Source organism: Stappia indica (assembly GCF_009789575.1).
In the GTDB taxonomy this organism is placed as follows: Bacteria; Pseudomonadota; Alphaproteobacteria; order Rhizobiales; family Stappiaceae; genus Stappia; species Stappia indica_A.
On the sequence record NZ_CP046908.1, the window covers coordinates 453522 to 568864 of the forward strand.

A 115343-nucleotide genomic window follows, 5' to 3' on the forward strand; every position below is an offset into this window, starting at 1 on the left:
CTGCGCCGGCGCCAGGAAAAGGACGTCGCACGCAAGACCGCGGTGCGCAAGCTGCGGCTGCCGGGCAAGCTCGCCGACTGCGCCTCCAACCAGGCGGCCGGCTCGGAGCTGTTCATCGTCGAGGGCGATTCGGCCGGCGGCTCCGCCAAGCAGGCTCGCAACCGGCTCAACCAGGCTGTCCTGCCCCTGCGCGGCAAGATCCTCAACGTCGCCAGTGCCGGGCGCGACAAGTTCGTCGCCAACCAGCAGCTCGCCGACCTGATCCAGGCGCTCGGCTGCGGCACCGGCAAGACCTATCGCGATGCCGACCTGCGCTACGAGAAGGTGGTCATCATGACGGACGCCGACGTCGACGGCGCCCATATCGCCTCGCTGCTGATCACCTTCTTCTACCGCGAGATGCCCGAGCTCATTCGCAACGGCCACCTCTATCTCGCCAATCCGCCGCTCTACCGGCTGACCCAGGGCGGGCGCACCCTTTATGCCCGCGACGATGCCCATAAGGACGCACTGCTGGCCCGCGAGTTCAAGGGCAATGCCAAGGTCGACATCGGCCGCTTCAAGGGCCTCGGCGAGATGCTTCCCGCCCAGCTCAAGGAAACGACAATGGATCCCAAGAAGCGCAGCCTGCTGCGCATCGAGATCAGCGCCGCCGATCCGGAAGGAACCGGCTCGGCAGTGGAGCGGCTGATGGGCAACAAGCCCGAGGCGCGCTTCCAGTTCATCCAGGAGAATGCCCGCTTCGCCGAGGAACTCGACATCTAGCGCGACAGGCGGGCGCCCCGCCGTTCGGCAGGGTCGAAAACCGTCTTTCGGCCATACAGTTGCTGCAGTATTGCTGGAGAAGACCCCGAGATCCGGCCCCGACACCCGGGCATGGCCGGAAGGTGCCCCGCAACAAGGCCCGTGACCGCATCTGCGGCCCACGGGACCCAGTCACAGGACGTCGCAGCCGTGCTGAAGGCGATACTTCACGCCTATCTCCGCCGCCGCCGGCCGCTGCGGGACCATAATTTCCTCGTGCTGCCGCATCTTGGCCTGGCCTATGGCCGCTGCCCCAACGCGGCGAGCGAGGACATCCGCCAGGCCCTGCTGCGCCTGACCGCCGGCAGTGGCGGCGAGCCGTTCGACACCGACGATTTCTGCGAGGACGAGGCGGCAGACGAGATGGGCGCCGATGCGGGCGAAGACGCCTGCGCGTCCTATGCCACCGGCACCCTCGCCTCCTGGGCCGACGGGCTCAACCTCCTGTCCGGGCGCCAGCTCGTGCGCCGCCATCCCCGCGCCCTCGTCTTTTCCGTGGTGCGCGATCCTCTGACCCGCCTTGCCGCCTGCTTCCACCGCATGCGCACGGAAGCCGCGCCGCCTCCCGGTGCCGACCGCGCCTTTCGTCCGGGCAACGACTTTCCCGGCTTCGTTGCCCGCGTCTGCGCCATGCCGGACTGGAAGAGCCCCAACGCCTATCGCTCCCAGACCGCGATCCTGACGCACAAGGCCCGCCTGCTGCCCTCCCGCGTGCTGCGCCACGAGACCGGCGAGGCCGACTGGCAGGCCCTGCGCGCCGAGCTGTCGCATGCCTGCGGCGTCGACATCGGTCCGCTGCCGGGCATTCGCGATCCCCATGGCGAGACGATTGCCGCGCTGGTGGCCGAGATCGAACCGGCGCTGCGCCTGTCCGTGCGCCGCCGCTATGCCGCCGACTACCGGAACTTCTACGAGGGCACGGCCCTGGCCCTGCCGGTGATCGGCGCTCCCGGTTGACCCGCCCTCGCCCCGTGGCGCAGGATTCCCAGACCCGCATGCAGGAGGACCCGACCATGACCGCCCCTCTCGCTCCCCGTCTTGCTCCCCGTCTCGCCTTCGCTATTGCCGGCCTTGCCGCCTTGCTCCTCGTCCTGCCCGCCCTTCCCGTTCGCGCCGATCCGGTGTCCGACATCGTCGCCGCCCTGCCGGCCGAGCTGCAGGGCCTGACCCGGCTGCCCGGACCGGACGGCTCCGGCACCGCCTTCGTCGTGGCCCGCGAGGCCGCCCGCGACCGGCTGTTCGTGCTGCGCGAGGGCAAGGCCCCGGTCGAGGTTTCCGAGGCCGGCGAGCAGGCCGCGCGCGTCACCGGGCTGCGCAGCGAGGCGGACCCGCACGGCGTCGTCGCCTTCGTCGACATGGGCGAGACCACTTACGAGCTGTTTCTGGAAAACGGCGATGCTGCTGGTTACCTGTTTCAACCGGCAAGTAACTGACCCGCGCCGCGCCGGGCGATCCTGAGCGAAATTCTTGTCGAGAACCGTCCCGCGACTGTGTGTCATTGACATTTTATTTTGAAACTGTAGTGTGCGCGCCAAAGTGCCAGGCCCCACAGGACGCTGTCGGGGCATGGTTTTCGTCCCTATCATACCATCAAGGTCATATGTCCTTTTCCTCACTTGGACTGAGCGAGAAAGTGCTCGCTGCCGTTGAAGCGGCCGGCTACACCGAACCCACCGCCATTCAGGCTGCTGCCATCCCGCACGTGCTGCAGAAGCGCGACGTGCTGGGTCTCGCCCAGACCGGTACAGGCAAGACCGCCTCCTTCACCCTGCCGATGCTGACGCTGCTCGAAAAGGGCCGCGCCAGGGCCCGCATGCCGCGCACGCTCATTCTCGAGCCGACGCGCGAGCTCGCCGCCCAGGTCGAGGAGAACTTCAACAAGTACGGCATCAACCACAAGCTCAACGTGGCGCTGTTGATCGGCGGCACCTCGTTCGGCGACCAGGACAAGAAGCTGGACCGCGGCGTCGACGTGCTGATCGCCACGCCCGGCCGCCTGCTCGACCATACCGAGCGCGGCAAGCTGCTGCTGCAGGGCGTCGACATCCTCGTCATCGACGAGGCCGACCGCATGCTCGACATGGGCTTCATCCCGGACATCGAGCGCATCTGCAAGCTGATCCCGATGACGCGCCAGACCCTGTTCTTCTCGGCCACCATGCCGCCGGAGATCCAGCGTCTCGTCGACACGTTCCTGCACAATCCGGCCCGCGTCGAGGTGGCCCGCACCTCCTCCACCGCCGACACCGTGACGCAGAACATCGTCGCCTCCGGCTCCAAGGACTTCGACAAGCGCGACACGCTTCGCCGCATGATCGACAAGGCCGAGAACCTCACCAACGCGATCATCTTCTGCAACCGCAAGCGCGACGTGCAGACCGTGTTCCGCTCCCTGCAGCGCCACGAGTATTCCGTCGGCGCGCTGCATGGCGACATGGACCAGCGCTCGCGCATGGCGACGCTGGAGCAGTTCCGCAAGAACGAGCTGACCCTGCTGGTGGCCAGCGACGTGGCCGCCCGCGGCCTCGACATTCCCGCCGTCAGCCATGTCTACAACTACGACATTCCCACCCATGCGGAGGACTATGTCCACCGTATCGGGCGCACGGGGCGCGCCGGGCGCAGCGGCGCGGCGATCACCCTGGTGACGCCGGGCGACCAGAAATACCTGCAGTCGATCGAGAAGCTGATCGATCGCAAGATCCCCTGGCTGGACGAAGAGATCGACTTCTCCGCGGAAACTGCGGACCGCCCGCGCCGCGGCGGCCGCACCTCCTCCTCTGCCTCCACCGGCAGAAGCCGCAGGGCCGAAGCGGAAGCCTCGGACGAGGCTGCCGAGCGTCCGGCCCGCAGGCGTCGCAGCGCGTCGAAGGCCGAAGCCAAGGACAGCGGCGTCAAGGACGAGGCGAAGGTCGACGCCAAGCCGGCACGCAGCGCCGACAAGCCCGCGCCCGAGGCAAAGCCGGCAGCCGAAAAGACTGCCGCAGAAAAGCCTGCACCAAAGCCCGCGGCCGAGAAGACCGCATCCTCCGGCCGCTCCGGTGGCGGCGAGCAGCGCAATGCGCCGCGCGACCGCGGCCCGCGCCGCGACCAGAACACGAGCGGCCCCTCGCGTGACCGCTCCGGCGGCAAGGGCGGCTCCGACAACCGGCGCGGCGGCAACAACCGCCGCCGGCAGGACGACGACGAGCCGGTCATCGGCCTCGGCGATCACGTCCCGGCCTTCCTGCTGCGCGAGATTCGCCCCTCCAAGGGCTGAGCCGCCGGCAACGTCTTACCCGAACGGACAAAGGGCAGGCCTCGCGCCTGCCCTTTTCTTTTGGCCCTGCCCTTTTCTTTTGGCCTCGCCGTCGTCGCCCCATCCCGGACCTGCCGTCCGGCAGAAGATGCCGGGCCATTCTTTCCCAGCAGAGCAGAATGCAACCCATCGTCGCCGGAGCCGCCCGGCACGTCACGGCGCGCGCCCTCGCGAGAATGGCGGAACTCTGCGCGTAAAGGTTGCGCGCGCCGTTTTCACTGTATTAACCGCTTTTGGGGGCCGGATTCCGTTGACGGAGCATTAAGGTATGCTTAACCGTGCCTTAAGGCTTGAATGAGTATTTTAAGAACTACATTGATATCGAGGTCGCGTGCATCCTCCTGGCACAAAACCGAGACGTGTGGAACCATCGCATGGCCCAGGAAGACGATCACAAGCGCACCATCGTGTACGGTGACGCCGCCCTCAAATATATCCGCAAGAATGTCTTGCCGGCGTATCCGCGTTTCTACGAGCTCTGGTACACCTATGCGGCCGGTTTCAACCATTCGCTGAACCGCGCGGTGAACGAGATCGTCGGCGCGAAGGGCACGGTCACGACCGAGCAGCTACAGCAGATCTACAACAGCTTCCTGTCGCCGACGAAGCTCGGCGACCGCATCGACGAGGTCGGCGAGAAGATCTCCGACGAGATCCGCGACATGGTCGACATGCTCGGCCAGAGCGTCGAATCCGTCACCGAATACGGCCAGTCGCTGGAGGGCGCGCAGGCCCAGCTGGAAACGCTGGAGGACCCGCAGCAGCTCAAGCAGCTCGTCGCCCATCTGCTTCTCGCCACTCGCAACACTGCCGGGTCGAACCGCCAGCTCGAGGGCCAGCTCATCGAGTCGCGGCGCCAGATCGAGGAGTTGCAGGAGAGCCTGGAGGCGATCCGCTACGAGTCGCTCACCGACGAGCTCACCACGCTCAGCAACCGCCGGCATTTCGATCACACGATCGAGCGCATGGTGAAGGACGCCGCGCAGAGCCAGGAGCCGCTGTCGCTGCTGCTCACCGACATCGACCATTTCAAGAAGTTCAACGACACCTACGGCCACCAGACCGGCGACCAGGTGCTGCGTCTCGTGGCGCTCGCGGTCAAGCAGAACGTCAAGGGCCACGACGTCGCCTGCCGCTATGGCGGCGAGGAGTTCGCGATCCTGCTGCCGCACACCTCGCTGCGCCAGGCGGTCACCGTCGCCGAGCACATTCGCCGCGCCGTCCTGTCGAAGGAGCTGGTCAAGCGCTCCACCGGCGAAAATCTCGGCCGCATCACCATCTCCATCGGCGTGTCGACCTTCCGCAGCAACGACACCCCGCAATCGATGATCGCGCGCGCCGACACCGCGCTCTACGCGGCCAAGGGCGCCGGGCGCAATCTCGTGCGCTGCGAGACCGATCCCGATGTCGAGGCCGACGACACCCGCGTCGCCTGACCACCCGCGCCGACGTTTCCCCCTGACCCTCCGACGTATTGCCGCTATAATCGGCGGAACGACGGAGGGACGGACGGATCGTCATGACCACAGGCCGGGACGCGCTTGACCGCAAGCTGATCGCCTTGCTGCAGATGAATGCCCGCATGCCGACGGCGGATATCGCCCGCCGGCTCGGCGTCGCACGGTCCACCGTGCACGAGCGCATCGCCCGGCTGGAGCGCACCGGGGCAATCGCCGGCTATACCGCCGTCCTTGCCCGCCCCGACACCGGCAGCACGGTGCGCGCCCTGGTCATGCTCGCCGTCGAGCAGCAGCAGATGCGCGAGACGATCCGCCGGCTGGCGACCTTTCCCGAGATCCGCACCTGCCTGACCATCGCCGGCGAGTTCGACCTCTTCCTGGTGGTCGAGGCGCCGCAGTTGGAGGATCTCGACGAAGCGCTCGACGAGATCGCCGTTGTCCCCGGCGTGCGCCGCTCGCAATCCTCCATCGTGCTCGCCTCCAAGTTCGACCGCAGCCCGGCGAGCATGCCGACGGGTGGGCCCGCCGCCGGGTAGATCGCCGGCTCAGCTCGCCTCGCCCACCCCGTCGCGGCGCATCTCGGCGGCCGCCACGCAGAGCGCCATGGCAAGGCACAGCGTGCCGGACAGCGAGCGGAAGGCGCCAAGATCCGCCTCGGCCACTTCCACCACCACCCGTGCCGACTGGATCAGCGGCGAGAACGGCGAATCCGTCAGCGCCAGCACCGGCACGCCGCGCGCCGCCGCCGCATTGGCCACATCCACCGTCAGCGAGGCGTAAGGGGTGAAGCTCACCGCCACCAGCAGGTCCTGCGGCCCGGCGGCCGAGGCCTGCTCGGGGCCGAGCGAGGCGAGATTGTCGACCAGCACCGCCGCCATGCCGAGCTTCGACAGGGCGTAGGCCATGTAGGCGGAGACCGGGAAGGCCCGGCGCTGCGCCACGAGATAGATCACCCGCGCGCGCGCCATGGCGCGGGCCGCCTCCTCCATCACCTCGGGGGCGAGCGAGTTGCGCATGCGCAGCAGGGAGGCGACCGCCGTGTCGACGAAATCGCCGAACAGCGCATGGGCGCCGTTGCTGTCGCCGCTGCGCCGTCTCAGCACTTCCAGCCGCTCGTCATAGTCCGGCCAGCGCTCGCGCAGCCGGGCGCGGAACACGTCCTGCAGCTCCGAAAAGCCCTGGTAGCCGAGCGACTGGGCAAAGCGCACCAGCGTCGAGGGCTGCACGCCGGCCTGCTCGGCGATCACCGCCACCGTGCCGAAGGTCACATCGTCCGGCCGGTCGACCGCAAAGGCGGCGACCTGCGCCAGCCGCTTGGGCATTGCCGGCTTCTTCTCGATCAGCAGCGCCCGCAACCCGTCATAGTCGCGCGGCGGCACCGCCCCCTCGGCCGTGCCGACATCCTTGTCGCTCATCGGCGTCCTCCCCTGCTCGTCCCGATCCCGGTTTTCCTTGCGCGCGTTCCGGCCCGCGCCATCCGACGCAGCGGCAAGGCCGATTTCAGCTTGACACCGTCAAACCAAAAATGGAATAAAAATTCCATATGATGCGTTTTGGAATGCGTCATTCTGATTTTTCCGGAGGGTGCGCGGGAGGCGCGGGCAGCCGGAATGCGCGTTCTGCCAGGACGGCAAAGGATCGACCGGCGGAGGCGGAAGACGAAAAAGTCCCCGCAAGCGGGGCAATGGGAGGAAGACACATGAAACGTTTCGTCGCTCGTCTGCTGGCGGCTGCCGCCGTCGTCGGCCTGGCAGCCTCTGCCGGCACTGCACCGGCAATGGCGCAGGATATCAACATTATCGTGGTTAGCCACGGCCAGGCGTCCGATCCGTTCTGGTCTGTGGTGAAGAACGGCGTCGCCAAGGCCGGCGAGGACATGGGCGTCACCGTCGACTACCGCGCGCCGGAGACCTTCGACATGGTGGCGATGGCCCAGCTCATCGACGCCGCCGTCAACCAGGAGCCGGCCGGCCTGATCGTCTCCATTCCGGATGCCGACGCGCTCGGCGATTCGATCCGCAAGGCGGTCTCCGCCGGCATTCCGGTCATCTCGATGAACTCCGGTTCCGACGTCTCGGCCTCGCTGGGTGCTGCGCTCCATGTCGGCCAGGAAGAATACGACGCGGGCAAGAAGGCCGGCGAGGCGCTGGCCGAGATGGGCGGCAAGAAGGGCCTTTGCGTCAACCACGAGGTCGGCAACGTCTCGCTCGACCAGCGCTGCAAGGGCTTTGCCGACGGCTTCGGCGGCTCGGTCACCGAACTGCCCACCACCAACGACCCGGCCGAGATCCTGGCCAAGGTGAAGGCCGCGCTCGCCTCCGACGGCGACATCGACACGGTCATGGCGCTCGGCGCGGCGCTGGCCGGCGAGCCCAGCCTGCAGGCGGTCAAGGACAGCGGCATGCTGCAGCAGGTCAAGGTCGCGACCTTCGACATGTCGGCGAACTTCCTCCAGGCGGTCGCCGACGGCGAGGCCGCCTTCGCCATCGACCAGCAGCAGTTCCTGCAGGGCTACCTGCCGGTGGTGTTCCTGGCCAACCATGCCCGCTTCGGCCTGATGCCGGGCGGCAATGTCGCCTCGGGTCCGAACCTGATCACCAAGGACAAGGCCGGCCAGGTGGTGGAACTGTCCGCCCAGGGCATTCGCTGATCTGGCGCTGATCTCGCGTTGATCTCGCGTTGATCTCGCGTTGATCCGGAATCCCCGCGCTTGGACGCCCTGCCGGAGCACTCTGGCAGGGCGGCAAGGCCCGGCCCCGGCTTGATATCCGGCATCTGAAGGACAGGTTCGATGAGTGAAGCACAGGCGAGCGCCTCTCCCGGCGCCGACGAGCGGCTGCGCAAGACGGGGCTGGCGACGAAGCTTTTGCGCCGGCCGGAGCTCGGCGCCCTGGCCGGACTGGTTCTGGTCACGCTCTTCTTCGTCACGGTGGCCAACCCGGCGATGTTCTCGCTTGCCGGCATCATGAATTTCATGGCACCCGCCGCCCAGCTCGGCATTCTCGCCATCGGCGCCGCGCTGTTGATGGTCGGCGGCGAGTTCGACCTGTCGGTCGGCTCCATGGTCGCCTTCGCCGGGCTCGCCTTCGGCACGGTGCTGGTGGTGTGGGACATGCCGCTCATCGTCGCCATTGCCGCAACGCTCGCCTTTGCCGCCGGCATCGGCGCGGTCAACGGCCAGATCGTGCTGCGCACCGGCCTGCCCTCGTTCATCGTCACGCTGGCCTTCCTGTTCATCCTGCGCGGCCTCACCCTGGTCGGGCTGAAATGGGCGACCGACGGCTCCACCCAGCTGCGCGGCGTCAAGGAGGCGGCCGGCGACGGGCTGGTGCTGCAGCTGTTCTCGGGCGATGCCTTCGAGGGCCTGTTCGCCTGGCTTGCCGCCAACGACCACATCGACACCTTCCGCAACGGCACGCCCAAGGTCACCGGCGTTCCGGTCGAGATCCTGTGGTTCGCGGCCATCGCGCTTCTCGCCACCTGGGTGCTGCTGCGCACCCGCTTCGGCAACTGGATCTTCGCCGCCGGCGGTGATGCCGCCTCCGCTCGCAATTCCGGCGTGCCGGTCACCCGGGTCAAGACCATCCTGTTCATGGTCACCGCCATGTGCGCGGCGCTGGTCGCCATTCTCACCGTGCTCGATGCCGGCTCCACCGATGCCCGCCGCGGCTTCCAGAAGGAGTTCGAGGCAATCATCGCGGCGGTGATCGGCGGCTGCCTGCTGACCGGCGGCTACGGCTCGGCCATCGGCGCCTTCTTCGGCGCCATCATCTTCGGCATGGTGCTGATCGGCCTCACCTACACCACCATCGACCAGGACTGGTACCTGGTCTTCCTCGGCGGCATGCTGCTGATCGCCGTGCTGTTCAACAATTTCATCCGCAAGCGGGCGACGGGGGAGCGCTGACCATGGCCGCGACAGCTCACGCACATTCCGACCCCGCGCCTGCCGTCCCGCTGATCGAGGTGCGCGACCTCGTCAAGCATTTCGGCTCGGTCATCGCACTCGGCGGCATCTCGATGAAGGTGCATGCCGGCGAGGTCCTGTGCCTGCTCGGCGACAACGGCGCCGGCAAGTCGACCCTGATCAAGACGCTCTCGGGCGTGCACCGGCCGACGGCGGGCACCTTCCTCGTCGGCGGCGAGGAGGTCGCCTTCGACAGCCCGCGCGACGCGCTCGATGCCGGCATCGCCACCGTCTACCAGGACCTGGCGATGATCCCGCTGATGTCGATCACCCGCAATTTCTTCATGGGCCGCGAGCCGCTCAAGGGCACCTGGCCGTTCCGCCACATGGACATGGTCCATGCGGACACGGTGACGCGCGAGGAGATGCGGCGCATCGGCATCGATGTGCGCGACCCGCAACAGGCGGTCGGCACCCTGTCGGGCGGCGAGCGGCAATGCGTGGCGATCGCCCGCGCGGTCTATTTCGGCGCCAAGGTGCTGATCCTCGACGAGCCGACCTCGGCGCTCGGCGTCGCCCAGACCTCGATGGTGTTGAAATACATCGGCCAGGTGCGGGCCAAGGGGCTCGGCGTCATCTTCATCACCCACAATGTCCGCCACGCCCATGCGGTCGGCGACCGTTTCACCGTGCTCAACCGCGGCCGCACCCTCGGCACCCATGCGCGCGGCGAGATCACCATCGACGAACTGCAAAACCTGATGGCCGGCGGCAAGGAGCTGCAGGACCTCGGCGCCGATCTCGGCGGCACGGTCTGACAGAAAGGAGAGAGAGGCACGGCCTCGCATCCCATCTGCCGTCACCCCGGCCAAGCGCAGCGCAGAGCCGGGGCCTATTGGCTTCCAGAGCAGCGGCGAAACACACCGGCCATGCCCCACGCACTCTTCTCCCCCCTTGAGGGGGAGATGTCGGCGCAGCCGACGAAAGGGGGTGAGCAGCGCCCGCGACGGGGCGCCCCACCCCGCGTCATCCCGCACCGCAGGGAATGCACGTCGTTCGCCACAGCCGCAGGATGTCATCCCGGTTTCGGCGCAGCCGAAGACCGGGATCCAGTAACCCCGAACGGTACGAGAGAGACCTCGGCACTGCCGCTGGAACTTCAGTGGCGGCGGCGCTCGCGCCACCACCCGCCCCAGCGGATACTGGATGCCTGCCTTCGCAGGCATGACAGCCGAGAGGGGGCGCGCTTTTCCGGCTCGGCGCTTCGCTTGCCCGGAATGACGCCATGAGAAGCATTCCGCCTCACGCCGACCGAGGGCGCCATTGGGTCCCGGCTCTCCGGCTGCGCCTGCGGCCGGGATGACCTCCGAGAAAGTGGCGCCTCCCTCGCATCCTCTCGGCCGTCACCCCGGCCAAGCGCAGCGCGCGCCGGGGCCTATTGGTTGCCAGAGCGGCGGCGAAACACACCGGCCATGCCCCACGCACTCTTCTCCCCCCTTGAGGGGGAGATGTCGGCGCAGCCGACGAAAGGGGGGGAGCAGCGCCCGCGACGGGGCGCCTCTCCCCGCGTCATCCCGCACCGCAGGGAATGCACGTCGTTCGCCACAGCCGCAGGATGTCATCCCGGTTTCGGCGCAGCCGAAGACCGGGATCCAGTAACCCCGAACGGTACGAGAGAGACCTCGGCACTGCCGCTGGAACTTCAGTGGCGGCGGCGCTCGCGCCACCACCCGCCCCAGCGGATACTGGATGCCTGCCTTCGCAGGCATGACAGCCGAGAGGGGGCGCGTTTTTCCGGCTCGCGCTTCGCTTGCCCGGAATGACGCCAATCGAGACTGAAGCGACAGAGCTTCTACCGAGAGCACCAGCGGCGGCGGCGGCGCCCTCGCATCGCTTGCCTCCCCCAAAACAAAAACGCCGACCACTAAGGCCGGCGTTCTTTCAATCCGTTACGGCAGGATATTCACCCGCCGCATGAAGCAGCTTCAGCCTTCCGGCGTCCAGGCCTGGTAGTCGCCCGAGACCTTGGGCCGGCTTTCCGCCGTCAGGATCGAGCCCTTCGGACGGTAGGCCTCATGCGTGCCGGTGCGGTTGCTGCGATGCGGCGCCTCCCAGGCGCGAGCCTTGTAGTCCGCCTCCGTCGGCGGCGTGTCGGTGCGGTGGTGCATCCAGCCGTGCCAGCCGGGAGGAATCATCGAGGCCTCGGCCAGGCCGTTGTAGATCACCCAGCGGCGGCGGCCGCCGCGCTCGCGATAGTAGGCATTGCCGAACTCGTCATGTCCGACGAACTCGCCCTTGCGCCAGGTAAAGAAGCGCGTGCCCCAGGTCGCGCTGTTCCACCAGGTGAAGAATTGCAGCAGCGTTTTCATCGAAGGCGGCGTCCCAGTTTGTCTGTCTGGCTTTCGCATAGCGCACCCTTGGCCGTTTCGCAATGCGGCGGCGCGTCCGGCGACGCGGTTTCCTGCGCTCGATCTGCTCAGGCGGCCGGCTGGGGCCGCTTCGGGCGCACGGTGGCGAAGCCGTTGCGCGGCGTCGGGCCGGTCTCGCCCGCACTCGCCTTCTGCGCGGTTGCCGCCAGATCGCGGCGGGTGCCGGACTTCGGCGCTACGATCTCGCGCTCGATGCCGATCTGCTGCCACTTGCGCGCCTTCTCGTCGAGCGTGCCGGCAACACCCTCGATGACATAGCGCCCGTCGTCGCCCATCACCAGCTGCCGGCCGTCGCGCAGCGTCCACATCAGCCGGTCGTAGAGGCCCGACGGCGACAGCGGCTTGGCCACCACATGCTGGGCCCCGTCGCGCAGCACCCGGTCGATCAGGGTCCGCGTACCATGCGCGGTGCACACCACCACCGGCAGGAAGCAGAGCGGCGCCATCTTGCGCTGGCGCAGCGTGCGCAGCAGCGCCAGCCCGCTCGTCGGCTTCATCCGCCAGTCCGTGATGACGAAGTTGGGCGGGTCGAGCCGCATCATCTCCAGCGCCGCCTCGGCCGTGTCGAAGGTTCGCACCCGGCGCACCCGGAACGAGAGCAAGGTCGAGCGCAGGATCGCCTGCATCGGCTTCGAATCGTCGACGACCACGACATCCAGGTCGCCGATATCCAGTCCGTATGCGTAGTGCCGCGTCATCCGGGCCAAGCGCGTCATCCTTCTGTCGGAGGATGCCAGTGAACCACGTGCGGATTTCCCCGCGATTGAGCGGGACAAGACGATTTTCGGACAAACTTTCTAAAATTGCGGCGCGTTCGATGCTAGTTTCTCAAGAATTGAGACGATTCTGCGCAATCTCGCAAAATCGCGCTCAATGGAAATGGCAGTTTTCCGCCATTTCGGAACGGCCGGGGATAGAGGATCGCAATCCCCTCCCCCCGTTTCGCAAGGGTTCGGCGGGGATAAGTGCCCTGCGCGCCGCCTTGCCCCGCGGGGATAAGGCCGGGGACAAGCCGCAAGCGACGCTCAGCCCGGCACGGGCCGGACGGGAGCTGCATTTGCCGGCAAAAAGGCCGATTCGCCCCTCATCCTCGTTATCCACACGGACACACTATATTTGGGGCCTGGGACACAAGCAGCCACAACAGGTTGCTCGCAGCGCTTGACGCCTGCCGACGATTCACCCTAGTTTCAAGGCGTCAGGTAATCGCAGCAAGGTTGGGGCCGGCGACAAGCCGTGCGTGCCCCGCGTCCTCATCAACTGCAGCAGCGTATCCGGGTGATCCCGGTCTCGGCGTCACGACCGCGGCGGTTCGCGACGTCGGAAAATTGCGCCTCGCGTTGGCGATATATGGTGACACAAGACAGATGGCCTACTATATCTAGGCATCATCCAAGGATAACGACCGCGTCCACAGGGTGCGGCATTCAAACAGGCAGGCAGACGGCGACCCGCGCATCGAACGATGCGCAGGCGCGGCGGCGTGGCCGCCCTGCCCGCTCGCGGCCGATCCGCGACCGGAACAAGCGCGGCCTGGCCGCAATTGCAATTCATGCGGCCTTGCCCGCGACAGACATCATGCGGCTTGCCGCGACAGACAATGCCGGCCGGCGGCCGGAGACACGAAAGGGGCTTTGGGATGAAGATCGAGCGGCGCTACACGAAGGAGGGGCAGTCCCCCTACGCCGACATCGCGTTTCGCGTTGCCACCAGCGAGATCCGCAACCCGGACGGCTCGATCGTCTTCCGGCTTGAAAACATTGACGTTCCGGCCCAGTTCTCGCAGGTCGCGGCCGACATTCTGGCGCAGAAATACTTCCGCAAGGCCGGCGTCCCGGCCCGCCTGAAGCCGGTTGAGGAGAACACCGTTCCCTCCTGGCTGTGGCGCCAGGAAGCCGACCAGAAGGCCCTGAAGAAGCTGCCCGAGGAGGAGCGCTACGGCTCCGAGATCGACGCCCGCCAGGTCTTCGACCGTCTCGCCGGCACCTGGACCTATTGGGGCTGGAAGGGCGGCTACTTCGACAGCGAGGCCGACGCACAGGCCTTCTACGACGAGCTGCGCTACATGCTGGCGACCCAGAAGGTCGCCCCCAACAGCCCGCAGTGGTTCAACACCGGCCTGCACTGGGCCTATGGCATCGACGGCCCGAGCCAGGGCCACTTCTATGTCGATTTCCAGACCGGCGAGCTGACCCGCTCGGCGACGGCCTACGAGCATCCGCAGCCGCATGCCTGCTTCATCCAGTCGGTCGAGGACGATCTCGTCAACGAGAACGGCATCATGGACCTGTGGGTGCGCGAGGCGCGCCTGTTCAAGTACGGCTCCGGCACCGGCTCCAACTTCTCCCGCGTCCGCGGCGAAGGCGAGAAGCTGTCGGGCGGCGGCAAGTCCTCCGGCCTTATGAGTTTCCTGAAGATCGGCGACCGCGCCGCCGGCGCCATCAAGTCGGGCGGCACCACCCGCCGCGCCGCCAAGATGGTGGTGGTCGACATCGACCATCCGGACATCGAGGACTACATCAACTGGAAGGTCCGCGAGGAGCAGAAGGTCGCCGCCCTCGTCACCGGCTCGAAGATCTGCCAGAAGCACCTGACCGCCATCATGAAGGCCTGCGTCAACTGCGAGGCGGACAACGGCGATTGCTTCGATCCGGCGAAGAACCCGGCCTTGAAGCGCGAGATCCGCGCCGCCAAGAAGATGATGGTGCCGGAAAACTACATCCAGCGCGTCATGCAGTTCGCGCGCCAGGGCTTCACCAAGATCGAGTTCCCGACCTACAACACCGACTGGGATTCGGAGGCCTACCTCACGGTTTCCGGCCAGAATTCCAACAATTCGGTGCGCGTGACGGACGGTTTCCTCACCGCCGTGATGGACGACGGCGACTGGAGCCTGACCGCCCGCAAGGACGGCCGCGTCACCAAGACGCTGAAGGCCCGCGAGCTGTGGGAGCAGATCGGCTATGCCGCCTGGGCCTCGGCCGATCCCGGCATCCAGTACCACACCACCATCAACGACTGGCACACCTGCCCGGCCTCCGGCGAAATCCGCGCGTCGAACCCGTGCTCCGAGTACATGTTCCTCGACGACACGGCCTGCAACCTCGCATCGCTGAACCTGCTGCAGTTCCGTGAGGCCGACGGCAATTTCGACGTGGAATCCTACGAGCACTGCGTCCGCCTGTGGACCGTCGTGCTCGAGGTGTCGGTGCTGATGGCGCAGTTCCCGTCCAAGGAGATCGCGGAACTGTCCTACCGCTACCGCACGCTGGGCCTCGGCTACGCCAATATCGGCGGCCTGCTGATGACCTCAGGGATTCCCTATGACAGCGACGAGGGCCGCGCGATCTGCGGCGCCCTGACCGCGATCATGACCGGCGTCGCCTATGCCACCTCGGCCGAGATGGCCGGCGAGCTCGGCCCCTTCCCGGGCTATGCGGACAATGCCCCGCACATGCTGCGCGTCATGCGCAACCATCGCCGCGCCGCCTATGGCGAGGCCACCGGCTATGAGGGCCTGAACACCCTGCCCGTGCCGCTCGACCATGCCTCCTGCTCGCAGCCGATCCTCATCGAGCGGGCAAAGCTCGCCTGGGACCGCGCGCTGGAGCTCGGCGAGAAGCACGGCTACCGCAACGCCCAGTCGACGGTGATCGCGCCCACCGGCACGATCGGCCTTGTCATGGACTGCGACACGACCGGCATCGAGCCCGACTTCGCGCTGGTGAAGTTCAAGAAGCTGGCCGGCGGCGGCTACTTCAAGATCATCAACCGCGCGGTGCCGGAGGCCCTGCGCACGCTCGGCTACTCCGAGAGCCAGATCGCCGAGATCGAGGCCTATGCGGTCGGTCACGGCTCGCTCGACCAGGCACCGGCGATCAACCCGTCGAGCCTGCGGGCCCGCGGCTTCGACGACGCGTCGCTGGCCAAGCTTGCCGGTGCGATGAAGTCGGCCTTCGACATCAAGTTCGTGTTCAACCGCTGGACGCTGGGCGACGATGTCCTGACGGGCGCCCTGAAGGTGCCGGCCGAGAAGCTGGACGATCCGGAGTTCGAGCTGCTGGCGCATCTCGGCTTCTCCCGCCAGGAGATCGAGGCCGCCAACACCCATGTCTGCGGTGCCATGACGCTGGAGGGCGCGCCCTTCCTGAAAACCGAGCACTATCCGGTCTTCGATTGCGCCAACCCGTGCGGTCGCCTCGGCAAGCGCTTCCTTTCGGTGGAGAGCCATATCCGCATGATGGCGGCGGCCCAGCCGTTCATCTCCGGCGCGATCTCCAAGACGATCAACATGCCGAACGACGCCACCGTCGCCGACTGCACGGAGGCCTACCTGCTCTCCTGGCGCCTGGCGCTGAAGGCCAACGCCCTTTATCGCGACGGCTCCAAGCTGTCGCAGCCGCTGAACTCCCAGCTCCTGTCCGACGTGGACGAGGACGAGGAGGACGCGGTCGAGGCGCTGGTCGCCCAGCCGCAGACCACGCGTGCCGAGATCGTCGCCGAGAAGATCGTCGAGCGGATCGTCGAGCGCGTCGTGAGCCAGCAGGAGAAGCTGCCGACCCGCCGCAAGGGCTACACCCAGAAGGCCAAGATCGGCGGGCACACGATCTTCCTGCGCACCGGCGAATACGATGACGGCCGCCTCGGCGAGATCTTCATCGACATGAACAAGGAAGGCTCGGCCCTGCGCGCCTTCATCAACAACTTCGCCATCTCGGTGTCGCTCGGCCTGCAATACGGCGTGCCGCTGGAGGAGTATGTCGACGCCTTCATCTTCACCAAGTTCGAGCCGGCGGGCATGGTGCAGGGCAACGACGCGATCAAGAACGCCACCTCGGTGCTCGACTACGTGTTCCGCGAGCTGGCCGTGTCCTATCTCGACCGTCACGAGCTCGCCCACGTCCCGCCGGAGGTCTTCGGCCAGTCGGCCAAGGCCTCGATCGAGGCCGAGGAGCGCGGCGGCAAGGGGCACAAGGGCGTCGTCTCGCATGGCCTGATCCGCGGCCAGACCGAGCGCTTCCGCCTCGTCGGCGGCGGCGAGCCGGCCGGCAACCTGACCAAGGCGATCGCCGCCGAGCTCGGCAACTCGCCGATTGCGCAGACGACGGCGGTTGCGACCGCCTTCGCCCGCGGCTCGGAAGCAGCCGCCCGGGTCGAGATCAGCACCGCCCCCGCCCAGCAGGCGCCGAGCGCGGCCGAGCGGATCGCCCAGGCCCGCATGAAGGGCTACGAAGGCGAGAGCTGCCCGGAATGCGCCAACTTCACGATGGTGCGCAACGGCACCTGCCTGAAGTGCGACACCTGCGGCAGCACCAGCGGCTGCAGCTGAGGCAAGGGCCGGATCGCCCGGACTGAAAACAGCCAAACGAGGCCCCGGACATCACCCGATGTCCGGGGCCTCGTCGTTTCGGGTAACATTCTGGCGCCCTCACTGCCTTCGCAAAGATACCGCCAGCGGCAGCAACAGCGCGGCGAGGAAGGCGGCCGCCTGGATCGCGCCATGGACCTGCGCGAAGCGGGCGAAATGGCGCGGCACGGGGATCGCGCACAGGAAGATCGCCACCAGCGCATCGCCGAGGGCAAGGCCCAGCCCCGTCAGCACGGCGAGCGCGACGGCCCGGCGCGGCGTCAGTAGCCCCCAGGGCAGCATGGCGGTGGCGAGCAGCCCGGCCGAGACCAGCCACACCGCCTCCAGCGCCGCGCCGGCAAGCGGGCCGGCAGCCGGGTCGACCAGCACCGCGCGGGCCGAACCGGACAGAAGATAGGCGGCGAGCAGGATCGCGAAGAAGCGGCAGGCGGCAAGGCGCAGCGCGGCACAGGGCGTGATGGCCGGCAGCACGCGGATCGCATCGGAGTCAGCGGTAGTGGCGGTCATGGCCGGCGCACCGGCAGGCCCGGCCGCCACAGCAGCATGCGCGCATAGCCGGCGGCGAAGAGCAGATAGGCCAGCGCCCACAAAAGCGCGGCGCAGGCGAAGAGATGCACCACCCAGTTGCCGCCGCCATTGCCAGCCAGGTTTCCGGCATAGGGCGCCAGCACCCGCGCCGCCGCGCCGAGCGCGACGAGCGCGTAGATCGCCACTTCCAGCCGGCCGGCGGCCAGCGGATGGCCGGAATGGCCCCGGCTCGCCCGCGTCATCACGGCCAGCGTCATCATGCCGAAGGTGCCGGCCGTCCACACATGGGCGGCGGCGGACGGCTCCAGCACGCCGGGCAGCAAGATCGACAGGCCTTCCAGCACGAAGCCGAGCGGCACGGTGGCAAAGCCCAGATGCAGGACGAGAAGCAGCGGATCGCTGCGCGTCGCCAGCCCGCACCAGCGCGACAGGCGCAAGCCATTGGCAAGGCCTGCCGCCAGCATCAACAGGGCCGTCGCAAGATGGCCCGGAACGGCGATCCACATGGCAAGGGCGGCTGCAGAGATCAGGATGGCGCCGCCATCGAGACGCGAGAACCCGGCAGGCAGCGAGAGGGCGCGCCGCTGCATCAGCCAGTTGCGGGTGAAGGCGGGAATGATCCGCCCGCCGATCAGCATGACGAGGAGGAGCACCACGGCGATACCGGCGCGCGCGGCATGGTCGGCAAAGCCGGTCAGCGCCGCTTCCGCATGGAAGGCAGCATTGGCAAACCCGTAGAGCGCCACGATGACGACGACGCGCAGGTTGCGCAAGTTTCCGCCGGCGATCACCTCGCGGGCGAAGACGGCGACCAGCGCGAGCGGAAAGGCGAGATCGACGGCCATCGCCGCCCAGGCGCCCGTCAGCGCCGAGAGCGTGACGGCGATACGCCCGGCCAGCCACAGCAGCACCAGGGCGAAGAGCTCGCCGCCGGCGACCGGCGGGCGGCCGGTCCAGTTGGCGACCGCCGTCAGCGCAAAGCCGGCGATGATCGCCGAAACGCCGCCGAACAGCATGGTGTGGATGTGCCAGTCGCGCGGGATGAAGGCGGTCGGCAGCTCCAGATGGCCGGAAAGGATCGGGATCCAGGCCAGCACCGACAGGGCCATCGACAGCGCGCCGAGGAAGAAGAAGGGGCGAAAGCCCCCGGTCAGCCAGTAGGTGTCGCGAAGGGATCTGCTCATGCCCCGTCTCCTCATGCCCCTCCTGCTGAAAGGACGGCGCGAGGGGGGAGGTCGCGCGCCGTCCGGCCCGTCCGTTCTTGCAGCCGGCGGGTTACAGGCCGCCGAGCAGCTCCGCGAAGACCTTCTTGGCCTTGCCCGGCGTCTTCACCGTCTTGGCATCGTCGAGGTTCACCGGATCGCCGACGACGACGGCCGCGACCATGCCCATGGCGAAATGCGGCTTGCACTTGATCCCGTAGACGCCTTCCTGGGTGAAGGTGAAGGAGACGTCCTTGTTCATCTTGCCGGCGAAGGCTTCGGCGCCCTCGGGCAGCATGCCCGGCACGGTCTCGGCATTGTGGCTGGGGTTGGTGGCGCGGAAATGCACCGTATCGCCGGGGGCGATCCTGATGAGGTCCGGCTCGAACACCATGACGCCCTTGGCGCCCTTGTTGAGCATCTTGACCTCGTGCTCTGCCGCCATGGCGGCGGTCCCCGACAGGGCGGCGACGGTGGCAAGGGCAAGGGCGAACATCCGTGCGTGTTTCATCTCGGTCTCCATTGGGCGGACCACCGCGGTCCGTTGTCTGAAGGAATATTCGCCTTGCTGCGTTGCAACGTTGTGCCAGCGCAAAGTCCGCGAAACTTATGGAATCTTGAAGAAATCCGAGGCCGTGACGCTCTCCCCGCTCACCGGGTCGGTGAGGCGGAACGCGATCGGCCCGGCAGCGGACGGCTCGGCGACGACGGTCGCCCGCAGCCGCCGGCTGCCCCGGTCGTCGAGCAGGACGGCAACGCCCCCGTCCCCCTCTCCGACATCGCTGACCGAGCGCAGCTCGGCATGGCCAGCGGCCTCGCCCTCGATGCTGAGCATCAAGGTGCCCCCTGCCCCGGCCACATGCGACACGCGGATCTCGTAGGCATTGCGCACCCGCCCGTCGGACAGCTCCACCGCCACCGGATTGCGCTCATGGGCGACGCTGAGCGACAGGGTCGCGCGGGTCGCAACCACGGCAACGAGGGCAACGGCGGTCGCAAGGCCGGCCAGCGCCAGCGCCGCGGTCTTCGCCCGCACCAGCCGCACCGGCACGCGGGCCTCGCCCTTGCGGCCGCGCTCGATATTGGTCCAGCTCTCGTAGTCGATCAGCCCGCGCGGCCGGTCGAGCTTCTGCATGGTCGTGTCGCAGGCATCGACGCACAGGCCGCAATTGATGCAGGCAAGGTTCGGCCCCTCGCGGATGTCGATGCCCATCGGGCAGACATTGACGCAGGCCATGCAGTCGACGCAGTCGCCGGCCGGCAGGCCGTTCGCGCGGGCCGCCGCCGCCTTCTTGGCGGACATGCGCGCCTCGCCGCGATAGTCGCGATAGGCGACGCTATAGGCCTCCGCATCCCAGACGGCGCCCTGCAGGCGCGGCCAGGGGCACATGTAGGTGCACATCTTCTCGCGGGCGAAGCCCGCGAGCGTATAGGTCGTGAGCGTCAGGGTCAGCACCGCGCCATAGGCGACGCTGGAGGCCTCGCCCGTGAAGATCTCGCGCAGAAGCGTCGGCGCATCGGCGAAATAGAGCGCGAAGGCACCGCCCGTCCCGGCGGCGATCACCAGCCAGATCGCATGCTTGATGCCCTTCCGCAGGGCCCGCGCCGGCGTCATCGGCAGGTAGAGCTGGCGCAGCCGCTCGCGGCGGTCGCCCTCCAGCTGCCGTTCGACCCACAGGAAGAGATCGGTCCACACGGTCTGCGGGCAGAAGAAGCCGCACCAGATCCGGCCCGCCACCACGTTGGACAGGACCAGGACGATGGTCGCCAGCACCAGCAGGCCGGTCAGCAGGTAGAGCTCCTGCGGTCGCAGCTCCAGGCCCGCGAGATGGAAGCGCAGCTGCGAAAGATCGAACAGGATTGCCTGGGTGGGCTGGCCGGGACCGCGGTCGTAGCGCAGGAACGGCAGCACATAGTAGAGCGCAAGGCACAAGCCGACGGCCGCCCATTTCAGCCGGCGGAAGCGGCCGCTGACCGATTGCGGCACGACCGGCTGGCCGGGACCGATGGCCGGCGCAGCGCCGATGCCGGGCTTGCGGTGCAAGGTGGTGGGGTGAAACGTCATCGCCGGTCTCCGTCCGCCAGCAGGGGCAAGGGCGTCGCCGGAGCAACCGGTGAGCCCTCCCCTGGCTGCTGGCGACACCCAGCCTTAAGCGACAGGCGGCGAGCGCTCTTTGTGCCGGCACAAAGAACGGGGCGAATTGGCGGGCACGGCGCGGGAGGTCAGCTCTGTCCGCTGCCGTCTTCCCTGCCGGACGGTTCCAGCCGCCCGGCCAGCATCTCCAGGCAGGCGGCACCTTCTAAGGCCGTGCGGCCGATGGTGCGGAACGTGTCGGCGATCAGCAGGCAATCGTCCGGCCCCAGTTGCTCGGCCGCCCCCTCGCGCAGGTCGTCGAGATAACCGATGAAGCCGGCAAGGCGCACCGCGCGGGTGCGGGCCGCCTCCATCAGCCGCCGACGCACGCGCCGCGCTTCCAGCTCGGCAAAGAGCGAGACCGCCCGCTCCACCTGGTCCTGACAGTCGCAGGGCAGTCCCATCTCGTGCAGCACATGGGCCAGCCGCGACAGCACGTCGTCGTCGCTGTCGGCAAGGGCCGGCCCCATGCCGCTCACAGGCCGATCCATGTCTTCAAGCGCTGCAGGGCACCAGGCTCGTCGCGCACGAGGCGAATGCCGAGATTGGCGGGCGGAATGCCGACCGAGCAGGCGCCGGCCTTGGGATCGCGGAAGAAGGTGGTCATGTAGGCCCGGTGGCTGCCTTGCGCGATGCGGATGCCGCAGTTCTCGACGATGCTTTCGGCATCCGTGACCGGGTCGAAGCGATGGCGCAGGTAGCAGCTGTCGGTCCATTCCCAGACATTGCCGCCCATATCGAGCAGGCCCTGCTCGTTGCTGCCGAAATGGCCGACCGCCCGCGGCGCCGGATCGACCTCGGCACCGCGCGCGGTCTCCGCCTCGTAAAGCGCGATCCAGCGCCGCGAGGGATCCTGCGCATCGGCAACATCTGTCAGCGCGTCGTCGCGATAGCGGCTGCCGGCGGCGAGCGCCCATTCCCGGTCGGTCGGCAGGCGCCACCGCTCGCCGGTGTCCCGGCTGAACCAGGCGGCATAGGCGGCCGCATCGTACCAGTTGACGCCGACGACCGGCATCTCCGGATCCTGCGGCGCATCGAGGGCAAGACAGCCCCCGGCCTCGACGCAGCGCCCATATTCGCCCGCTGTTACCTGGCGGCGCATGATCTCGAAGGGACGGGTGAGCGAGATCTTCTCCAGCGGCGCGTTGGTCGCCGTCCGGCCGACGAGATATTCGCCCGGCAGGCGGTAGGTGATGCTGCTTTCCTCGATGCGCACCACCTCCGGCGCGCCCGCCGGTTCGGATGCTCCCGGCAGCGCCGCGCCGGCAACAAATGGCAGCGACAGGACCGCAACAAGCGGCAGGAGCGTCGTTTTCCCTTTTGCGAACATGGCAGCCTCTCCCCGGTTGGCAAGGCGACAGCCCGCGATGGCGGGCTGTCGTTTCGGCTTGGCGGTTACTGGACCGCGATGGGGGCCGGTGCGCTGACCTGCATCATCAGGTCGTTGTTCCACTGGCCCTCGACCTTGACGTGGCCGGTGGCGCCGAGTTCGGCCGCCTCGATGAGGTTGTGGTTCACATAGGCGTAGATGCCCGGCTGCAGGAACTCGTAGATCGCCACCGCCGCGCTGCCGCCGCGCACGAACCAGGTCTCCAGGTCGCGCTCGGGCGGGTTGACGAACTTGCCGGTCTCCCAGACCAGGTCGCCATGGCCGCCGATCAGGTGCGGACGGGTGTCGCGGTTGGCGGTGCTGTGGATGAACATCACCTTCTCGCCGACCTTCGCGGTCATGGCGTTATCGCCGGTCAGGGCGTTCTTCGAACCGTTGAAGACCACATGGGTCGGGATCAGCCCGCGCATCACGTCCAGCGTGTCGGCATACGATTCGCCGACGCTCTCGTAGGTCCTGTAGTTGCCGTTCTCGTCCTTCGGGATGTAGAGGTCGAACTCGCCGATCGTGTAGACGGTGTCGTAGGCAACGGGATTGCCCCGCTCGTCCTTCAGTCCGTCGCGCGGCAGCACCATCAGCGTGCCGCTCATGCCCGACACCACATGCCAGGGCACCATGCCCGGAGGCGCGCAGTGATAGACGAAGGTGCCCGTGCGGGTCGCCTTGAAGCGCAGCGTCGCCTGCTCGCCCGGATTGATCAGGGTCAGGGCAGCGCCGCCGAGCGCGCCGGTGGCGGCGTGGAAGTCGATATTGTGGGGCATCTCGTTGGTCTCGGGATTGACCAAGGTCAGCTCCACGTAATCGCCCTCATGGACAACCATGGTCGGTCCGGGCATCGTGCCGTTGAAGGTCATCGCCTGGAACGTCGTTCCCTGGTCATCGACGACGACCGTCTTCTCCTCGATGGTCATGGTGAATTCGACGATCTTCGGGGCGCCCTGGGCAACCCGGTCGTGGTCCATCACGGCGGGCGGCGCCACCAGGGTCGCCTGCACTCGCTCCAGGGTCGCGGTCTGATCCGGCAGGTCCAGCGCATTCAGCGTCGGGTTTGCCGTTTCGTCGGCCAGGACCGGGACGACCGCCATCAGAGTGGCCATTGCGGTCCCGATCAGTGCGGTACGTCTCGTGATCATGATGTATTCCTTTCCTGTCGTGCGTCGTTTTCGACAAGTTCAGGAAACACCTGCTCGGAGATTTTCTTTTTGCGAAAAGGCAAACAAGGCCGGCATCCAAGACCGGACCCCCTGCGACAAAATGGCATCTGAGGAGGGAACCACGGAATGCCGCCTGCACAACTTGACCGATCCCTGATCCGGGACCTGACGATCTTCCAGTCGATGTCGGACGAGGACCTCGACGCGGTGCTGGCCATCGCGGTCAGCCGCAGATACGCCATCGGCGCGACCGTCTTCGCGCAAGGCGAACCGGCGAGCGAGTTCTTCGCTCTCCTGCACGGCCGACTGAAGGTGGTGCAGACGACGCCGGACGGGCAGCAGGTGGTGGTGCGCCATGTCAGCCCCGGCGACATCTTCGGCATTGCCAAGGCGATGCGGCGCACGGACTATCCGGCGACCGCCTCCGCCGTGGTCGACAGCCTCGCCCTCGTCTGGCCGTCCAGCCAGTGGGACGCCTTCATCGCCCGCAGCCCCGTGTTGGCGATGAATGCGCTGCAGACGGTGGGGCAACGCCTGCAGGACGCGCATACGCGCATCCGCGAGCTGTCGACGGAGGAAGTGGAGCGGCGCGTGGCGCATGCGCTGCTGCGCCTAGTCAACCAGGCGGGCCGCAAGACCGAGGACGGCATCCTCATCGACTTCCCCGTCACGCGGCAGGACATCGCCGAGATGACCGGCACGACCCTTCACACGGTGAGCCGGGTGATGACCTCATGGGAAGCCCAGGGGCTGGTCTCCAGCGCCCGCAAGAAGGTGATCGTGTGCAACGCGCACAAGCTGTTCATGCTTGCCGAGCGTTCGGACGACTGATCCCTCCGCCCGGCGGCATGCGCATCTCGCGCGGCAGCGGCCGGTCGCCGAAGTCGACCAGCGAACGGCGGAGAGGACGGCCCTGCTCGTCGGTTATGACCGTCAGCCGGGCATTGGCATGGAACGCTTCCAGCCGCCATGTCCCGGCATCCTCGTCGATGCCGCGATAGAGCCGCCCTGTCACCGCACCGGCGCGAAGCCGTTCGCGGAAGTCTTCCGCAGACAGGCCGAACCCTTCGGCCAGCACGTCGGCATCGATGGCGAAGTCGCCTGGGACGGCTGCGTCCGTGGTGGTGTCGGCCATGACGTCACGCAGCGCCGGCAATGGCGGCATCGAGCTCGCCGAGGAACCGCTCGAGGGGGATGCCATGTTCGCGGCAGGCCTCCTCGACGTCGTGGATGCGCGCGACCGGACAGCCGATGCACATCATCTTGTGACGGATGAACACGGCGATGGTGGCGCGGTAGTCGCTCATCAAGTCCCCGACAAGCGTCTCCGGCCCGACCCTTCTGGCCGCTCCGGCGGTGGAACCCTGATAGCTGGACATGGGAGAACTCCCTTTGCAACGTCAGGCATCATTCTAAGGCGTGTCCGCTGTCCTCGTCTTTGCGCGGGAGCAACGAAGCCGGCGGAATCCCCGGCTAGGTCTGCAAGCATCCCCCACGTGCAAGGATGCCGGCCATGGCCCCGCAGACCCGCCCTCTCTCCGCCGCAACGTTCCCCGCCTCGCCCTCTCCCGCACGAGCGCGGCGCCCGGCGGATGGCTGGTGGCTCGCCGTCGCCTTTCGCCCGCTGTTCTTCGCCGCCGCGCTTCAGGGGGCGGCCGCGGTGCCGCTGTGGATCTGGATCTACACCGCAGGCGTGGCCGAGGTCGCCGGGCTGCCGGCGATGACCTGGCACGCGCATGAAATGATCTTCGGCTTCCTGCCGCCGATCATGGCAGGTTATCTGCTGTCGGCAACGCCGAACTGGTCCGGCCGGTTGCCGACCGCCGGCAGGCCGCTCGCCCTGCTTGTCGGCCTGTGGCTGGCCGGTCGCCTCGTGCCTCTCGTCGCCCCCCTGCCCCTGGCGCTTGCCGCCGACGCGGCCTTTCCTCTGGCGGTCTCGGCGCTGCTGATCCGCGAAATGCGGCTCGGCCGCAGCGGCCAGTCGCGGCACGGGCTGATGCTGTTTCCCGTCCTGGCTGTCGCTGCCCTCGCCCACCGGCTTCTGGGCGACGATCCGGCAATGGCCGCGACCATGGCGCGCACCGGCATTGCCGTGGCCGCCCTTCTGATCGCCGCCGTTGGCGGGCGCCTGGTGCCCAGCCTGACGCGCAATGCGCTGGCCGGGCGTGGTGCCGAGCGCGTTCCCGCTCCCTACGGTCGCTTCGACATCTTCGTGCTGCTGGCGACCAGCCTTGCCCTGCCGGCCTGGGTCCTGGCGCCGGATGCCCTGTTCAGCGCCGCCCTGTTGGCTGCAGCCGGGCTGTTGCAGCTCGCCCGTCTGCTGCGCTGGCGCGGCTGGCTGCTGCGGCGCGGCGACATCCTCGCTCTTCATGCCGGCTATGCCTGGCTGGTGGCCGGGCTGCTACTCGCGGCCTTCTCGGCATTGCCGCATTTCAGTGTGCCGGCCGACAGCGCCCTGCACGCGCTCACCGCCGGCGCCATCGGCAGCATGACGCTTGCGGTGATGAGCCGCCTGGCATCCACGCGCGGGCCCGGCGGCCATGCCGGCCAGCGGCTGTGCACGCTCGCCGTGCTGGCCGTCAATGCCGGCGCGCTCCTTCGCGTGGCGGCCCCGGTCGCGCCCGAGCACTACCTGTCTCTGCTCGGCACCGGCGCCGGCCTCTGGAGCCTTGCCTATCTGCTCTTCGCCGCCGCGCAGATTTCTCCTCTTCGCGTCGGCAAAACCAATTGAGCAGGCGCAACATTCAAATATTAGAGATTACAAATCGCGGATCGAAAATTCTTACCCCGATCACGTCAGTCACACTGACATAACTGCGCATGAAACTATTGTTGTTACAATGAAAATTCGGAAAAATAAGCAATTCTGCGCATTGATGATATCAAGATAGACAGACAGACTACTTTTCAGGTCACACGAAAACCATACGAAGGGATACGTGTCGACATGACTGGATCGGGGAAACCGGATACCAGCACCGCGGATCGGCGGCGCTGGCGCACGGAATTGTTGGCGTTTCTCGTCCTCGCCTTCGGCGTCTGGCCCTTCGTGGCCGTCGCAGTCGTCGGCGCCTTCGGCTTTGCCGTGTGGATGCTGCAGCTTGTGTTCGGCCCACCCGGGCCACCATCGGCGCTGCATTGAGGGGGTAACGATGACCATGCCCTTCGATGCCCAAAGACGGCGTTTTCTCACCGGGCGCCCGTCACGCGCCGACTTTTCCGACACGCTGCTGCCACCCTGGCTACCTGCCGACGCGCTCGACCGCTGCACCGGATGCGGCGCCTGTGTCGATGCCTGCCCGACCGGCATCGTGGAGCTGGCCCGTGAGCGCCCGGCGCTGTCCTTCGCCGCAGGTGAATGCACCTTTTGCGGCGCCTGCGCCGAGGCCTGCCCGGAGAACCTGTTCGACCGCGAGCGGGAAGCCCTGCCCTACAGGCCGCAGATCGGCGCCCACTGTCTGCCGCGCGCCGGCATCGACTGTCAGGCCTGCCGGGATGCCTGTCCGCAGGAGGCGATCCGCTTTCCGCCTCGGCGCGGCGGTCCATTCCTGCCGCAGGTCACAGCCTCGCTGTGTACCGGCTGCGGCGCCTGCGTCGCGCCCTGTCCCGTCTCGGCAATTGCGCTCGCTCCCGTTGTGGAGGCCTGCGATGCCTGACGCCCCCGCCGTCCCCCTTGCCATTTCCAGCGCCGTCGTCTCGGTCCTGCCGGGTAGGCTGGACAGCGTCGCCGCGATCCTCTCCGCCCTTCCCGGAGTAGAGGTCCGCGCCGCCGAGGGCAGCAAGATCGTCATCGTCCTGGAGGCGCCGCGCGGCGAGACCGGCAGGCAACTGGTCGAGATCGCCCTGCTCGACGGCGTGGTGTCGGCCAACATGGTTTTCGAACATATCGAGGAGGTCTGACGATGGAGCTTGAGCTCTCCAGACGCGACATGATCAAGGCGCAGGCCGCGGCGGTTGCGGCGGCTGCCGCCGGCATCGCCCTGCCCGCTGCCGCCCAGCCGGTCCCCGGCGGCATCGGCACGCTCGACATCAAGTGGTCGAAAGCCCCCTGCCGCTTCTGCGGCACCGGCTGCGGCGTGATGGTCGGCGTGAAGGAAGGCCAGGTGGTCGCCACCCATGGCGACATGCAGGCGGAGGTCAATCGCGGCCTCAACTGCATCAAGGGCTACTTCCTGTCGAAGATCATGTATGGCGAGGACCGCCTGACCACACCCCTGATGCGCAAGCGCGGCGGCAGCTACCACAAGGACGGCGAGTTCGAGCCGGTGTCCTGGGACGAGGCCTTCGACCTGATGGCACGGAAGGCCAAGGAAACGCTGGCGGCCAAGGGGCCGACCGCGCTCGGCATGTTCGGCTCCGGCCAGTGGACGATCTTCGAGGGCTACGCCGCCACCAAGCTGATGCGGGCGGGCTTCCGCTCCAACAATCTCGACCCCAACGCCCGCCACTGCATGGCCTCCGCCGCAACCGCCTTCATGCGCACCTTCGGCATGGACGAGCCGATGGGCTGCTACGACGATTTCGAGCATGCCGACGCCTTCGTGCTGTGGGGCTCGAACATGGCGGAGATGCACCCGATCCTGTGGACGCGGCTCGCCGACCGGCGGCTCGGCCACGAGCATGTGCGCGTCGCGGTGCTGTCGACCTTCACCCATCGCAGCATGGACCTCGCCGACGTTCCGATCGTGTTCAAGCCGGGCACGGATCTGGCGATCCTCAACTACATCGCCAACCACATCATCGAGACCGGGCGCGTGAACGAGGACTTCGTGCGCGACCATGCGGTGTTCATGACCGGCCAGACCGACATCGGCTACGGCCTGCGCCCGGACAACGAGCTGGAGCTCAAGGCCGCCGGCGCCGGCGATCCGGGAAAGATGGAGCCGGCCGACTTCGAGACCTTCCGCAAGCTGGTGTCGGAATACACGCTGGAGCGGGTGTCGGAGCTGTCCGGCGTCGAGCCCGACTTCCTGCGCGAACTCGCCGAGCTCTATGCCGACCCGGACCGCAAGGTCATGTCGCTGTGGACCATGGGCTTCAACCAGCATGTGCGCGGCGTGTGGGCCAACCAGATGGCCTACAACCTGCATCTCCTGACCGGGAAGATCTCCGAGCCGGGCAACAGCCCGTTCTCGCTGACCGGCCAGCCCTCGGCCTGCGGCACGGCGCGCGAGGTCGGGACCTTCGCCCATCGCCTGCCCGCCGACATGGTGGTGACCAACCCCGAGCACCGCAAGCATGCGGAGGAGATCTGGAAGCTCCCCGAGGGGCTGCTGCCGGACAAGCCGGGCTACCACGCCGTCCAGCAAGACCGGATGCTGCGCGACGGCAAGCTCAACTGGTACTGGGTCCAGGTCAACAACAACGTCCAGGCAGCCCCCAACAACAGCCAGGAGACCTATCCCGGCTATCGCAACCCGGACAATTTCATCGTCGTCTCCGATGCCTATCCGACGGTGACGGCGCTCGCCGCCGACGTCATCCTGCCGGCTGCCATGTGGGTGGAAAAGGAAGGCGCCTACGGCAATGCCGAGCGGCGCACCCATGTGTGGCACCAGCTGGTCACCGCCAAGGGCGAGGCCCGCTCCGACCTGTGGCAGCTGATGGAGTTCTCCAAGCGCTTCACCACGGACGAGGTGTGGCCCAAGGAGATGCTCGACGCCAATCCGGACTATCGCGGCAAGACGTTGTTCGATGTGCTGTATCGCAACGGCAATGTCGACCGCTTCCCCTTGTCGGAGATCAATCCCGACTACGAGAACCAGGAGGCGAAGGACTTCGGCTTCTACGTCCACAAGGGGCTGTTCGAGGAATATGCCGAGTTCGGCCGCGGCCACGGCCACGACCTTGCGCCCTACGACCGCTACCACGAGGTGCGGGGCTTGCGCTGGCCGGTGGTCGACGGCGAGGAAACCCGCTGGCGCTACCGCGAGGGCTACGATCCGTACGTGAAGGCGGGCGAAGGCGTGCGCTTCTACGGCCGCAAGGATGGGCGCGCGGTGATCCTCGCCGTGCCTTACGAGCCGCCGGCGGAAGTGCCGGACGAGGAGTACGACCTGTGGCTGGTGACCGGTCGGGTGCTGGAGCACTGGCATTCCGGATCGATGACCATGCGCGTGCCCGAGCTCTACAAGGCCTTCCCCGGCGCCCGCGTCTTCATGCATCCCGACGATGCCCGCGCCCGCGGCCTCAACCAGGGCACGGAGGTGATGGTCACCTCCCGGCGCGGCGAGATCCGCTCGCGCATCGAGACGCGCGGGCGCAACCGCATGCCGCGCGGTGTGATCTTCGTGCCGTGGTTCGACGCCAGCCAGTTGATCAACAAGGTCACGCTCGACGCCACCGATCCCATCTCCAAGCAGACGGATTTCAAGAAATGCGCAGTCAAGGTCTCCACCGCGTAGCCGCGCCCGCGCTGCTGGCCGGCCTGCTCGTGTTCGCCGTCGGCCTCGCGCTGCCGGCCTTCTCCCAGGATGCCCCGCGTCTGCGCGGTGCGCCCCAGCCGATGGAGAACGCCGCAGCGCCCCCGGTCGCCAAATGGGTGACGGACGACGTTCGCAAGATGCGGGCCTATCCCGAGCAGCCGCCGGTCATTCCGCACTCGATCGAGGGTTACCAGCTCTCGGTCAACACCAATCGCTGCCTGTCCTGTCACAAGCGGGAATACACGCAAGGGTCCGGCGCACCGATGATCAGCGTCACCCATTACATGGACCGCGAGGGCCAGATGCTCGCCGATGTGTCGCCCCGCCGCTACTTCTGCACCATGTGCCATGTGCCGCAGTCGGATGCCGCGCCGCTGGTCTCCAACACGTTCCGCGACATGAGCGAGCTCGGCGCCAGGCCGGCCGGGAGCCAATAGGCCATGTGGAGCCGCGTGAAATCGCTTGCCCGCCAGGCCTGGGCCGTCTTCGCCAAGCCGAGCGTGCATTTCGGCCTGGGGTTCCTGACGCTCGGCGGCTTCGTCGGCGGCGTCATCTTCTGGGGCGCGTTCAACACGGCGCTGGAGGTGACCAACACCGAGGCGTTCTGCATCAGTTGCCACGAGATGAAGGACAACGTCTACGAGGAGCTGACGCAGACGGTGCACTTCTCCAACCGCTCGGGCGTGCGCGCCTCCTGCCCCGACTGCCATGTGCCGCACAACTGGACGGACAAGATCGCCCGCAAGATGCAGGCCTCCAAGGAAGTCTGGGGCCACCTCTTCGGCACCATCAGCACGCGGCGCAAGTTCCTCGACCATCGGCTGGAACTTGCCAAGCATGAATGGGCGCGGCTGAAGGCCAACGACAGCCTGGAATGCCGCAACTGCCACTCCTCCGTCGCCATGGACTTCACCCGGCAGACCGACCGGGCGGCGGCGATCCACGAGCGCTATCTCGTCAGCGGCGAGGCGACCTGCATCGACTGCCACAAGGGAATCGCCCACCAGCTCCCGAACATGGAGAACGTCGAGCCGGGCTGGCGCACGCCTCCCGAACTCACCGGGTCCGACGGCGGCGACAGCGCGGACCTGCAACATCTGTCAGTATACCTGTCCCAAGTTACTGATCGCCGGTAACATTCTTGAAAGGCCGTATGAACGGGACGTCACAATCGGGCGTTTCCATGCTAGGCTCTCCGCCGATTGGTCCGGACTGGAGGAGTGGTCCGGACCATTCCGGGGAGCGAGACCATGGACGGAACGGATGAGTCCACAGCCGGGATTCCGGCGCGCCTGAGGAAGGCAGCGAGCCATCTTGCCTTTCTGGCGATGCTGGCTGCCGCGTCACCTGCCGCAGCCGACCACGTTTCGCCCGGAGATCGTCTGGGCGCAAACCTCAACGACATCGCCAATGCTCTGTCGGCCCACGGCTACAGCACCCTTCGCTACATTAACAAGGACGGCCGGATCGAGATCGTCGCCCGCAAGGGGGGAGACGAAGTCTTCCTGCTGATCGATGCCGAGACGGGGATCCTCGAAACCGTCGTCCACAAGGACGACGAGCCGCTGCTCGAGCGCCCGCCGGCCGCTGCCCCGTCGCCGAATGACGAGGAAAGCCGGCGCCCAGCCACCCGGGACAAGGGCGAGGACAGGTTGTCTGCCCTGCCGGCCTCGATGGCACGCCCGCCGACCTGCTGACGTCGGCAGCCCAGCCTTACAGATATTGTTCGATGAGGGCCGTCACCTGCCGGTCGCGCGCGCCTTCGCTTTCGCCGCCAAAGACGACGGCGATGACGCTGCGCCCGCCGCGATGCGCCGAAGCCGCGAGATTGTAGCCGGAATCGCGGATATAGCCGGTCTTGATGCCGTCGACCCCGGCCACACGGCCGAGCAGGTTGTTGGTCGCCTGATAGGTGCGCCCCTCATAGGAGAAGCTGCGTGCGGTGAAGGCGCTGGCGCGCGAGGCGTGCCGGCTCTTCAGCGCCCGCGACAGGATCGCCATGTCGCGCGCGGTCGTGACTTGCCGCGGATCGGGCAAGCCCGAGGCATTGACGAAGCGGGTGTGGCGCATGCCGAGACTGCGCGCCTTGGCCGTCATCTGTGCCGCGAAGGCCGCCTCCGAGACGGCAAGGTTTTCGGCAACCGCAATGGCAACGTCATTGGCAGACTTCACTGCAAGTGCCTGGATCGCTTGCGAGACAGTCAGGCGGCCACCCGCCTTGAGGCCGATGCGCGCCGGCGGCTGGCTTGCGGCCTTGGCCGAGATGACGAGAGGCGTGTCGAGTGTGACACGTCGCTCCGACAAGGCGTCGAACAGCAGATAGAGCGTCATCATCTTGGTGAGAGACGCCGGATAGCGCAGAGAGTCCGCGTCCTCCTCGTGCAGCACGGCGCCAGTTGCCGCATCGACGACGATGGCCGCATGCGCCCGCCGCTCGGCGCTCCCCTGCGGAGCAAGAGCCAGTTCCGAGCCCGGTGCTCCGGCAACGGGCGCAGGCAGCGCGGGAAGTGCGACAGCCTGAACGGGAGTGGCCCGCGGCCGCGATGCATCCCGTGAGACGCTGGCAGTGGTCTGACAACCACCAAGCGCAAGTGAAACGGCAAGAGCGAGGACCGCACGACGCCAGGTGCGCGCGCCAAGGTCCCTCGCCGTGGTCAGAGCGTTCAAAGCTGCGGCTCCCGATGAGAAGGCTGATCGGCGCGCACCTTATCGGATCCCGGTCTTGCGCAAAAGGTCCCGGCGCATGCAGGGCGCGCGGATCCGCCCTTCAGGCGACGAGGGCCTTGCCCATGCCTTCCGGCATGGCCGAGGTGCGGCCGCCGGACAGGGCCTGCGCCAGCTCGATGAACAGTTTGGCCGGCAGGGGCGGCGCGAAGATATAGCCTTGCGCCGCGGAGACGCCTAGCTCGCGCAGCCGCTCGATCTGTTCCATCGTCTCCACGCCCTCGGCGATGATGCCCATGCCCAGATTGTCGGCGAGCTCGACCATCGTATCGACGATGGTCGTCGAATTGTCGTCGGTTCCCAGGCTGTCGATGAACATCTTGTCGATCTTGATGATGTCGATGCCCAGTTTCTGGAGATAGGCAAAGCCGCCATGGCCGGTGCCCACGTCGTCCAGCGCCACGCGCACGCCGGTCGCCTGCATTTCGGCAATGATCTTGCGGGCGGTGTCCATGTCGGAGAGAGGCTGGCGTTCGGTCACCTCCATGACGATCTGCTGGAAGGCGATCTTGGAGCCACCATAGATCTCGGTGATATCCTCGATGATCTGCCGGTCCTCGAAATGGCCGGCGAACAGGTTGATCGACAGCTTGAATTCCGGGTTCTGGAAATAGAGCTCTTCGACTTCGTCGCAAGTCTTGCGCATGACCTGCCGCGTCATCTCGAAGATATGGCCGGAGGTCTCTGCAAAGGTCATGAAGGCGCCCGGCGAGATCACCGTCCCATCCGGCCGCTGCCAGCGCATCAGCACTTCGCAGCCGCGCAGGCGGCCGGTCTCGATGTCCATCACGGGCTGATAGTAGGGAATGAACTCTCCGCGCCGGATCGCCTGGACGAACTCGTCCTCCGCCTCGCTTTCGGGCCGCCAGGAGAACCAGACGCTGACGGCGACGAAGAGGATCGCAAAGCCGACGCAGGCGATGGCCGCCACGACCTTGAGGTCGCGGACCAGATTGGCTGCAGCGGACGCGGGCGCCGAAACGGTCGCAAGCATCGGATACTTCTCGGAAGGCACCTCGACGACCAGTTCGCTTTCGCCTTCGCGGGAACTGATGTTGCTGTATTCGCCCGACCGCAGCCAGGTGACGCCGTCCCCTAGGCGCAACTCCACATGGCGGTGGGCACGCAGGTATTCCGGCCCCGGATCGATGGCGATCGCCACCGGAGAAATCTCCGCCAGCAGACGGTTGCCGGTACCGATGCGCCAACTGACAAGGGCGACCCGCGCGCCTTCGTAGACACGATCGCGCATGCCGATTCCCACCAGGGGCGAATCCGCCTGCAGCACGGGCAGCACCTGCTGCCCCTGCCCCGGCTGGTCGGGAACGTTGCAGATGATCACGCCGCCGGAATTGACCACGCCGATCATCTGCACGAACGGCGCCTCGATGAGGCCCGAGTGGAACGCCCGGCGGTCGTCCGCGGAACAGGTGACATGCCCGTTCTGATGCAGGGTCTGGAGCACCGAGACCGCATCGCCGATCGCCTTCTCCGCCCGCAGGACGTAGCGCTCGGCAATCGCCTTCATCTCGGTCCGAGCCTGTGTTACGGCGTAGTTGGCAAGGATGTAATTGGCCGCAATGAGGGGCGCAATCGCCAGGCCGAGGGCAATCGCCAGTGTCTTCAGGAAACGGGTGTAACGATGAGGCACGCGACGATCCGGCATTGAACAGCCGGACCAGTATCGGTTCCTTTGGTAAATGAGCCCTGAAGGCGGTCTCTGCAAAGGCAAAAAATTCCGCAGGGACCGCGACTTGAGAACGAGAGATAAACCCGCCAGCAAGGAGCACGCCGAAGCATGCAGGCCCTATTCATCGGTCAGGCCTATATCGACGTCACCTTCCTCACCGACACGCTGCCGACAGGCGACGAAAAGACCATCGCCCGCGACTATGCGGTAAGTTTCGGCGGCAACGCCGTGACGGCGGGCTTCGCCTGCGCACGGCTCGGCATCGCCCCGGACATCCTGTGCTCGCAGGCCGACGACTGGCTCGCACGTATGTTTCTGGACATGGCTGCCAAGTACGGCATTTCGATCCACGGCCGGAAGGTGCGGGAATCGTCCCTCTCCTTCATCATGCCGAAGGACGGCAAGCGCGCCATCGTCCGTTGCCGCGACAACGACTTCCTGCACCCCTTCCCCCAGCTGAACCTTGCCGGCTGCCGGGCGCTGCATCTCGACGGCCATATGCCGGACGCCGCCCTCCACTATGCCAAGGCCGCCCGGTCGGCAGGCATCCTGACCTCGCTCGACGGCGGCGCGGTGCGCGAAAACACCGACGAGCTGCTGCGCTACATCGACGTCGCCGTCGTCTCCGCCCGGTTCTGCGAACAGCTCGGCCTCGGCGTCGAGGAGACGCTCGACTATCTGCGCGAGCGCGGCTGCCCGGTTGCCGGCGTCACCGTCGGCGAGGACGGCATGTTCTGGTACGAGGATCGCGGCCCGACGCGCCGGCTGGCTGCCCTGGACGTGCCGAAGGCCCGCATCGTCGACACCAACGGCGCCGGCGACGTTTTCCACGGCGCATATGTCTATTCCTGGCTTCGGGACACCAGCGCAGCATGGGAGCAGCATTTCCGCTTCGCCCGCGCCGCCTCGGCCCATGCGATCCAGCATCTGGGCAACGAGGAGAGCCTGCCTGCGCTCGCCGATGTCGAGACGGCAATGGCAGAATGGACGGAGAAGCAGCCGACCCGCGACTGACGGTCCGGGCGAGGAATCGCGCTGAACAATCTAAGCGCGCAGCTTGTTCTCGCGCCGCATTTGGCGCATCGTAGCGGTCCGCAGGCAGGGAGCGGACCCCCAAACACCAGTCGGAGACGTCTGAATGACTTATCTTGCCCTTCGCCGCGCACGCGCCATCGCGCTCGCCTGCCCGCTTCTCCTTGCCACGCCCGCACTCGCCTTCGATGCGTCCGGCAACGAGATTGCGGACACGTTCTTCGAGATTTTCGAGGCCGGAAAAGCGACCGTGACCGGCTATGACAGCGTCGAGGAGAACGGCGACACGGTGACGATCACCGGCATGCGCGCCGCCATCGACGACAGTGGCCAGAAAACCGAGATGACCATTGCCACGATGTCGTTCGAGGAAGGCGAAGTCGCCTCCGGCGGCGGCCTGACCGCCAGTGCCATGTCGATGAACGGCGTCGCCATCAAAAGCCAGGAAGACGGCAAGGACGTCAACATCACGGTCGCCGCCATCGATATCGACGATCCGGTGCTGCCGTCCGCAGCCACGGTGAAGGCGAAGGCCAGCACAGATGCGATCGCCCCGTCCTATTCGCGCGCCGAGATAAACGGCATCCTCATCGACAGCGGCCAGGAGGGCAAGATTCCGGTCGCCAGCGTGGTCGCCGTGATCGACGAGATGGATGGCGAGCTGCCGACCGCCGGCTCCCTCACCGTCGAGGGCGTGGAGATCTCGGCCGATAGCCTCGATGCGGAAGAGCGCAAGACCCTGACCGATCTTGGCTATGACAAGGTCGTCCTCGGCCTGTCGCTGGAGGCGGACTGGGATCCGGACACCGGCGCTCTGGAGATTTCCGACCTGACGATCTCCGGCACCGAAGCCGCGACGCTGAACGCATCGCTGAAGCTGAACGGCCTGACCCGCGAGGTCTTCGCCAAGCTGGAGGCAGCGCAAGGCAAGCCGGAAGAGGCCATGGGCATCATGCAGGGCCTGCAGGTGGTGAGCCTGAGCCTGCGGCTGGACAACGAATCGCTGGTCGACCGTCTGCTCGACGCGCAGGCGAAGGAGTCCGGCGCGACCCGCGAACAGTTCGTCGGCCAGTTGAGCGCCGCTCTGCCCATGCTGCTCGCCGCCATCGGCAATCCCGAGTTCCAGAAGAGCGTCTCCGGCGCCGCCACCACCTTCCTGAACGATCCGCAGTCGATCTCCGCGACCGCGGCTCCGTCTGCGCCGGTTCCCTTCGCCCAGTTGCTGGGAACCGCGATGATGGCACCGCAGACCCTGCCGACAATTCTCGGCGTGACGGTCGCGGCAAATCAGGACTGACCTCGACGTCGGGCGGCCAAGGGGGGCTCCGCCCACGACATCGACGAACGGCCGAGGCCGGCGCAGCACGTCTGCGCCGGTTTCGGCATGAACGCCCGCTTTGAAAGGCGGGTTTGCCACCAGATCACGGACAACGGACGATGCCCAGAAGCTTGCGATACACCACGACGGCCGGCGCCCTCCTCGTCACCCTGGCCCTTGCCTCCCCCGCCACCGCGAACCCGGCCCTGGACGCCGCCGATGCCTTCCTCCAGTGGGCGAAGGACCACGGCGCCACCATTGCCGAGTACGGCAGCGTCACCGAAACCGGCACCGGCGATGCCATCGTGCGCGACGCGAAATTCGGATGGGATCTCGCCTTTTCGATTGCCGGCGCGAACGTCGATCTCGACATCCGCATCAACAGTCCGGAAACCCGGCTGATCGGCGTCACCAAGACCGACAAGGGCTACCATCTCGACCGCTATGAGCAGCCTGGAGCGCATGAGTTCGCGTTTTCCGGCGGGGTGACCGAGGACGGGGTGCGCAACGCCTTCGATATCTCGGTCATCCAGTACGATCTCGTCGCCGAGGACTACCTGCAGGTGCCGTTCGCAGCGCAGGAAGATGCCGAGCGCCCGGTTTCGCGCTTCCTTCCGGCCATCGTTGCCGGCCTCGACACGACGATCGGCAAGATGTTCGTCCGCCGGATGGAATCGACCTCGAAGATGCCCGACGGTGCGTCAGGCATGCAGTCCTACGAGGGCATGACCATCACCGGCTTCGCCAACGGCCGGATCGAGGAACAGCGCATCGAGAAGACCGTCTCGGAGACGACGATCAAGACGGAGCCGGGCGTAACCGCCGACACCGTCGCGATGCGCGAGGAAACCGGCCTGCAGGTCGTCACCGGCACCGACATGAAGCCGCTTCTGAGGCTGTTCGGCGCTCTTCCCGCCGACCGCCTGACCGGCGACGAGATCATCGCCAGCGCTTCCGTCGAGGGCATGAACTTCTCGTTCGCGGAAGGGTCCGCCGCCATCGGCAGCCTGTCGATGACGGGCCTGCGCATCGATCCGGAAGCCCCCGCTTTCGATGTCGCCTCCATCGGTGACCAGGCCGCTCTCGGCAAGCTGCCGCAGGACGAGGCGTCCCTGACCGCCCTGGGCGGCCAGGCGGCCGATGCGTTGGCTGCGGCCTCGCTCGACAGCTTCGACCTGTCCGCCCTCGCCATCTCCTCGCCCATTCTCAACGGCGCCATCGGCAGCATCCAGGCGAAGGACGCGTCCTATCGCGGCTTCGGCGATTTCTCCATGACCGACCTGTCGATCAAGGCGGAAGAGAACAACGCCGCTGTCGATGCCAAGCTGTTCCGCATGAGCGAGCTGCGGCTGGCGCCGCTGTCGCGCTACATCGACTTCTTCGTCGCCTCGAGCAACCGCGAGCCGACGCTGCCGGAGATCCTCTCGGTGGTCCCCACGCTCGGCCTGCTGGAGATGGAAGACATCAAGGTCGCGTCCGACGAGCTGCCCGCACCGGTCTCCATCGACAGCTACCGCCTCGCCATGAGCGACTTCATCAGCCCGATCCCGACCCGGATCGAGGCCATGACGAAGAATGCATCCTTCCCGGTGTCGCTGATCGAGGAAGACGAGGCGCGCGCGCTCGTCGAAGCGCTCGACCTGAAGGTCGTCAGCTATTCCGACGAGACGCGGATCAGCTGGAACCCCGACACCCAGACGCTCAGCATCGATCCGCTCTCCTTCACCATCGAGGGCGGCGGCTCCATGGACCTGAAGATGGAGATCGGCGGCGTGCCGCGCGTGGTGTTCGAGAGCCCTGAGCAGGCGCAGATGGTCATCGCCACCGCGATGGTGAACAAGGCGAGCCTCACGGTGCGCGATGCCCGTCTGGTCTCCGCCTTCATCGAGCAGCAGGCCAAGCCGGCCGGCCTGTCGCCGGAAACCCTGGCACTCGGCCTGGCCGATCAGGCCGCCAACGAAATGGGCCCGCTCAAGGACACCCCGTTCGGCCAGAGCCTGCACGGCGCGCTGAAGAGCTTCCTCGTGTCGCCGGACGAACTGGTGATCACCATCGAGCCGGAAACGCCGGTCCCCGCGATGCAGATCATGGGCGTGCTGGCCACCGCACCGGACACCCTGCCGCAGCTTCTCAACGCGACCGTCATGGCCAATTCCGGCCGCTGATCTGATCATCGATCATCGCAGCCCCAGAACGAAAAACCCCGCCGCAGAGCCCCTGCGGCGGGGTTTTTCATGTCCAGCGAACGGCGCCGGCCAGCGCCAGGGCGTCAGTCGGCCGACCCGCTGTCGGAGAACTGCAGATCGCAAAGCCGCTTGTAGAGCCCGCCGCGCGCGAAAAGCTCCCGGTGGGTGCCGCTCTCGATGGCGCGCCCGCGATCCATCACGACGATCTGGTTCGCCTCGCGCACGGTCGACAGGCGGTGCGCGATGACCAGCGTCGTGCGCCCGCGCATCAGGTTGGCGAGCGCCGCCTGGATCTTGGCCTCGGATTCCGAATCGAGCGCCGAGGTCGCTTCGTCGAGCAGCAGCAGGGGCGCATCCCGCAGGATCGCCCGCGCGATGGCGATGCGCTGGCGCTGGCCGCCGGACAGCCGGCCGCCGCCCTCGCCCACCCGCGTGTCGTAGCCCTCGTCGAGCTCCATGATGAAGTCGTGCGCATTCGCCTCGCGGGCTGCCTGCACGATCTCCTCCTCGCTCGCATTCGGGCGGCCCATGGCAATGTTGTCGCGCACGGGCATGTCGAACAGGAACGTGTCCTGCGAGACCAGCGCAATGGCCGCGCGAATGTCGGTGATGGTCATGTCGCGAATATCGCGCCCGCCGATGGTCACGCGCCCCGAGACCGGCTCGTAGAAGCGTTCAAGCAGCGAAAACACGGTCGACTTGCCCGCTCCCGACGGTCCGACCAGTGCGGTCACCTCACCGGCATGGGCGGTGAAATCGAGCCCGGCCAGCGCCGGTGCCTCGCCGTAGTGGAACACAACGTTCTCGAAGCGCACGCTCCCCGGCTGGAACGGCGCCCCCGGCAACTGGGTACCCTCGTCCGAAGCCTCGGCAGAGGCACGGTCGAGAACCTCGTACATCAGCCGGACGCCGACCATGTGGGCCGACAGATTGACATGCAGCCGGGCAAGACGCCGGGCAGGATCGTAGGCGAGCAGAAGCGCCGTGATGAAGGCAAAGAAAGCGCCAGGATCGCTGCCGCGTTCCACCACGCTGAAGCCGCCGTAGAGGATCACCAGGGCAATGGCGACGCCGCCGAGGGTTTCCATCACCGGCGAAGTGCGCGCGGACAGGCGGGTCATCTTGTTGGCGCGCAGGCGCACGTCCTCGACCGCAGCATCCATGTCGCGGCGCAGCCTCTGCTCCACCGCAAAGGCCTTGACCACACGAATGCCGGCAATCGTCTCCTGCGCGATGGACAGGATGCGGGTGAGCGAGACGAATTGCGACTTCGCCACCCGGCGCACGCGTCGCACCAGGCCGGCGATGATGATGATCGCCGGCGGCATGATCACCAACGCGATCAGGCTCATCAACGGATCCTGCGAGATCATCACCGCCACCAGTGCGATCACGGTCAGGAGGTCGCGCCCGAGCGCGGTGACGATGAGATCGAGCGCAACCCGGGCCGCCGTGGCGTTATGCGACAGCCGCGTACCGAGGTCGCCAATGCCGGACGTCTCGAAGAAGGCGACGTCCTGACGGGTGATCGCCTCGAACAGGCGCGACTGCGTCTTCGCAACGATGGCATTGCCGATTTCGCCGAGGACGACGAGTTGGCCGTAGGTGGCAAGCCCCTTCACCGTGAAGATGAACAAGACGAAGCCCGCGATGACCATCACCATGGTCGCATCGCGTTCCAGGAAGACCTCGTTGATGACGTCCTTCATGATCCAGGCGCTCGCCGCCGTGCTGGCGGCGACCAGACCCATGAAGACGAAGGCCAGGATATAGCGCCACACGTAGTCGCGGGCGTTTTCCAGGACCAGCCGCCGGACCAGGAAGGGCGTGCCTTCCGGATCGGCGAACAGGTGGGACCAGATGCGTTTCAATGCGTCGGCCTTGTCCTTGCAGCCCGCCGGCGACCCGTGCCGCCGGCATCCGCCCCTGCCCCGGGCGACTGACGGTTACCGTCAGCCCTTCTCGGGCAGATTGAGCCGGATATGAAGCTCGCGCAACTGCTTGGGGTAAACGTCGGACGGTGCGCCCATCAGCAGGTCCTGCGCCTGCTGGTTCATCGGGAACAGGCTGACATCGCGCACGTTCTTCGCCCCGACCAGCAACATGACGATGCGGTCGACACCGGCCGCCATGCCGCCATGCGGCGGCGCGCCGTACTGGAAGGCACGGTAGAGGCCGCCGAAGCGCTCTTCCACGTCGCTCTTCGACAGGCCGACCTTCTCGAACGCCTTGACCATCAGCTCCGGCGACTGGTTACGGATCGAACCGGAGGCGATCTCGTAGCCGTTGCACACGAGGTCGTACTGGAACGCCTTGATGTCCAGCGGGTCCATGGTCTCCAGAGCGTCCAGGCCGCCCTGCGGCATGGAGAACGGATTGTGGGCGAACTCGACCTTCTTCTCTTCCTCGTCCCACTCGAAGAACGGGAAGTCGACGATCCAGGCGAGCGCGAAACGGTCACGGTCGATGAGATCCAGCTCCTCGCCGACGCGGGTCCGCGCCTTGCCGGCAAAGTCGGAGAACTTCTTCGGGTCACCCGCGACGAAGAAGGCCGCATCGCCGGCCTTCAGGCCGAGCTGGGTGCGGATCGCCTCGGTGCGCTCCTCGCCGATGTTCTTGGCCAGCGGGCCGGCGCCCTCGAGGGCACCGCCCTCCTCGCGCCAGAAGATGTAGCCAAGGCCCGGCTGGCCTTCGCCCTGCGCCCAGGAGTTCATCCGGTCGCAGAAGGCGCGGCTGCCGCCGGTCGGAGCCGGGATGGCCCACACGGCGTTCTTCTCGTCCTCAAGCATGCGCGCAAAGATCTTGAAGCCGGAGCCGGCGAAATGGGCGCCGACATCCTGCATCTCGATCGGGTTGCGCAGGTCCGGCTTGTCGCTGCCATACTTGGCGATCGCATCCGCATACGGAATGCGCGGGAAGGTCCCGGTGACCGGCTTGCCCTTCGCGAACTCCTCGAAGATGCCGCGCATGATCGGCTCCATCGTGGAGAACACGTCCTCCTGCTCGACGAAGCTCATTTCCAGGTCGAGCTGGTAGAACTCGCCCGGCAGACGGTCGGCGCGCGGGTCCTCGTCGCGGAAGCACGGCGCGATCTGGAAATAGCGGTCGAAACCGGAGACCATCAGCAGCTGCTTGAACTGCTGCGGCGCCTGCGGCAGCGCGTAGAACTTGCCCGGATGCAGCCGCGAGGGCACCAGGAAGTCGCGCGCGCCTTCCGGAGAGGACGCCGTCAGGATCGGCGTCTGGAACTCGGTGAAGCCCGCCGTCCCCATGCGCTGGCGCATCGAGCCGATGATGCGCGTGCGCGTCATGATGTTCTCGTGCAGCGTCTCGCGGCGCAGGTCGAGGAAACGGTAGGTCAGACGGATGTCTTCGGGATAGTCCGGCTCGTTGAAGACCGGCAGCGGCAGCTCGCGCGCCGCGCCCAGCACTTCGATCTCGCGGATGAAGATCTCGATCGCGCCGGTCGGCAGCGTCTCGTTGACCGTCTCCGGCGTGCGCATCTTCACGTCGCCGTCGATGCGCAGGCACCACTCGGCGCGAACCGTCTCGGCGAGCTTGAAGGCCGGCGAATCGGGATCGATCACACACTGCGTCATGCCGTAGTGGTCGCGCAGGTCGATGAAGAGCAGGCCGCCGTGATCACGCACGCGGTGCACCCAGCCCGACAGGCGCGCCGTGGCGCCGACATGGGTTTCGCGCAGTTCCCCGCACGTGTGACTGCGATAGCGATGCATGTGGTCCTCGATGGCCCGAAGTTTGAAAAAAGTGGCGGCTGACAAGGCGAAGCAGCTGCCGGCCGGCGCGATGGCGCGCCCGTGCAAAAGCCATGGGATGACGACAAAGTCAAGGCGGCGAGCCGGTTGGCGGCCCCTGGAAGCCCGTCGAACGAACAGGCCATAACAAGGCGGTTTCGTGGCGACAAGCGGGCAAGCATCCGCTATATCTCGCGATTACTATGCATATCATTTCAAGCACCAAAGAACTGGCCGACGTGTGTCGGCGTCTCGCGCAACACGATTTCGTCGCTGTCGACACGGAGTTCCTGCGCGAAACGACCTTCTGGCCGAAGCTCTGCGTCATCCAGATGGCGAGCGTCGAGGATGCCGTGATCGTCGACGCGCTCGCGGACGGTCTGGATCTCGCGCCGTTTTTCGAGCTGATGCGCGACGAGAGCGTCGTGAAGGTGTTCCATGCCGCAAGGCAGGACATCGAGATCGTCTATCACCTCGGCGGGTTCATCCCGCACCCGGTGTTCGACACCCAGGTCGCGGCAATGGTCTGCGGCTTCGGCGATTCGATTTCCTACGACCAGCTGGTCCACCGCATCACGGCGGTCAGGATCGACAAGTCGTCGCGCTTCACCGACTGGTCCCGCCGGCCCTTGAGCGAAAAGCAGCTCGACTATGCGCTGGCCGACGTGACGCACCTGCGTGAGGTCTACCATTTCCTGAAGGCGAACCTCGCCGAACAGGGTCGCAGCCATTGGGTGGGCGACGAGATGGAGATCCTCACCTCAGAGAACACCTATCGCACCGATCCCGAAAATGCGTGGAAGCGGCTGAAGCTGCGGGTGCGCAAGCCGATCGAGTTCGCGGTGCTGCAGGAGGTCGCCGCCTGGCGCGAGCGCGAGGCGCATGAGCGCGACGTGCCGCGCAACCGCATCCTCAAGGACGACGCGATCTACGAGATCGCCGCCCAGCAGCCGACCAACACCCAGGCGCTCGCTGCCCTGCGGACCATTCCCCGCGGCTTCGAGCGCTCGCGCACGGCCGAGGAAATCCTCGGCGCGGTCAAGCGGGCGATGGCGATCCCCAAGGACAACCTCCCGGCCGTGCCCAAGGGGCGCGCCGCGCCCGACGGGTCGGCGGCGGCCGTCGACCTTCTCAAGGTCCTGCTCAAGCTGATCAGCGAGGCCCACGGCGTTGCCGCCAAGGTCATCGCAACCATGGAAGACCTGGAGAAGATCGCCGCCAGCGACGATGCCGATGTCGACGCATTGAAGGGCTGGCGGATGGAGCTGTTCGGCGAAGCCGCCTTGAAGCTGAAGCGCGGCGAGATCGCCCTCGCCTTCAACGGCAAGCGGATCGTCGCCGTGGAGCAGAGCGAGCCTGTTCTGGCTCCGAAGCCCGAGCCGTCCAAGCGTCGCCGCAACCGGCAGAAGGCGGACGCGGATGCGGACGCAGCAGCCGATTAGGCCGGCAGCCGCACGCACCAACGACAATTGACAAGCAAACGGGCAGGTCTTCCCTGCCCGTTTGCTTGTATGCTGTCGTTTGTTTTGTCTGTCGGTCGGTTCCGACCATCGGCGAGAGGCCCGTCAGGCCTCGACCACGACCCGCGCCTTCAGACCCAGCAGCCGGGCGAACTGGGTGAGTCGCTTGTTCAGCCGCTCCCCTTCCAGGGCGACCAGCTCGCCGCGCAAGGTCAGCACCACCTCGCCATTGTCCACAGCAACGGGCACCTGCGGCAGGATGCCGGCGACGGACGCACTCAGCACCGACGCCACCCGCAACGCGCCGCCGAGAATGCGGGCGCGGTCCTTCAGGCGCGTATGGGCGAGCTCGCGAATGCGCGGCCCCAACGCGTCCTCCACCAGCCCCTGATGGCGGTAGAAGACCGACAGGGCGAGATAGGCGCGGCCTGCGTGGTCGATCCCGACAAAGCCGGCGTTGGAAATGATGTTGAGGCTCTGCTCGCCGCGATAATCGGGATGCGCCCGCCAGCCGATATCGGATAGCAGGCAGCCAGCCGCGCGCAGCCGCACCTCGTACTCGGTCTCGTCGATGCCGACGGCGGGAAACAGACGGTCGGTCCAGTCCACCAGTTCCTCGCCATAGGCGGGCGAGCGCGAGCGCAGCTGCGACAGTTCGCGTGCAGCCTCCACAAGCGGATCCTGCCGGCGCAGATCGTCCGGAAGCAGGTCGAAGAGCAGCCCTTCGCGAAGCCCGAGCGCCGACATCACCACCTTCGAGGCCTTGGAGCGCCGCAGCACCTTCTCCATCACCGCCGCGCCGAAGGGCAGCAGCAGGCGCCGGGCCCGCGAGACCACCTCGATCATGTCGAGGCTTTCCGGATCGCGCCGGGCGACCAACTGGCAGAACTCGATCGCCTCCTCCGCCGGGATGGCATAGTCGTGCATCACATGCAGCGGATAGCCGTTCTGGTGCAGGTGCAGGCGGGCGAGCGAGCGCCACGTGCCGCCGACCGCATAAAAGGGCTTGCCGGCGCCGATGGGCAGCCATTCGACATCGCTGAGCGCCTGTTCGGCGATCTTCTGCGCCTTGGCGATCTTTCCGTCCGCATCCTCCTGCAGGCGGATGCCCCCGAGCGGCAGGGTCTGGCCGCGGCCGATCTCGTCATGCTTGATCTCGACGAGCTCGAGGCTGCCGCCGCCGAGGTCCCCGACGATGCCGTCCGGTCGCCAGATGCCGGAAACGACGCCGTTGGCGGCAAGACGCGCCTCGTCGCGGCCCGACAGCAGCCGCACCGGGGTCCGGCAGATTTCCTCCACGGACGTCAGGAATTCCTCGCCATTGGCCGCATCGCGGGTCGCAGCAGTGGCAAGGATGTGCAGATCGGCAACCCCGATCTGGTCGCACAGGCGGCGAAACCGCACCAAAGCCCGGCGCGCCTGGTCCGTCGCCTCTTCCGACAGCCGGCCCGTCGCACCGACGCCGCGGCCGAGGCCAGCAAGCACCTTTTCATTGAACAGCACCGTCGGGGTGCGCGCGTGTCTTTCGTAGACGACGAGGCGGATCGAGTTCGACCCGATATCGATCACGGCAATCGGTCCGCTGCCGTTGAGTCGGCCGCGGACCAGTTCATGCTTTGGGCTGTCAGCCACGCTTCCTCGGCTCCGCAAACGGTTTCGGACTGTGGCTGCGCAGCGACTTGCCACGGCCGGAGAGCGACGGATTCGTCATGAAATACTGATGGGCGTTGAAGGGCTTTTCGCCACGACCGAGACGCACGCGCTCATGACCGCCATCGGGGAGCAGCCGCCAGCTCTGCTGGTTGTCCTTCAGATTGGCGACCATGATCTGATCGAGCACCTGTTCGTGCACCGTCGGGGTGATGAGCGGCGTCAGCGTCTCCACCCGCCGGTCGATGTTGCGCGGCATCAGATCCGCGGAGCCGATATAGACGACCGCATCCGGCGAGGGAAGCCCATGACCGTTGCCGAAGCAGAAGATCCGGCTGTGCTCCAGGAAACGGCCGACGATGGACTTGGCCCGGATGTTTTCCGAAAGACCCGGGATGCCCGGACGCAGGCAGCAGATGCCGCGGATCACCAGATCGATCTGCACGCCGGCCTGGCTCGCCTTGTAGAGCGCGTCGATGATGCCGGGATCGACCAGCGAATTCATCTTCATCCAGATCTGCGCCGGGCGCCCGGCCCGCGCATGCTCGGCCTCCGCCGCGATCAGCCGGGTGATGCCGTCGCGCAGCGTCACCGGCGACACCATCATGTGTTCCAGCTCCACCGGCTCGGCATAGCCGGTGATGAAGTTGAAGATCTTGGCGACCTCCCGGCCGATGCGCGGATCGGCGGTGAAGTAGGACAGGTCCGTGTAGATGCGCGCGGTGATCGGGTGGTAATTGCCGGTGCCAAGGTGGCAATAGGTGCGCAGCTCGCCATGCTCGCGGCGGACGACCATCGACAGCTTGGCGTGGGTCTTCAGCTCCAGGAAGCCGAAGACCACCTGCACGCCGGCTCGCTCCAGGTCGCGCGCCCAGCGGATGTTGGCCTCCTCGTCGAAGCGCGCCTTCAGCTCGACCAGCGCGGTCACCGACTTGCCGGCCTCCGCCGCCTCGACGAGAGCCTTGACCACCGGCGAATTGCTGGAGGTGCGGTAGAGGGTCTGCTTGATCGCCACCACGTCCGGGTCCTGCGCCGCCTGGCGCAGGAACTGCACCACCACGTCGAAGGATTCGTACGGATGGTGGACGATGATGTCCTTCTGCTGGATCGCCGCGAAGCAATCGCCGCCATGCTCGCGGATACGCTCAGGGAAGCGCGGAGCGAACGGCTCGAACTTCAGGTCGTCGCGGTCGATGGAGACGAGCTGCGAGAGGTTGTTCAGCGCCAGCAGACCATCGACCAGGAACACCTCGTCGCCGGTGGCACCGAGCGCTTCAGCGACGAACTCGCGCAGCGACTGCGGCGTCGTCTCCTCGATCTCAAGCCGGATGACCGACCCGCGGCGACGGCGCTTCAGGGCGCTCTCGAACAGGCGGACGAGATCTTCCGCCTCCTCCTCGATTTCCAGATCGGAATCGCGGATCACCCGGAAGGCGCCCTTGCCGCGGATCTGGTAGCCGGGGAACAGCCGGGTGATGAACAGGCCGAGCGCGTTCTCGATGGTGATGTAGCGCTCGCCCTCGTCGGCCTCGCTTGCCGGCAGGCGCACGAAGCGGTCGAGCTGGGCGGGAATGCGCAGCAGCGCCGTCATGCCGCGCCCGCCCTTTTCCGGCGCCAATTCCAGCACCAGCGAGAAGCCGAGATTGGCGATGAAGGGGAACGGATGCGCCGGATCAATGGCCAGCGGCGTCAGCACCGGGAAGATATGCGCGAGGAAATAGTCCTCCAGCCACAAGAGGTCCTGCGGGCTGAGGTCCGGCCCGTCGACGATGGCGATGCGGTCGGCGGCCATGAGCCTGCGCGTCTCGCGCCAGACGCTCTGCTGCTCGTGCTGCAGCAACAGGACCGCGGCCGAAACCCGCTCGAGCTGCTCGGCCGGTGTCAGGCCGTCGATGGAGCGCGTCGAGACGCCTTCGCGCTGCTGGGCGCGCAGACCGGCGACGCGCACCATGAAGAACTCGTCCAGATTGTTGGCCGAGATCGAGAGAAACCGCAGACGCTCCAGCAGCGGGTGGGAGGTGTTCTCCGCCTCCTCGAGCACCCGTCGGTTGAACTGGAGCCAGGAGACCTCGCGATTGATGAACCTGCTGGGATGATCGGCCAGCGCCTCGGCGGCGTCCGAAACCGGCTTCGCCGGCCGAACCTCTGCAGGAGCTGCCTCCGCATCCTTCGGGTTCACGCTGATCTCGTTCATGTCTGCCTCCTGCGGACCGGCCGGGCCGGTCATCCGTGGTCACTGTTGCGGGCGACCATACCGGATTGATTTGACGGATTTACATCACCCGGCAAATTGACTGACCCGGCAAAAGGTATCAGGCAGCCGGATCCTGCTCCGCCAGCACCGATGCGGCGAGCGGGCGCGTGATCCGCCGGCCAGCCGACAGCGAAGCCCGGTCGAGGCGGTCGACCAGCGCCTGCGCCGCCGCCACGGACCGCTCCATCCGCACCGCGAGAAACTCTACCACGGCCGGGTCGATATCGATCTGGCGATCCGCGAAAAGCTTGACCAGAACCCGCCGCAGCAGATCGTCGTCCGGCTCGAGGATCTCCACCGGGGTCGCGGCACGCAGACGCGAGGCAAGGTCCGGCAGACGCAAGCCCCAGGACTGGGGCCAGCTGCGCGAGGTCACAAGCAGGCTGCCGCCAGTCTCTCGAACGGCATTGAACAGATGGAACATCGCCGTCTCGTCGAAACCCGCGTGAGCATCTTCGAGCGCGACCGCGCCGGACCGGGCGAGATCCTCCACCTGCTCGCGGCGCAGCTCGGACGCCCGCAGGATCACCGCGCCGCTCGCCGCCTGCCATATATGAGCGAGATGCGTCTTGCCCGAGCCCACAGGTCCTGCCAGGAGCGCTGCCGCGCTCGGCCACTGCGGCCAGGCATCGATCAGCGCAAAGGCTGCCCGGTTCGAGGAGCCGATCAGGAAATCGTCCCGCCCGTAAGCGGTCTCGTGCGGCAGGATCAGCGGCAGCTGCTCGCCGCCCCCGCGCAAGGTGTCAGCCATCGCGGCTCTCCACCTTTTCTTCGGGCAGCACGCCGACCGCATCGCCCGGCACACCGCTGGCCATCGCCGTCGCCTCACCGGTGTAGAGCGCGCTCGCCATGTACTGGTTCAATGCAAACCGGATCAGCACGCCGATCATCGCCGCAGCCGGCACGGCGATCAGCATGCCGACGAAACCGAACAGGTAGCCGAAGGCGAACAGCGCGAACATCAGCCAGACCGGGTGCAGGCCGACATTGTTGCCCACCAGCTTGGGCTGCAGCACATTGCCTTCGAGGAACTGGCCGACCGCAAAGATCGCAAGCACAGCCGCGACCATCGGCCAGTCGGGCCAGAACTGCACCAACGCGACACCGAGCGAGACGACGAGACCGAGCGTTGCGCCGACATAGGGAATGAAGCTGACGAGACCAGCGCCGATGCCGATCAGCAGGCCGAAATTCAGCCCGACCGCCGCAAGGCCGATCGCATAGAAGGCGCCGAGCAGGAAACAGACGCTGACCTGGCCGCGCACGAAGCCGGCGACAGCCAGATCCATCTCGCGCGCCAGCTGGCGCACGGTGTCGCGGTGCTGCCGCGGCAGCCAGTTGTCGATCTTGTCGACCATCCGGTCCCAGTCGAGAAGAAGATAGAAGGCAACGACCGGCGTCACCACGAAGAGCGAGATCACCGACAGCAGTGCCTGACCGCCGTTCCACACGGACTTGAGCAGGCCGCCGATCCAGCCGGCGCCCTCGCCCAGCAGGCTGCCGACATTGGCCTTGAGCTCCTGCCCGCCGATGCCCAGCGTCTCGAACAGGCGGCTGCCGAACCCGGAGGTGATGAGTTCCTGCAGGGAACTGACGAGGTTCGGGAAGGCCTCGAGGAAAGCCGCGAGCTGGTTTCCGAGGATCGGCAGCAGCAGCAGCAGAATGAGAATGAACGCAAGGACGAAGAGGACGAGGATGACGATGGTCGCGCCGAGCCGCGGCAGGCCGAGCGCCTCCAGCCGGTCCGCGACGGGATCGAGCAGATAGGCCAGCGCCATGCCGGCGACGAAGGGCAGCAGGATCGGGCTGAACAGATAGACGAACAGCGCAAACAGCGCGAAGGAAACCAGCCAGAAATTGATCTGTCGCTTGAGCGTCACGAAATCCCGTCCCTTGCTGGTGCGGCCTGTTGCCTGTCCCTCAGCAGATAGGCAGCCACGCCGCGGAGCGTCAAGGAGGCCACCGGCAGGGATTCGCCATTTTCCCTCTTCACCACAGGCTGACGGGGTCCCTTGTATGCCCGCAGCTCCTGTCAGGGCTTTCCCGCCCCCGCGCCTGTGCACACAGGGCCCGGTTTCGCTTGCATTCCGACGCTTCTGTGTTTGTATGCGCGCCCTGTACGGGTTTCGGAGACATGACAAGCATGAGCGAGGCGACCCCCTCCCCCAAGAACGGCCTGAGCTACGCCGACGCGGGCGTCGACATCGACGCGGGCAACGCCCTCGTGCGGCGGATCAAGCCCTTCGTGAAGGCGACGGCCCGTCCCGGCGCCGACAGCGAGATCGGCGGGTTCGGCGGCCTGTTCGACCTGAAGGCGGCCGGCTTCACCGATCCCATTCTGGTGGCTGCCAATGACGGCGTCGGCACCAAGCTCAAGATCGCCATCGACAGCGGCGCACACGCGACCGTCGGCATCGATCTGGTGGCCATGTGCGTCAACGATCTGGTCGTGCAGGGTGCCGAGCCGCTTCTCTTCCTCGACTATTATGCCTGCGGCGCACTCGACGTCGATGTCGCCACCGACGTGGTGAAGGGCATTGCCGAGGGCTGCCGCATTTCCGGCTGCGCGCTGATCGGCGGCGAGACCGCGGAAATGCCGGGCATGTACGGCAAGGGCGACTACGATCTTGCCGGCTTCGCCGTCGGCGCGGCCGAGCGCGGCACCCTGCTGCCGCGCGGCGACATCGCCGAAGGCGACGTGCTGCTGGCGCTCGCCTCCTCCGGCGTGCATTCCAACGGCTTCTCCCTGGTGCGCAAGATCGTCGAACATTCCGGCCTCGACTGGAGCGCGGATGCGCCGTTCGCACCCGGCATGAGCCTCGGCGAAGCGCTGATGACGCCGACCCGCATCTATGTGAAACCGCTGCTGGCGGCGTTGAAGGCCGGCGCCGGGATCAAGGCGCTCGCCCACATCACCGGCGGCGGCCTGCCGGAGAACCTGCCGCGCGTGCTGCCGGATCACCTGGGCGCCCGCATCGACCTCACCGCGATCTCCGTCCCGCCGGTCTTCGGCTGGCTGGCACAGGCCGGCGGCGTTGCCCAGTCGGAGATGCTGCGCACCTTCAACTGCGGCGTCGGCATGGTCGTCGCGGTTGCCGCGGAGAGCGCCGACGAGACGATCGCGATCCTGACCGCCGAGGGCGAGACGGTAAGCCGCATCGGCACGCTTGAGCCGCGTACGGGCGACGAGGCCGTGGTCTTCGACGGAGCCTTGAAACTTTGACCTCTGGCGCTTCGACCTCTTCCGCTTCCGGCCGCAAGCGCACCGCAATCCTCGTCTCGGGACGCGGATCGAACATGACCGCCCTGCTGTCGGCGGCGGTCGATCCGGCCTTCCCGGCGGAAATCGTCGCGGTGATCGCCAACGTGCCGGACGCACCTGCCCTCGACAAGGCCCGTGCGGCCGGCATCGAGGCCGTCGCCGTCAACCACCGCGGCCAGGGCGGGCGGCAGGCCTTCGAGGAAAAGCTCGACGCGGAGCTGCGCGCGCGCAACGTCGAGCTGGTCTGCCTTGCCGGTTTCATGCGCATCCTCACGCCATGGTTCGTGGAGCGCTGGCACGACCGCCTGCTCAACATCCACCCGGCGCTGCTGCCTGCCTTCAAGGGCCTCGACACCCATGCAAGGGCGCTGGCGGAAGGCTGCCGGCTGCATGGCGCGACGGTGCATTTCGTGCGCGCGGAAATGGATGCCGGGCCGATCATCGCGCAAGGAGCGGTGGCCGTGCTCGACGACGACACCCCGGCAACGCTCGGCGCACGCGTGCTCGAGGTCGAGCACCGCATCTACCCGCAGGCGCTTGCGCTCGTTGCGGCAGGCGCCTTCGAGATCCACGGGATGCGGGTGCGCTTGACGACGTCCGGAGCGGACGTGGCCCAGCCGCCGCTGATCGCGCCGAAGGGCTGAACCCAAGCCTCCGCCGGCTCAGCCGACCGCTCGGCAGCCGGCGGTGTCCTCGCTCTTCGCATCGATGTCCCTGATCCTGGCCTCTTCCAGTCGATGCCTGCGCCATTCCGTATAGAGCCGCTTGCGCCCGCGCGGCGGGCGCGTCTCCAGCACAGTCATCTCCAGCATCCGATCCGTCCGGAAGTTGCGGTAGTTCTGCCGCAGCTCGCACCAGGCGGCCAGCACCCGGGCATGCTCGAAAAAGGCCAGCACGATGGGCCAGACCACCCGGCGCTCGGGCGGACGATCGGGAACCTGGTAGAGGATCTCCACCTTCCGCTCCAGCCTCAGGGCCTCCCGCAGCCGCACCAGCTCGATCCGGTCGCCCGGCAGCTCGCAGGGCGGCGGTGCGTAGAGCGGCGCATCCAGGAACCCGTCGCGCAAGCCTTCGGGCAGGACCGTCGCGATCTTGGCGACGGCATCGCGCGCGGTGCGCCGGATCGCCTCGTCGCCCCGTCCCTCGACCATCCGCAGGCCCAGCATGACGATCTCCAGCTCCTCCGCCGTGAACATCAGCGGCGGCAGGTCGTAGCCCTCGTCCAGCACATAGCCGACGCCGGCCTCGCCGGCGACCGGCACGCCGGACGCCTGCAGCGCGGCGATGTCGCGGTAGAGCGTGCGCAGCGACACTTCGAGCTCGGCAGCAATGGCCGCGCCGCTGACCGGCCTGCGGTACCGGCGCAGAATCTGCAGCACCTGCAGCAACCTGTCGGCACGACGCATCACTTTTCCTTCTGCTGACATATTGCCACCCGATACTGACAGTATGCTGTCAGGATGGGTTGGCTACAAGACACGAGCCAGACGCAACCCCAGGAGATGTCTCCATGCTCGTTCTCGTCAATTTTCCCGCGCCCCCGGAAATTCGCAGTCTCTCGCCCTTCTGCTACAAGGCGGAAGCGCTGCTGGCGCTTGCCGGCTGCGACTATCGCATGGAACACGCGACCGATCTTGCCGCCCTGCCGCACGGCAAGGTGCCGGTGCTGAAGGACGGCGATCTCGTCATTCCCGACAGTTCCCTGATCCAGCGCCACCTGGAACGCCACCACGGACTTGCCATCGACGAGACGCTGACCGGCGTCGAACTGGCCATGGCCGAAGCCTTCCGCCGCATGGCCGAGGAACACCTGCGCTGGACGATGGTCCATGCCCGCTGGATCGACCCTGCCGGCGAGGAGATGATAATGGGAACCGCGCTCGCAGACGTACCCGAGGAGATGCGGCGGGACGTGTTCATGGGCCTGCGCGAGAACATCCGCAAGACACTGCACGCACAGGGCATCGGCCGGCATGCGCCGGAGGAGATTTACGCCTTCGGCCGCGCGGATCTCGACGCCATCGCCGCCTTTCTGGACGACAAGCCCTTCTTCATGGGCGACCGGCCGACCACGGTCGATGCCAGCCTTGTCGGCGTCGTGCTCAACATCCTGGCGAGCGACATCGACACGCCGCTGATGCGCCACGCGGCCGCAATCCCGACGCTGGCCGACTATGCCTTGCGGTTCGAGCGCACGGTGTTCGGCCCGGCAGCCCGCATCCCCGCCACCTTGCGCGGCGAACAGGCAGCCTGAGCCTGCCCGTCTCCGGCCGATAGAGGGTGCGCGCGGTCAGTCCTTGCGCACCCACACCGCCGTATCGTGGAACGCGGCTCCGCCATAGGGCGCAACGGCGTCCGCACCGGTCAGCGTGTTGATGCCCCGGCCGTCCGGATAGGCCTCGTTCGGCCAGATCCCCTCCGCCACCACGACGCCGGGCTTCAGTCCCTCGGTCAGCCGGGCATGCAGGATCACCGCGCCGCGGCGATTGCCGATGCGGATGCGGTCGCCATCGGTGATCCCATATCGTTCGGCATCCTGCGGCCCGATCATCAGGTCAGGCCGCCCTTCCTTGTCGCGCGAGGAGGCGGTCTCGTTGAAGGTCGAGTTGAGGAAGGACCGTGCCGGCGAAGTGGCGAGGCGGAAGGGGTGTTCCTCGCTCGCCGCCTCGTTCACCGCCCAGTGATCGGGCAAGGTCGGCATGTCGGCGAAGGGTCCCATCGGTCCATCGTTCGGTGCCGGTACTGCCGTCCATTCGGGCTTGAAGCGGAACTTGCCGTCCGGCCAGTTGAAGCCGTCGAGATAATGCGCGGCGCGGAAGTCCGGCTGGCAGTCGACCCAGCGATCGCGCTCGATCTCCTCCAGCGAGCCGAAACCGGAGGCCTTCAGCATCCAGTCGATATGCTCGCGCGCACTCATGGCAAAGCCCGGATGCTCGGCAGCGCCGACCCTGCGGGCGATCTCGTTGAGCACGTAGAGGTTCTCGCGGGTCTCGCCCGGCCCTTCCGCCAGCTTCGGCCCCAGCAGCAGGTACTGGTGGCCGCCGCCCTTGTAGATGTCGTCATGCTCGAGAAACTGCGTCGCCGGCAGAACCACGTCGGCCATCATCGCCGTTTCGGTCATGAACTGCTCGTGCACGCAGACGAAGAGGTCTTCGCGGGCAAAGCCCTGCTTCACCAGCTCCTGTTCGGGCGCCACCGATACCGGGTTGGTGTTCTGGATCAGCATCGCGGTCACCGGCGGGCCGTGCCGCAAGGCCTCGGCATCGCCCGTCAGCACCCGGCCGATCTGGCTCTGGTCGAGCTGCCGCACCGCCGGATCGATCAGCGAGTGCCCCTCGATCATCGACTTGTCGAGCGTGTAGATCGCGCCGTTGTTGTGGAACGCGCCGCCGCCCTCATGCTGCCAGGCGCCCGTCACGGCCGCAATGCAGGAAGCCGCGTGCATCGAGACCGCGCCGTTGCGCTGGCGGGTGAAGCCGTAGCCGAGGCGGAAGAAAGTCCGCTTCGTCTCGCCGACCATGCGGGCGAAGAGCTCGATCTCCTCCACCGACAGTCCGGTGATCGCGGCCGCCCATTCCGGCGGGCGCTGAGCCACATGCGCCTCCAGCTCGTCCGGGCAGTCGGTGTAGCGGGCAAGGTAATCGCGGTCGGCATGCCCGTCGCGGAACAGCACATGCATCACCGCACAGGCGAGCGCTGCATCCGTTCCCGGCTTCAGGACGAGGCCAAGATCGGCCTGCTTCACGGTCTGGGTCGGGTAGACGTCGATGGCGACGATCTTCGCCCCGCGCGTCTTGCGGGCGGTGATGGCGTGGGTCATCACGTTGACCTGGGTCGAGACCGCATTGGTCCCCCAGATCACCACCATGTCGGCAACGGCGATCTCGCGTGGATCCGGCCCCGCCAGCCGGCCGGTTCCGGCGATATAGCCGGTCCAGGCGGGATTGGTGCAGATCGTGTCGAACTGGCGCGAATAGCCCTTGGCGTGGCGCAGGCGATGGATCGAGTCCCGCTGCACCAGGCCCATGGTCCCGGCATAGTGATAGGGCCACACGGCCTGCGGTCCGTGCTCGGCCTCGGCCTTCAGAAACGCGGCCGCAACCAGATCCAGCGCCTCATCCCAGGAGATCGGCTCGAAGCGTCCTTCCCCCTTCGCTCCGACGCGCTTCAGCGGTTGCGTCACCCGGTCCGGGTGGTAAAGCCGGTCCGAGTAGCGCGCGACCTTGGCGCAGATGACGCCGGCCGTATAGGCGTTCGCGCGAGCGCCCCGAACCCGCCCGATCCGCCCGTCGGCGAACAGCTCCACCTCCAGCGCGCAGGTGGACGGGCAGTCATGCGGACAGGCGGAGGCCTTCAGGACGGGGTCGTGTGCAACGGGGGCGTTCATGCGTCTCTCGCAAGGATGGGAACGGCCGCAAGGCTCACTCGCAGGCAGCCGTCATGTCAAGGACCGGTAGCCCCCAAAAGCAAAGGGCCGGCGCTGCGGCCGGCCCTTCCAGATGTCGTTGGGTGCGCTGTCGCGACGCGACTTGCAACCTTAGCCGACGATCTCGGTCTCGGAGAACCAGTAGGCGATCTCCTGGGCGGCGGTGTCCGCGCCGTCGGAGCCGTGAACCGAGTTCTCGCCGATGTTCAGGGCGAAGGTCTTGCGGATGGTGCCCTCGTCGGCATTGGCCGGGTTGGTGGCGCCCATCACTTCGCGGTTCTTGGCAATGGCGTTCTCGCCTTCCAGAACCTGCACGATGGTCGGAGCCGAGCACATGAATTCGACCAGCTCGCCGAAGAACGGACGGTCCTTGTGCACCGCGTAGAAGCCCTCGGCCTCGCGGCGGGACATCCACACGCGCTTGGACGCGACGACGCGCAGGCCGGCATCCTCAAGCATCTTGGTGATCGCGCCGGTCAGGTTGCGACGCGTCGCGTCCGGCTTGATCATCGAAAAGGTGCGCTCGATCGCCATTATCATTTTCCCGTGGTTGTACGGCCGGGCCTCGCGCCCTCGCTAGCCCCGCCTGTCCGCGCCTTGAAAGCCGGACACTGCTTGATCTCGTTGCGCCCGTGAGCGGACGCGCCATGCGTATAGCCGGGGACGGGCGCCCCCGCAAGGCGCAAGGGGCGCCGGTTTCCGCTGTTTTCGGGAAAGGCTCAGGCCGCCGGAACGCTGCGTCCGAAGCCGTCGAACAGATCGAGGCAGCGCTCGCGCCATTGCCCGATGGGCGAGCCGGGATCGACGAGCTGGAACGGACTGGCGATCCGCGCCCATTGCAGGGTGCCGAACAACAGGTAGTCGGTGTGAAGCGGCGCGTTACCGCCGATGAAGGGCTGGCTCTTCAGCATCAGATGCAGCGGCAGCAACGCGGTAGCGAGTTCCGCCAGCCGCTCCTCCCGTCCGGCCTGCACCTCCTCCAGCGTCATGCCGAAGCGGGCCTCACGCGTCTGCCGGAAATAGGCCTGGTCGGCCGGGCCGAGCACGTCCCAGATGTCCTTGATGATGAGCCGCACGATCAGCGAACTGATCGAAGCGTTGACCCAGCCCTCGATCAGTTTGGCCGCCGCTCGGCCGCCCTCTCCCGCGAACAGGCTCGGCCGATCCGGATAGGCATCCTCAAGATAAGTGGCAATCGCCCAGCTGTCGCAGATCGTCCGCTCGCCATCGACGAGGATCGGCACGGTCTTGCCGGCATCCGGCGCGATGGCCGGGATCTCGGTGAACGGCTTCGGCCGGCATTCGAAGTCGAGCCCCTTGTGCTTCAACGCCATCCGGATGCGCCAGGCATAGGGACTGAAAGGGCGCCCTGCATCGGCGCCGCACAGCTCGTAAAGGACAATGCTCAAAGGTTTCGCTCCCGCTTTTCATCGGATCGCAATGCGATGTCGGAGCGAACCCTATCGCCCGTCCGGCGCCGGGCCAAGCAGGCGTTGACGATTCGAACGCCGACTCCCGGGCACAACCTGAAGGTCGCGCAATCGACGTGAAATAAAACCATGGATTGAGATGCGGAGTTTTTGACGTAACGGCAAGCATTTAAAACGATCCGTCCATCCGACTTATTTACTGAAGGTTCAGTAGTTTTCCCACTTACTGCCTCATCTTCAGCGTCACGAGGTCGCCTTTCCCTATGTCCATCAAACAGAAAATGCTGGCTCTGGTCGGCGGCTCGCTGGCCGCTCTGCTCCTTGTTGCCGGCGTGCAGATCTACTCGCTCTACGGCTCCATGATGCACGACCGTCGCGAGATGGTCCGCACCCAGGTCGAGACCGCCACCACGATGATCGAGGCCATCGCGCAGGAAGCGCAGGCCGGACGAATGTCGGAAGAAGAAGCTCAGCGCATCGCCAAGAGCCTGCTGACCGCCATGCGTTTCAAAGGCTCGGATTACTTCGTCGTCATCGACGCCGATCCGGCAAACCAGGGCGTCGTCGTCACTCACCCGAATCCGAAGATCGTCGGCAAAAACCTGTGGGCCTCCAAGGACGCCCATGGGACCGAGTATGTGGTCGGCCAGGTCGAGTCCGCGCGCGCCGGCGGCGGCTTTACCGACTACGACTTCCCGCGCCTCGGCGAGCAGGAACCCTCTCCGAAGGTCGCCTATTCCGACGGATTCGCACCTTGGAACTGGGCGGTCTCCGCCTCGCTCTATGTCGATGACGTCACCACCGCCTTCTATGGCGAGCTGCTGACCAGCGCCCTGTGGATCCTGCCGCTGACCGCCCTGATCGGCGTGGCCGCCTTCCTGTTGGCCAACAGCATCAGCCGGCCGATCGCCGCGATCACCGACGCCATGCGCCACCTTGCCGACGGCGACCTGTCGGTTTCCGTGCCGGGCGCGGGGCGCAAGGACGAGATCGGTCAGATGGCGGATGCCACCGAGGTGTTCCGCGATGGCATGCTGCGCGCGCAGGACCTGTCCGCCTCGCAGATCGAGGAGCAGCGCAGCCGCGAGCAGCGGGCGCAGCGTATCGAGGAAATGACCCGGCGCTTCGACAACAGCGCCACCGCGCTGCTGACGGCCGTCACCTCGTCGGCCGGTGCCATGGAAAACAATGCGCGCTCCATGGCCGACATTGCCGAAAGCACCAATGCCCGCTCGACGACGGTCGCCACCGCCGCCCAGCAGGCCGCCGCCAACGTGCAGACCGTCGCCTCCGCGACCGAGGAACTGTCGTCGTCGATCTCCGAGATCAGCTCGCAGGTCTCCAAGTCGTCGCAGATCGCCTCCCAGGCGGTCGGCGAGGCTCAGCGTACCGACAGCCAGATCCAGGGCCTTGCCAACGCGGCCGAGAAGATCGGCCAGGTTGTCAGCATGATTGCCGCCATCGCCGAGCAGACCAACCTGCTGGCGCTGAACGCAACCATCGAGGCCGCACGCGCCGGTGAAGCGGGCCGCGGCTTCGCGGTCGTCGCTGCCGAGGTCAAGGAGCTCGCCTCCCAGACCTCCAACGCGACCGAGGAGATCACCGCGCAGATCGCCACGATCCAGAACGAGACCCGCACCGCCGTCGGCGCCGTCCAGTCCATCGGGCGCACCGTCGAGGAGATGAACGCCATCGCCGCCGCCATCGCCGCAGCCGTCGAGGAGCAGGGCGCGGCGACCGGCGAGATTGCCCGCAATGTCGAGGAGGCCTCGCGCGGCACCCAGGACGTCACCGAGAACATTCTCGGCGTCTCCCATGCCGCAAGCGACACGCGCAGCGCCGCCGGGGACGTGGCTTCGGCCGCCGCCGCAGTGAACCGGGATGCCGCAGCGCTCAAGCAGGAAGTCGAGAACTTCCTCGCCGGCGTCCGCGCTGCCTGACCTGCCCCGGGCAAGCCCGCAAACGACGAAACCAGAGCGCCGACCTTCGGGTCGGTGCTTTTTTTTGCGCCGCCGACGCTGCGGCATCGGCCGCGCACAAGCTGTGCCGAACGGTCCGCCGGCATTGCCTCTCGCGAAGGCCAGGTCGACAGGCTATCATCGTCTCCTCGCCCGATTTTCGTTCACGCACATGGGGATAGACATGAAGCCGTCGTCGGAGGATTTGCTCGCCGGACTGCTCGACTGGGTACGCATCGAGACGCACACACCGGATGTCGAGGGGCTCAACCGGCTGATGGACCTTGTCGCCTCGCAGGCGGCCGCCTTCGGCGCGACCACGGAGCGCTTCCCCGGCCGCGACGGCCATGGCGACCATCTCCTGGTCCGCTCGCCCTGGGGCGACCACTCCAGGCCCGGCATCCTCTTCCTGTCGCATCTCGACACCGTGCATCCGCGCGGCACCATCGACAAGGATCTGCCGATCCGGATCGACGGCGACCGCTGCTACGGCCCCGGCATCTGCGACATGAAGGGCGGCGCCTATAACGGGCTTGCCGCCATGCGCACGGTTGCCGCCGGCATCGAGGCCGGCGGCATACCCCCTGCCCTTGCGGTCAGCATCCTCTTCACCTCGGACGAGGAAGTCGGCAGCCCGACCTCGCAGGCGCTGATCGAGCGCCTCGGCGGTACAGCCAAATACGCCCTCGTGACCGAGCCGGCCCGCAACGGCGGCCATGTGGTTACCGCCCGCAAGGGTGTCGGCCGCTTCACGCTGAAGGTGGAAGGAAGGCCGGCCCATGCCGGCGCCCGCCACTGGCAGGGCCGCAGCGCGGTGACCGAGCTTGCCCACCAGATCATCGCGCTGGAGGCGATGACGGATTACGACCGCGAGATCACCGTCAATGTCGGCGAGATCCGCGGCGGCACCGGCACCAATGTCGTGCCGCAATTCGCGAGCGCCGAGATCGACCTGCGCGTACCCACGCTCGCCGCAGCCGAGGAGATGGTCGCCCGCATCACCGGCCTGACGCCGAAGACGCCGGACACGAAGCTGACGATCACCGGCGGCATGAACCGGCCACCCTTCGAGCAGTCGGCGGCGAGCAAGGCGCTGTTCGACCAGGCGGCACGGCTCGCCGACGAGATCGGCTTCGAGCTGATCGGCGAGACGACGGGCGGCGGATCCGACGGCAATTTCATCGCCGACAAGGTTCCGACCCTCGACGGCCTCGGCCCGGACGGCGACGACGTGCACACCCTCAACGAGCACATCTTCATCCCCTCATTGGGCGAGCGGATGCAGCTCATGGTTCGGCTAATCGAAACGCTGGACTGAGCGGGCACCATCAGTCCCTGCCGCGTCGGCCGAAGACGGGCCGACGCGGGACGATGCCGGCGCTGGGATCGGGAAAGGCGACCATCGCCTCTGGGTGCTGCCTCCCCGGCGCCCCGGACGCAAAAGCGTCTGTCGATGGCTGCGGTGCGGGTGATACGGCAGGCGCCTCCTGGACAGGATCGTTGCCGGTCTCCAAGGCAAGCTGAATCACGCGCCCGGGCACGCGGGTACCGTTCTCCAGGAAACGGACCCGAGTGATGTCGGTCTCGCTGTTGCCGATGGTCTCGCCATCCCGGATCACCATGCCGTGCATAAGCAGATAGCGGACCAGTCCGAAGATCCGCTGTGCCAGCTCGACCGGCTGCTGCGGCGCGGGCAGAAATTCGATCTCCATTCCGAGGAAAGGGCGCACACCGATGGTCGCCGCGCCGATCATCTGCCGCTGCCCCGCCGTTTCGCCGCGGAACCACATCAGATTGACCCAGTCTTCTACGGGCAGGGTCTTCGACAACATGGCACGCACCGCGCTGCGCATCCCGTCCGGCGACAGCATCATCTCGCCGCTCGCCCAATAGGCACCGAGCCCCCCGCTCACGTCGAGCGCGGCGGCGGCGACAAAGGTGGTGAGCATCGCGAAATGCAGCGCCTGCTCGTGGTTTTCCGGCTGAAGGACGCAACCGACGATGACATGGGCACCGTGCACTGCCACCACAGCGGAGGCGTCTTTCCAGGCAATGCTCGCAGCGACCGCCCGGTCCATCGTCCCCGTCGGCACAGGCACGTCCTTGGCGATCACCGTCACCGGCACGCCGCCGATCGCGACCATCGCCGGTTCCCCGCCCTGCGCGTCGCGCGTCAGCTCAACGGACAGCCCAATGGGCGCAGTGATCTGACGAAGCTGCAGGACCAGCGCGGCCATATCGAGCGGACGCGGTGCGTCCAGCAGGACGAGACTGAAGAAACGTTCGGACATTGGCAGACCCTCCGGCGTGATGCGCCGAAGGTTATGCACCCTTGGTTGCGGATGCGTGAACCCACATATCAAGGGTGCCCTGTCCGGCGACCTCAGTCGGGCAGCCGCTTTCCGTCGGCGCCGAAATAGTGCAGGTGCTCGGACGCACAGGAAAGATGCACCCGCGCGCCGGCCGCAGGAACCTCGCGTCCGCCTTCGATCCGCACGATCATGCGCTCGCCGTCGTCGAGCTCCACATGGGCCAGCGTTTCCGCGCCAAGGGCCTCTGCGATCATCAGCTTGCCCGACAGCACCGCCTCGCCTTCCGCGCAGAAGGAGAGATGCTCGGGCCGCACGCCGACCGTGTCGAGGGCCTCTGCCGGGCCGGCCGTCTCCGCCACCTTGCGCAGCAAACCGCTCGCCGCAAGACGTGCCGCCTGCAGGAAGTTCATCGGCGGCGAGCCGATGAAGCCGCCGACGAAGACCGTCGCCGGCTTGTGATAGACCGACAGCGGCGTGCCCACCTGCTCCGCATTGCCGCCGTTCATCACGATGATGCGGTCGGCCATGGTCATGGCTTCGACCTGGTCATGGGTCACATAGAGCGAGGTGACGCCGAGACGGCGCTGCAGCGTCTTGATCTCCACGCGCATCTGCACGCGCAGCTTCGCATCGAGATTGGACAGCGGCTCGTCGAACAGGAAGACCGAGGGCTTGCGCACGATGGCCCGGCCCATGGCGACGCGCTGGCGCTGGCCGCCGGACAGCTGCCGCGGCTTGCGGTCGAGATAGGGCTCCAGTTCCAGCATCTTCGCGGCCTGCGCGACGCGCTCGGCGATCTCCGCCTTCGCAACGCCCGCGATCTTCAGACCGTAGGCCATGTTGTCGAAGACGGACATATGCGGATAGAGCGCATAGTTCTGGAACACCATGGCGATGTCGCGCTCGCGCGGCTCCAGATCGTTGACCACCCGGTCGCCGATGCGGATCTCGCCCGAGGTGACGGTCTCCAGCCCCGCCACCATGCGCAGCAACGTGGACTTGCCGCAGCCCGACGGCCCGACGATGACGATCAGTTCACCGTCGGCGATCTCCGCGTCGACCCCGTGGATGACCTCGGTGGTGCCATAGGACTTGCGGATGTTCGAAAAAGCGATCTTCGCCATGGAACCTATTTCTCGCTTTCCACGAGGCCCTTCACGAAGAGCCCCTGCATGAAGATGACGACGGCGACGGGCGGCAGCATCGCCAGCAGCGTGGTGGCCATGATCACCGGCCAGTCGGCGATATCGTCGCCGGACGGGAACATCTGCTTGATGCCCATCACGATGGTGTTCATTTCCGGCTTGGTGGTGATCAGCAGCGGCCAGAGATACTGGTTCCAGCCATAGATGAAGAGGATCACGAACAGCGCGGCGATGTTGGTCCGCGACATCGGCAGCAGAATGTCGAGGAAGAAGCGCACCGGCCCTGCCCCGTCGACTCGCGCCGCCTCGATCAGTTCGTCCGGAACGGTGAGGAAGAACTGGCGGAACAGGAAGGTCGCGGTCGCGGAGGCGACCAGCGGCAGGATCAGGCCCGTATAGGAGTTGAGCATCCCGAACCCGGCGACGACCTCGTAGGTCGGCACGATGCGCACCTCGACGGGCAGCATCAGGGTGAGGAAGATCATCCAGAAGAACGCCATCCGGAACGGGAAGCGGAAATAGACGATCGCATAGGCGGAGATGATCGAGATGGCGATCTTGCCGATGGTGATGCCGAGCGCCATGACGCTGGAGTTGAACAGCATCAGAAGAACCGGCGAGTTGACGCCCCGCGTCAGCGCCGCCGTGTAGTTCTCGATCAGATGCGGTCCGGGGATGAGCGGCATCGGCGGACGGGCGATCTCCGGCTGCGTCACCGTTGAGGCGACGAACGCCATGTAGATCGGAAAGCAGATGATCGCGATGCCGACGATCAGCCCGATATGGGTCAGCCAGAGGCCGAGCCCGCGTTTTTCGACCATGCCGCTCATCAGTAATGCACCTTGCGTTCGATATAGCGGAACTGGACGACCGTCAGCAGCCCGACCACGAAGAGAAGGATCACCGACTGGGCGGCCGAGGAGCCGAGGTCCTGCCCGACGAAGCCGTCGGAGAACACCTTGTAGACGAGGATGGTCGTCGCCTGCTGCGGCCCGCCGCCGGTGATCGTGTGGATCACGCCGAAGGTCTCGAAGAACGCGTAGACGACGTTGACCACCAGCAGGAAGAACGTCGTCGGCGACAGCAGCGGGAAGACGATGGTCCAGAACCGGCGGGCAAAGCTCGCCCCGTCGATGGCCGCCGCCTCGATCACGCTTTTCGGAATCGCCTGCAGGCCGGCCAGGAAGAACAGGAAATTGTAGCTGATCTGGCGCCAGGCGGAGGCGACGACGACGAGCCCCATCGCCTCTTCGCCGTCCAGAACGTGATTCCAGTTGTAGCCGAACGCCTTCAGGTACCAGGCGACCAGGCCCACATTGGGATTGAACATGAACAGCCACAGCACGCCCGCGACCGCCGGGGCCACCGCGTAGGGCCACACCAGCAGCATCTTGTAGGCGCTCGATCCATTGATCACCCGGTCCGCCATGACGGCCAGCCAGAGCGCGGCACCCATCGAGACGAGCGTCACCAGGGTCGAGAAGATCACCGTCGTCTTGAACGAGGCGAGGTAATACGGGTCGCTCAGCAGGAACTCGAAATTGCCGAAGCCGACGAACTGCGACGACAGGCCGAAGGGGTCGGGAATATAGGCGGACTGGTAGATCGCCTGGCCCGCCGGCCAGAAGAAGAAGACGAGCGTCACCAGGATCTGCGGCGCGAGCAGCAGATAGGGCAACACCCGGCTGTTGAAGACGACGCGTTTGTGCATGGCGCGCTGTTCCAGCTGGTCTGTCCGCCGGGCCTTTCCGACGGGCGAAAACGGCCCGGCAGGCTGCCGGACCGTTTCCCGTTTCTCAGATGCACCGTGGATGCGCAGGCCTGCTCCGCATCCACGGGCGTTTCAGGAGATCAGCGGTTGGCCTGCTCGAAGCGACGCAGCAGCTGGTTGCCACGCTGCACCGCGTTGTCGAGCGCCTCCTTGGCCGACTTGTCGCCGGCCCACACCGCTTCCAGTTCCTCGTCGATGATGCCGCGGATCTGGTCGAAGTTGCCCAGACGCACGCCCTTCGAGTTGGCGGTCGGCGCCTTGCCGGTCATCTGGATGACCGCAATGTCCGTGCCCGGATTGGCGTCGTAGAAGCCGGAGGCCTTGGTCTGCTCGTAGGCAGCATGGGTGATCGGCAGGTAGCCGGTGTCCTGGTGCCACTTGGCCTGGATGTCGGCGGACGACAGGAAGTTCAGGAACTCCGCCACGCCGGCATATTCCTCGGCCTCATGGCCGGCCATCACCCACAGCGAGGCGCCGCCGATGATCGTGTTGAGCGGGGCGGCCTCGACCGAATCCCAGTAGGGCAGCGGGCGGATGTCGAAGGCGAACTTGGCCTCGGACTTCACGCCGGCGTAACCGGCCGAGGATTCGGTGAACAGCGCGCACTCGCCGGCGCGGAACTGGGCACCGCTCTCGTTGCGGCGACCGCCATAGACGAACTTGCCGTCCTTGGCCCACTGGCCCATCGCCTCGATATGGGCAACCTGCACCGGGCCGTTGAACGCCAGCTCGGTGTCGACGCCGCCGAAGCCGTTCTCCTTCGTGGCGAAGGGAACGTCGTGATAGGCGGACAGGGTCTCCAGATGCACCCAGCTCTGCCAGGCGGTGGTCAGCGGGCATGCCGAGCCGGACGCCTTCAGCGTGTCCAGCACCTCGCCGACCTTCTCCCAGGTCGTCAGGTCGGTGTCGGGGTCGATGCCGGCCGCCTGCAGTGCATCGCGGTTCACATACAGAACCGGGGTCGACGAGTTGTAGGGCAGCGACAGCATCTGGCCGTCGGTGGTGGTGTAGTAGCCGGCGACCGCCGCCAGGTAGGCGTCCTGGTCGAACTCCTTGCCCGTCTCGGCCATCAGCTCGTAGACCGGCTTGATGGCGCCCTTGGCTGCCATCATCGTGGCGGTGCCGACCTCGAAGACCTGCAGAATGTGCGGCTGCTCGCCGGCGCGGAAGGCGGCGATACCGGCATTCAGGGCCTCGGAATAGTTGCCCTTGTGCGAGGCGACGACGACGTAGTCGCTCTGCGAGGCGTTGAACTTCTCGACCTGCTCGTTCAGCAGATCGCCGAGGCGGCCGGTGAAGGCATGCCACCACTGGATCTCGGTGGCGGCGAAGGACACGGTGGTGCTGCCGGCAAGCATCGTTGCGGCGACCAGACCGGCCAGCGTCTTGCGATAAGCCATGTTTTGCTCTCCCAAAGCTCGGGCACCCGGCCCGATATGCGGTTCTGGGCAATACGGCCTCCCTGGCGGAAGCCGCATTGAACGAAAATGTCCGCATTTCGTATTTGTTTCATATGAACGCCAGATGTCGCTCACATGAACATTAAGCGACACTTCCATGACAGACGCAAGAGCCCGAATACAAGCAGGAAATTGCCGATCCACACCGTTCCCCTGGGGCATGTGGGCAACTCGGTCACATGCGCGTCATGCGTGAAGTCGAGGCCGCGCTCAGGCCCTTTGCCGGCGGAACGAAGATCGCCCTCCGCGTCAACCGGACAGCGGGGTTTTCCCCGCTCCTTTCACACGAAATGCATCCAGTCCGGATTCCCCTTTCTCCCTCCCCCTCCCTCCGGTAGGAACAGGGGCACACGAGGGGAAATGAGAATGAAGGGTCCGGTTCCGGCGAACGACACCAGCGCCGCATCGATGCGCGTTGCCCCGCACAACGCGGAGGCCGAGCGCCAGCTGCTGGGCGCGATCATCGTCAACAACGAGACCTATTACCGCGTCTCGGACTTTCTCGAGCCCGAGCACTTCTTCATCGCCCCGCACCGGGAGATCTACGAGAAGGCCGGCCAGCTGATCCGCGCCGGCAAGGTCGCCTCCCCGATCACGCTCAAGACCTTCTTTCCACAGGATGCGCGCATCGCCGACATGTCGGCCGCGCAATACATCCTGCGGCTGGCCGCCGACGCCGCCTCGGTCATCAATGCCGAGGACTATGGCCGCGCCATCTACGACCTCGCCATTCGCCGGACCCTGATCCGCATCGGCGAGGACATGGTCAACATCGCCTTCGACGCGCCGATCGACATGCCGCCGGTGGCGCAGATCGACGATGCCGAACGGCGCCTGTTCGAACTGGCCGAAAAGGGCCGCACCGATACCGGATTCGTCTCATTCGGCGATGCGCTGACCGCAACCATCGAGATGGCTGCCGCAGCCTACCAGCGCGAAGGCGCACTGTCGGGAATCGCCAGCGGGTTGCGCGATCTGGACGGCCTGATGGGCGGCCTGCAGCCGTCGGATCTGATCGTGCTTGCCGGCCGTCCCGCCATGGGCAAGACCTCGCTCGCGACCAACATCGCCTACAATGTCGCCGAGGCCTACATGGCCGAGGAGCAGCCGGACGGCACGATGAAGACCGTCAACGGTGGCGTCGTCGGTTTCTTCTCGCTGGAAATGTCGGCCGAGCAGCTGGCGACCCGTATCATTTCCGAACAGACGGAGATCTCGTCCTCCAAGATCCGCCGCGGCGACATATCCGAACACGACTTCGAGAAGCTCGCAGCCGCCGCCCAGACCATGCAGCTGGTCCCCCTGCATGTGGACCAGACGGGCGGCATCTCCATCGCCCAGCTGGTCGCCCGTGCCCGCCGCCTCAAGCGCCAGCGCGGCCTCGACCTGTTGATCGTCGACTATATCCAGCTGCTCACCGGCTCGCAGAAGAACAGCGGCAACCGCGTGCAGGAGATCACCGAGATCACCACCGGCCTGAAGGCGCTGGCCAAGGAGCTGAATGTCCCGATCATCGCGCTCTCCCAGCTGTCGCGTCAGGTGGAATCGCGCGACGACAAGCGCCCCATCCTCTCGGATCTGCGCGAATCCGGCTCGATCGAGCAGGACGCCGACGTGGTGATGTTTGTGTTCCGCGAGGAGTACTACCTGGGCAAGACCATGCCCGAGGAAGGCACGGAGGACTACGTTAAGTGGGAGGAGAAGCTTGACAGGGTGCGCAACCGGGCCGAAGTGATCATTGCCAAGCAGCGTCACGGTCCGACCGGCACCGTGAACCTGCACTTCCAGGGCGAGTTCACCCGCTTCTCCGACCTCGCCGACCCGGACCGATTCCCCGAGCCGCATTGATGCGGCCAGAGCCTGGACCAGGGATGTGATCGATACCCACTCCGGCGCCAGCGCCACGCCTTCAATCGACAACGGCCGCATCACCGTCGACCTTGCCGCACTCGCCGCGAACTGGAGCCGCCTCGCCGGCTTGCTGAGCGAGGGAACCGCATGCGGCGCGGCGGTGAAGGCCGACTGCTACGGCCTCGGCGATGCGCCTTGCCTCGAAGCGCTGTGGACCGCCGGCTGCCGAACCTATTTCGTCGCCACGCCGCAGGAAGGCGCAACCGTGCGCCGCCACCTTCCGGACGCCGCGATCTACATCCTCAACGGGCTCTATCCGGGCGCAGCAAGCTTTTACGCCGCAAACGGTCTTCGCCCCTGCCTCGGCTCTCCGGACGAGATCGCGGACTGGCGCAGCGCCGGTGCGCCGCTTCCTGCAGCGCTTCACGTCGACACCGGCATCAGCCGTCTCGGCCTGACGGCAGAGGAAGCCGCAGCGCTGGCCGGCGGCCCTGCGCTCGAACTGTCGTTGATCATGTCGCATCTGGCCTGTGCCGATGCGCCGGGCGCCCCGATGAACCAGGCCCAGCTGGCGCGTTTCCGGGCGCTTTCCGGCCTCTTCCCCGGCGTGCCGCGCTCGCTCGCCAACTCGGCCGGCATCTTCCTCGGCCCGGACTTCCATTTCGAGCTCGCCCGCCCCGGAATCGCTCTTTATGGCGGACAGGCCTCGGCGATGGAGGAAAGCCGGCTGGATCCTGTCGTCACCCTCGAGGCGCGGATCCTCCAGGTTCATACCCTGCCCAGGGGCGCGCCCATCGGCTATGGAGCGACCTTCACCGCGCCGCGCGACATGCGCGTTGCCATGGTCGCGGCCGGCTATGCCGACGGGTTCCTGCGCGCGGCCGGCTCCACGGACGGCAAGCCCGGCGCCGAGGCCTGGCTCGCCGGCCATCGCCTGCCCGCGCTCGGCCGCGTCTCCATGGACATGAGCGCCTTCGACGTCAGCAACGTGCCGGAAGACATTGCCGCGCGCGGCGCCTTCGTGGAGCTATTCGGCCGCAACGTGTCCGTCGACGAGACCGCGAGCCGTGCCGGCACCATCGGCTACGAGTTGCTGACATCTCTCGGCCACCGCTTCGCCCACCGCTATGCCGGCATGCCCTCGACCGGCGGGGAGCAGTCCTGATGGCCAAGCGCGGCACAGCCTATGTCTGTCAGTCCTGCGGCGCGGCCGCGTCCAAGTGGGCGGGTCGCTGCGACAGCTGCGGCGAGTGGAACACCCTGGTCGAGGAACGCAGCGGCGGCGGGGTCGGCGGTTCGCCGACAGCAGCAAGCCGCAAGCGCGGGCGCGTCGTGCCCCTCGTCGGGCTTGCGGGCGAAAGCGACACGCCGCCACGCATCGAGACGCGGGTCGGCGAGCTCGACCGCGTCACCGGCGGCGGGTTCGTGCGCGGCTCTGCCCTGCTCGTCGGCGGCGATCCGGGCATCGGCAAGTCGACGCTGCTGATCCAGGCGGCGGCCCGCATCGCCCGGCTCGGCCACCGCGCGATCTACATTTCCGGCGAGGAGGCCATCGACCAGGTGCGCCTGCGCGCCATGCGCCTCGGCCTGTCCGACGCACCGGTCGGCCTTGCGGCGGAGACCAGCGTCGAGGACATCCTCGCCACCCTGACGGACGGTCCGCCGCCGGCCCTCGTCATCATCGATTCGATCCAGACCCTGTGGTCGGAGATGGTCGAGTCCACGCCCGGCACCGTCACCCAGGTCCGCGCCTCCGCGCAGGCCCTGGTACGCTACGCCAAGTCGAGCGGCGCCACGGTGATTCTCGTCGGCCATGTCACCAAGGACGGCCAGATCGCCGGCCCGCGCGTGGTGGAGCACATGGTCGATGCCGTTCTCTATTTCGAGGGCGACGGCGCGCACCAGTACCGCATCCTGCGCTCGGTCAAGAACCGCTTCGGCGCCACCGACGAGATCGGCGTCTTCGAGATGACCGACAAGGGGCTGGCCGAAGTGGCCAATCCGTCTGCGCTTTTCCTCGGCGAGCGCTCGGGCCGCACGCCAGGATCGGCCGTCTTCGCAGGGCTGGAGGGCACCCGCCCGCTGTTGATCGAGATCCAGGCGCTGGTCGCGCCCTCGCCCCTCGGCACGCCGCGCCGGGCCGTGATCGGCTGGGACAGCGCCCGCCTTTCGATGATCCTTGCGGTGCTGGAGGCGCGCTGCGGCGTGCGCTTCGCGCAGAACGACGTCTACCTCAATGTTGCCGGCGGATTGAGGGTCAACGAGACGGCCGCCGACCTTGCCGTTGCCGCTGCGCTCGTCTCGTCTCTCAGCGGGGTTGCCCTTCCCGCCGATTGCGTCTATTTCGGCGAGGTCAGCCTCTCGGGGGCGGTCCGCGCGGTCTCTCAGGCCCAAAGCCGTCTCAAGGAAGCCCGCAAGCTCGGTTTCACCTCGGCCTTCGTGCCGGAAGCGAACGCCGGAGACGGTGCGAGCGATGGCGGCCCGGTGACGGGGCTGAGCGAGCTGGCGGATCTGGTCGCCCAGGTGGCGGCGCGCTCCGCAGGCGCATCCGAGCGGGACTAGGGCCCGGACGGACCTCGCATCCGGCAGTGCCCGATCGCTGCACGCGCCGGGCAAGGCAGTGAACACCGCGCCCGACCCACGCGGAGAACTGGGTCGACAGGGCGTCTTGCGACGCGATCAGGGACCAGGCCGAGCGATGCCGATCACGCTTCTCGACGGAATCCTTCTCGTCATCATGCTCCTGTCGGCCGTCCTGGCCATGATCCGCGGCTTCGTCCGCGAGGTCCTGTCGATCGCGTCCTGGATCGCCGCCGCCGTTGCCGCCTTCTACCTGCATGGCCACGTCGTTCCCTTCGTGCGCCAGTACATCAACAACGACAACGTGGCGCTCGGCGTTGCCGCCGCCGCCGTGTTCCTGGTGACGCTGATCATCGTCAGCTACATCACGATGCGCATTTCCGACTTCGTGCTGGACAGCCGGATCGGCGCGCTCGACCGCACGCTCGGCTTCGTTTTCGGCGCCCTGCGCGGCCTTCTTCTGGTCGTCGTCGCGATGATGTTCTTCAACTGGTTCGTGCCGCAGGACCAGCCTGCCTGGATCGCCACGGCCAAGTCCAAGCCGGTGATCGACTCGATCGGCAACCGGCTGGTCAACGCGCTGCCCGAAAGCCCGGAAAACACCATTCTCAACCGCATCCGCAATCGCTCCGACGGTGCCCCCGCCGGCACGACGGAAACGCCTGCAGCGCCGGCCCCGACCGGCGACGAGCAGGGCTATACCGACAGCGAGCGTCGCGGGATCGAGCAGTTGACGACTTCGGGGTCGTCCACCAACTAAGGCACGTCCGCTGGAACGGACCGCATCATGTGACTGAAATTCTCGTTGCCATGGACGGACCGCCCCGCGGTGCCGTCCCTGGTGCGTTTTGAAGGCCCGTCCGGCGGACGCCTCCGCCGCCCGCGGGCAACCAGGAGCCAAGGCCATGGCCTACGCCGATAATCACACCGCCCCCCATCACGCAGAAAGCCACGGTTCCGACCGCGACGCAGCCGCCAGGGATTTCTGGCGCGAGGAAATCGAAGGCGACCGCCTCCACGAGGAATGCGGCGTGTTCGGCATTCTCGGCCATGACGACGCCGCCGCCATCACCGCGCTCGGCCTTCACGCCTTGCAGCACCGCGGCCAGGAAGCCGCCGGCATCGTCACGTTCGACGGCAACCAGTTCCGCTCCGAGCGGCACCTCGGCCTCGTCGGCGACCACTTTTCCGACGCCGAGACGATCCGCCGGCTCAGCGGCCCCTACGCCATCGGCCATGTGCGCTACTCGACCTCCGGCGAGACCATCCTGCGCAATGTCCAGCCGCTCTTCGCCGAACTCGACGGCGGCGGTATCGCCGTCTGTCACAACGGCCACTTCACCAACGCGATGACCCTGCGCCGCAAGCTCATCAAGGAAGGCGCGATCTGCCAGTCGACCTCCGATTCGGAGGTGGTTCTCCAGCTCGTCGCGCGCTCGCGCAAGGACAAGATCGTCGACCGCTTCATCGACGCCATCACGCAGATGGAGGGCGCCTACTCGCTGGTCGCCCTGACCCGCAAGAAGCTGATCGGCGCCCGCGACCCGTTCGGCATCCGTCCGCTGGTCCTCGGCGACCTCAACGGCGCGCCGATCTTCGCCTCCGAGACCTGCGCGCTCGACATGATCGGTGCCAAGTTCATCCGCGAAGTGGAGAACGGCGAGGTGGTCGTCTGCACCCCCGGCGGCATCGAGAGCTACTTCCCCTTCGGCCGCCGCCCCGCCCGCCCCTGCATCTTCGAATACATCTACTTCTCCCGCCCGGATTCGATCCTCGGCGGCCGCAGCGTCTATAACGTGCGCAAGGAGTTCGGCCGCCAGCTGGCGCTGGAGACCCCGGTCGAGGCGGATGTCATCGTCCCGGTGCCGGATTCCGGCGTTCCGGCGGCGCTCGGCTTCGCCGATGCTTCCGGCATCCCCTTCGAGCTCGGCATCATCCGCAACCACTATGTCGGCCGCACCTTCATCGAGCCGACGCAGCAGATCCGCACCCTCGGCGTCAAGCTGAAGCACTCGGCCAACCGCGCCCAGATCGAGGGCAAGCGCGTGGTGCTCGTCGACGACAGCCTGGTGCGCGGCACCACGTCGCTGAAGATCGTGCAGATGATCCGCGACGCCGGCGCCCGCGAGGTCCATTTCCGCCTCGCCTCGCCGCCGATCCGCTTCTCCGATTATTACGGCATCGACACGCCGGTGCGCGAGAAGCTGCTGGCCGCGAAATACAGCCTCGAGGAAATGCGCAACTATATCGGCGCCGACACGCTCGCCTTCCTCTCGGTCGACGGCATCTACAAGGCCATCGGCTATGAGGGGCGCAACAACGAGGCGCCGCAGTTCACCGACCATTGCTTCACCGGCGACTACCCGACGCCGCTGACCGACATGGCTGAAGACGGGGACGTCACGCACATGCCCCGTCTCGTCGAAGTAGGATAACGGACAGGACATGACGAAACGCTTCGAGGGACGGGTTGCCGTCGTCACCGGCGCCTCCCGCGGCATCGGATATTTCACCGCGAAGGCGCTGGCCGCCGAGGGAGCGCACGTCATCGCGCTCGCCCGCACAGTCGGCGGCCTGGAGGAACTCGACGACGAGATCCGCTCGGACGGCGGTCAGGCGACGCTGGTTCCGGTCGACCTGACGGACTACGACGCCATCGACCGGCTCGGCGCCGCCATCCATGAACGATGGGGCAAGCTCGACATCCTGGTCGGCAATGCCGGCATTCTCGGCGGCCTGTCGCCGCTCGGGCATGTCTCGCCGCGGATCTGGGACAAGGTGATGGCGATCAACGTCACCGCCAACTGGCGGCTGATCCGCTCGCTCGACCCGCTCCTGCGCCAGTCGGATGCCGGCCGCGTGCTGTTCCTGTCCTCGGGCGCCGCACACAAGTGCAAGGCCTTCTGGGGCCCCTACTCCGTCTCCAAGGCGGCCCTTGAGGCCTTGGTGCGCACCTATGTCGCCGAGACCGCGCAGACGCCGATCACCGGCATGCTGGTCAATCCCGGCGCAACCCGCACCGCGATGCGGGCCGAGGCGATGCCGGGCGAAGATCCGCAGACCCTGCCGCATCCGTCCGAGGTTGCAGCGTCCCTGCTCGACTTCGTGACACCGGACAACACCGCCAACGGCCAGCTCTTCGACTTCCCGTCGAAGGAGCTGCGCGACTTCGTACAAGTGTCCTCCTGACGCTGTCCCGGGTCGCCCGGATAGCTAGAACGAAAAAGCCCTGCGTCCGCGACGCAGGGCTTTTTTTCTTGAGGCGATACGCTTTTCCAGAAAGCCGGAAGGCCGCAGATTACGGCGCGTCGTCCTTGTCGTCCTCGCTCAGGTGATCGAGATCGGTGTCCTCGTCCTCGGCGCCCAAGGCCGCCTCGTCCGCGTCTTCCACCGCCGGGTCGGCCTTGCGATAGCGCTCGTACCAGTGCCAGGCAAAGGGGATCGACACGAGATAGGCGGCCGCTCCCAGCGCCAGCACCTCGAACGGATAGCTCGCCAGCAAGGCAACCAGGAACACGGCGGCCACGAAGAGCGGCAGCACGAGGTCGCGGCGCACGCGCGTGCCCAGCTTCTTGCCCGAGAAGGTCGGCAAGCGGCTGACCATCAGCAAGGCAATCACCACCACATAGACCGCGACCGCCGGCGCCAGCTCCGGCCAGTGCGGCAGGATGCCGACGAATTCGAGATAGACGGGAAACAGCACGCTCAAGGCGCCGGCCGGCGCAGGAACGCCGGTGAAGAAGTTCACCGACCAGGCGGGCTTGTTCGGATCGTCGATGGAGACGTTGAAGCGGGCAAGCCGCAGGGCCGCCGAGATCGCAAAGATCAGCGCCGCGATCCAGCCGATCGAGCGCACTTCCTGCAGCAGCCAGGAATAGAGGATCAGCGCCGGAGCCACGCCGAAATTGACGAAGTCGGCAAGGGAATCGAGTTCCGCGCCGAATTTCGAGGTGCCCTTGAGCAGCCGCGCCACCCGCCCGTCCAGCGCATCCAGCACCGCCGCGATGACGATGGCGCCGATGGCATAGTCCCAGCGCGACTCCAGCGCCATGCGAATGGCCGTGAGGCCAGAGCACAGCGCCAGCAGCGTCACCAGGTTGGGCAGGATCAGCCGCAGCGGCACCCGGCGGAAACGCGGGGCACGACCGCGCCGGCGGCGCGTTGGGCCAGGATCGTAGGGGGCGAAGGGTCCGGTCATCCGTGGCTGCCGATCAGCTGACACGCGTGAGCACGCTGCTGCGCGTCTCGCTGGTGAGGTCCGCGACCACGGTCTCGCCCGCGATCATCGTCTGGCCGACGGCCACCTTCACGCTGGCCTCCTCCGGCAGGTAGACGTCGAGCCGCGAGCCGAAGCGGATCAGGCCGAAACGCTCGCCCGCGCCGATATTCTCGCCCTCGCGCACGAAGCAGACGATGCGCCGCGCGACGAGGCCGGCGATCTGCACGACGCCGATGCGGGTTTCCCCGCTCTCGATGACAAGGCCGTTGCGCTCGTTCTCCTCGCTCGCCTTGTCGGATTCGGCGTTGAGGAAGCTGCCGGCGCGATAGGCGACGCGGGTGATCCGCCCGCCAAAGGGCGCGCGGTTCACATGGCAGTTGAAGACATTCATGAAGATGCAGACGCGCATCATCGGCTCGCTGCCGAGATCCAGCTCCGGCGGCGGCACCGCCTGACCCACCTGACACACCGTCCCGTCGGCAGGCGAGATGACCAGATCGTCGTCGATCGGCGTCACACGCTGCGGGTCCCGGAAGAAATAGGCGACCCACGCAGTCAGGATCAGGCCGATCCAGAACAGCGGGTCGACGAACCACCCGATGATCAGCGTCGCCGCACCGGCTGCGGCAACGAAGGGCCAGCCCTCACGGTGAATGGGGACGAAGGTCTTGGTGATCGTATCGGTCAGCGACATGGACGGTTCCGTTTATGGCGGCCGGTCGCGGAAGAAAGGGTTCCGCAGACAAGGCGAACCCGCCCCTTTTGCACCGGAGCGGGTCGCAAAATCAATCCATGGCGGCACCTTGCCTCAGGCAAGGCACCTTTCGCCCCCTATTCTGCAGACACCTCCTCGCCGGCGCGCGGCCCGCGCACCACGAAGCCCTCGCTGTCGGCCGTTGCGGCCCGCAGCCGCTCCTCCGCCTCGCTCGCCTCCTGCTGGCGCGCCCACATGGAGGCGTAGAGCCCGCCCTTTGCCAGCAGCTCCTGGTGCCGCCCGCGCTCGACGATCCGGCCCTTCTCCAGCACCAGGATCTCGTCGGCATTGACCACGGTGGACAGGCGGTGCGCGATCACCAACGTCGTGCGATTGCGCGAGACCTGGTCGAGCGCGGCCTGGATTTCCCGCTCCGTATGGGTATCCAGCGCCGAGGTCGCCTCGTCGAGGATCAGGATCGGCGGTGCCTTGAGGATCGTGCGGGCAATCGCCACACGCTGCTTCTCGCCGCCCGACAGCTTCAGTCCGCGTTCGCCCACCTCGGTGCGGTAGCCCTGCGGCAGCGCCTCGATGAAGTCGCCGATCTGGGCCATGCGGGCCGCCTCGCGCACCTCCTCCTCGCTCGCCTCGGGGCGCCCGTAGCGGATGTTGTAGGCGACCGTGTCGTTGAACAGCACCGTGTCCTGGGGAACCATGCCGGTCGCCCGGCGCAGGCTCTCCTGCGTCACGTCCCGCACGTCCTGCCCGTCGATGGTGATGCGACCGCCCGTCACATCGTAGAAGCGGAAGAGCAGCCGCGAGATGGTCGACTTGCCCGCCCCCGACGGCCCGACGATGGCGACCGTGCGCCCGGCCGGAACCTCGAAGGCGATGCCCTGCAGGATCGGCCGGTCCGCATCGTAATGGAAGGTCACGTCCTCGAAGCGCACGGTGCCGCCCTGGACCGCGAGCGGCGTCGCGCCCGGCCGGTCGGTGATCTCCGCCGGCTGGCCGAGCAGCTGGAACATCGCCTCGAGATCGGTAAGGCCCTGGCGGATTTCCCGGTAGAGGAAGCCGATGAAGTTGAGCGGGATCGACAGCTGCAGCAGCAGCGCGTTGATCATCACGAAATCGCCCAGCGTCTGGGTGCCGGCCATCACCGCCCGGGCCGACATCACCATGCAGATCGCCGTGGCAACGCCAAGGATCACCGCCTGGCCGAAATTGAGCCAGGCCAGCGATGTCCAGGTGCGGGTGGCCGCTCGCTCGTAGCCTGCCATCGAGCGGTCGAAGCGCTCCGCCTCCATCTGCTCGTTGCCGAAATACTTCACGGTCTCGAAGTTCAGCAGGCTGTCGATGGCCTTGGAATTCGCCTCGGTATCGTTGTCGTTCATCTCCCGGCGGATGGCGATGCGCCAGTTCGACGTCTGCACCGTGAACCAGGTATAGGCGACGATCATGACCGCGACGACGGCAACGTAGATCCAGCCGAACTGGTACCAGATCACCGCCGCCATCACGCCGAATTCCATCACGGTAGGGATGCCGTTGAGGATGGTGAAGCGGACGATGTTCTCGATGCCCTTGACGCCGCGCTCGATCACCCGCGACAGGCCGCCGGTGCGGCGGGCGAGATGAAATCGCAGCGACAGGGCGTGCAGGTGGCGGAAGGTCAGGAAGGCCAGCTGGCGCACCGCGTGCTGGCCGACGCGGGCAAACAGCGCGTCGCGCAACTGATTGAAGCCGACGAACAGCACCCGCGCCACGTTGTAGGCGATGACCAGCATCACCGGCGCCACCAGCCAGGCCGGCAGGACATCGAGGCCGAGCGTGCCACCGGCAGCCGACGCATCGCCCTGCTGCACGGTCAGCGCATCCGTCGCCCATTTGAAGAAATAGGGCGAGAGCACCGTGACGATCTTCGCCACCACCAGCGCCAGGACGGCAAGGCCGACCCTCGCCTTCAGATCCGGGCGGTCGGACGGCCAGATATAGGGCCAGAGCTGGCCGAGGGTGCGGAAGGTCGAGACCTCGTCCGCCGAAATGCGGGGCGCGGGGCCGGGAACGCCTGAGCGGCGACTTGTCATTCCGTGTCCTTTCGACAGGCATCCATGCGCGTCGCGCTCGCCCCTGCCGGCGCCTCGCAGCAGGCCGCCGCAAAAAGCTCCGCCGCGGCGCCCTCGACCAGCGACCGCGCGCCGTCGGTGAGGCGATAGTGGCAGCAGCGGCCGTTCTCCTCCGCCTCGATCAGGCCCGCCTCGCGCAGGATGGCGAGATGCTGGGAGACGGTGGACTGCGCAAGCGGCAGACCGCGAACGATATCGCCGCAGAAGGCACCTGCGCAGGCGGAGAGCGAGGAGACGATCTCCACCCGCACCGGATGCGACAGGGCCTTGAAGATGCGGGCGAGCCGCTCGCTGTCGATGGCGGCAGCAAGGGGGCGGGCCGGCTCGTCGCGGAGCCGGGCAGCGGTTCGGTCACGCATGGAATACCCATTCATCGTAATTTACCGATGGATGGGTTTTAGTCTGCCTGCCGCTTCCCGACAAGCGACGGCGCAGCTTTTCTTCAGCCGCGGGAGCGCTCGTGCCTGATGAGCGTGTCGGTGGTGAAGATCGCCAGCGAGACCCAGATGAGGCCGAAGGTCGCCAGCCGCACCGGCTCCACCTCCTCGCCATAGACATAGAGCGCCAGCAGGAACTGGATGCTCGGCGCGATATACTGCATCAGCCCGACGGCCGTCAGCGACAGGCGTCTTGCACCGGCCGCGAACAGCGCCAGCGGCACGGCCGTCACGACGCCAGTGCCGAGCAGCAGCAGGAACAGGCTCGGCCGGTCGATCGGCCACACGTCGGGCATCGCAGCGCCGCCGTCGGAAAGGCCCGCATAGACCAGATAGGCAAAGGCCAGCGGCGCCAGCACGATGGCCTCGACCATCAGGCCCGGCGAGGCTCCGACCGCCACCGTCTTGCGCACATAGCCGTAGATGCCGAAGGAGAAGGCCAGCGCGACGGAGACCCAGGGAAAACCGCCGAGCGCCATAGCCTGGACGGCAACGGCTATGGCCGCCAGCACGATCGCCACGGTCTGCCAGCGGCTCAACGTCTCCTTGAGCACGACGAGCCCGATTGCGACCGAAACCAGCGGATTGGCGAAATAGCCGAAGCTCACTTCCAGGATCCGGCCGCGCTCCACCGCCCAGATGAACACCAGCCAGTTGATCGAGATCACCGCCGCGGACAATGCCAGCTTCGACAAGGTCGCGGGATCGCGCAGGATCGCCCCCACCTCGCCGAGCTTGCCGCGAACGCCGAGAAAGATCGCCAGGAACAGCACCGACCACAGGATCCGGTGGGCGACCACCAGATCCGCCGGGATCGCCGCCGTCCACTTGTAGTAGGCCGGCAGGAAGCCCCACAGCAGGAATGCAGAGAGGGCGAAGGCAAGGCCGAGGCGCCGCTCGGCATCGGCCGCCGCGGCTGTCGGTTGGGAGGTCATGATCGCGTGATCCGCTGGGCTGCTGCGAGGCTGCCCGTCAGAGCCCGGCCTTCAGCAGCGTGTAGGTGTGGGAATCGATGAGCGCCTGGAACGACGCATCGACGATATTGCCCGAAACGCCGATCGTGAACCAGCGTTTGTGCGTCCTCTTGTTGTAGCTCTCGATCAATACGCGCGTGACGGCATCCGTGCCGCCATTGAGGATACGCACCTTGAAGTCGGTCAGCTCCATCTCGTCGACGACCGACTGGTAGCGCCCGAGATCCTTGCGCAGGGCCGTGTCCAGCGCGTTGACCGGACCGTTGCCCTCGCCCACCGACATATGCGTCTCGCCGTCGATGTCGATCTTCACCACCGCCTCGGAGACGGTGACCAGCTCGCCGATGGCATTGAAGCGCCGCTCCACCATGACGCGGAACGACAACACGTCGAAATAGCGCCGCACCTCGCCGAGCCGACGGCGGGCCAGCAGCTCGAACGAGGCGTCCGCCGCCTCGTAGGCATAGCCCTGCGCCTCGCGCTCCTTGACGTCGGCGAGCAGCGCATCGAGGCGCGGATCGGCCTTGTCGACGGCGATGCCGAGCCGGGCGAGCTCGCCGATCAGGTTCGACTTGCCGGCCTGGTCGGAAACGAGCACCCGGCGCCGGTTGCCGACGGTCTCCGGCGGCACATGCTCGTAGGTCTCCGGCTCCTTCAGGATCGCCGAGGCATGGATGCCCGCCTTGGTGGCGAAAGCATTCTCGCCGACGTAAGGCGCATGCCGGTCCGGCGAACGGTTGATGATCTCGTCGAAGGCGCGCGAGATCGAGGTGATGTCGGCCAGCGCCTCGGCGCTCACGCCGAGTTCGAACTGCTCCCGGTAGGGAGACTTCAGCATCAGGGTCGGCACCAGCGTGATCAGGTTGGCATTGCCGCAGCGCTCGCCGATGCCGTTGAGCGTTCCCTGGATCTGGCGCACGCCGGCCGCAACGGCGGCCAGCGAGTTGGCGACCGCATGGCCCGTATCGTCATGGGCGTGGATGCCCAGATGCACGCCGGGCACATGCGCGGTAACCGCCCCGACGATCTCCATCACCTCCGAGGGCAGCGTGCCGCCATTGGTGTCGCACAGGACCACCCAGCGCGCGCCGGCCTCATAGGCGGTCTTGGCGCAGGCCAGCGCGTAAGCCGGGTTGGCCTTGTAGCCGTCGAAAAAGTGCTCGCAGTCGATCATCGCCTCGCGGCCGCTCGCCGTCACGGCCTCGACACTGCCGCGGATCGACTCGAGGTTCTCCTCGTTGGTACAGCCCAGCGCCACGCGCACATGATAGTCCCAGCTCTTGGCGACGAGACACACCGCCTCGGCCGCCGAGCCCAGCACCATCTGCAGCCCCGGATCGTTCGCGGCCGAGCGCCCTGCCCGCTTGGTCATTCCGAAGGCGGTGAAGGTCGCCGCCTTCGTGCGCTTGGCCTCGAAGAAGGCCGTGTCGGTCGGATTGGCGCCCGGATAGCCGCCCTCCACGTAATCGACGCCCAGCCGGTCCAGAAGCTCCGCAATCACGATCTTCTCCTCCACCGAGAAGTCGATGCCGGCCGTCTGCGCTCCGTCGCGCAGCGTCGTGTCGAACAGGTAGAGGCGTTCGCGTGTCATGGTCGGGTCCTTGGGGTCGCCGGCCTTTGCGGCCGGTCGTTCGTGGATGGGGGGCCGGCACGGGGCCGGTCAGGCTTTCCCGGGATTGCGTGGCAGGTGAGAGGGGGCGTTCGACCAGGCGTCCTGCGGCCACTCGTCCGGCGGCCAGCTCTCCGTTTCCCGGTCGGGATGCTGGTTGGAACGGATCGTGGCAAGAAACGAGGCGGCCTCCAGATCGTCCATCGTGTCGCGCTCGGGCAGCGCCGAGACGGTGTCGACGTAAGGCAGCTTCGCCTCCACGCCGAACTGGATCTTAGGGGCGATTTCCTCCGGGTGGTCGAACGCACCGATGGCCAGCGCCAGCTTGTCGCCCGGCTCCTCATAGGTGAGCGGCGTTCCGCAGGACGGGCAGAACCCGCGGGTCACATGGTTGGAGGAGCGGAACTGCGCCGGCTCCCCGCGCGTCCATGTCAGTTGCGGGCGCTCGATCGCGACCAAGGGCGCGTAGAAGCCGCCGAACGCCTTCTGGCACATGCGGCAATGGCAGATCGAAGCAGTGCCCAGCGCTCCCTCGACACGAAAGCGGATCGCGCCGCACTGGCACCCACCGGTGTGAATGACCGCGTCAGTCATGTGCTTTCTCCTCTTCGCATGCTTCCAGGATCTTCCTGCAAACCCCATCGAGCTCCTTCAGGACGTCCGGATTCCAGAAACGCAGAACCTTCCATCCCAACCCGGAAAGCGTTTCGTCTCGCAGTCGGTCGACGCGTGCTCCACGGGCCTCACCATGCTGAGAACCATCCAGTTCGACGACAAGACGGTGAGCCGGGGCCGCGAAATCGACGATATAGCCTGCGATTGGCATCTGGCGGCGAAAGGAAATCCCCTCGAGACGATGTCCCCGCAATGCGCGCCAGAGCTTTCTCTCCGCCTCGGTCATGTCCCGGCGAAGTGACTTGGCGTTACCGCGCAGTGCTTTGGCGACCTCGTGATGCGGCATCTCTCAGGACCGTCCCTCACGCTGCCGCAAAACAACACCCCGGGCTATCTCGCCGGGACGTCGCCGCAAGTACCCCTCTCCCCCCTTGAGGGGGAGATGTCTCCGCAGGAGACAGAGGGGGGTGACAAACCTCCCCTCAAAAACCGAGCGTACGAGTGGAGAGCCCCCTACCCCCCTCTGCCGGCTTTGCCGGCATCTCCCCCTCAAGGGGGGAGAGGGACGCGAGGCACTGCCACGCGACCTCTGTTTGCACCTCGCATGGCCCGTCATGGTCACTGCGCCAGCTCCCAGGTCGTCACGCGCTTGCCGGTCGCAGGGTCCTTGCCGTCCTTCAGCACGACGCCGGCATCGGCCAGCTCGGCACGGATGCGGTCGGCCTCGCCCCAGTCCTTCGCCTCGATGAAGGCAAGCCGCTCGGCAATGCGGGCATCCACCTTCGCCATCAGTTCGGGATCGGCAGCCGCTTCCTGAACCGCCTCGACGGCTGCCCGGATCTCGCTCAGGTCGAAGCCGAGGAAGCCGAGCGCATCGGCCAGCGTCTGAGCGGCGGCCGCATCCCCGCCGCGCGCTTCGCGTGCGAGCCCGTGCAGCGCGGCAATGGCCCGCGGCGTGTTGAGGTCGTCGCACAGCGCCTCCACCAGCGCTTCCGGCGGCAGGGTCGCCGCTGCCGGCTGAACGCCCGCGCGGTTGATCAGATCGTCCCAGCGCTGCAGCAGTCCTTCGGCCTCTTCCAGCGCCTTCTCGGTGAAGTCGAGCGGCTGGCGGTACTGCGTCATCAGCAGGACGAGGCGGATGGCCATGCCCGGCCATGGGCGACCGCCCACCTTCTCCGTCTCCAGCAGGTCGTGCAGGGTGATGAAGTTGCCGAGCGACTTCGACATCTTCTCGCCTTCCACCTGCAGGAAGCCGTTATGCAGCCAGTAGCGCGCCATCAGCTTGGTGCCGTGCGCGCAGCAGGACTGGGCGATCTCGTTCTCGTGATGCGGGAAGATCAGGTCGAGCCCGCCGCCATGGATGTCGAAGACGGGGCCCAGGTGATGGGCGCTCATCACCGAGCACTCGATATGCCAGCCCGGACGCCCGCGCCCCCAGGGGCTGTCCCAGCCCGGCTCGTCCTCGGACGACAGCTTCCACAGCACGAAGTCGCCGGGGTTCTTCTTGTGGGCATCGACGGCGATCCGCGCGCCCGCCTTCTGGTCCTCCAGATTGCGCTTGGACAGCTCGCCGTAAGCCGGCATCGAGCCGGTGTCGAACAGCACCTCGCCTTCCGCCTCATAGGCATGCCCCTTGGCGATCAGCGTGCCGATCATCTCGATCATCCCGCCGATATGGGCGGTGGCGCGCGGCTCGTGCGTGGGGGCCAGGCAGCCCAGCGCCTTCACGTCCGCATGGAACTGATCGGCCGTCTTGCCCGTTACCCTGGCGATCGCATCGTTGAGCGGGAGGTCGGGATAGTCGCGCAGGGCCCGCGCGTTGATCTTGTCGTCCACGTCGGTGATGTTGCGCACATAGGTGACGTGATCCTGCCCGTAGAGATGGCGCAGCAGGCGGAACAGCACGTCGAACACGACGACCGGCCGGGCATTGCCGATATGGGCGTAGTCGTAGACCGTCGGCCCGCACACATACATGCGCACGTTCCCGGCGTCCTCCGGCTCGAAGTCTTCCTTCGCCCGGGTCAGCGTGTTGGTCAGTTTCAATCGATGAGCGGAAAGCATGATCGGTCGTCTCCTGGCCAGCTGGCCGGGGCGTCCGTCTCATCTCCCTTGTCGGAGAGCTTCACGCATGAGGGGAACGGCCACAGCCAGCTTTGTCGCTAGCTGCAAATAATGAGAATCGAAATGGTCTTCCGATGGGCCGTGCACATGGCAAGTGTTCTGACCCGTTTGCCTGGCCCGGTCAAGCGTCAAAAGGCGGGTTGCCGCGCCTCGCAGCGGCTTTTCGCTGGCGTTCAACGCGTGTCCTGGATCACACTGGCGTTGAGGAGACTCCGTCATATTAGGGCTGCGGCTCCACCGTATGATGGAGGTCATTTGTGGGAGAAAGTCATGAGCCCCTTCGCCTGTGAGACCCGGCCCCGGCCGGTTGCGTTCTTGCGTCTCGCCAGCGCCGTCCCGGCCCTCGCGCTTGCCGCGCTGCTGTCGGCCACTGCAGTGCCGGCGCACGCCCAGTCGGCCCTGCCGGTGGAAAGCGCGCCGACGGGCAGCGTGCAGGTGGGAGAGGCGCATCTGCCGACCGACCCGCTCGCCATGGCGATCGCCCGGGAGCTGTCGGTCAACACCACGGTGATGCTCGAGGCCTCGGTCAATGCCGGCAGCGAGGAAGAGCTGGAACTCGGCATCCAGGGCTACTACGAGAACCGCGTGTTCCAGCCGCTCTGGGTCAGCGAGCAGGGCCTCAATCCCCATGGCGAGTTGCTGCTGTCCGCCTTCGAGAGGGCGGGCGACCATGCGCTCGACCCGGCCGACTACGCGCCCGACCGGCTGCGCCAGCTGGCAAGCGCGGCGACCGACACCGAGGGCCTCGCGGAGCTGGAAGTCGCGATCTCCAACACTTTCGTCACCTATGCCAACCACCTGACCGCGGGCCGGGTGAAGCCGAACGAGGTCAACCGCTCGCTGAACCTCTTCCCCAAGGCACCGGATCCGGCCGTGGTGCTCGAGTTCGTCGACACGTCCGAGGACTTCGCCGCCGCCATCGAGGGGCTTTCCCCCAATACGCCCAACTATGCACGGCTGAAGACGGCACTCGCCGACTACCGCGCCAAGGAGGCCGCCGGCGGTTTCACCGCCGTTCCCGAGGGCGAGACGCTGAAGCCGGGCATGACCGACACCCGGGCGGAGGCGCTGCGCACCCGCCTGGCCGAGCAGGACCTCTTCACGCCCGGCAGCCATACCGGCGACGTCTATGACGGCGCGCTGGTCGAGGCTGTGAAGCTCTTCCAGGAGCGCCACGGCCTGGAGGTGGACGGCGTCATCGGCAAGAACACGCTCGCCGAGATCAACGTGCCGATCTCCACGCGCATCGACCAGATGGAGCTGAACATGGAGCGGCGGCGCTGGATGCCGGACGATCTCGGCTCCCGCTACGTCTTCGTCAACCTGGCCGACCAGAACCTCAAGGTCGTGGAGAACGACAAGACCGTCCACACCACCCGCGTGGTCGTCGGCAAGCCGTACCATGCCACCCCGGTCTTTTCCGACGAGATGACCTATGCGGAGGTGAACCCCTACTGGACGGTGCCCTACTCCATCGCCACGACCGAATACCTGCCGATGCTCAAGCGCGACCCCGGCGCGCTGCTGGCCAAGAACATCCGCGTCTTCTCGGGGAACCGCGAGATCGATCCCTGGTCGGTCGCCTGGGGCTCCTACAGCCGCGCCAGCTTCCCCTTCACGCTGCGCCAGGATCCCGGCGAGGGCAACGCGCTCGGCCGCATCAAGTTCATGTTCCCGAACAAGTTCAACATCTACATCCACGACACACCGTCGAAGTCGCTGTTCGACCGCGCCCAGCGTTCCTTCAGCCATGGCTGCATCCGCGCCGAGGACCCCTTCGACCTTGGCCAGGCCCTGCTCGGCTCCGACGGCTGGACGAAGGGCAAGCTGGAGGCGGTGCGCAACAGCGGCGAGCGGCGGGTGATCAAGCTGTCGAAGCCAATGCCCGTCCACCTCACCTATCTGACCGCCTGGGTGAACAAGGACGGCTCGGTGCATTTCCGCCGCGACATCTACGACCGCGACAAGGTGCTGGCCAAGGCAATCGCCCAGTTGCGGCCCGCCAATCTCTGACGGGGACCGGCCCTCGCCCGCTCAAACGTTAAAGGCGCCGCTCCGCAAGGGCGGCGCCTTTACCAATCTGAACGGCACATAAAGGCACGTCTCAGCACGGGTTCAGTCGCCCCGATGCATCATCGGCACAGTTCAAGGCCCAGCGTATCGGAGCCAGTGCCATGCAGACGACCCTTTCTCCCCTCCTCGATCGCAGCGGACGCCTGGTCCGCCAGCTCGTCGCCGCGTCCCTCTTCGGAGCGCTCATGCTGGCGCCGGTCGCGGGATTCGTTTTTGCCACCGACATGACGTCCAGAAACCGGGACGACATTGCGTTTCATGCACCTTCCCTGTGCACGAAGGATAAAATCGGCTGCATTATTAACCCTCAGGGACATAGTTCGACTTTTAGCAATCGCTGATATCTTGCGTCGAAGGAATTGTTCCACTCTAATGCCGCGACTTCGAATTGCAGACTGGCGAGCTCCTCCTGCGTGAGCGGGCTGGCCGTTGCGGCTCGAGGCCGATGTGCTGTGCAGCGGCGGGATCGGGGCCGCCTCTTGCACCCAACGGCGTTCGGGAAGGACGGAAATGATCGACGCGCTTCAGGAAAAGGCCGAGGATGCGGCGAGCTTTCTTAAGATGCTCGCCTCTGCCCCGCGCCTCATGCTGCTGTGCCATATGGCCAACGGCGAAACCAATGTCGGCCAGCTCGCCGATTTGACCGGCATGCGCATGCCGACCGTCTCGCAGCAACTCGCCTTGCTGCGGGCGCAGGGTCTGGTGCGCACACGCCGCGAGGGCACCACCATCTATTACAGCCTCGACAGCGAGATTGCCCAGGACGTCCTGGCCCTGCTGGAGAAGCATTTCTGTCCTCCCGAGGCGATGGCAGCCCGCAAAGGCAGGCGGCTGGAGACGACCGGCGCCGGGTGACCGTCGCCGGGTGACCGCCGCCGCCACGCACCTGTCAGCGGCCGCATCTGTCCGACGCGGCGCGCAGATCCGGCGGGTCAGTTGTCCAGCCAGTCCCCGCAGCGCGGCGCGCTCGCCTCGCCCCAGGGCATGATCGGCACCGTGGAGGTCGAGTTCTTCGGGCTGCCCTCGATGATCTTGTCGGAATAGACGAGATAGACCAGCACGTTGCGCTTGGTGTCGCAACCGCGCACGATCCGCATCTTCTTGAACAGGAACGAGCGGCGCTGGCGGAACATCTCCTCGCCCTGCTCGAACTTCGCCTTGAAGGTCACAGGCCCCACCTGCCGGCAGGCGAGCGAGATGTCGGACACTTCCTCGGCAACGCCGAGCCAGCCCGACACGCCGCCCTTTTCCGGCACGGTGAAGTGGCAGGCGACGCCCTCGACCAGCGGATCGTCCACCGCATAGGTCGCCAGCTTGTGGTCCGGCGTCAGGAACTTCCAGACCGTCGACTTCTTGAAGATCAGGTCCGGCTCGTCGGCCGACAGGGCCGGCTGCGCCAGCGCCGCGAGCGCGGCGACGGAAAGAACGGCGGCCCGCAGGAAGGATTTCATCATCTCAGTCTCCCGGTATGGTCGAGCCGCATATGGGGGGCGGCCGGAAGAGGCGCAAGCGGTGCGCCCGCCGTCCTCAGATGAAGAGCTTCCCGATCTGGACGGCCGCGACCAGGGGCGAAGGTGTCGACAAGAGCGCCAGCGCCGTAAGGCTCAACAGCCCGAGCACGATGTTGGCGCCTGCCAGTCCGCGCTCGCCGGCCCTTGCAGCCACGCGCCAGCACGCGCCATGGGTCAGAACGACCAGCACGGCCAGAATGGCGGCGGCGAGCATCCCCTGCTCGTCCTGAATGCCGGCGCGAAACAACCCCATCGGCAGGAAGGCGCCTGCCAGCGGCAGCAGCAGCACGTGGTTGAGCACCGTCCACACCAGCACCGGGCTTTGCGGTTTCGGCGGTGCGGCAGCAGCCTTTTCCGGTGCCTGCGTCTTGTCCGCCCGTCCTGCCGTCTTCGCCATCCTGCCGGTCATCCTGTCTGGAACCTGATTGCCCCGCCCCTTGCCTGACTGCCACGCCTGGCCACCGGCCGCAAGCCGATCCGGGAACACCCGATGTCGCACCCTTGCCCGTGTCCCGCCAATCGTTAGAATTGCAACCATACATGCAATGATTGCCGCCGCCGGCCGGGCCTGCCTGTCGCCCACGGCAGCTGAAAGCGAGCACTCGATGAGCGACATGGGCAACGATCAACGGCCTCTCGAGCTGGAAGGGTTCCTCCCCTATCGACTCAACGTGCTCGCCGAGACCGTCAGCCAGTCGCTCGCCGGCATCTATCGCCGGCGCTACGCGATCAGCGTGCCTGAATGGCGGATCATGGCGACCCTCGGCCAATTCGGGACGATGACCGCCAAGGAGATCGGCGCGCACAGCCACATGCACAAGACCAAGGTCTCGCGCGCGGTCGCAAGCCTTGAACATCGCGACTTCCTGCTGCGCAAGGCCAACGCCCGGGACATGCGGGAGAGCTTCCTGCAGCTCACCGACAAGGGCATGGGCGCCTATCGCCAGCTGGTGCCGGAAGCGCATCGTTTCATCGAAGCGCTGGTGGCCCCGCTCGACCCGGCCGACCGGCTGGTGTTCGACCGGGTGCTGGAGCAACTGGCGGGGCGCGCGAAGGAACTGAGCATCGACCTCGACGGCGCGGACACGGTCGCCGCCGGTTAGGTGCGAGTTTACTAAAAGTCGAGCATTTCCTTGTGCCGCGCCGCGACCTGGCGCCATAGTCGGCCCCGTTGGAGCCTGGCTGCGACCAGGCTGCCCCCTTTTGCGCAAGCGGATCGCGTCGATGGCACTCGAGAACGGCATGGGAAAAGGACTGCTGCGCGCCCTCGTGGCTGCGGGCCTGATCCTTGCCGTCGGCGGCCCGGCTGTCGCCGCCAGCTGCTCTGCCCTGCGTGCCGAGTTGCAGCAGATCTCGGCCGGCGGCTCGCGCTCGCCCGAATATGCCAAGTGGGACGAGGCCCACCGCGCCCAGTCGCGCGCCCTGGGCCTGGCCGAGCGCGACTTCCGCCATCTCGGCTGCGGAGGTGCTGCCGGCGCCCCGTCCTGCAAGGGGCTCGGTCCGAAGATCGAAAACATGCGCGCCAACCTCGCCAAGATCGAGCGGCAACGCGCCCGCCATGCCGGAACGACCCGCAGCAATGGCCGCGAGGCGGCCCTGCGCAAGGCTTTGGCCCGTCAGAACTGCGACGCCCCGCGCGAGGCCCATGCCCCCGCCAATCCGGGCATCCGGTCCGCACCGCCCTCCGGCGGCGGCTTTCTGTCGCTGTTCGGCATCGGCCGCCGCAACGAGGCCGTGACGCATCAGGTCGCCGTGGAACAGGACCAGAGCGAGCCGCGGCCGCGTTCGACCGTCCGGTTCAGCTCCGGCGACAGCGCCGCCATCGCGCGCCGTCCTTCCGGCCCGACCTACCGGACCATGTGCGTGCGCATGTGCGACGGGTTCTTCTTCCCCGTGAGCTTCGCCACCGGCGAGGAAGGCTTCGGCCGCGATGCCGCCGTGTGCCGCTCCATGTGCCCCGGCGCCGAGGCCGAGCTCTTCGTCCATCGCAATCCGGGCGAAACGGTCGAGAACCTCGTCTCCGTCACCGGCATGCCCTATGGCGACCTGCCAAATGCCAACCGGTTCCGCGTTTCCTATGTGGAAGGGTGCGGCTGCCAGCCGAGCGCCGACCGCCAGACCATGGCCAGCCTGATCCGCAGCGGCGACGACGAGGCCGCCGCCTACCTGCGCGATGTCGAGACCGGCACCGGGCAGGAGCTGCGCAGCGGCGTTGCTCCCGACGGCCTGCCGACCGACGATGCGCAGGAGGCCATCGAGGCCTTGCAGCTGCAGGACCCGGACACCCGCACCAACATGGAGCTGGGCTACTCGCCCGTGCGCCAGGGCCCGGCCCTGCCGGTCCTCGGCTCGTCCTCGCGCCCGAAGCCGGCGACGGCCGGCGCCGAAAGTGCCGCCGCTGCAGACCCCGGCATGGACGGCCCGTCCGAGCCGCCCGCCGAGCGCAATGTCAGGATAGTCGGGCCGCGCTATTTCGTCGCCCAATAAGCGGCAGCAAGGCCTTCATGTCCGGCCCGTGCTCCTCGCCCGTCAGCGCCTTGCGCAGCGGCAGGAACAACCCCCGCCCCTTGCGGCCCGTCCGCGCCTTCAATGCACCCGTCCAGGTGCCCCAGGTCGTCTCGTCGTAAGGCTCGGGCGGCAGCAGCTCCGTCGCCTCGCGAAGGAACGCACGGTCTTCCTCGGCCACGGGCAGCGGCTCGGGCGCGGTCACGGCGCGCCACCAGCGCGCGGCATCCGCCACCGTCTCGCAATTCTCGCGCACCGCCAGCCAGAAGGCCTCGCCCCCCGGCTGCGCATCGCCAACGCCCATGGCTGACAACCGCTCGGCAACGTCGGCATATGGCAGGGCATGCACCAGCTTCGCGTTGAGCGGCCGTAGCTCCTGCGGATCGAATTTGGCCGACGAACGCGACACGTCGGCAAGGTCGAAGACCTCCGCCAGCCGGGCCAGGCTCTCCGCCGGTTCCACCGCATGGCTGGTGCCTGTGAGAACGGCGAGCGAGGCGACCGCCATCGGCTCGAACCCCTCCTCGCGCAGCGAACGCAGCGACAGCGCGCCCTTGCGCTTCGAGAGGCCCTCGCCGGAAACCGTCGTCAGCAGGTTGTGATGCCCGAAGACCGGCGGGCTCGCATCCAGCGCCTCGAAGATGGCGATCTGCACGCCCGTGTTGGCGACATGGTCCTCGCCGCGGATGACATGGGTCACCCCGGCGGCGATGTCGTCGACGATGGACGGCAGCGTGTAGAGATAACTTCCGTCCTCGCGCACCAGCACCGGATCGGACAGGGAGGCGAGATCGATGCTCTGCGCCCCGCGGCACAGGTCGTCCCAGCTGCGCTCCACCCGCCGCGTGACGAAGGGATCGCCGTCGTGGTTCGGCAGCAGGAAGCGCCAGTGCGGCCGCCGTCCCTCCGCCTCCAGCCGGGCTCGCTCCTCATCACTGAGCTTCAGGGCCGCCCGGTCATAGACCGGCGGGCGTCCGAGCGCCCGCGCCCTTGCGCGCCGCCGCTCCAGCTCGTCCGCCGTCTCAAAGCAGGGATAGAGCAGCCCGGCCGCCTTGAGCTTTTCGGCCGCCGCATCGTAGAGCGGCAGCCGGTCCGACTGGCGGAAGCTCTCATGCGGCGCGATGCCGAGCCAGCCGAGATCCTCCGCGATCGCCGAGGCGAATTCCTCGGTCGAGCGCTCCTTGTCGGTGTCGTCGTAGCGCAGGATGAAGCGCCCCTCGCGGCGCAGCGCGAAGAGCCAGTTGATCAGCGCCGGACGGGCATTGCCGATATGCAGGAAGCCCGTGGGCGACGGGGCGAAGCGAACGGTGACGGTCATGGCCACCTCTTAGCCGGAAGCCGCACCCGTCGCAACGCTGCCCTCCGCCTGCCGCTGGCGCACATGGCGCGACACCAGCGTCAGCGCCAGCGCCGCCAGCAGGCAGTAGAGCGCCATGGCATAGACCTGCAGCGAATAGGCCACGCCGGCATCGATCAGATAGCCGGTCAGGCCCGGCCCCAGCGCCGAGGCGAAGACCATCATCGCCACCGTCACCGAGCGGATCGAGCCGAGGTGCCGCGCACCATAGATCTCCGGCCACAGGGCGCCGAACAGGGTCGAGCTGAAGCCGTAGCTGATGCCGAGCAGCGCCATGAAACCGAAGGCGGCGAAGGGATGCGTGACCGCGCCCAGCAGCACGCAGGCGAGCCCCAGCGGCAGCAGGAAGGTCGGCAGCAGCCGCAGCGCGGTCACCTTGTCCACCAGATAGCCGGCCAGCAGCGCGCAGCTGATCGTCATCGCCGACATGGCCATGAAGGCGGAGGCGAACATCTCCATCGACCAGCCGCGCAGCTCCACCAGGTAGACCTGATGGAAGAAGATCGTCGTCCCGATGAAGGGCGGCGCCAGCGTGCCGGCGGAAATGATCCAATAGGCCGGATCGCGCAGCACTTCGCCGCGGGTCCATTGCCGTTGAACGATGGGCCGCTCATCCGTGTGGATGGTGCCGCGCGGCACCCGCTCCACCTTCAGCAGCAGGAGCAGCGCCGGCAGCGCCACCAGCACCAGCACGCCAACGCCGAGCCACCACGTGCCGCGCCAGCCCAGCAGGCCGGCCAGCGTCACGAAGACCAGCGGCAGGCTCGCCTCGCCGCACTGGATGCCGAGCGAGGCGATGGAGACGGCACGGCCGCGCTGCGCGTCGTACCAGCGGCCCATCGCGGTCATCGCCACATGGGTCATCATGCCCTGGCCGAACAGGCGCAGCCCGTAGAGCACCACGAACAGCATGGCGACCGAGGAGACGCTGGCCATGCCGGCGGTGAACAGGGCGAGCGCGGCCACCACGCCGCCGGAGACCAGCGCCAACGGGAAGCGGTCGACCGCCTTGCCGACGAAGGTCAGCGACAGCGCCGAGCACAGCGTCGCGGCCATGTAGAGCCCGCCGAACGCGCCGTGGCTCAGCCCGAACTCGGCCCTCAGGTCGCCTGCGACCAGCGAGATGAAGTAGGTCTGCCCGAAGCTGGAGAAGAAGGTCAGAAGCAGCCCGGCGCCGAGCCATCGGAGGTTGTCGCGCAGGAAGGTGAAGAAGGGCATGGCAGCATCCGCGGCAAAGGTGGCACGTCCGCAGGCCGGCAAGCCCGTGCCCGCGGCAAGCCGGAACATGGCGCGAGGCGAAGGGCGGTGCGACCGCAGGTCGATCAGGTGGAGCGCAGGCCGGCGGCACCGGTCGCAGGACCAGGAAAGAGCCGTCAGGATAGAGAAACTTCGCTCCCGGCGAAAGAGATCGTCCTTTCCGACAATGCCCGTCTCAGACCGCTGCGGTTTCCGCCGGCCGCCTCCATGCCAGAACGGCGAGCCAGGCGAGCGCCGCCAGCGCCAGCATCGCCAGCCCCGAGGCGTAGAGCACGACGCCCGCCACACCGGCGCTGTCCAGCACCATCGTCACCAGCAGCGGACCTGCCGCCATCGCCACATTGCTCGGCAAGGACAGGTCGGCCGCCGCCCGCGCATAGCGGCTTGCGGAAAAGAAGCTGAGCGGCAGCAGCGCCCTCGTCAGCGCCGAAATGCCCGATCCGAACCCGTAGAACGCGATGAACAGATAGAGCAGCGAGGCCTGCCCGTCGGCGAGGAGCAGCAGCAGGGGCGAGCCCACCAGCAACGCGGCGGCAATGAGGCCCGAGGTCAGCGGCGTCGCAAACCGCCCCGCCAGGATGTCGGCGAGCCGCGCCGTGATGCCGAGCACCGAGCGCAGTGCGCCGAGTTCCAGGGCCAGCGCCGGCGAGGCGCCCGACATCTGCAGCAGGGCGATCAGCGAGGGCGCAAGCCCCGTCGTCACCAGGCTGAAGACAATGGAGGCCAGCGCGATCAGCAGGAAGGCAAGACGCGCCTGCGCCTGCGTCAGCCGCAAGGGCTCCACCGCAGCGGCCGCAGCCCGTGCGGCGGCGCCGTCTCCGCCGCGCGGCGACGGGAGGGCGAAGAGATAGAGCGGGCACAGCGCTGCTTGCGTACCGGCCGCCGCCAGCATCGCCATGCGCCAGCCGATCGCCCCTTCCAGCAGGCTCCATAGCGGCCAGGCAACGGCGGCCGACAGGCCGGTGAAGATCATCAGGATGCCGATGGAGCGCCGGGCGCCCGCCCCTTCCCGCTCGACCACCGCCGCATTGCACGGCACGGTCAGACCGAGCGCGCCGCCGATCCCCATCACCAGCCAGGCGGCGTAGTAGAGCACAACGCCCTGCGCCAGGCTCATGGCGAGAAGCCCCGCCGCCATGGTCGCAGCGCCCGCCGCCAGCACCTTTGCTGCGCCATGCCGCTCGATCAGCCGCCCGGTCCAGGGGCCGGCGAACCCGCCCAGAAGCATCATCGCCGTCAGCCCGCCGAAGGCGAGCGCGTTCGACATCCCGAGCTCGGCGGCGATCTGCCGCCCCAGCACGCCGGGCATGTCGAAGGTCGTCCCCCAACCGACGATCTGGCCGGCGGCAAGGATGGCGACCAGGCGGAGCCTGTCGAGACGCATGATCCCTCGCGCGAGGGCTCGGGTGGCGGGAACGACGGCGGCCCGGTCCGGGCGGCCGCCGCCAAGAGACGCGGCCTAGCTGCGGTCGCGGAAGCGGTTGGTGATCGGGTAGCGGCGGTCGCGGCCGAAATTCTTGCGGGTGATCTTCACGCCCGGCGCCGACTGCCGGCGCTTGTATTCGGCGATGTAGAGCAGGTGCTCGATGCGGTGGATCAGCTCGCGGTCATGGCCGCGCGCCTCGATATCGCCCACCGACATCTCGTTCTCCACCAGGCACTCGAGAATATCGTCGAGCACGTCGTAGGGCGGCAGCGAATCCTGGTCCGTCTGGTTCTCGCGCAGCTCCGCGGTCGGCACCTTGTCGATGATGTTGACGGGGATGACCTCGCCCGCGGGGCCGAGCAACCCGTCCGGCCGGTTGCCATTGCGCCAGGCGGCGAGCCGATAGACCTGCGTCTTGTAGAGATCCTTGATCGGGTTGAAGCCGCCATTCATGTCGCCATAGAGCGTCGCATAGCCGACGGACATTTCCGACTTGTTGCCCGTGGTCGCGACCATGGCACCGAACTTGTTGGAGATCGCCATCAGGATCGTGCCGCGCGCGCGCGACTGCAGGTTCTCTTCGGTCACGCCGCTTTCGGTGCCGGCGAACAGGCCGGACAGCGCCTCGGCAAAGCCCTCCACAGCCGGGGCGATGGCCACCGTGTCGTAGCGCACGCCGAGCGCCTTCGCGCAGGCCTCGGCGTCCTTGAGGCTTTCGGCCGACGTGTAGCGATAGGGCAGCATCACGCAGTGCACCTTGTCGGCTCCCAGCGCATCGACCGCCATCGCCGCCACCACGGCGCTGTCGATGCCGCCGGACATGCCCAGCACCACGCCCGGGAAGCGGTTCTTGTTCACATAGTCACGAAAGCCGAGGACGCAGGCCTGCCAGCGCGCCGCATCGATGTCCGGCAGCTCGGCCTTCGGCCCGCTCTCGCAGACCCAGCCGTCCTCCGCATCGCGGCGCCAGTCGGTGATCGCGATCTCCTCGACGAACTCGCCCATCTGGAAGGCAAGGCGCCGGTCGGCCTGCAGCGCGAAGGACGCGCCGTCGAACACCAGTTCGTCCTGGCCACCGAGCTGGTTGCAATAGACCAGCGGCAGGCCCGTCTCGACCACGCGCTGGACCATCACCTGCAGCCGCACCTCGGGCTTGCCGGCATGGAAGGGCGAGCCGTTCGGCACCAGCAGCAGCTCCGCTCCGGTCTCCTCCAGGCACTCACACACTTCCTCGGTCCACGCATCCTCGCAGACCGGCAGGCCGAGGCGGATGCCGCGAAAGCCGACCGGTCCCGGCAAGGGGCCTGACTGGAACACGCGCTTTTCGTCGAACTCGCCGTAATTCGGCAGGTCGTACTTGAACCGAACGCCCTCGATGCGCCCGCCGTCGACCAGCGCCACGGCATTGTGCAGCTTGTCGCCCTCGCGCCAGGGCAGGCCGATCACCACGCCCGGCCCGCCATCGGCGGTCTCCGCCACCAGCTCGTCCAGCGCCGCCCGGCAAGAGGCCACGAAGGCAGGCTTCAGCACCAGATCCTCCGGCGGATAGCCGGACAGGAACAGCTCCGACAGCAGCAGCAGATCGGCCCCGCCGGCGGCAGCTTGCGCACGGGCGCGGCGCGCCAGCGCCAGGTTGCCCTCCACGTCGCCGACAGTCGGGTTCATCTGGACCACCGCCAGCCGCAGCCTGTCGGCAGGGCCGGAAGAGCCGGTTTTCAGGGAGGATTCGGTCGGTGTCGCGCTCATGGAAACGGGTGTAGCCCGGCCCTTGCGCTTGCGCAATCGGCGAGAGCGCATGGGCGGTGCGCGTCTCCGCCCTTCCCTCCGTGGGACATCGGATCGTCAGAGGTAGAAGGTGCCCTGCCCGCCTGCCCCGCCTTGCTGCTTGAGCGCTGCAGCCGCCACTTCCGGCGCCGGCATCGCCGACGGCGCGTAGCTGCCTCTTGGAGCCGGCCGCAGGCGGTCGCTCGCACGCACGAACGGCCGGTGCTCCGTCAGCACCCGTTGCAGGCGCTGGTAGAGCATGGCCGGCGAGACTGGCTTTGCCAGGAATTCGTGAATGCCGAGTTCGACCGCCTTGAGAACCACCGGCTTGCGCGCATCCGCGCTGACCATGATCACCGGCGTGGTCGCCACGCCCGCATCCGTGTCCCCGCGCAGGATCGACAGAAACTCGGCGCCGTTGAGCGGAGACATCACCCAGTCGCAGATCACGATGTCGGGCTTGCGCTCCAGCGTCGCGGCCAGTCCGTCCGCCCCATCCGTTGCATCCGAGATGCGACGGATGCCGAACCCGTTCAGGATCGCCCTGAACAGGCTGCGCATATGCGAATTGTCGTCGATGACCAGCACCGACACAGCTGAAAGATCGAGCACCATGCCGTTCGGTTCCCTCCCGATTGGCTCATACTTACAAATATACGGAATCCGGAAATATTTCCTTACGTAAGCTTTGGCCGGAACGGCCGGCCGCCGGTCCGCCCTGCGGCCGGCGCGCGACCCATACCCCGCAACACCTTTCGGGAAACCTACCGCACGGCGCGCGGCGGCGGAAAAACGGAAAACGCCGCCGGGGGGGGACCCGGCGGCGTCGATAACAATTGCGCGTGGCGGTAGAGCGCAGCGACTCAGGCGATGGCCGCCTCGCGTTCCGGACTGCCGCGCTGGTCGCGCTCCTTGCGGACGTTCTCGGCCACCATGAAGGCGAGCTCGATCGCCTGCTCGGCGTTGAGGCGCGGATCGCAATAGGTGTGGTAGCGGTCGGCAAGATCCTCGGCCGTCAGCGCCCGGGCACCGCCCGTGCACTCGGTGACGTTCTTGCCGGTCATCTCCACATGGATGCCGCCGGCATAGGTGCCTTCCGCCCGGTGCACCGCGAAGAAGGCCTCGACCTCCCGCATGATGCGGTCGAACGGGCGCGTCTTGTAGCCACCGGCGGTGATCGTGTTGCCATGCATGGGATCGCAGGACCACACCACCTTCTTGCCCTCGCGCTCCACGGCACGCACCAGCTGCGGCAGGTGCTCGAACACCTTGTCCGCGCCGAAACGGCAGATCAGGGTCAGCCGGCCGGCCTCATTCGCCGGGTTCAGCGTATCGATGAGCTGCAGCAGCTCGTCGGCCTTGAGGCTCGGGCCGCACTTGAGGCCGATCGGGTTCTTGATGCCGCGGAAGAACTCGACATGGGCATGGTCGGGCTGGCGGGTGCGGTCGCCGATCCACAGCATGTGGCCGGAGGTCGCGTACCAGTCTCCCGACGTGCTGTCGACACGGGTCATCGCCTGCTCGTAGCCCAGCAGCAGGGCCTCGTGGCTGGTGAAGAAATCGGTCGACCGCAGCTGCGGCGCGCTGTCGGGATCGATGCCGCAGGCCCGCATGAAATCCAGGCTCTCGGAGATGCGGTCCGCCAGCGCCTGGTAGCGGTGGCTCTGCGGGCTGTCCTTGACGAAGGACAGCATCCAGCGATGCACGTGGTCGAGATTGGCGAAGCCGCCCTGCGCGAAGGCGCGCAGAAGGTTCAGCGTCGCGGCCGACTGGCGGTAGGCCATGACCTGGCGCTGCGGATCCGGCTCGCGGGATTCCGGCGTGAAGGCGATGTCGTTGACGATGTCGCCGCGGTAGCTCGGCAGCTCCACGTCGCCCTGCTTCTCCATCGGCGAGGAGCGCGGCTTGGCGAACTGGCCGGCGATGCGGCCGACCTTCACCACCGGCTGCGCCGAGGCATAGGTGAGCACGACGGCCATCTGCAGGAAGACGCGGAAGAAATCGCGGATGTGGTCCGCGTGGTGCTCCGCAAAGCTCTCCGCACAATCACCGCCCTGGAGCAGGAAGCCGCGTCCTTCGGCCACTTCGGCGAGCTGGGTCTTCAGCTTTCTCGCCTCACCTGCAAAAACGAGCGGCGGAAAGTCGGACAGGCGGCGCTCCACTTCCGCGAGCGCGTCCGCGTCGCGATACTCGGGCACCTGCACGATCGGCATCGACCGCCAGCTATCCGGTGTCCAGTTCTGCGCCATTGTTCCAACTCCGTATAAACGACCTTCGGCAAGATCTTGTGCCTGCAGGCATCCGCTCCGGTTGCGTGTTTCGTTTGTCCCCCCTTTGCCCGTTCGGATGTTGCGCGGGCAGCGGGTGCCGGGGGTTATACACGCGGCAGAGGGGCGAGGCCACAGATAACGTCGCAGCGAGGCACGAGCCTGCGCGCCTCAGCCCTTGATGTAGCGCAGGCCAGTTGTGGCCAGCAGGCCGTCGAACAGCGCCAGCAGCCCGGCATCCAGCACCTGCGCACGCGGGTAGCGCGGCGCGCTGCGGTCGGCCAGCATCGGAGCGTCCCAGCCGTCCGTCGTCTCGATGAAGTGGCGCACACCCTCCTCGCCCCAGAAGGCGTGAAAGCCCGCCAGCACGCAGTCGACATAGCTCTGCAGGATCGGATGATCGTCGTCGCCCGGCCGGCGGATCTCGCTGTCCGCCTCGTAGAGAAAGGCGCCCGCCGCGCCCGCAGACCCGTCGCCGTCGCGGCGGAAGGACGGGCCGATCCCGTCGATCCGGCGATAGCGCCGCTCGCGCGCGTCGAGCTCGGCCAACCGCTCGGCCGGCTCGCTCACCATCACCCCGCGGATTGCCGTATCCTCCGCCCGGCGCACCGTAAGCGTGCAGACCTTCGGCAGGTTCTCCGCACCCACCGGGCGCCACCAGGCGCGCCATTCGCGGCGCCAGCCGGCGAGCGTCCCGGCCTCCGCCACCGCCTGCGGCCCGAGCGTGCGCGTGTTGACGAGCGATCCGTAACCGAAATACGTGATGGTCATGCCGTGCGTTCCCGTAAGCTGCAATCCAGCGGCGGTGGGACCGTCCGGCCCCCGCCTTTTCCGTCCATCTCTCCTGCCTAGAGGATCGCCCCGCCCATGACCACCATCCCCCGCGCGCAATCTTCCAGCTGGACCGATGCCGACACCGCCCGCCTGCGCACCGATACGCCCGCAGCCAGCCGCCTCGTTCATTTCAACAATGCCGGCGCCAGCCTGCCGCCCGCCCCGGTCCTGGCCGCCGTCAAGGCGCATCTCGATCTCGAGGCGGATATCGGCGGCTACGAGGCCGCCGACCGGGCCGCCCATGCGGTCGCCGATTTCTACCCGGCCGTCGCCGCGCTCTTGGGCGCTGCCCCGCACGAGATCGCCTATGTCGAGAACGCCACCCGCGCCTGGGACATGGCCTTCTACTCGATCCCCTTTCGCCCCGGCGACCGGGTGATCACCGGCCGCGCCGAGTATGTCTCCAACTATGTCGCGCTGCTGCAGATGAAGGCCCGCGCCGGCATCGAGATCGACCTGATCGACGACGACGCGAGCGGTCAGATCGACCTGAAGGCGCTGGAGGCGGCGATCACCCCGAAGACCCGGCTGATCGCCCTCACCCATGTCCCGACCTTCGGCGGCCTCGTCAATCCGGCCGAGGAGGTCGGTGCCATCGCCCGCCGTCACGGACTGCTCTACCTTCTGGATGCCTGCCAGTCCGCCGGCCAGATCGCCCTCGACGTCACCCGGATCGGCTGCCACATGCTCTCCGGCACCGGGCGCAAGTATCTGCGCGGGCCGCGCGGCACCGGCTTCCTCTATGTCTCGGACGCGGTGCTCGACCAGCTGGAGCCGGCCTTCATCGACCTGGAATCGACCGAGTGGCTTGATGCCGACAGCTACCGCCTCGTCGAGGGCGCCCGCCGTTTCGAGAACTGGGAGCGCTATTTCGCCGGCCAGATCGGCCTCGGCGTCGCCGTGCGCTATGCGTTGGAGACCGGGCCGCAGCGGCTGGAGGACCGCATCTCGGCGCTCGCCGCGCTGCTGCGGGCCGAGCTCGGCAAGCTTCCCGGCATCGCCGTGCACGACCGGGGACAGCGCAAATGCGGCATCGTCACGCTGACGGTGGACGGCGAAAGCCCGGTGGAGACGCGCGCACGCCTTACGGCGACGGGCATCAACACCTCGGTCTCCTCCGCCTCCTCCGCGCGCATCGACCTGCCGCAGCGCGGCCTCGACGCGGTCCTGCGCGCCTCGCTCCACGCCTACAACACGGAAGTGGAGATCGAGACCCTGCTGAAGGCCCTGCGGGACGCTTGAGGCGAGCTGACATGAAAAACCCCGCCGGACGGTCGCGTCCGGCGGGGTTTTATTGTGTCCAAAGCTCTGATCGGCCGTTCAGCCCTGCGCCCCGAACGCCTCCGCGTCCGCTTCTTTCAGCGAGACGGACTCGCCGCAGCCGCAGGCCGAGACCTCGTTAGGATTGCGGAACACGAAGCCGGAGCGGAACTTCGTCACTTCGTGGTCCATCTCCGTGCCCAGCAGGAACAGCGCGGCCGACGGTTCGATGAAGATCTTGACGCCCTTGTCGTCGATCACGTCATCGCCCGGCTTTGCCTCCTCGACGAGGCTCATGTCGTATTCCATGCCGGCGCAGCCGCCCTTCTTGATCCCGACGCGCAGGCCGAGAACGGGCTTGGCCGAATTGCCGACGATCTCGCGCACGCGCTCGGCGGCGGCGTCCGTCAGCTTCAGGACCTGGAATCTGGAACCCATATCCGTTTCCCCGATTCTAGCGGTTGGCGGGCACGAAACGCGCCCGCGTTACCCTTGAATATAGGGCCGAGCGGCACTCAATACCAGTTGAGCGCCACCTTGGCCTCTTCCGACATGCGGTCGGGCGTCCACGGCGGATCAAACACCATCTGCACGTTGACGTCGCCGACCCCGGCGACCGCGCTGACGGCGTTTTCCACCCAGCCCGGCATCTCGCCGGCGACCGGACAGCCCGGCGCGGTCAGCGTCATGTCGATGGCGACCGAGCGGTCGTCTTCGATGTCGACCTTGTAGATCAGGCCGAGCTCATAGATATCGCAGGGAATTTCCGGGTCGTAGACGGTCTTCAGCGCCCCGACGATGTCGTCGGTCAGGCGCTTCAGCTCGTCCTCGGAAAAGGCGGAGCCGGTGGCCGAAATCTCGGCCTGGGCGTCCTCGTCCTGTGTCAGTTGGTCTTCGCTCATCTCGCCCTCATGCGAAAAAGTCGTGGGCCTTTTGCAGCGCCTCGACCAGCTTGTCGACCTCGTCGAACGTGTTGTAGAGGCCGAAGCTCGCCCGGCACGTCGAGGTCACACCGTATCGTGCCAGCAGCGGCTGTGCGCAATGGGTCCCGGCCCGCACGGCAACGCCCTCGCGGTCGATGATCATCGACACGTCGTGCGCATGCACCCCCTTCATCTCGAAGGCTACGATGGCACCCTTGTCCGGCGCCTCGCCGAAGATGCGGATCGAGTTGATCTGCTTCAGCCGCTGATGCGCGTAGTCGCGAAGCGCCGCCTCATGCGCGGCGATGCGATCGCGGCCGATCGTGTCCATGTAGTCGAGCGCGGCCGCAAGGCCGATGGCCTGGACGATCGGCGGCGTACCCGCCTCGAAGCGGTGCGGCGGGCTGTTGTAGCTTACCATGTCCTCGGTGACGTCGAGGATCATCTCGCCGCCGCCGTTGAACGGACGCATCCGCTCCAGGTGCTCCATCTTGCCCCACAGCACGCCGATGCCGGTCGGACCGTACACCTTGTGGCCGGTGAAGACGAAGAAGTCGCAGCCGAGGTCCTGCACGTCGACCGGCATGTGCACCGCCGACTGGCTGCCGTCGACCAGCACCGGAATGCCGCGCGCATGGGCGATGCGGCAGATGTCGCGGATCGGCACCACGGTGCCCAGCACGTTCGACATCTGGGTGATCGCCACCAGCTTCGTCCTGGGCGACAGGGCCGCCTCGAACGCCTCGATGTCGAAGGACCCGTCCTCCCGCACATAGACCCATTTCAGCACCGCGCCCTGTCGTTCCCGCAGGAAGTGCCAGGGCACGATGTTGGAATGGTGCTCCATGATCGACAGGACGATCTCGTCGCCCTCCCCGACGCGTTCCGCGCCGAAGGTCTGGGCGACCAGGTTGATCGCCTCGGTCGTCGAGCGGGTGAAGATCACCTCGTCCTGCGACGGCGCGTTGAGGAAGCGGCGCACGGTCTCGCGCGCCGCCTCGAAATTCTCGGTCGCCGTGTTCGACAGGTAGTGCAGCCCGCGATGGACATTAGCGTATTCGTGTGAATAGGCCTTGGTCACCGCGTCGATCACCGCCTGCGGCTTCTGGGCCGAGGCGCCGTTGTCGAGATAGACGAGCGGCTTGCCGTAGACCTCGCGCGACAGGATCGGGAAGTCGCGGCGCACCGCCATCACGTCATAGGGGGCGCTTGCAACGGCACCGGGATCGGTCATCGACGTCATCTGCGTTCTCCCGCTTCGCCGGGGCGCCTGCCCCGGCCTGTACGGTCCTGTCGGGACCTTGCGCCCCGGCAGGCTTTGATGCCGGGGTTTTACGCCCCCACAGCCTTTGATGCCGGGGCTTTTATGCCCCGGCGTCGAGCCACGCGCGGATGCGCTCCTCGAAGGCCTCGACGACGATCTCCTCGCCGATCTCCTCGACCGCTTCCGACAGGAAGGCGAGCACCAGCAGCGTGCGGGCCTCGGCCTCCGGAATGCCGCGCGAGCGCAGGTAGAACAGCAGGTCCTCGTCGATCTGGCCGCTCGTCGCGCCATGAGCGCACTGCACGTCGTCGGCGAAGATCTCCAGCTCCGGCTTCAGCGACATCTCCGCGTCGTCCGACAGCAGCAGCGACTGGGTCATCATCTGGCCGTCGGTCTTCTGCGCATGCGGGCGGACGATGATCTTGCCCTGGAAGATGCCCTTGGCGCCCTCGCCGACCACGGTCTTGAACAGCTCGCGGCTGTCGCACTGCGGCACGGCGTGATCCACCACCAGCGTCTGGTCGACATGCTGGCCGGCCCGCACCATGGTGATGCCGAGCAGGTCCGCGCGCGACCCCTCGCCCATGAAGGCAACGAAGGACTGGTGCCGGGCAAAGCCCGACCCGATGCCAGCGCCGATGAGCTTGACCTGGGTCTGCGCCCCGAGCGTCACGACGGCCGTGCCGATATGGGTGGTGCCGGCGGCTTCCATCTGCAGGCGGGCGACGGTCACCTCCGCCTCGTCGCCTGCGCGGATGTCGGTCAGCGTGTTGGAGAAGCTTCCCTCCGCCCCGCCGATGAAGGTCTCCAGCACGATCGCCTTGGCGCCCTTGGCGGCCGCCACGATCACCCGCTCGCTCGTGCTGGCGGCAGTCGCCGACAGCGCGTGGACGATCTCGACCGGCTTGTCCAGAGAGACGCCCTCGGGCAGCGACAGCACGATGCCGTCGGCGCAGAAGACGGCGTTGAGGCCCGTCGCCGCGTCGCCTGCGGCGATCTCCGGCAGCTGCATCAGGCTCTCGCCCTCTTCAGCCAGTGCCTCGGCGAGCGGACGCACGCTCGCGCCGGCCTCGGCCAGTGCTGCAACGTCCGACAGGCCCGCGTGGAAGTGGCCGTCGACGATGACGAGGCGGTAGCGGTCCGCCGCGCCATAGACATCTTCGAGCGCGGCGACAGCCGCCTTGGCCTCGTCGTCGCTGCGACGCGCGGCGAAGGCCGGAAGGGTCTTCAGCCTGGCGCGCAGGTCGGAGTATTTCCACTCTTCGACCCGGCGATGCGGCAGTCCGCTCTTGCGGAAGGCGTCGAAAGCCGTCTTGCGGATCTCGGCGACCGCCGCGCCGCCCGGCAGGGCGTCGCGGTCGCGGTAATAGGCCTCTGCCAGGTCGGTCTCGGCCCTGGTTTCCAGGGTGCGTGGTTCGATGGTCATGTCTGTTTCCTGACCTGTCACGCGGCCGCGTCGACGAAGTCGGCGTAGCCGTTCTTCTCCAGCTCCAGCGCCAGCTCCGGGCCGCCGGTCTTGACGATGCGTCCCTTCGACAGGACATGCACCACGTCCGGCACGATGTGGTCGAGCAGGCGCTGGTAGTGGGTGATCACCACGAAGGAGCGATCCGGGCCGCGCAGACGGTTGACGCCGTCCGACACGATCTTCAGCGCGTCGATGTCGAGGCCGCTATCGGTCTCGTCGAGCACGCAGAGCGAGGGCTGCAGCAGGGCCATCTGCAGGATCTCGGCGCGCTTCTTCTCGCCGCCGGAGAAGCCGACGTTCAGCGGCCGCTTCAGCATGTCCATGGTGATCTGAAGTTCGCCGGCCTTGTCCTTGACCCGCTTCATGAATTCCGGCGTGGACAGCTCTTCTTCGCCGCGCGCCTTGCGCTGCGCGTTGAGCGCCGTCTTCAGGAAGGTCATGGTCGCCACGCCCGGGATCTCGATCGGGTACTGGAAGGCGAGGAAGACGCCCGCGGCGGCGCGCTCGTCCGGCGCCAGCTCCAGGAGGCTCTGGCCGTTGTAGACGATGTCGCCCTCGGTGACTTCGTAGTCGTCCTTGCCGGCGAGGATGTAGGAAAGCGTCGACTTGCCGGAGCCGTTCGGGCCCATGATGGCGTGCACTTCGCCCGGCTTCACGACGAGGTCGATGCCGCGCAGGATCTCGGTGCCGTCTTCGGCGATGCGGGCGTGCAGGTTCTTGATCTCAAGCATGATGATGTCCGTCGGTATTCTGGATGTGCGATGCGAGGCGGTCGGCCGGCGTCAGCCGACCGAGCCTTCGAGCGAAATGGAGATCAGCTTCTGCGCCTCGACGGCGAACTCCATCGGCAGCTGCTGGATCACGTCCTTGACGAAGCCGTTGACGATCAGCGCCACCGCTTCCTCGTCCGACAGGCCCCGCTGCTGGCAGTAGAACATCTGGTCGTCGGAGATCTTCGAGGTGGTCGCCTCGTGCTCGAACACGGCCGTCGCGTTCTTCGACTCGATGTAGGGCACCGTGTGGGCCCCGCAATCCTGGCCGATCAGCAGGCTGTCGCACTGCGTGAAGTTGCGCGCGTTCGACGCCTTGCGATGCGCCGAGACGAGGCCGCGATAGGTGTTCTGCGACTTGCCGGCCGAGATGCCTTTGGAGATGATGCGGCTCGACGTGTTCTTGCCGAGATGGATCATCTTGGTGCCGCTGTCGATCTGCTGGTAACCGTTCGACACCGCGATCGAGTAGAACTCGCCGCGCGAATTGTCGCCGCGCAGGATGCAGGACGGGTACTTCCAGGTGATCGCCGAGCCGGTCTCGACCTGGGTCCAGGAGATCTTGGAGTTCTTGCCCCGGCAGTCGCCACGCTTGGTGACGAAGTTGTAGATGCCGCCCTTGCCTTCCTTGTCGCCCGGGAACCAGTTCTGGACGGTGGAATACTTGATCTCGGCATCATCCAGCGCGATCAGCTCGACCACGGCCGCGTGCAGCTGGTTCTCGTCGCGCTGCGGCGCCGTGCAGCCCTCCAGATAGGAGACGTAGGCGCCCTTCTCGGCGATGATCAGCGTGCGCTCGAACTGGCCGGTGTTCTTCTCGTTGATGCGGAAATAGGTCGACAGCTCCATCGGGCAACGCACGCCCTCCGGCACGTAGACGAAGGATCCGTCGGTGAAGACCGCCGAGTTCAACGTCGCATAGTAGTTGTCGGTGACCGGCACCACGGAGCCGAGATACTTCTTCACCAGCTCGGGATGCTCGCGCAGCGCCTCGGAGATCGAGCAGAAGATGACGCCAGCCTTCTTCAGCTCTTCCTTGAAGGTGGTGACCACCGACACGCTGTCGAACACCGCGTCCACCGCGACGCGGTTCTTCGGCTCGACGCCGGCCAGGATTTCCTGTTCCTGCAGCGGAATGCCGAGCTTCGCGTAGGTCGCCAGCAGCTCCGGGTCGACCTCGTCGAGGCTCTTCGGCCCCGGCGCGGACTTCGGCGCGGAGTAGTAGTAGATGTCGTTGAAATCGATCTTGGGATACTCGACGCGGGCCCAGGTCGGCTCGGTCATCGTCAGCCAGCGGCGATACGCCTCCAGCCGCCACTCCAGCATCCATTCCGGCTCGCCCTTCTTGGCCGAGATGAAGCGGATGATGTCCTCGTTGAGCCCCTTGGGCGCCTTGTCGGACTCGATATCGGTGATGAAACCGTACTTGTACTGATCCACATCGATCGACCGGACGCGGTCGATCGTTTCCTGAACTGCAGGCATGCGTGTCTCCATCCACTGCGGTGTCAAGGACCGCGGGTTGTCGCACTATGTAATGGGCGCGGCCACCGGCCGCCCCCGGGTCTTGGCGGGGGCACAGGCTGCGCCCCCTTTCGGTCTTGCTGGTCCGGATCCCGTCAGGCGGCGCGTCCCGCGCCTGCCTGCCTGATCCGTCCCGATATCCGCCGCCATGCGGCAAGAAACTGTTCGATCTCCTCCGGCGCGGTCTCGCGCCCGAGGCTGATCCTGATGGCGCCCCGCGCCAGGTCCTTGTCTATGCCCATCGCCGACAGCACCGGCGACACGCCGACCTTGCCGCTCGAACAGGCCGACCCGGACGACACCGCGATCCCCTCCAGGTCGAGGGCGATCAGCGCGGTCTCCGCTGCCACGCCCGGCACGGCGAAGCAGCTGGTATTGGCGAGCCGCGGCGCATCGGCGCCGAACACCACCGTGTCAGCCCATATATGGCGAAGCTCGCGCTCCATGCCATCCCGAAGGGCCCGAATTTCATCCCACCCAACCAGTTCCGCCGCGGCCTGTTCCGCTGCGAGGCCGAAACCGGCGATCGCCGCGACATTCTCCGTGCCCGCACGGCGCCAGTTTTCCTGTCCGCCGCCGGTGAGCAAGGGGGCCGGGTGCAACCCTGCCCTGCGCACCACGATCGCACCCGCACCCTGCGGGCCGCCGATCTTGTGGGCCGAGAGCGCCAGGCTGTCGGCACCCCAGGCCTCCATGTCGATGGCGATGCGGCCTGCCGCCTGCACGCCGTCCACATGCAGCACCGCGTCGCTGCCCTTGAGCGCCGCCGAAATCTCGCTCAGCGGCTGCAGCACGCCGGTCTCGTTGTTGGCGGCCATCACCGCCACCAGCACGCTCTCGCCCGCCGCCGTCAGCTCCGCGACCCGCGCGGCAAGCGCCGCCGGATCGACAAGCCCCCGGCCGTCGACCGGCACGCTTTCGCGCGCTTCGGCCGGAAAGCGCCCGCCGGCCGCAACCGAGGGATGCTCGCTCGCCGCAACCAGCAGCCGGGTGAACCGCCGCTCGCCGCGCCCGTCCTTCCAGACCGGCGACAGCGCCGTCACGTTCGCCTCGGTGGCGCCGCAGGTGAAGCTGACCTGCGCGCCCGGAACCCCGCACAGCCGGGCGACCTGCGCCCGCGCCGTCTCGATCGCGCCCCGCGCCCGCCGTCCGGGTCCGTGCACCGAGGACGCATTTCCCGTGCGCATCAGCACGCGGCAGACGAGCTCGGCCACCTGCGGACGCAGAGGCGCCCCGGCATTGTGGTCGAGATAGATGTCCGTCCGTGACGTCATGACCGTCATATGTCTCCGCCGGAACCGCCCTGCCCGGCCCATTCGACCGACAAAACCGCTCCTGACCGCTTCTACCGCGATGCAATTCTTGCAATTCCGCGTGGAGATCGGTTTAAGACATCCCTATATACCACGCTGGCCGGACGGACAGATCGACACGACTGGTCGACCGGGCCGCCGACGTGAACCGGTCGAGATGCGGCACCCGCCGTCAACTTTCGAACGATTCTAAAGAAGTTGTAGGAAGCAGGGCCATCCGAGTCAAGCCGGACTAAGCAATAGCCCTGAGTTTCGCAACCTTTCGCGACCCCGGTACGCGGCAACCGCAGTTAAGGAACGAATACCCCATGAACGAGGTGGTCCATGCCTGAAGTGATTTTCAACGGTCCGGCCGGCCGGATCGAAGGCCGCTTTCAGCCGGCAAAATCGCGGACGGCGCCCATCGCCCTGATCCTGCATCTGCATCCGCAGTTCGGCGGGACGATGAACAACCAGATCGTCTATCAGCTCTATTACATGTTCGCGAAGCGCGGCTTCGCCGTCCTGCGGTTCAACTTCCGCGGCGTCGGGCGCAGCCAGGGCTCCTTCGACCATGGCCAGGGCGAGCTGTCTGACGCCGCTGCCGCGCTCGACTGGGTCCAGACGGTGCATCCCGACGCGCGCTCCTGCTGGATCGCCGGCTTCTCCTTCGGCGCCTGGATCGGCATGCAGCTCCTGATGCGCCGCCCGGAGGTGGAAGGCTTCATCTCCGCCGCCCCGCCGGCCAACCTGCACGACTTCTCGTTCCTGGCGCCGTGCCCCTCCTCCGGCCTCATCGTCCATGGCGATGCCGACAAGGTGGTGCCGTCCAAGGACGTCCAGACTCTGGTCGACAAGCTCAAGACGCAGAAGGGCATCGTGATCGACCACAAGGTCATCCCGGGCGCCAACCACTTCTTCGAGAACCACATGGACGAGCTGATGGCCGAGTGCGGCTCCTATCTCGACAAGCGCCTCGGCGTCACAAGCGAGATCGCCTGACCGCATCGACGGTCTCCAGACCCTTGAAACGCCGGCCCTTTTGGCCGGCGTTTTCGTATTCCCTTCCCCGCCGGCGGCCCGCCCGGCTATAAGCCGCAGCAACCGCCACCACGCAGGACAGCGCCCATGACCACGCCCGCCTCCACGCCCGCTCTGGTCTTCGATCTCGACGGCACCCTGGTCGACACCCGCCACGACCTTGCCGCTGCGCTCAACGCGGTGATGCGCGAGGAAGGCCTGTCCGGCGTCGAGATCGAGACGCTCGGCCACCTGTTCGGCGTCGGCGCCCGGCCGATGATCGCCAAGGCCCTGTGGGCCAACGGCATCCCCGATCCCGATCCGGCCGAGATCGAGCGGCTCTACCTGCGCTTCATCGCCTTCTACACCGCCGACATCGCCGGCCTCAGCCGGCCGTTCCCCGGCATCCACGAGGCGCTGGAGACGGCCCGCAAGGACGGATGGCGGCTGGCCGTGTGCACCAACAAGTCGGAGCCGATCGCCCGCCAGCTGCTGGACCACCTGAAGATGCTGGATCTGTTCGACTCGCTGGTCGGCGGCGACACGTTCGCTCGGCCGAAGCCGGACGCCGCCCCGGTGCTGGGCGCGGTCGAGCGCGCCGGCGCGCGCCTTGCCGGCTCGGTGATGATCGGCGACAGCAAGACCGACATCGACGCGGCCCGCGCCGCCGGCATCCCGGTCGTCGCCGTCACCTTCGGCTACACCGCCGTGCCGGTGCGCGAGCTCTCGCCCGACGCGGTGATCGATCATTTCGACGAGTTGCATCCGGCCCTGGCGGGACTTCCCGGCCTGCGCTGAGCGCGGCACGGTAGGCGAAAAGCTCCGGCCGTTCAGAAGTCGGTCAAAAGCCGCGACCAGCTCTCCGAGGACAGGCCTTCCGCATAAACGAGGTCCTGGTCCAGCGCCCGGTGCAGGGCCGGCAACCGCCCGGCGATGCAGAAGAAGCCGCGGTGGCGGAAACTCATGTGCTTTTGCGCCTGCAGCGCGTGCATGAGGAAGGGCTGGGTCATCCCGCGCGCCTCGCAATAGCCCTGCCGGTCCAGATCGGCCAGCAGCGCGGCAACGCTCTCGCGCTCGCGTCCTTCCAGGCACAGGAGATTGAGCACGCTGGCCCGCCCCCGGCCCACGCCGCAATAGGCGGCGGCACCGACGGTCGCACCGCTCGTGTCGCGCATCAGGGCGAAGTTCAGCGGCCCGAGCGAGGGATTCGCCGCGACCATACGCGACAGCCAGGCGAATTCGGACGGGTCCCAGTCCGGATGGATGCTGAAACGGCCGAACATCGGCCGCGTCTCGACCAGAAACTGCGTTGCGCCCACCTGCTCCACCGTCATGCCGTCCGGCATGTGCGCCACCAGGAGCGGACGATGGCGCCGCGCGCCCTCATCGAGCAGGCCGAGCGGCGACAGCAGCAACGCACCGGCCTCGCCCCGCAGGCTGCGATGCAGGCGCCTTGCGCAGGCGCTCAGAGGGCGGAAGACCCGGCACCATTCCAGGCTCTGGATCGGCAGGATCCGCCCGCCGCCCGTCTTCCAGTGGGTGGCGCTGGCATCCGAGGCCGTATCGGAAAACAGGAAGTCGTGGCGTTTCGCCCGAAAGTGCCGCGACAGGCAGGCCGCCCCTCGTGCGCCCGTCTCGCCGACGGCCATGAAGTTGCACAGGAGCCGCGCCGTCACCGGCTGCCCGTCGACGCGAAACCGCAGCGGCACGCAGAGAATCGCCGCACTGAGTTCGCCCGCTTCGTTTTCGTAGACCTGGCTGCCGATCTCCGGGGCGAGCTGCGGATGGCCGAAACAGAACGCCTCCAGATAGGCCTCGAGTCCCGGCGCGATGCGCCCGCCCCGGAAGGCGCTGGCGAACATCGCGGCGACGGCGCCGAGATCCCGCCGCTCCATGGGGCGGCTGGAGTGTTGCATCGCATCCCGCAACATCTTGCTGGTCCTGGCGATCTGTCCGTGCATCCGCAAGCTGTACCCTCTTTGCGCCCAGTCTGGCGCAGCAGGCTTGCAGGAGGCTTTACGGACCGGCGGAAAAGGCAGCTCTTCCGGGAAAAAGCGCGCAACTGGTAAACCGGATGCGAACGCTGCAAACTTACGCTAGGTGAGATCGCCCGCAACCGCCGTCTTCCCTGTCAGGAATGCGGGTGCCGGACGCGCGTCGCGCTGTCGGCGGGTGCTTGGCTGGTCGTGCGGGAAGGAATGGTGGGCGATACTGGGATTGAACCAGTGACCTTTCCGGTGTGAACGGAACGCTCTCCCGCTGAGCTAATCGCCCATGGCCTGTCGGCTGGTGAGGGGTATCTAAAGGAGCCGACCGACTTGCGCAAGGCGGAATTTGGTCCCCTGTGGATTTTGCGGTGGAAGCGATGTCGCGCCCGCGCATCGTCATGACGTTTTGTTGACGCCGCCCGGCTTTATTTCATGCGTGTCGGCACATTTTCGCCATACATGTATTCGCCGCCGTTTTTATTTGACAAGCATGTTGCGCGAACACAGACTGACCGAAATTAAAAGCAAAAACCTTCCAATGATCTAGGGGGACCGCCCCTCACAGCTCGGGCACAGCGCATGGCAGACCAGGCCGCATCCACCGAACAGCAGACGGTGGCCCTCATCCTTCTCGATCAGTTCTCGCTGATCGCCTTCACCTCGACCATCGAGCCGATCCGCATTGCCAACCGGGTGCTGGGGCAGGAGTTCTATTCCTGGAAGACCTATTCGGTCGACGGCAATCCGGTGCAGGCCAGCAACGGCTGCCATGTCTCCGTGCAGGGCTCGATCAACGACCTGGACGACGCCGACATCACCCTGATCTGTTCCGGCGTCGACGTGGAGCGCGTGCCGCTGCCGAAGGAACTCGGCACCAAGCTGCGCAAGCTGAATGCGCGCGGGCGCACCTATGGCGCGGTCTGCACCGGCTCCTACGTGCTGGCACGCTACCACCTTCTCGACGGGCGCCGCTGCACGATCCACTGGGAGAACCTGCGCTCCTTCCGCGAGGAATTTCCGGAGATCGAGGTCTCCGGCGACCTCTTCGCCATCGACCGCAACTGCATCACATGCGCCGGCGGCATGGCCGCGCTCGACATGATGCTGCGCGTCATCGCCATCCAGCACGGCGCCTATCTGGCGCACGAGGTGGCCGAGGTCGCGCTCTACCAGAACATGCGCTCGGGCGAGAGCGCGCAGCGCCACGACCTGGAAAGCCGCACCGGCATTTCCAACGTCAAGATCCTCGACGCCATCCGCATCATGGACCTGCATATCGAGGATCCGCTGTCCTGCCAGCAGCTGGCGATGACCGTGAATCTCAGCCCGCGCCAGCTCGAACGGCTGTTCCGCCGCCATTTCGACTGCACGCCGGGCCAATACTATCTCAAGCTGCGGCTGGAGACGGCGCGCGACCTGCTGCGGCGGACCAATCGTCCGGTGCTCGACGTCGCCATCGCCTGCGGCTTCGCCTCCACCTCGCATTTCACCAAGTGCTACCGCGAACGCTACAACTGCACACCGACGGAGGAGCGCCAGTCCTATTTCTGGGCCCAGGGAGGACGCAAGCAGGCCGCCCGCATCGTCGCCCCCGCGCCGCAGCTCGCGAACTCTCGCTAGCGCGCCCCTGCTGCATCGCAGTAGAAAAGTCCGACCCGCGCCAGCCCCCCCCCCCCGCGCCGGTCGGTCAAGATACCGCCGCGCCCGCCTGCGGCCGCACGATGAGACTGCCGCCAGCAACCGGCCGGCGCCTTCGACATGCCCGCATCCGGTTCCCTGCGCCCGGGACCTGACGCCAGGTTTGCCGTTCCTTGGCTGTGCAAACCTTCAGTCGGTGGAGAACTCGGCATTTCTTGCAGTTATGCAAGACACATTAACGTTTGCACGATTAGGGTCTTTGCCGAGTTTACGGACCGTATGTCGGATTCGTTGCGGGAGACGAGCGCCTGATTATGAAATCGTTTGTCGGTTTCGCCGAAAATATCCGCTTTTCCTTGCAGGAAGCGTTCATCGCGCTCGTTCCGTTCGTCGTCCTGATCTCCGCAATCCGGCTGATCGACTTCGCACTTCTCTATAGCGGTGTCGCCGTTCCCTTCCTGGCGAACGAGACGTTGAACGATATCGGCCGCCTGCTGGACGTCGCGATGCCGGTGATGCTGGCGATCTCGGTTTCCTACCAGCTCTCCATCCTGTTCCGCATCGACCGGGTGACCGGGGCTGCGCTGGCGCTCGCCGTCTTCTTCTTCGACACCTACGGCGCCATGTCGATCGACGATGTCGAGGCGATCTCGCTCGCCTCCGTCAACGCGGTGATCGCCCCGCTGCTGGCGCTCATGATCCTGCGTGCCTGCACCAGGCTGCCGCTCCCGCGCCTCCATCACGGCGCGCTCAGCTACAATCTCGAAAATGCGCTGAACATGGCGCTGCCGGCGCTGTTGAGCTTCATTCTCACCGTTGCCGTGCTCAGCGTGCTGCACGATGCCGCCGACGCGATCTATGCCGCCCTTGCCCCCGCCTTCCTGGGGCTCGGCTCGGATCTGGCGCTGGCACTATATCTGGCCGGCTCCCAGTTCATCTGGTTCCTCGGCCTGCACGGCACCAACCTTGCCTATCTCGCCGTGCCGCCCGACTTCGGCGCGTTCGAGGTCGCCAGCGGCCTGTCGCGCGACATGTTCATGACCTCGTTCGTCAATCTCGGCGGATCGGGCGCGACGCTCGGCCTGGCACTGGCGATCCTGCTGTTCTCGCGAAATCCGCACATGCGCTCCATCGCGCTGGTCGCCCTGCCCTTCACCGCCTTCAACATTTCCGAGATCCTCGTCTTCGGCCTGCCGATCGTCCTCAACCTGCGTCTGCTCGCGCCGTTCGTCGCGGTTCCCGTCGTCTGCCAGGCGGTTGCCCTGCTGGCCGTTTCCCACATCGGCCTGGCGGTCTATCCGGCCGAGGTGCCCTGGGTGACGCCGATGTTTCTCAACGTCTACCTGCAGACCGGCGAGGTCTGGGCCGTGCTGCTGCAGGCGGCGCTGCTCGGCGTGAGCACCCTGCTCTATGCGCCCTTCGTGGTCAGGTATGGACGCCTGCGGGAGAACACGCTCGGCCCCTCGCTGCTCAATGACGGCGCCGATTTCGACGATCACATGCGCCGCCAGCACGGCCGCACCGTGTTCGACCACCACACCGAGCTGCTGCGCAACAGCGAGGCGGCCCGCGATGCGGTCGAATTCCTGCGCGAGAACCGGCTCGCCATGCACTACCAGCCGGAGATCGACGCGCGCACCGGCGCCTGCGTCGGCTTCGAGGCCCTGCTGCGGGTGTGGGTGGAGGGGCGCGGCTTTCTCGGCCCCTACTTCCTGGAGACGCTGGAAAACGCCGGCTTCGCGCATCTGATCGACCGCTGGGTCTGCCGCCAGGTGCTGCTGGACCTGGTCCGCGTCCAGGAGGCCGGGCCCGATCTCATCGTCTCCATCAACCTGCATCCCGATACGATCGCCGATCGCGGCACCGTCGACTGGCTGGTCCAGGCCTTCGCCGACATGCCGGTCAGCTTCGAGATCATCGAGCGGGGCCTGCGTTCGGATCCGGCCATTGCCGACAATCTGCGCCGGCTGTCCGGTGCCGGCCTGAGCATCGCCATCGACGATTTCGGCGCCGGCCATTCCAACTTCAACCTGCTGGCCGACCTGCCGGTCAGCATCGTGAAGTTCGACCGCTCGCTGCTGCTGAGCGCGGCCGAACAGCGCGGCCGCATCGTCTACCGAAAGCTCACCGGCCTGTGCCACGAGCTCGGCTACCGGGTCATTGCCGAAGGTGTGGAAACGCGCGCCCAGGCAGACCTTGTCGCCTCCTGCGGCGTCGACCTGATCCAGGGCTGGCTGCATGCCCCGGCCATGCCGCTGGACGAGGCGATCGCCTTCGCCGAGCGTCTCAACGGCGCCGACCTGGTGAAAAGCACCCCGGCCTGCTGGCCGATGCAGCCGCGCAACTGACCTCGCGCCAGGCACTCGCGCCACCATCCGCATTCCTACCGATCAAACTGCCGATCTCATCCCGCTGGAGCCCGGCCGACCGCCGCAACATGGCCTCAAGCTGCGGAGACGATTGACGGATCTGCAATCTTGCAGCCCCCCCGCAGCGCAGTCCCCCGCCTCGCCCCCCGGCCCGCAGCATCCTGCCGGGCAGCTGGAAAGCTGTGCCGGGAAAGGGATCATTAAACCCGTTTTTGACTTCCCCTTAGAATCCTCGCCTCACTGGCGCACACTGATTTCCCGGCCTGGACGGCTGTGAAACGAGGATGCGACGTGCAGCACTTCATCCGGAAGGGAAGCTCCGAAGCGGATGTTCTCCGGCATCTCCTGGCGACCATGCACAAGGGGATCACCGTGATGGATCCACAGTTGCGCCTCGTGGTGGTCAACGATACGGCCTGCCGGCTGCTCGACCTGCCGCGGGAGTTGATCGAGAACACTCCCGATCTGGAAGAAGTCCTGCGCTTCATCGCGCAGCGCGGCGAATACGGCCCCGGCGATCCCGAAGCCCAGGTTCGCCAACGCCTGGAGCTGGCCCGCAGCCGGAAGATGTTCGACATCGAGCGCCAGCGCCCGGACGGCACGGTCCTCAGGGCGCAGGGGACGCCGATGCCGGACGGCGGCTTCGTGACGATCTACACCGACGTCACCGAGGCGCGGCGGCGGAACGATGCCGTCGCCGAGGCCCGCGACCTTCTGGAGGAGCGGCTTCAGGAGCGCACCGCGGAACTGCGCCGCGGTCGCGACCTGCTCGCCAGTACGGTCAATGCGGTCAACGACGGATTGGTGGTGGTCGACGAGAGCGGCCGCATCGTGCTCACCAACAACACGTTCGACCGGCTGTTTCCGAGCGAGCGAAGCTGGACGGACAGCGGCGAAAACATCGTCGACGTGCTGCAGCGGCTCGGCCCGGCAGGGCTTGCAGAGGCGCTGGAAGGCCTGGACACCGATCCCGAGACGCCGAGCGAGTTCCGCTTCGGGGCCCGCAGCTGGTATCGCGTCAGTTGCCGCCCGACCGGCGACGACGGCACCGTGATCTACCGTTTCGCCGACATCACCACGTTCAAGCTCCAGCACCGGGCACTGCAGCAGCACACGGACAAGCTGGTGAAGATGCTGCGCAACGAGCAGAAGATCAACGAGATGCAGCGCGAGTTCGTCTCGATGGCCTCGCACGAGTTCCGCACGCCCCTTGCGATCATCGACAGCAACGCACAGCGCCTGCGCCGGTTGCTCGACCGTCATGTCGCAAGCGGGGCGAACCCGATCGACGACGAGGCCGCGACGGCCCTCACCCGCCGCCTTGGCAACATCCGGGAATCCGTCGACCGGATGCAATACCTGATCAACCGGTTCCTGAGCTTCACGCAGCACCAGTCGGGCGCTCTCGAACTGGAGTTGAAGGAGAGCGCGTTGCGGCCGCTCGTCCAGGCGGTGTGCCTGCGCCAGCAGAGCCTTTGCACGACGCATCTCGTCGACACGGACCTCGATGCCCTGCCCGAGACGGCGAGGATCGACAGCCGCCTCATCGAGCAGTGCATCGCCAACATCCTGTCGAACGCCATCAAGTACTCGGCCGGCCGCGACCGCATCCGCGTTCGCGGCTTCACCGAGAACGGGCACGCGGTCATTCGCATAGAGGACGACGGCGTCG

100 protein-coding genes and 1 tRNA gene (2 of these 101 cut by a window edge) are annotated in these 115343 nt (G+C 66.9%); 44 read left to right on the forward strand and 57 right to left on the reverse strand.

Annotation, left to right across the window (positions count from 1 at the left end):
• The 6 genes from parE to GH266_RS02115 all read left to right on the forward strand — a co-directional run.
• Positions 1–765, forward strand: partial view of a DNA topoisomerase IV subunit B gene (gene parE, locus GH266_RS02090; RefSeq protein ID WP_158192414.1) — the final stretch only. Its footprint begins 1314 nt before the window's first position; the window shows 765 of its 2079 coding nt (coding positions 1315–2079); its start codon lies off the left edge, out of view; it ends in the stop codon at positions 763–765.
• Positions 766–954: 189 nt separating this feature from the next.
• The gene (locus GH266_RS02095; RefSeq protein WP_158192415.1) at positions 955–1761 is read left to right on the forward strand and encodes a sulfotransferase family 2 domain-containing protein; all 807 of its coding nucleotides are present in this window, start codon (positions 955–957) and stop codon (positions 1759–1761) included.
• 56 nt (positions 1762–1817) lie between these two features.
• The gene (locus GH266_RS02100) at positions 1818–2237 is read left to right on the forward strand and encodes a hypothetical protein (protein WP_158192416.1); all 420 of its coding nucleotides are present in this window, start codon (positions 1818–1820) and stop codon (positions 2235–2237) included.
• Between the two features lie 167 nt (positions 2238–2404).
• Positions 2405–4063, forward strand: a complete 1659-nt coding sequence (locus GH266_RS02105; protein WP_158192417.1) for a DEAD/DEAH box helicase — start codon at positions 2405–2407, stop codon at positions 4061–4063.
• Positions 4064–4476: 413 nt separating this feature from the next.
• Positions 4477–5538: a GGDEF domain-containing protein gene (locus tag GH266_RS02110; protein ID WP_158192418.1), complete on the forward strand. Its 1062-nt coding sequence runs from the start codon at positions 4477–4479 to the stop codon at positions 5536–5538.
• 83 nt (positions 5539–5621) lie between these two features.
• On the forward strand, positions 5622–6098 hold the full coding sequence (locus GH266_RS02115) for an Lrp/AsnC family transcriptional regulator (RefSeq protein ID WP_158192419.1): 477 nt from the start codon (positions 5622–5624) through the stop codon (positions 6096–6098).
• A 9-nt stretch (positions 6099–6107) separates the two neighbouring features.
• Here the strand turns inward: GH266_RS02115 and GH266_RS02120 are convergent, their stop codons facing one another.
• On the reverse strand, positions 6108–6977 hold the full coding sequence (locus GH266_RS02120; protein ID WP_158192420.1) for a MurR/RpiR family transcriptional regulator: 870 nt from the start codon (positions 6975–6977) through the stop codon (positions 6108–6110).
• 362 nt (positions 6978–7339) lie between these two features.
• On the opposite strand from GH266_RS02120, the gene GH266_RS02125 reads away from it, so the two are divergent.
• The 3 genes from GH266_RS02125 (at position 7340) to GH266_RS02135 (ending at position 10287) form a co-directional block, all read left to right on the forward strand.
• Positions 7340–8212 carry a sugar ABC transporter substrate-binding protein gene (locus GH266_RS02125; protein WP_425329581.1) on the forward strand — a complete coding sequence of 291 codons (873 nt, stop codon included), beginning with the start codon at positions 7340–7342 and terminating at the stop codon, positions 8210–8212.
• A gap of 141 nt (positions 8213–8353) precedes the next feature.
• Positions 8354–9469: an ABC transporter permease gene (locus tag GH266_RS02130; RefSeq protein ID WP_158192422.1), complete on the forward strand. Its 1116-nt coding sequence runs from the start codon at positions 8354–8356 to the stop codon at positions 9467–9469.
• Between the two features lie 2 nt (positions 9470–9471).
• Positions 9472–10287: an ATP-binding cassette domain-containing protein gene (locus GH266_RS02135; protein ID WP_158192423.1), complete on the forward strand. Its 816-nt coding sequence runs from the start codon at positions 9472–9474 to the stop codon at positions 10285–10287.
• Between the two features lie 1167 nt (positions 10288–11454).
• Here the strand turns inward: GH266_RS02135 and GH266_RS02140 are convergent.
• Positions 11455–11838, reverse strand: a complete 384-nt coding sequence (locus GH266_RS02140; protein ID WP_158192424.1) for an NADH:ubiquinone oxidoreductase subunit NDUFA12 — start codon at positions 11836–11838, stop codon at positions 11455–11457.
• A 107-nt stretch (positions 11839–11945) separates the two neighbouring features.
• Complete coding sequence (locus GH266_RS02145; RefSeq protein WP_158192425.1) at positions 11946–12614, reverse strand: response regulator; 669 nt, start codon at positions 12612–12614, stop codon at positions 11946–11948.
• A 923-nt stretch (positions 12615–13537) separates the two neighbouring features.
• Here GH266_RS02145 and GH266_RS02150 point away from each other — a divergent pair.
• Positions 13538–17227, forward strand: a complete 3690-nt coding sequence (locus tag GH266_RS02150) for a vitamin B12-dependent ribonucleotide reductase (protein WP_158192426.1) — start codon at positions 13538–13540, stop codon at positions 17225–17227.
• A 99-nt stretch (positions 17228–17326) separates the two neighbouring features.
• Here GH266_RS02150 and GH266_RS02155 read toward each other — a convergent pair whose 3' ends face one another.
• The 7 genes from GH266_RS02155 to nirK form a co-directional block, all read right to left on the reverse strand.
• Positions 17327–17773, reverse strand: coding sequence for a hypothetical protein (locus GH266_RS02155; RefSeq protein ID WP_158192427.1), 447 nt, complete (start codon positions 17771–17773; stop codon positions 17327–17329).
• Positions 17770–18978 carry an NnrS family protein gene (locus tag GH266_RS02160; RefSeq protein WP_158192428.1) on the reverse strand — a complete coding sequence of 403 codons (1209 nt, stop codon included), beginning with the start codon at positions 18976–18978 and terminating at the stop codon, positions 17770–17772. The genes GH266_RS02155 and GH266_RS02160 overlap by 4 nt, the downstream gene beginning before the upstream one ends.
• Before the next feature lie 91 nt (positions 18979–19069).
• Complete coding sequence (locus GH266_RS02165) at positions 19070–19507, reverse strand: pseudoazurin (protein ID WP_158192429.1); 438 nt, start codon at positions 19505–19507, stop codon at positions 19070–19072.
• A 96-nt stretch (positions 19508–19603) separates the two neighbouring features.
• Positions 19604–21061 carry a cytochrome c oxidase accessory protein CcoG gene (gene ccoG, locus GH266_RS02170; protein ID WP_158192430.1) on the reverse strand — a complete coding sequence of 486 codons (1458 nt, stop codon included), beginning with the start codon at positions 21059–21061 and terminating at the stop codon, positions 19604–19606.
• Positions 21062–21219: 158 nt separating this feature from the next.
• A complete protein-coding gene (locus tag GH266_RS02175; RefSeq protein ID WP_244953865.1) occupies positions 21220–21600 on the reverse strand; it encodes a hypothetical protein in 381 nt (126 codons plus the stop codon).
• A gap of 5 nt (positions 21601–21605) precedes the next feature.
• Positions 21606–22460 (reverse strand): SUMF1/EgtB/PvdO family nonheme iron enzyme, encoded by an 855-nt coding sequence (locus GH266_RS02180; RefSeq protein WP_158192432.1) that lies wholly within the window; start codon positions 22458–22460, stop codon positions 21606–21608.
• Between the two features lie 65 nt (positions 22461–22525).
• Positions 22526–23653 carry a copper-containing nitrite reductase gene (gene nirK / locus GH266_RS02185; protein WP_158192433.1) on the reverse strand — a complete coding sequence of 376 codons (1128 nt, stop codon included), beginning with the start codon at positions 23651–23653 and terminating at the stop codon, positions 22526–22528.
• A gap of 147 nt (positions 23654–23800) precedes the next feature.
• Between nirK and GH266_RS02190 the strand changes: the two genes are divergently transcribed.
• A complete protein-coding gene (locus GH266_RS02190) occupies positions 23801–24505 on the forward strand; it encodes a Crp/Fnr family transcriptional regulator (protein ID WP_158192434.1) in 705 nt (234 codons plus the stop codon).
• Here the strand turns inward: GH266_RS02190 and GH266_RS02195 are convergent.
• On the reverse strand, positions 24477–24839 hold the full coding sequence (locus tag GH266_RS02195) for a DUF6522 family protein (protein WP_158192435.1): 363 nt from the start codon (positions 24837–24839) through the stop codon (positions 24477–24479). The genes GH266_RS02190 and GH266_RS02195 overlap by 29 nt on opposite strands.
• Positions 24814–25053, reverse strand: coding sequence for a DUF1858 domain-containing protein (locus GH266_RS02200; protein WP_158192436.1), 240 nt, complete (start codon positions 25051–25053; stop codon positions 24814–24816). The genes GH266_RS02195 and GH266_RS02200 overlap by 26 nt, the downstream gene beginning before the upstream one ends.
• Positions 25054–25187: 134 nt before the next feature.
• Between GH266_RS02200 and GH266_RS02205 the strand changes: the two genes are divergently transcribed.
• From GH266_RS02205 to GH266_RS02240, 8 genes are all read left to right on the forward strand, one after another.
• Positions 25188–26405 carry an NnrS family protein gene (locus GH266_RS02205; RefSeq protein WP_158192437.1) on the forward strand — a complete coding sequence of 406 codons (1218 nt, stop codon included), beginning with the start codon at positions 25188–25190 and terminating at the stop codon, positions 26403–26405.
• 216 nt (positions 26406–26621) lie between these two features.
• Positions 26622–26816, forward strand: a complete 195-nt coding sequence (locus GH266_RS02210) for a periplasmic nitrate reductase, NapE protein (protein WP_158192438.1) — start codon at positions 26622–26624, stop codon at positions 26814–26816.
• Between the two features lie 10 nt (positions 26817–26826).
• Positions 26827–27330: a ferredoxin-type protein NapF gene (napF, locus tag GH266_RS02215; protein ID WP_158192439.1), complete on the forward strand. Its 504-nt coding sequence runs from the start codon at positions 26827–26829 to the stop codon at positions 27328–27330.
• Positions 27323–27574, forward strand: a complete 252-nt coding sequence (locus GH266_RS02220; protein ID WP_158192440.1) for a chaperone NapD — start codon at positions 27323–27325, stop codon at positions 27572–27574. Before napF ends, GH266_RS02220 begins: the two co-directional genes overlap by 8 nt.
• A gap of 2 nt (positions 27575–27576) precedes the next feature.
• A complete protein-coding gene (napA, locus tag GH266_RS02225; RefSeq protein ID WP_158192441.1) occupies positions 27577–30078 on the forward strand; it encodes a periplasmic nitrate reductase subunit alpha in 2502 nt (833 codons plus the stop codon).
• The gene (locus GH266_RS02230; RefSeq protein ID WP_120267802.1) at positions 30051–30536 is read left to right on the forward strand and encodes a nitrate reductase cytochrome c-type subunit; all 486 of its coding nucleotides are present in this window, start codon (positions 30051–30053) and stop codon (positions 30534–30536) included. Before napA ends, GH266_RS02230 begins: the two co-directional genes overlap by 28 nt.
• Before the next feature lie 3 nt (positions 30537–30539).
• Positions 30540–31235 carry a cytochrome c3 family protein gene (locus tag GH266_RS02235; protein ID WP_158192442.1) on the forward strand — a complete coding sequence of 232 codons (696 nt, stop codon included), beginning with the start codon at positions 30540–30542 and terminating at the stop codon, positions 31233–31235.
• Positions 31236–31349: 114 nt separating this feature from the next.
• A complete protein-coding gene (locus GH266_RS02240; RefSeq protein WP_158192443.1) occupies positions 31350–31796 on the forward strand; it encodes a hypothetical protein in 447 nt (148 codons plus the stop codon).
• A gap of 16 nt (positions 31797–31812) precedes the next feature.
• On the opposite strand, the gene GH266_RS02245 is transcribed toward GH266_RS02240, so the two are convergent.
• Positions 31813–32766: a D-alanyl-D-alanine carboxypeptidase family protein gene (locus GH266_RS02245; protein ID WP_244953762.1), complete on the reverse strand. Its 954-nt coding sequence runs from the start codon at positions 32764–32766 to the stop codon at positions 31813–31815.
• 100 nt (positions 32767–32866) lie between these two features.
• A complete protein-coding gene (locus GH266_RS02250; protein WP_209001524.1) occupies positions 32867–34474 on the reverse strand; it encodes an EAL domain-containing protein in 1608 nt (535 codons plus the stop codon).
• Between the two features lie 147 nt (positions 34475–34621).
• Here GH266_RS02250 and GH266_RS02255 point away from each other — a divergent pair, with 147 nt between their 5' ends.
• The 3 genes from GH266_RS02255 to GH266_RS02265 all read left to right on the forward strand — a co-directional run bounded on the left by GH266_RS02255 (position 34622) and on the right by GH266_RS02265 (position 39028).
• Entirely contained in the window at positions 34622–35527 is a 906-nt protein-coding gene (locus GH266_RS02255; protein ID WP_158192445.1) for a sugar kinase, read from the forward strand.
• Between the two features lie 124 nt (positions 35528–35651).
• Positions 35652–36842, forward strand: coding sequence for a hypothetical protein (locus tag GH266_RS02260; protein WP_158192446.1), 1191 nt, complete (start codon positions 35652–35654; stop codon positions 36840–36842).
• A gap of 140 nt (positions 36843–36982) precedes the next feature.
• Positions 36983–39028 (forward strand): hypothetical protein, encoded by a 2046-nt coding sequence (locus GH266_RS02265; protein WP_158192447.1) that lies wholly within the window; start codon positions 36983–36985, stop codon positions 39026–39028.
• Between the two features lie 104 nt (positions 39029–39132).
• Here GH266_RS02265 and GH266_RS02270 read toward each other — a convergent pair whose 3' ends face one another.
• A complete protein-coding gene (locus tag GH266_RS02270) occupies positions 39133–40920 on the reverse strand; it encodes an ABC transporter ATP-binding protein (RefSeq protein WP_158192448.1) in 1788 nt (595 codons plus the stop codon).
• 81 nt (positions 40921–41001) lie between these two features.
• The gene (gene aspS, locus GH266_RS02275; protein WP_158192449.1) at positions 41002–42786 is read right to left on the reverse strand and encodes an aspartate--tRNA ligase; all 1785 of its coding nucleotides are present in this window, start codon (positions 42784–42786) and stop codon (positions 41002–41004) included.
• A 221-nt stretch (positions 42787–43007) separates the two neighbouring features.
• Between aspS and rnd the strand changes: the two genes are divergently transcribed.
• Positions 43008–44246, forward strand: a complete 1239-nt coding sequence (gene rnd, locus GH266_RS02280) for a ribonuclease D (protein ID WP_158192450.1) — start codon at positions 43008–43010, stop codon at positions 44244–44246.
• Between the two features lie 123 nt (positions 44247–44369).
• On the opposite strand, the gene ppx is transcribed toward rnd, so the two are convergent.
• The 4 genes from ppx to GH266_RS02300 form a co-directional block, all read right to left on the reverse strand.
• Positions 44370–45896, reverse strand: a complete 1527-nt coding sequence (ppx, locus tag GH266_RS02285; RefSeq protein ID WP_158192451.1) for an exopolyphosphatase — start codon at positions 45894–45896, stop codon at positions 44370–44372.
• On the reverse strand, positions 45889–48108 hold the full coding sequence (locus tag GH266_RS02290; RefSeq protein ID WP_158192452.1) for an RNA degradosome polyphosphate kinase: 2220 nt from the start codon (positions 48106–48108) through the stop codon (positions 45889–45891). The genes ppx and GH266_RS02290 overlap by 8 nt, the downstream gene beginning before the upstream one ends.
• A 118-nt stretch (positions 48109–48226) precedes the next feature.
• The gene (locus tag GH266_RS02295; protein WP_158192453.1) at positions 48227–48919 is read right to left on the reverse strand and encodes an HdaA/DnaA family protein; all 693 of its coding nucleotides are present in this window, start codon (positions 48917–48919) and stop codon (positions 48227–48229) included.
• Positions 48912–50048 carry an AI-2E family transporter gene (locus GH266_RS02300; RefSeq protein WP_158192454.1) on the reverse strand — a complete coding sequence of 379 codons (1137 nt, stop codon included), beginning with the start codon at positions 50046–50048 and terminating at the stop codon, positions 48912–48914. The genes GH266_RS02295 and GH266_RS02300 overlap by 8 nt, the downstream gene beginning before the upstream one ends.
• A 263-nt stretch (positions 50049–50311) precedes the next feature.
• On the opposite strand from GH266_RS02300, the gene purM reads away from it, so the two are divergent.
• Together purM and purN are read left to right on the forward strand one after the other, a co-directional pair.
• Complete coding sequence (gene purM / locus GH266_RS02305; protein ID WP_158192455.1) at positions 50312–51391, forward strand: phosphoribosylformylglycinamidine cyclo-ligase; 1080 nt, start codon at positions 50312–50314, stop codon at positions 51389–51391.
• Positions 51388–52074, forward strand: a complete 687-nt coding sequence (gene purN / locus GH266_RS02310) for a phosphoribosylglycinamide formyltransferase (protein WP_280524815.1) — start codon at positions 51388–51390, stop codon at positions 52072–52074. Before purM ends, purN begins: the two co-directional genes overlap by 4 nt.
• Positions 52075–52092: 18 nt before the next feature.
• Here the strand turns inward: purN and GH266_RS02315 are convergent, their stop codons facing one another.
• Positions 52093–52836: a helix-turn-helix transcriptional regulator gene (locus GH266_RS02315; RefSeq protein WP_158192457.1), complete on the reverse strand. Its 744-nt coding sequence runs from the start codon at positions 52834–52836 to the stop codon at positions 52093–52095.
• Positions 52837–52940: 104 nt separating this feature from the next.
• On the opposite strand from GH266_RS02315, the gene GH266_RS02320 reads away from it, so the two are divergent.
• Positions 52941–53684 (forward strand): glutathione S-transferase family protein, encoded by a 744-nt coding sequence (locus tag GH266_RS02320; RefSeq protein WP_158192458.1) that lies wholly within the window; start codon positions 52941–52943, stop codon positions 53682–53684.
• Positions 53685–53720: 36 nt separating this feature from the next.
• Here GH266_RS02320 and GH266_RS02325 read toward each other — a convergent pair whose 3' ends face one another.
• The 3 genes from GH266_RS02325 to GH266_RS02335 all read right to left on the reverse strand — a co-directional run bounded on the left by GH266_RS02325 (position 53721) and on the right by GH266_RS02335 (position 57265).
• A complete protein-coding gene (locus GH266_RS02325; protein WP_158192459.1) occupies positions 53721–55817 on the reverse strand; it encodes a molybdopterin-containing oxidoreductase family protein in 2097 nt (698 codons plus the stop codon).
• A 150-nt stretch (positions 55818–55967) separates the two neighbouring features.
• Positions 55968–56390, reverse strand: a complete 423-nt coding sequence (gene ndk, locus GH266_RS02330) for a nucleoside-diphosphate kinase (RefSeq protein WP_067215500.1) — start codon at positions 56388–56390, stop codon at positions 55968–55970.
• Between the two features lie 185 nt (positions 56391–56575).
• A complete protein-coding gene (locus GH266_RS02335) occupies positions 56576–57265 on the reverse strand; it encodes a glutathione S-transferase family protein (RefSeq protein ID WP_158192460.1) in 690 nt (229 codons plus the stop codon).
• A gap of 284 nt (positions 57266–57549) precedes the next feature.
• Between GH266_RS02335 and GH266_RS02340 the strand changes: the two genes are divergently transcribed.
• Entirely contained in the window at positions 57550–59226 is a 1677-nt protein-coding gene (locus GH266_RS02340) for a methyl-accepting chemotaxis protein (RefSeq protein WP_158192461.1), read from the forward strand.
• Between the two features lie 202 nt (positions 59227–59428).
• Positions 59429–60562 carry a M20 family metallopeptidase gene (locus tag GH266_RS02345; RefSeq protein ID WP_199270427.1) on the forward strand — a complete coding sequence of 378 codons (1134 nt, stop codon included), beginning with the start codon at positions 59429–59431 and terminating at the stop codon, positions 60560–60562.
• A 10-nt stretch (positions 60563–60572) separates the two neighbouring features.
• On the opposite strand, the gene GH266_RS02350 is transcribed toward GH266_RS02345, so the two are convergent.
• The 5 genes from GH266_RS02350 to ugpB all read right to left on the reverse strand — a co-directional run bounded on the left by GH266_RS02350 (position 60573) and on the right by ugpB (position 65872).
• The gene (locus tag GH266_RS02350; RefSeq protein ID WP_158192463.1) at positions 60573–61535 is read right to left on the reverse strand and encodes a DUF4261 domain-containing protein; all 963 of its coding nucleotides are present in this window, start codon (positions 61533–61535) and stop codon (positions 60573–60575) included.
• Between the two features lie 92 nt (positions 61536–61627).
• Positions 61628–62680, reverse strand: coding sequence for a sn-glycerol-3-phosphate import ATP-binding protein UgpC (locus GH266_RS02355; RefSeq protein WP_158192464.1), 1053 nt, complete (start codon positions 62678–62680; stop codon positions 61628–61630).
• Between the two features lie 5 nt (positions 62681–62685).
• Entirely contained in the window at positions 62686–63522 is an 837-nt protein-coding gene (gene ugpE, locus GH266_RS02360; protein ID WP_158196010.1) for a sn-glycerol-3-phosphate ABC transporter permease UgpE, read from the reverse strand.
• A gap of 8 nt (positions 63523–63530) precedes the next feature.
• Positions 63531–64412, reverse strand: a complete 882-nt coding sequence (gene ugpA, locus GH266_RS02365; RefSeq protein ID WP_158192465.1) for a sn-glycerol-3-phosphate ABC transporter permease UgpA — start codon at positions 64410–64412, stop codon at positions 63531–63533.
• A 140-nt stretch (positions 64413–64552) separates the two neighbouring features.
• Positions 64553–65872, reverse strand: coding sequence for a sn-glycerol-3-phosphate ABC transporter substrate-binding protein UgpB (ugpB, locus tag GH266_RS02370; RefSeq protein ID WP_209001525.1), 1320 nt, complete (start codon positions 65870–65872; stop codon positions 64553–64555).
• Positions 65873–66298: 426 nt separating this feature from the next.
• Here ugpB and GH266_RS02375 point away from each other — a divergent pair, with 426 nt between their 5' ends.
• From GH266_RS02375 to GH266_RS02400, 6 genes are all read left to right on the forward strand, one after another.
• The gene (locus tag GH266_RS02375) at positions 66299–67780 is read left to right on the forward strand and encodes a replicative DNA helicase (RefSeq protein ID WP_158192466.1); all 1482 of its coding nucleotides are present in this window, start codon (positions 66299–66301) and stop codon (positions 67778–67780) included.
• 25 nt (positions 67781–67805) lie between these two features.
• Positions 67806–68948, forward strand: coding sequence for an alanine racemase (gene alr, locus GH266_RS02380; protein WP_158192467.1), 1143 nt, complete (start codon positions 67806–67808; stop codon positions 68946–68948).
• Complete coding sequence (gene radA / locus GH266_RS02385) at positions 68948–70345, forward strand: DNA repair protein RadA (RefSeq protein ID WP_158192468.1); 1398 nt, start codon at positions 68948–68950, stop codon at positions 70343–70345. The genes alr and radA overlap by 1 nt, the downstream gene beginning before the upstream one ends.
• Before the next feature lie 136 nt (positions 70346–70481).
• Complete coding sequence (locus GH266_RS02390) at positions 70482–71123, forward strand: CvpA family protein (protein ID WP_158192469.1); 642 nt, start codon at positions 70482–70484, stop codon at positions 71121–71123.
• 145 nt (positions 71124–71268) lie between these two features.
• Positions 71269–72798 carry an amidophosphoribosyltransferase gene (gene purF, locus GH266_RS02395; RefSeq protein WP_158192470.1) on the forward strand — a complete coding sequence of 510 codons (1530 nt, stop codon included), beginning with the start codon at positions 71269–71271 and terminating at the stop codon, positions 72796–72798.
• A gap of 10 nt (positions 72799–72808) precedes the next feature.
• Positions 72809–73552 carry an SDR family NAD(P)-dependent oxidoreductase gene (locus tag GH266_RS02400; RefSeq protein WP_158192471.1) on the forward strand — a complete coding sequence of 248 codons (744 nt, stop codon included), beginning with the start codon at positions 72809–72811 and terminating at the stop codon, positions 73550–73552.
• Between the two features lie 109 nt (positions 73553–73661).
• On the opposite strand, the gene pssA is transcribed toward GH266_RS02400, so the two are convergent.
• The 9 genes from pssA to cysS form a co-directional block, all read right to left on the reverse strand.
• The gene (gene pssA / locus GH266_RS02405; RefSeq protein WP_158192472.1) at positions 73662–74561 is read right to left on the reverse strand and encodes a CDP-diacylglycerol--serine O-phosphatidyltransferase; all 900 of its coding nucleotides are present in this window, start codon (positions 74559–74561) and stop codon (positions 73662–73664) included.
• Between the two features lie 13 nt (positions 74562–74574).
• Positions 74575–75276, reverse strand: coding sequence for a phosphatidylserine decarboxylase (locus GH266_RS02410; RefSeq protein ID WP_158192473.1), 702 nt, complete (start codon positions 75274–75276; stop codon positions 74575–74577).
• Positions 75277–75413: 137 nt separating this feature from the next.
• The gene (locus tag GH266_RS02415; protein ID WP_158192474.1) at positions 75414–77363 is read right to left on the reverse strand and encodes an ABCB family ABC transporter ATP-binding protein/permease; all 1950 of its coding nucleotides are present in this window, start codon (positions 77361–77363) and stop codon (positions 75414–75416) included.
• Positions 77360–77761 (reverse strand): ArsR/SmtB family transcription factor, encoded by a 402-nt coding sequence (locus tag GH266_RS02420; protein ID WP_158192475.1) that lies wholly within the window; start codon positions 77759–77761, stop codon positions 77360–77362. Before GH266_RS02420 ends, GH266_RS02415 begins: the two co-directional genes overlap by 4 nt.
• An 83-nt stretch (positions 77762–77844) precedes the next feature.
• Positions 77845–78774, reverse strand: a complete 930-nt coding sequence (gene rarD, locus GH266_RS02425) for an EamA family transporter RarD (protein ID WP_158192476.1) — start codon at positions 78772–78774, stop codon at positions 77845–77847.
• Between the two features lie 37 nt (positions 78775–78811).
• A complete protein-coding gene (cimA, locus tag GH266_RS02430; RefSeq protein WP_158192477.1) occupies positions 78812–80404 on the reverse strand; it encodes a citramalate synthase in 1593 nt (530 codons plus the stop codon).
• 69 nt (positions 80405–80473) lie between these two features.
• On the reverse strand, positions 80474–81016 hold the full coding sequence (locus GH266_RS02435; RefSeq protein WP_158192478.1) for a GFA family protein: 543 nt from the start codon (positions 81014–81016) through the stop codon (positions 80474–80476).
• Positions 81009–81383 (reverse strand): endonuclease domain-containing protein, encoded by a 375-nt coding sequence (locus GH266_RS02440; protein ID WP_158192479.1) that lies wholly within the window; start codon positions 81381–81383, stop codon positions 81009–81011. The genes GH266_RS02435 and GH266_RS02440 overlap by 8 nt, the downstream gene beginning before the upstream one ends.
• Positions 81384–81655: 272 nt before the next feature.
• On the reverse strand, positions 81656–83101 hold the full coding sequence (cysS, locus tag GH266_RS02445; RefSeq protein WP_158192480.1) for a cysteine--tRNA ligase: 1446 nt from the start codon (positions 83099–83101) through the stop codon (positions 81656–81658).
• Between the two features lie 330 nt (positions 83102–83431).
• Here cysS and GH266_RS02450 point away from each other — a divergent pair, with 330 nt between their 5' ends.
• Entirely contained in the window at positions 83432–85174 is a 1743-nt protein-coding gene (locus tag GH266_RS02450) for a L,D-transpeptidase family protein (RefSeq protein ID WP_158192481.1), read from the forward strand.
• A gap of 119 nt (positions 85175–85293) precedes the next feature.
• Here GH266_RS02450 and GH266_RS02455 read toward each other — a convergent pair whose 3' ends face one another.
• Positions 85294–85494 (reverse strand): hypothetical protein, encoded by a 201-nt coding sequence (locus GH266_RS02455; protein WP_158192482.1) that lies wholly within the window; start codon positions 85492–85494, stop codon positions 85294–85296.
• A 250-nt stretch (positions 85495–85744) separates the two neighbouring features.
• On the opposite strand from GH266_RS02455, the gene GH266_RS02460 reads away from it, so the two are divergent.
• Positions 85745–86089: an ArsR/SmtB family transcription factor gene (locus tag GH266_RS02460; RefSeq protein WP_158192483.1), complete on the forward strand. Its 345-nt coding sequence runs from the start codon at positions 85745–85747 to the stop codon at positions 86087–86089.
• Positions 86090–86166: 77 nt separating this feature from the next.
• On the opposite strand, the gene GH266_RS02465 is transcribed toward GH266_RS02460, so the two are convergent.
• Together GH266_RS02465 and GH266_RS02470 are read right to left on the reverse strand one after the other, a co-directional pair.
• Positions 86167–86688 carry a CreA family protein gene (locus tag GH266_RS02465; protein WP_199270428.1) on the reverse strand — a complete coding sequence of 174 codons (522 nt, stop codon included), beginning with the start codon at positions 86686–86688 and terminating at the stop codon, positions 86167–86169.
• Between the two features lie 73 nt (positions 86689–86761).
• Positions 86762–87142 (reverse strand): hypothetical protein, encoded by a 381-nt coding sequence (locus tag GH266_RS02470; protein ID WP_158192484.1) that lies wholly within the window; start codon positions 87140–87142, stop codon positions 86762–86764.
• A gap of 208 nt (positions 87143–87350) precedes the next feature.
• Between GH266_RS02470 and GH266_RS02475 the strand changes: the two genes are divergently transcribed.
• Positions 87351–87848: a MarR family winged helix-turn-helix transcriptional regulator gene (locus GH266_RS02475; protein ID WP_244953763.1), complete on the forward strand. Its 498-nt coding sequence runs from the start codon at positions 87351–87353 to the stop codon at positions 87846–87848.
• A gap of 121 nt (positions 87849–87969) precedes the next feature.
• Positions 87970–89232, forward strand: coding sequence for a DUF2865 domain-containing protein (locus GH266_RS02480; RefSeq protein WP_158192485.1), 1263 nt, complete (start codon positions 87970–87972; stop codon positions 89230–89232).
• Here GH266_RS02480 and gltX read toward each other — a convergent pair.
• From gltX to GH266_RS02515, 7 genes are all read right to left on the reverse strand, one after another.
• Positions 89195–90568, reverse strand: a complete 1374-nt coding sequence (gene gltX / locus GH266_RS02485) for a glutamate--tRNA ligase (RefSeq protein WP_158192486.1) — start codon at positions 90566–90568, stop codon at positions 89195–89197. The two genes, GH266_RS02480 and gltX, sit on opposite strands and share 38 nt — an antisense overlap.
• 9 nt (positions 90569–90577) lie before the next feature.
• Positions 90578–91825: an MFS transporter gene (locus GH266_RS02490; protein ID WP_158192487.1), complete on the reverse strand. Its 1248-nt coding sequence runs from the start codon at positions 91823–91825 to the stop codon at positions 90578–90580.
• A 214-nt stretch (positions 91826–92039) separates the two neighbouring features.
• Positions 92040–93248 carry an MFS transporter gene (locus GH266_RS02495; RefSeq protein ID WP_158192488.1) on the reverse strand — a complete coding sequence of 403 codons (1209 nt, stop codon included), beginning with the start codon at positions 93246–93248 and terminating at the stop codon, positions 92040–92042.
• Between the two features lie 75 nt (positions 93249–93323).
• Positions 93324–95036, reverse strand: coding sequence for an NAD+ synthase (locus tag GH266_RS02500; protein WP_158192489.1), 1713 nt, complete (start codon positions 95034–95036; stop codon positions 93324–93326).
• Between the two features lie 96 nt (positions 95037–95132).
• The gene (locus GH266_RS02505; protein WP_158192490.1) at positions 95133–95669 is read right to left on the reverse strand and encodes a response regulator; all 537 of its coding nucleotides are present in this window, start codon (positions 95667–95669) and stop codon (positions 95133–95135) included.
• Between the two features lie 248 nt (positions 95670–95917).
• The gene (locus GH266_RS02510) at positions 95918–97303 is read right to left on the reverse strand and encodes a class II 3-deoxy-7-phosphoheptulonate synthase (protein WP_158192491.1); all 1386 of its coding nucleotides are present in this window, start codon (positions 97301–97303) and stop codon (positions 95918–95920) included.
• Positions 97304–97492: 189 nt separating this feature from the next.
• Entirely contained in the window at positions 97493–98092 is a 600-nt protein-coding gene (locus tag GH266_RS02515; RefSeq protein WP_158192492.1) for a gamma-glutamylcyclotransferase, read from the reverse strand.
• Between the two features lie 96 nt (positions 98093–98188).
• Between GH266_RS02515 and GH266_RS02520 the strand changes: the two genes are divergently transcribed.
• Positions 98189–99397, forward strand: coding sequence for an aminotransferase class V-fold PLP-dependent enzyme (locus tag GH266_RS02520; protein WP_158192493.1), 1209 nt, complete (start codon positions 98189–98191; stop codon positions 99395–99397).
• 78 nt (positions 99398–99475) lie between these two features.
• Here GH266_RS02520 and sufA read toward each other — a convergent pair whose 3' ends face one another.
• From sufA to GH266_RS02555, 7 genes are all read right to left on the reverse strand, one after another.
• Positions 99476–99853, reverse strand: a complete 378-nt coding sequence (sufA, locus tag GH266_RS02525) for a Fe-S cluster assembly scaffold SufA (protein ID WP_067333789.1) — start codon at positions 99851–99853, stop codon at positions 99476–99478.
• A gap of 77 nt (positions 99854–99930) precedes the next feature.
• The gene (locus tag GH266_RS02530; RefSeq protein ID WP_158192494.1) at positions 99931–100317 is read right to left on the reverse strand and encodes an SUF system Fe-S cluster assembly protein; all 387 of its coding nucleotides are present in this window, start codon (positions 100315–100317) and stop codon (positions 99931–99933) included.
• Between the two features lie 7 nt (positions 100318–100324).
• On the reverse strand, positions 100325–101572 hold the full coding sequence (locus GH266_RS02535; protein ID WP_158196014.1) for a cysteine desulfurase: 1248 nt from the start codon (positions 101570–101572) through the stop codon (positions 100325–100327).
• 130 nt (positions 101573–101702) lie between these two features.
• Positions 101703–103028 carry a Fe-S cluster assembly protein SufD gene (sufD, locus tag GH266_RS02540; RefSeq protein ID WP_158192495.1) on the reverse strand — a complete coding sequence of 442 codons (1326 nt, stop codon included), beginning with the start codon at positions 103026–103028 and terminating at the stop codon, positions 101703–101705.
• A gap of 17 nt (positions 103029–103045) precedes the next feature.
• The gene (gene sufC, locus GH266_RS02545) at positions 103046–103801 is read right to left on the reverse strand and encodes a Fe-S cluster assembly ATPase SufC (protein WP_158192496.1); all 756 of its coding nucleotides are present in this window, start codon (positions 103799–103801) and stop codon (positions 103046–103048) included.
• Positions 103802–103852: 51 nt separating this feature from the next.
• Positions 103853–105325, reverse strand: coding sequence for a Fe-S cluster assembly protein SufB (gene sufB / locus GH266_RS02550; protein WP_158192497.1), 1473 nt, complete (start codon positions 105323–105325; stop codon positions 103853–103855).
• Positions 105326–105459: 134 nt separating this feature from the next.
• On the reverse strand, positions 105460–106680 hold the full coding sequence (locus tag GH266_RS02555) for a cysteine desulfurase family protein (RefSeq protein ID WP_425329560.1): 1221 nt from the start codon (positions 106678–106680) through the stop codon (positions 105460–105462).
• A 321-nt stretch (positions 106681–107001) separates the two neighbouring features.
• Between GH266_RS02555 and GH266_RS02560 the strand changes: the two genes are divergently transcribed.
• Together GH266_RS02560 and GH266_RS02565 are read left to right on the forward strand one after the other, a co-directional pair.
• A complete protein-coding gene (locus tag GH266_RS02560; RefSeq protein ID WP_120267749.1) occupies positions 107002–107658 on the forward strand; it encodes an alpha/beta hydrolase in 657 nt (218 codons plus the stop codon).
• 126 nt (positions 107659–107784) lie between these two features.
• Positions 107785–108474: an HAD family hydrolase gene (locus tag GH266_RS02565; RefSeq protein ID WP_158192499.1), complete on the forward strand. Its 690-nt coding sequence runs from the start codon at positions 107785–107787 to the stop codon at positions 108472–108474.
• Positions 108475–108506: 32 nt separating this feature from the next.
• On the opposite strand, the gene GH266_RS02570 is transcribed toward GH266_RS02565, so the two are convergent.
• On the reverse strand, positions 108507–109592 hold the full coding sequence (locus GH266_RS02570; RefSeq protein WP_158192500.1) for a GNAT family N-acetyltransferase: 1086 nt from the start codon (positions 109590–109592) through the stop codon (positions 108507–108509).
• 283 nt (positions 109593–109875) lie between these two features.
• Positions 109876–109950, reverse strand: a tRNA-Val gene (locus tag GH266_RS02575).
• A gap of 293 nt (positions 109951–110243) precedes the next feature.
• Between GH266_RS02575 and GH266_RS02580 the strand changes: the two genes are divergently transcribed.
• From GH266_RS02580 to GH266_RS02590, 3 genes are all read left to right on the forward strand, one after another.
• Entirely contained in the window at positions 110244–111284 is a 1041-nt protein-coding gene (locus tag GH266_RS02580; protein ID WP_158192501.1) for a GlxA family transcriptional regulator, read from the forward strand.
• Between the two features lie 332 nt (positions 111285–111616).
• Entirely contained in the window at positions 111617–113650 is a 2034-nt protein-coding gene (locus tag GH266_RS02585; protein ID WP_158192502.1) for an EAL domain-containing protein, read from the forward strand.
• A gap of 375 nt (positions 113651–114025) precedes the next feature.
• A protein-coding gene (locus tag GH266_RS02590; protein WP_280524836.1) for a sensor histidine kinase crosses the window boundary here: on the forward strand, positions 114026–115343 show its 5' portion. It continues 233 nt past the right edge of the window; the window shows 1318 of its 1551 coding nt (coding positions 1–1318); its start codon is at positions 114026–114028; its stop codon lies beyond the right edge, outside the window.

What these genes read in the sequence shown, in the direction of transcription:
- GH266_RS02100 (WP_158192416.1), top strand. Translation starts at nt 1,818, where the DNA reads ATGACCGCCCCTCTCGCTCCCCGTCTTGCTCCCCGTCTCGCCTTCGCT.
- GH266_RS02105 (WP_158192417.1), top strand. Translation starts at nt 2,405, where the DNA reads ATGTCCTTTTCCTCACTTGGACTGAGCGAGAAAGTGCTCGCTGCCGTT.
- GH266_RS02110 (WP_158192418.1), top strand. Translation starts at nt 4,477, where the DNA reads ATGGCCCAGGAAGACGATCACAAGCGCACCATCGTGTACGGTGACGCC.
- GH266_RS02115 (WP_158192419.1), top strand. Translation starts at nt 5,622, where the DNA reads ATGACCACAGGCCGGGACGCGCTTGACCGCAAGCTGATCGCCTTGCTG.
- GH266_RS02120 (WP_158192420.1), bottom strand. Translation starts at nt 6,977, where the DNA reads ATGAGCGACAAGGATGTCGGCACGGCCGAGGGGGCGGTGCCGCCGCGC.
- GH266_RS02125 (WP_425329581.1), top strand. Translation starts at nt 7,340, where the DNA reads ATGGCGCAGGATATCAACATTATCGTGGTTAGCCACGGCCAGGCGTCC.
- GH266_RS02130 (WP_158192422.1), top strand. Translation starts at nt 8,354, where the DNA reads ATGAGTGAAGCACAGGCGAGCGCCTCTCCCGGCGCCGACGAGCGGCTG.
- GH266_RS02135 (WP_158192423.1), top strand. Translation starts at nt 9,472, where the DNA reads ATGGCCGCGACAGCTCACGCACATTCCGACCCCGCGCCTGCCGTCCCG.
- GH266_RS02140 (WP_158192424.1), bottom strand. Translation starts at nt 11,838, where the DNA reads ATGAAAACGCTGCTGCAATTCTTCACCTGGTGGAACAGCGCGACCTGG.
- GH266_RS02145 (WP_158192425.1), bottom strand. Translation starts at nt 12,614, where the DNA reads ATGACGCGCTTGGCCCGGATGACGCGGCACTACGCATACGGACTGGAT.
- GH266_RS02150 (WP_158192426.1), top strand. Translation starts at nt 13,538, where the DNA reads ATGAAGATCGAGCGGCGCTACACGAAGGAGGGGCAGTCCCCCTACGCC.
- GH266_RS02155 (WP_158192427.1), bottom strand. Translation starts at nt 17,773, where the DNA reads ATGACCGCCACTACCGCTGACTCCGATGCGATCCGCGTGCTGCCGGCC.
- GH266_RS02160 (WP_158192428.1), bottom strand. Translation starts at nt 18,978, where the DNA reads ATGAGCAGATCCCTTCGCGACACCTACTGGCTGACCGGGGGCTTTCGC.
- GH266_RS02165 (WP_158192429.1), bottom strand. Translation starts at nt 19,507, where the DNA reads ATGAAACACGCACGGATGTTCGCCCTTGCCCTTGCCACCGTCGCCGCC.
- ccoG (WP_158192430.1), bottom strand. Translation starts at nt 21,061, where the DNA reads ATGACGTTTCACCCCACCACCTTGCACCGCAAGCCCGGCATCGGCGCT.
- GH266_RS02175 (WP_244953865.1), bottom strand. Translation starts at nt 21,600, where the DNA reads ATGGGGCCGGCCCTTGCCGACAGCGACGACGACGTGCTGTCGCGGCTG.
- GH266_RS02180 (WP_158192432.1), bottom strand. Translation starts at nt 22,460, where the DNA reads ATGTTCGCAAAAGGGAAAACGACGCTCCTGCCGCTTGTTGCGGTCCTG.
- nirK (WP_158192433.1), bottom strand. Translation starts at nt 23,653, where the DNA reads ATGATCACGAGACGTACCGCACTGATCGGGACCGCAATGGCCACTCTG.
- GH266_RS02190 (WP_158192434.1), top strand. Translation starts at nt 23,801, where the DNA reads ATGCCGCCTGCACAACTTGACCGATCCCTGATCCGGGACCTGACGATC.
- GH266_RS02195 (WP_158192435.1), bottom strand. Translation starts at nt 24,839, where the DNA reads ATGCCGCCATTGCCGGCGCTGCGTGACGTCATGGCCGACACCACCACG.
- GH266_RS02200 (WP_158192436.1), bottom strand. Translation starts at nt 25,053, where the DNA reads ATGTCCAGCTATCAGGGTTCCACCGCCGGAGCGGCCAGAAGGGTCGGG.
- GH266_RS02205 (WP_158192437.1), top strand. Translation starts at nt 25,188, where the DNA reads ATGGCCCCGCAGACCCGCCCTCTCTCCGCCGCAACGTTCCCCGCCTCG.
- GH266_RS02210 (WP_158192438.1), top strand. Translation starts at nt 26,622, where the DNA reads ATGACTGGATCGGGGAAACCGGATACCAGCACCGCGGATCGGCGGCGC.
- napF (WP_158192439.1), top strand. Translation starts at nt 26,827, where the DNA reads ATGACCATGCCCTTCGATGCCCAAAGACGGCGTTTTCTCACCGGGCGC.
- GH266_RS02220 (WP_158192440.1), top strand. Translation starts at nt 27,323, where the DNA reads ATGCCTGACGCCCCCGCCGTCCCCCTTGCCATTTCCAGCGCCGTCGTC.
- napA (WP_158192441.1), top strand. Translation starts at nt 27,577, where the DNA reads ATGGAGCTTGAGCTCTCCAGACGCGACATGATCAAGGCGCAGGCCGCG.
- GH266_RS02230 (WP_120267802.1), top strand. Translation starts at nt 30,051, where the DNA reads ATGCGCAGTCAAGGTCTCCACCGCGTAGCCGCGCCCGCGCTGCTGGCC.
- GH266_RS02235 (WP_158192442.1), top strand. Translation starts at nt 30,540, where the DNA reads ATGTGGAGCCGCGTGAAATCGCTTGCCCGCCAGGCCTGGGCCGTCTTC.
- GH266_RS02240 (WP_158192443.1), top strand. Translation starts at nt 31,350, where the DNA reads ATGGACGGAACGGATGAGTCCACAGCCGGGATTCCGGCGCGCCTGAGG.
- GH266_RS02255 (WP_158192445.1), top strand. Translation starts at nt 34,622, where the DNA reads ATGCAGGCCCTATTCATCGGTCAGGCCTATATCGACGTCACCTTCCTC.
- GH266_RS02260 (WP_158192446.1), top strand. Translation starts at nt 35,652, where the DNA reads ATGACTTATCTTGCCCTTCGCCGCGCACGCGCCATCGCGCTCGCCTGC.
- GH266_RS02265 (WP_158192447.1), top strand. Translation starts at nt 36,983, where the DNA reads ATGCCCAGAAGCTTGCGATACACCACGACGGCCGGCGCCCTCCTCGTC.
- aspS (WP_158192449.1), bottom strand. Translation starts at nt 42,786, where the DNA reads ATGCATCGCTATCGCAGTCACACGTGCGGGGAACTGCGCGAAACCCAT.
- rnd (WP_158192450.1), top strand. Translation starts at nt 43,008, where the DNA reads ATGCATATCATTTCAAGCACCAAAGAACTGGCCGACGTGTGTCGGCGT.
- GH266_RS02290 (WP_158192452.1), bottom strand. Translation starts at nt 48,108, where the DNA reads ATGAACGAGATCAGCGTGAACCCGAAGGATGCGGAGGCAGCTCCTGCA.
- GH266_RS02295 (WP_158192453.1), bottom strand. Translation starts at nt 48,919, where the DNA reads ATGGCTGACACCTTGCGCGGGGGCGGCGAGCAGCTGCCGCTGATCCTG.
- purM (WP_158192455.1), top strand. Translation starts at nt 50,312, where the DNA reads ATGAGCGAGGCGACCCCCTCCCCCAAGAACGGCCTGAGCTACGCCGAC.
- GH266_RS02315 (WP_158192457.1), bottom strand. Translation starts at nt 52,836, where the DNA reads ATGCGTCGTGCCGACAGGTTGCTGCAGGTGCTGCAGATTCTGCGCCGG.
- GH266_RS02320 (WP_158192458.1), top strand. Translation starts at nt 52,941, where the DNA reads ATGCTCGTTCTCGTCAATTTTCCCGCGCCCCCGGAAATTCGCAGTCTC.
- GH266_RS02325 (WP_158192459.1), bottom strand. Translation starts at nt 55,817, where the DNA reads ATGAACGCCCCCGTTGCACACGACCCCGTCCTGAAGGCCTCCGCCTGT.
- ndk (WP_067215500.1), bottom strand. Translation starts at nt 56,390, where the DNA reads ATGGCGATCGAGCGCACCTTTTCGATGATCAAGCCGGACGCGACGCGT.
- GH266_RS02340 (WP_158192461.1), top strand. Translation starts at nt 57,550, where the DNA reads ATGTCCATCAAACAGAAAATGCTGGCTCTGGTCGGCGGCTCGCTGGCC.
- GH266_RS02345 (WP_199270427.1), top strand. Translation starts at nt 59,429, where the DNA reads ATGAAGCCGTCGTCGGAGGATTTGCTCGCCGGACTGCTCGACTGGGTA.
- GH266_RS02350 (WP_158192463.1), bottom strand. Translation starts at nt 61,535, where the DNA reads ATGTCCGAACGTTTCTTCAGTCTCGTCCTGCTGGACGCACCGCGTCCG.
- GH266_RS02355 (WP_158192464.1), bottom strand. Translation starts at nt 62,680, where the DNA reads ATGGCGAAGATCGCTTTTTCGAACATCCGCAAGTCCTATGGCACCACC.
- ugpE (WP_158196010.1), bottom strand. Translation starts at nt 63,522, where the DNA reads ATGGTCGAAAAACGCGGGCTCGGCCTCTGGCTGACCCATATCGGGCTG.
- ugpA (WP_158192465.1), bottom strand. Translation starts at nt 64,412, where the DNA reads ATGCACAAACGCGTCGTCTTCAACAGCCGGGTGTTGCCCTATCTGCTG.
- ugpB (WP_209001525.1), bottom strand. Translation starts at nt 65,872, where the DNA reads ATGGCTTATCGCAAGACGCTGGCCGGTCTGGTCGCCGCAACGATGCTT.
- GH266_RS02375 (WP_158192466.1), top strand. Translation starts at nt 66,299, where the DNA reads ATGAAGGGTCCGGTTCCGGCGAACGACACCAGCGCCGCATCGATGCGC.
- radA (WP_158192468.1), top strand. Translation starts at nt 68,948, where the DNA reads ATGGCCAAGCGCGGCACAGCCTATGTCTGTCAGTCCTGCGGCGCGGCC.
- GH266_RS02390 (WP_158192469.1), top strand. Translation starts at nt 70,482, where the DNA reads ATGCCGATCACGCTTCTCGACGGAATCCTTCTCGTCATCATGCTCCTG.
- purF (WP_158192470.1), top strand. Translation starts at nt 71,269, where the DNA reads ATGGCCTACGCCGATAATCACACCGCCCCCCATCACGCAGAAAGCCAC.
- GH266_RS02400 (WP_158192471.1), top strand. Translation starts at nt 72,809, where the DNA reads ATGACGAAACGCTTCGAGGGACGGGTTGCCGTCGTCACCGGCGCCTCC.
- pssA (WP_158192472.1), bottom strand. Translation starts at nt 74,561, where the DNA reads ATGACCGGACCCTTCGCCCCCTACGATCCTGGCCCAACGCGCCGCCGG.
- GH266_RS02410 (WP_158192473.1), bottom strand. Translation starts at nt 75,276, where the DNA reads ATGTCGCTGACCGATACGATCACCAAGACCTTCGTCCCCATTCACCGT.
- GH266_RS02415 (WP_158192474.1), bottom strand. Translation starts at nt 77,363, where the DNA reads ATGACAAGTCGCCGCTCAGGCGTTCCCGGCCCCGCGCCCCGCATTTCG.
- GH266_RS02420 (WP_158192475.1), bottom strand. Translation starts at nt 77,761, where the DNA reads ATGCGTGACCGAACCGCTGCCCGGCTCCGCGACGAGCCGGCCCGCCCC.
- rarD (WP_158192476.1), bottom strand. Translation starts at nt 78,774, where the DNA reads ATGACCTCCCAACCGACAGCCGCGGCGGCCGATGCCGAGCGGCGCCTC.
- cimA (WP_158192477.1), bottom strand. Translation starts at nt 80,404, where the DNA reads ATGACACGCGAACGCCTCTACCTGTTCGACACGACGCTGCGCGACGGA.
- GH266_RS02435 (WP_158192478.1), bottom strand. Translation starts at nt 81,016, where the DNA reads ATGACTGACGCGGTCATTCACACCGGTGGGTGCCAGTGCGGCGCGATC.
- GH266_RS02440 (WP_158192479.1), bottom strand. Translation starts at nt 81,383, where the DNA reads ATGCCGCATCACGAGGTCGCCAAAGCACTGCGCGGTAACGCCAAGTCA.
- cysS (WP_158192480.1), bottom strand. Translation starts at nt 83,101, where the DNA reads ATGCTTTCCGCTCATCGATTGAAACTGACCAACACGCTGACCCGGGCG.
- GH266_RS02450 (WP_158192481.1), top strand. Translation starts at nt 83,432, where the DNA reads ATGAGCCCCTTCGCCTGTGAGACCCGGCCCCGGCCGGTTGCGTTCTTG.
- GH266_RS02455 (WP_158192482.1), bottom strand. Translation starts at nt 85,494, where the DNA reads ATGAAACGCAATGTCGTCCCGGTTTCTGGACGTCATGTCGGTGGCAAA.
- GH266_RS02460 (WP_158192483.1), top strand. Translation starts at nt 85,745, where the DNA reads ATGATCGACGCGCTTCAGGAAAAGGCCGAGGATGCGGCGAGCTTTCTT.
- GH266_RS02465 (WP_199270428.1), bottom strand. Translation starts at nt 86,688, where the DNA reads ATGATGAAATCCTTCCTGCGGGCCGCCGTTCTTTCCGTCGCCGCGCTC.
- GH266_RS02470 (WP_158192484.1), bottom strand. Translation starts at nt 87,142, where the DNA reads ATGGCGAAGACGGCAGGACGGGCGGACAAGACGCAGGCACCGGAAAAG.
- GH266_RS02475 (WP_244953763.1), top strand. Translation starts at nt 87,351, where the DNA reads ATGAGCGACATGGGCAACGATCAACGGCCTCTCGAGCTGGAAGGGTTC.
- GH266_RS02480 (WP_158192485.1), top strand. Translation starts at nt 87,970, where the DNA reads ATGGCACTCGAGAACGGCATGGGAAAAGGACTGCTGCGCGCCCTCGTG.
- gltX (WP_158192486.1), bottom strand. Translation starts at nt 90,568, where the DNA reads ATGACCGTCACCGTTCGCTTCGCCCCGTCGCCCACGGGCTTCCTGCAT.
- GH266_RS02490 (WP_158192487.1), bottom strand. Translation starts at nt 91,825, where the DNA reads ATGCCCTTCTTCACCTTCCTGCGCGACAACCTCCGATGGCTCGGCGCC.
- GH266_RS02495 (WP_158192488.1), bottom strand. Translation starts at nt 93,248, where the DNA reads ATGCGTCTCGACAGGCTCCGCCTGGTCGCCATCCTTGCCGCCGGCCAG.
- GH266_RS02500 (WP_158192489.1), bottom strand. Translation starts at nt 95,036, where the DNA reads ATGAGCGCGACACCGACCGAATCCTCCCTGAAAACCGGCTCTTCCGGC.
- GH266_RS02505 (WP_158192490.1), bottom strand. Translation starts at nt 95,669, where the DNA reads ATGGTGCTCGATCTTTCAGCTGTGTCGGTGCTGGTCATCGACGACAAT.
- GH266_RS02510 (WP_158192491.1), bottom strand. Translation starts at nt 97,303, where the DNA reads ATGGCGCAGAACTGGACACCGGATAGCTGGCGGTCGATGCCGATCGTG.
- GH266_RS02515 (WP_158192492.1), bottom strand. Translation starts at nt 98,092, where the DNA reads ATGACCATCACGTATTTCGGTTACGGATCGCTCGTCAACACGCGCACG.
- GH266_RS02520 (WP_158192493.1), top strand. Translation starts at nt 98,189, where the DNA reads ATGACCACCATCCCCCGCGCGCAATCTTCCAGCTGGACCGATGCCGAC.
- sufA (WP_067333789.1), bottom strand. Translation starts at nt 99,853, where the DNA reads ATGGGTTCCAGATTCCAGGTCCTGAAGCTGACGGACGCCGCCGCCGAG.
- GH266_RS02530 (WP_158192494.1), bottom strand. Translation starts at nt 100,317, where the DNA reads ATGAGCGAAGACCAACTGACACAGGACGAGGACGCCCAGGCCGAGATT.
- GH266_RS02535 (WP_158196014.1), bottom strand. Translation starts at nt 101,572, where the DNA reads ATGACCGATCCCGGTGCCGTTGCAAGCGCCCCCTATGACGTGATGGCG.
- sufD (WP_158192495.1), bottom strand. Translation starts at nt 103,028, where the DNA reads ATGACCATCGAACCACGCACCCTGGAAACCAGGGCCGAGACCGACCTG.
- sufC (WP_158192496.1), bottom strand. Translation starts at nt 103,801, where the DNA reads ATGCTTGAGATCAAGAACCTGCACGCCCGCATCGCCGAAGACGGCACC.
- sufB (WP_158192497.1), bottom strand. Translation starts at nt 105,325, where the DNA reads ATGCCTGCAGTTCAGGAAACGATCGACCGCGTCCGGTCGATCGATGTG.
- GH266_RS02555 (WP_425329560.1), bottom strand. Translation starts at nt 106,680, where the DNA reads ATGGGCCGGGCAGGGCGGTTCCGGCGGAGACATATGACGGTCATGACG.
- GH266_RS02560 (WP_120267749.1), top strand. Translation starts at nt 107,002, where the DNA reads ATGCCTGAAGTGATTTTCAACGGTCCGGCCGGCCGGATCGAAGGCCGC.
- GH266_RS02565 (WP_158192499.1), top strand. Translation starts at nt 107,785, where the DNA reads ATGACCACGCCCGCCTCCACGCCCGCTCTGGTCTTCGATCTCGACGGC.
- GH266_RS02570 (WP_158192500.1), bottom strand. Translation starts at nt 109,592, where the DNA reads ATGCAACACTCCAGCCGCCCCATGGAGCGGCGGGATCTCGGCGCCGTC.
- GH266_RS02580 (WP_158192501.1), top strand. Translation starts at nt 110,244, where the DNA reads ATGGCAGACCAGGCCGCATCCACCGAACAGCAGACGGTGGCCCTCATC.
- GH266_RS02585 (WP_158192502.1), top strand. Translation starts at nt 111,617, where the DNA reads ATGAAATCGTTTGTCGGTTTCGCCGAAAATATCCGCTTTTCCTTGCAG.